Below are 115343 nucleotides of genomic sequence, written 5' to 3'. Positions count from 1 at the left end.
GTCCTTACTTGGTGTTGAACTAGAGCATCCGGTTGTAACAAATGAATCATTAGAAGAAAATTATACGAATGAATATGGGGCATTTCAAACATATCGGTTTTTAAAAAATATAATGGGTCTCTGGGTGATTCAAGAAGTAAAACGCTTGCTTCCGAATGATTTAGACTTTGCTGAACTTGTTAGCGAAGCACAAAGTGTAACCCCTTTCAAACAGTTTATTAATTTTAATGATGATCGTTTCTTAAATCCTAAAAATATGATTGAAGAAATAAAGGAATATTGCCGCGAATTGAATCAACCAATTCCTGAAACGATTCCCGAGATTGCTGCTGCAATATATCATAATCTAGGTATTATTACTGCATTCCATATCGATCATATTGAACGTATTATCGGAAGACCAATTGAAATTGTTCATATTGTCGGTGGAGGTTCAAACAATGCATTCCTAAACCAGTGCATTTCAACATATAGTCAACGCACTGTATTGGCTGGCCCTTCAGAGGCAACTGCCATCGGAAATTTATTAATTCAGTTCTTATATTCAGGCTCGATTTCAACTATTCAGGAAGGACGTAAGATTGTCCAGGAATCGTTTCCATTAAGCCGGTTTGATCCTAAACCATTTAATAAAGATGCATTATTTGAGCAGTTTATTGAAGCTACCAACTTAATTAGGAGTGATGTTTCTTGATTAGAAAGGCATTTTTGATGCAAGTTTATTCAGAATATTATGACGAGTATAAAAGAAGGCATGACAATTTGTGGTCTGAAATGGAAGAAGCAATTCTTCAGCACGGTGCTGCCTCATACTCCATTTTCCTAAATCCTAATACTGGACAGCTTTTTGCATACCTTGAAGTGGAAAATGAGGATAAATGGGACGCATTAGCTAATACAGATATTTGTAAAAAATGGTGGGAATACATGGCTCCTTTAATGGAAACGAACGATGACAACAGCCCTGTTTCCATCGATTTAAAAGAAGTATTTCACCTTTCAAAAAGTTAGAAAACAGCACATTGCCGGTATTTTTATGATTAAACTTATGGAGATAGGATGTTTTCTTATCTGCCACAATAAGGGGGATAAAAAATGACAACAACAATTAGCTACGAGCAAGCAAAAGCTTATTATGAACAATGGGGTGTAAATGTTGATTTAGCTTTGAAGCAACTAAATCAAATTCCAATTTCTATTCATTGCTGGCAAGGTGATGATATCTCTGGTTTTGAAACTATAAAAAGTGAACTTTCTGGAGGTATTGATGTTACAGGGAATTATCCCGGCAAGGCAAGAAACGGGGATGAATTACGAAGCGATTTAGAAAAAGCATTAAGTTTAATTCCTGGCAAACACCGTGTAAATCTACATGCTATTTACGCAGAAACAAATGGACAATTTGTTGATCGCGATGAGATTTTACCCGAACATTTTGCAAAATGGGTAGACTGGGCAAAACAAAATGGACTCGGCTTAGATTTTAATCCCACTCTATTTTCACACGAAAAGGCAAATGATGGTTTGACTCTATCCCATCCCGATGAGCATATACGTCAATTTTGGATTGACCATTGCATCGCCTCCCGCAAAATTGGTGAATACTTTGGGAAAGAACTAGGTACTCCTTGTTTAACAAATATTTGGATTCCAGATGGCTACAAGGATATTCCTAGCGATCGGCTTACTCCTAGAGTTCGTTTAAAAGAGTCATTGGATACTATATTCGAGTATAAAACAGATGAAAAATATAATATAGACGCTGTGGAAAGCAAGCTATTTGGACTTGGTTCTGAATCTTATGTTGTAGGATCACATGAATTTTATTTAAGCTATGCTCAACAAAACAATAAGCTATGTTTACTTGATACAGGCCATTTCCATCCTACCGAAACCATTTCTAATAAAATTTCTACAATGCTTCTTTTTAATGAAAAAGTCGCTCTTCATGTTTCACGTCCTGTTCGTTGGGATAGTGATCACGTTGTTATTTTAGATGATGAACTTAAAGAGATAGCATTAGAAATTGTTAGAAATAATGCCATTGAGCGTGTATTAATCGGGCTGGACTTTTTCGATGCAAGTATAAATCGTATTGCTGCTTGGATTATCGGTACACGCAATATGATTAAAGCATTGTTATATGCTTTATTGATTCCTCACAATTATTTAAAAGAGCTTCAAGAACAAGGAAACTTTACAGAACGGCTAGCGCTGATAGAGGAGTTTAAAACCTATCCTTTTGGTGCAATATGGGATCATTACTGTGAAATCTCAAACGTTCCTATTCGTGAAAAGTGGCTTCAAGAGGTTCAAATCTATGAAAAAGACATTTTATCAAAAAGATGATACAATATTTTTACTATTTGATAAGATGTTGCTAAGAAAGGAGCGACTTTCATGTTAGCAGCAGAACGCAGAAAAAAAATATACGAACTAGTAGATGAGCAAACATCTGTTAAAGTAGCAGATCTTAGCAATTTATTTTCAGTTACAGAAGAAACTATACGTCGAGATCTTGAAAAACTTGAAAAAGAAAATAAAATTAAACGCCTACATGGAGGAGCTGTTAAAGTTTCCAGCAATGATAGTGAGGTTCATTTTACTGAGCGAGAAATCTTACATGTTGAAGAAAAAAGAGCAATTGCCGCCGAAGCTGCAAAACTCATTTCTGAAGGAGATAAAATCATCCTAGATGCAAGTACAACAGCATGGTGCTTAGCCCGCTGCCTTCCTAATATATCTATTACAGTCATTACTAATTCTGTACAGGTTGTTAATGAGTTAATGGAGAAGGACCGTATTGAGGTAATTTGTATTGGTGGACGATACTCGGCGAAATCCCATTCATTTATCGGTCCACTGTCAGAGCGTTCTTTAGATAATTACCATGTGCACAAAGCCTTTATTTCCTGTAAGGGCGTTCATATAACAAATGGAGTCAGGGATTCTAGTGAATTACAGGCATTACTTAAACGTCAAATGATTGCACATTGTGAAGAGGCGATTTTGATGGTAGATAATAGTAAAGTTAATGCGCATTCATTTTCACATATCGCCCCCCTCTCATTTATTCACACAATTATATGTGATGATAAAATTGATAAAAATTTCAAATTACAAGCAGAGGAAATTGGTGTTAATGTAAAAACTGTTAGTCTATAAAAATATAAGGTCTATTCCATCAGTACTATGGATTAGACCTTTTTATATTTCGGTTTTAGACTGCTTAAAATTTTATAGATTATAATGTACTATACGAAATATTTAATAAGTTAGCAGTTTTCTCTAGTACACTTGCATTATGGCCTATTGAAATTGCACAATGATGTGTCGGGGCTTCATTAAACCAACGTTCCATATATAAATCAGGCTGCTTATTAAATTTTACATGTGTTTGTGTGTTTCCAATTTTCATGATGGGTCCATCTATTGAATTTCCTTCACTTATTATCAACTTCAATATCCCTTCATTTGTTTGAGTGACACCAAGAGCCGTTATTTCGCCAGTACGTACCTTTGCTTCAACAGAAACACCGCTGCCCTGTTTACCGTGATACAATCCCATACCACGTAATATAGGCTTGCCATCTGCAATTTGTAAATGAAACGGTCCATCATGTCCGAATAAAATTGTGCCAAAATTGTAATCTGCGGCTACAATTTCACTATAACTTCCACCTACTTCTAAAATATCGCATATTTTCATAGCTATAGCTGTTTTTAAGTCTCCCTCACCTGCGCATGGTATGTGATTAGCAGTTAAAAGAAAATGTCCAAAAATAAATCCACTTTGCAATGCTTCATATTCGTTGCCATGTGCACCATGATAATAATAAACAAGAGCGTCCAAGTTCTCTACTAATTTTTGCTGTGCAGCCGCAACTTTACATGCCCATAGCAGCTGCTCTTCAGTAGGCTTTCTAGCTAATTTATCTGTTGGCGAATCCTCACTAATAATAAACATTTCTTGTAGCTGTTTATATTTTTCTCCTATTTCAGTAGATGTAACCGTTTCTAAAAAAGCTGCAAGATCGCACATTTCCAACACTTCAATATGAATACCTGTTTGAGCTTGAACCATCGTAAAATCAGAATACATATCAAGCATGCCATTATACGTATTTCCTAAAAATCCGAATGTAGAATTTTGTATATTTCGTTTCACTTTCGCAGCAAGAATCCATTCATTTATTTCATTCCATGCACGTTTAGCTTCCGGTCTTTCGTTTGTAATCTCATTGCATATAGCACTAGTCCCTTGAGTTTCCAATCCTAATAGACCACTAATCACTGTAAAAGGAATTTTCGAGCGATTAAACGCATTAGTAAATTCCGGTACTGGACATGCTACACATTGAGCTAACCATTCTCCCGTATCTGTTTGATCATATTCAATTTGTGGCGTTGGTTGTAAGCTTAAAATTATAGTTCGAGCTTGGCATCGCTGATGGACTGGCAAAACAATTGAACTTGTCGCATACGTTCCGGAGTGCAAAAAAATCAAATCCACATTATTTTTGTTAAAATACTCACCTGCTTGTCGTCCTAATTCAACACTATCTACTAAACCAAAATTATAAACCTCGGCATCTTCGCTTAGTTTTTCTTCAATAAAACGATTATATGAAACTATTCTTTCCTTTAACCCGTTAAACTGTTCCCAGTAGGCATGAAGTCCGACCGTATAGATTCCAATTCTAGGTTTTACATACTCCATTTCCATTCCCCCATTAATAAGCTTTCTATTAAATTATATGAATTAAATAGTTTAACTATCCTAAATTAATAGAAAAAATCACTCACTATCTTAACGAGTAAATAGAATAAAAAAGGGTTTCTCTCACACAATAAAAAGAGCTGACTAAAAATCATCTAATAATAATTTTTAGTCAGCTCTGATCAGCGCTTCTATAAAAATGCCCCCGTATAAGACGAGGGCACTGAAAAACTTACGTTTTTTAGTTGTGTAAATGAAATTCAATACAAAAAAGGCAAATCGCCGTCTTATTTGGACGATAATTTGCCTTTTTCTTCCTCTCTTTTTTACTCTTTTTCGCTCAGAAGTTTTAGTATTCGCTTGAGGTTGACTACAAATATCGCTGTAGCTCCTTGAATCTCCATACCAAATAGACCTGATGATGATGCTGTATCATACCCATGTCTATGTTTGAGTTCACTATTTTTCGCTTCAACTTTATAGCGAGATTTTGCTTTTCTTTTAAATTCATCGGTTTCTTGGAATACTTCCTGGTCTTTGTGTTCCATTGATTTGATTGTCGTAGAATAAGTCTTACTTTTCGCTCCTTCTTTAAAACAACCTTCACGGTAAGGACAAACTTTACATTTTTCAATATCAAAATAATAAGTTTGTCTTTGATTTTTTCCTACGTTTTTCTTATTTGTTCGTGCTTTCCGTATTGCCATATGACCAGCTTTACAAACATACATCCCTGCATCTTTATTAAATTCAAATTCTTCTTCTTTCGTTCGAGTGCCTTGTGTAATTTGCGGGTTTAATTTTGATACTAATTCAAAATTATTTTCCTTTGCATAGCGAATGTTATCTTTTTCAGAATAAGCTGTGTCTCCAATGACTGTCTCCACTTTCATCCCTGTTTCTTGGCTTTTTTCAATTAACTCTTGTAGGTATTTTCCATCACTTTTTTCTCCTGTTGTCACAATAGCAGCTGTAATAATTCGTTCATCACTCATCGCAATATGCGTTTTGTAGCCAAAGAAAGAAGAGTCGGCAGTTTTGTGTCCAACACGTGCATCTGGATCATTGGAATAGCTAAGTTGTTCTGTGTAATCTTCTACTACTTCCTTTAGCACATTTAATTTTTCCTTAACGGCAGGAATCTCAGCTATGTGTGGTTCTGTTTCAATAACAGTAATCACTTGACGACAATAATTCAATTCATCCTTCACTTCGTTAGAAGTAGTTTTCGGTGGGAATTTTGTTTTCATCGATTCATCGATTTGATAGACAGCTTTTCGAACAGTTTTGGATTTTTCTTGTAAAAATTCTTTCGGTGATTTTTGATTATAACGTGCTTTCGTATGTGTGGCATCCACAATGATTGATTTACTTTTGATGAGTTCTTTTTCCAATGCAATCTCAACTGTTTTCCCAATTAGCATATCTAATAAACCCTCATCTGGAAGACGGAGTTTTCGAAATTTTGTTAGAGAACTTGGGTCAATCACAGAATCTTCTGGAGCCATATCGAGGAAATATTTAAACGACATATCATATTTAGAACGTTCTACTACATCTACATCTGATAAATCAAAAATGGATTTAAGCAATAGATATTTGAACATGCGAATGGGTGACACTGCATTGCGACCATTATCAAGACAATATTTTGTTTTCAGTTCTTCGAGGATAAAAGTAAAATCTACAAGTTCATTGATTTTTCGAAGCATATTTTCCTTAGGCACCACAATATCGTATATGGCCATGAATGGGCTAAGATTGAGAGATTCTTGGTTTGAAATCATTGGGTACACCACCTACATTTACTTCATTTAATTATACAGGAAAGGAGTTGCTTTTTTGAACGGAAAAATCTCTTAAAAAAGGAGAACATAGTGGATTGGAGTGGAAGGCAGCGACTCCAGCGGGAACAGCGCGAGCTGAAAGCCCCGCAGGAACGAAGTGACGAGGAGATTGAAGCCGTGCCCGCGGAAAGCGACTGCCTGGAACGGAAATCCACGGCTTCAAATGAAAAAGCGAGTATGAGAACGAATTGATCGTTCTCATACTCGCAACAAAAATCAGAAAGGACTTTTTCAGTGGCCTCTATAAGACAAAGAGTTTTTTGAGACTTCTTCCGGTGTTCCTTCTGCTATAATCATCCCGCCTGCTTTGCCACCTTCTGGACCAAGGTCGATAATCCAATCGGACTGACGAATAATTTCGCTATTATGTTCAACTACAATAACAGTATTGCCGGCATCAACTAATCGATTTAAAAGTAGAAGCAATTGTTTAATATCACTTGGGTGTAACCCCGTAGAAGGCTCATCCAATAAATATAAAGTATGATCTTTTGATTGTTTAATTAACTCCTTTGATAATTTCAAGCGTTGTCCTTCGCCGCCAGATAATGTTGTAAGAGACTGTCCCCATTTTAAATAGCCAAGACCAATTTCACTTAATAAACGAATCATTGGAACCATTTTTTTATTATCTTCAAAAAGAGGCAAGCTTTCTTCAACTGATAAATCCAACAAACTTGAAATTGTATATTCTTTATAGGTGACATTTAAAATTTCTTCTTTAAACCTGTTACCATGACAAACTGGACATTGCACTTCTAAATCAGGTAGGAAACTCATCTCCAATGTTATAAAACCTAGTCCTTGGCAGTTTTCACATCTTCCACCTGGCGTATTAAATGAAAAATCTTTAGGTTGTAATCTGTTTTCTTTTGCTTCAGGTAAACTGGCAAATAGATTTCTCATCGACGTAAAAATATCCGTATAAGTTGCAATATTTGAACGTTGCATACGACCTAACGGGGGATTGATTTACTGAAATTACTTTTTGCACTTTGTCTAAGCCCTCGATTTTTTCACATCCTTCACTTGTACCATTTATACTGTTTGCAAGAACATCGAATACTAAAGAAGATTTACCTGATCCCGAAACACCTGTAACAGATACGAAGCAGCCAAGTGGGATTTTTGTTGTAACACTTCTCAAGTTATGTTTAGTTGCATTATGAATTATTAAATAGTCCCCTATACCTTTGCGAGTTTTTGACTCAAACGGCTCATTTTCTCTTAAATAAGCTCCTGTAACGGAATCCTTTTGCACTATCAGTTCTTGTAAGGTTCCCTCTCCAACAACTGTCCCACCAAAAATACCAGCCCCTGGACCAATATCTATAATGTGATCAGCTTCTTTCATTACTTCTATATCATGCTCTATGACAAGTACTGTATTACCTAAATCTCTTAGCTGTTTCATTACCTTTACTAAACCTTTAGTGTCCTTTGGATGTAGACCAGAAGTGGGTTCGTCTAAAATGTACAGCACACCTGTTAACCCTGAACCAAGAATAGATGCTAACCGTAATCGTTGTGCTTCTCCTCCAGATAAAGTAACCGTTTGCCGATCCATTGACAAATAACCCAAACCAACATCTATAATTCTCGTTACTTTCGTTATTAAGTCATGTAAAAAGGTTTCTATTAGCTGTGAATTTTCATCAGTTAATGATTCCTGTAGATTTTTTAACCATTCATGTATATCCTCTAACGAACCACTAGATATATCCGTTATAGATTGCCCATTAACGTATACTTCTCGACTTTCCCTTTTCAACTTTTTCCCTTCACAGTTAGGGCATTGATGTGAGTAAAAATAATCGGCTTCTCCCGAGTTGCCGCCTTTTTCCTTATATCTTCTCCACATTCCTGTAAGAATACCTTCAAATTTACCTTTCCCCACTGCTTTCGGCGGTTTGACATTAGGAAAATGTGCAGTAAATTGTTCACTTTCTACACCGTAATACAGTAAGTCTTTTAACTCGATTGAATAATCTTTTAATGGTAAATGTTCATCAAATGGAATGCCATAATGCTTGGCAGCTGCTTTTACTATCCCTTTCTGATATTCACCATAAGTTCCAGCCCACATCGCAATTGATACACATCCACCTACTAAACTTAAGTCTTCATTAAAGACAGCATTTAAATCAATATCGACTACCTTCCCCATTCCATCGCATGTTGGACATGCCCCTTCAATTGTATTAAATGAAAAATGTGAACGTGTTAATTTTTCCAGTCGTTCCTGACAATGTGGACAATATATAAATTGCTTATAACCCGTCTCTTCATTCATTTCTCCATTCAATGTAGGAGGAATCATTTTATGGCAGCTTGGACATTTACGTTCACCTAATTTTTCGTAGATAAGGCGTAAATACGTATACATATCGGTTACGGTTCCCACTGTTGAACGCGGATTTCGATTCGTCACATGTTGCCCCACACTAATCGAGGGAGAAAGACCAATAATAGAATCTACTTTTGGTTTGCTTACCCCATCTGTCGGCATCCCCATCGATTCCATATATTGTCGTTGACATTCTCTTTGCAGGGTATCCATTGCTAATGTAGATTTCCCTGATCCAGAAGGTCCAGTTAGTACGACAAGTTTTTGTTTTGGAATCGATAGAGAAATATTTTTTAAGTTATTTTCACGAGCACCTTGGATATCGATAGTGTGTATCATTTTGTTTCCTCCCAACATTTCTTGTATTCTTTATCATCATACAACATTAATGCAATTCCTAAACTTTGTGGTAATGCTACTTGATTTACTGTACAATTCTCAGCAGAAAGCCGTCATGGTACTTTAATCTTTTCTTATAATGTTTTTCGCTAGGGGGAAGTTAATGATAAAGCCCATTGAAATTGCTCGAAGACTTAATATTAGTACGAGTGCTTTGCGCCATTATGAAGAGTGGGGAATTGTTCCTCCTCCGAAACGACAACCTAATGGCTACCGAATGTACACGGAAGAACATTTAGCATATTTTGAATGTATTCGTGCTATGAATGCTGGTTTTGGAATGAGATTAGTTAAACAAGTAATGCCCCTCATTCAACAGGGAAACATTACTCAGGCATTATGGATTGTTAATGAAGCTCAAGCAAATATGTACAAAGAAAAAGTTAGAGCCGATAATACGATTCAAGCTCTCGATGTAGAGGAGCTTGAGCGATTCTCTACTTTGCATAAAAAAGAATGGTATTCAATTGGGGAAGTAGCAAAAGAAATCGATGTTCCCCAAACGACAATTCGTCATTGGGAAAAAGAAGGGCTCGTTGAACCTTCACGCAATTTGGAAAATGGTTATCGACAATATAATAGAGCCGATTTACGTAGACTTTTAATTATCCGCACACTCCGCTCTGCCGTCTATTCGTTGGAAGTAGTTGGCGAAGTTTTAGATGAGATAGACCAGCATAGTATTTCACATGCGAAAAAAATTGCTTCAGATGCACTTCAGCATATGGATTATATAATTCAACAACAACTTCGCGCAGGGTATTATCTGTATAAATTATGTGAGTTTATACAAGGAAAAATTCCCCATAAAAATTGGGGGGCATCCCTTTGTAGGACACCCCCCTTTCCACTCAACTATATTGATGCTGATGCAGTCGTGCAAATATTCCATTCTCAGCAACTAGTTCATTATACGATCCATCCTCTTCAATCCCGTTTTGAGTAACAACAAGGACGCGATCAGCATCTTTAATTGTTGCAAGACGGTGCGCAATGACTAGAGTTGTGCGATTTTCAGCAAGCTCTGCAAGAGACTCCTGTATTATTTTTTCGGTTTCAGTATCAAGAGCGGATGTAGCTTCGTCTAAAATTAAAATAGGTGGATTTTTTAAAAACATTCGTGCAATAGCTAATCGCTGCTTTTGTCCACCCGATAGCTTTAGACCACGCTCACCAATTTGTGTATCAAGCCCCTCGGATAAACCATCAACAAATTCCTCGAGATGTGCTTTCGCCAAAGCCTCTCTAATTTCCTCTTCTGTTGCATCCAGTTTTCCATAAGCAATATTTTCACGAATAGTACCTGTAAATAAAAATACATCTTGCTGAACTATCCCTATTTGATTGCGCAACGAACGTCTTGTCATATCACGCACATCGATGCCATCAATTTTAATAGCCCCACTTTCGACATCATAAAATCGTGGTATTAATGAACAAATTGTAGTTTTCCCTGCACCCGAAGGACCAACAAATGCTGTCATTTGTCCTGCCTTTAATTCAAAAGAAACATCTTTTAGTATCGGTTTATCGTTTTCATAACTAAAATTCACATTTTCAAATTTAATATCTCCATGTAAATATGGGACATCAACTGCTCCAATTCGGTCCTGCACCTCTGGTTGTTGAGCTAACAACTCCTGGAATCGTTTAAAACCTGCCATCCCTTTTGGATATAACTCGAGTAACGCACTTATTTTATCAATCGGTTTGATTAACACATTCGTGTAAAGTACAAAACTTACCAGCTCGCCATTCGTAAGTTGCCCATTGTAGCTGAGCCAAGCACCAACTACTAACACTACTAATGTTAATAGCCTTGTCATCATATACATCCCTGAATGTGTACCTGCCATTACTTTATATGCATAAAGCTTTGCACTTCTAAAGAAGCCATTTTGCTCGCGGAAACGTTCCATTTCAAACGATTCGTTTGTAAATGATTGTACGACGCGAATCCCTGCAACACTATCTTCCACCCGTCCATTTACATCTGCAATTTTACCGTACATCGTTTTCCATGCAGAGTTCATTTTGCTGTTGCTAAACGTGACAATCCAAATTAAAAATGGCACTGCTATAAGTGCTACAAATGCTAATGTCGAATTTACGTTAAACATAATAGCAAACGCACCAATAAATGTCATGACCGCAATAAAGAAATCTTCAGGTCCATGGTGAGCAAATTCTCCAATATCAAATAAATCATTTGTAATTCGACTCATCAAATGACCGGTTTTATTGTTATCGAAGAAACGAAACGATTGTTTTTGAAGATGGTTAAATAAATCTTGCCTCATATCCGTTTCAATATTTATCCCTAGCTTATGCCCTAAATAGTTCACGATAAAGTTTAAAAATGTACTTAAAATGTAAACAAGTAATAGAAGAATACTTACTTTTACAATTGAATCCCACTCATTTGTCGGAAGTAGTTTATCAATAAACCATTGTACTGCAATTGGGAAAGCCAGCTCTAAAATTGCTACGATGATAGCACTTGAAAAGTCTATAATAAATAGCCTTTTATGTGGCTTATAATAAGAAAAAAATTTTGAAAGCATGTGCGTCTCCTTCCTGTATGATTTAAACTGTATTATTTCATAATTTTATCTTAAAAACAGTGTAAAAGCTTATACTTATTTTCCCTTATCTTTCGTATTTAGTATTTTAACTAGTTGTTCATTTAGAAAATTTGCACTTTGTTGAAAGTCATCCATATACCATTGAATAATCATACCAAGAATTGCATTCGCTTGATAGGAGGAATAAAAACCTGGCTCAATTTCATTTTGATGAATAACCTCATTTATTAACAGCTTCTTAACTTCATTAAATAGCAAATAATAATACACTAGAGGAACTTTTTTTGAGAACACAATTCTATAAAACGCTTTATATTTTTCAATATGATGGAAAATTCTAATCGTTGAAGGATCAAGTTCTTCCGTTTTCAGTTTTTCAACGTGACGGTATGGCTCATGATAAGAGTTTGCTAAATCTGCCATTATTTCTTTGAAGTACTCCTCAAACAAATCACCAATTTGGTTATAATGTAAATAAAACGTTCCTCGATTTACCTTTGCCTTTCTACAAATTTCCGAAATTGAAATGGATTCGAGTGGTTTTTCTTTTAGTATAGTTAGCAATGCTTCATGCAAAGCTTCTTTAGTTTTTATTATCCGTAAATCAATTTTCACATTTTTCACCTTCTTATTGAACATAATTATTAGTATGTGTTCATTACTATACATATCGCTTTTTTCCGCTTATTGAAAGCGGTTACTTTCTTCATCTATAATATTTATTATACAGTTGTTCAATAAATTATCGGGAGGTTTTATATATGAGATTACAAGGTAAAGTTGCTATTGTCACAGGTGCTGCTTCTGGTATGGGGAAAGCAATTGCGGAACTTTATGCAAAAGAAGGGGCAAAAGTAGTTGTATCTGACTACAATTTCGAAGGTGCGAAAAGTGTGGCAGAAGGCATTAAAGCTGCTGGTGGAGAGGCAATTGCTAACCGCACAAACGTTGCTGAGTTGGCTGATTTAGAAAACCTATTTGCTGAAACGAAAGCAGCATTCGGTAAATTGGACATTTTAGTGAACAACGCTGGGATTATGGACGGTATGGAGCCTGTTGGCGAAATTTCTGACGAAAGATGGGATCGCGTATTTGCAGTAAATACTACTGGTGTTATGCGTGCAATGCGTATCGCAACAAATATCTTCTTGGAGCAAGGACATGGAGTTATTGTTAATAATATTTCAGCTGGGGGATTACGCGGCGCTCGGGCTGGTGCAGCATACACAGCATCAAAACATGCTGTAACGGGTTTAACAAAAAATACTGCTTACATGTATGCTAATTCAGGGATTCGTTGCAACGGCATCGCACCAGGTGGCGTAGAAACAAATATCGGTGCTTCTATGACAAATCTTTCACAATTCGGTATGGGTCGTCAACAAACTGGTATGACAACAATGCCTCGCAGCGGTAAACCGGAAGAAATTGCACAACTTGCATTATTCTTAGGCTCTGATGAATCTAGCTTCATCAATGGTCAAGTTATTGCCGCTGACGCAGGTTGGACAGCTTATTAATTTAAATTAATTAATACCAGAGGTCGGGACATAAGTTGAAAACTTATTAAATTTAGAATTAAATCGTGAAAATAAAACCGCATGAAATCAAGATTCTTTGATTTCACGCGGTTTATTATTTTTATAAGGTTTTAGCTCTGCCCCTGTTTAGTTTAAATTAAAACCTTCTTCTATAAATTCACTCATCTCCTACAGATTCCAAATATCTATAAAGGGTTGATTTACTTATCCCTGTTTCATTTTTAATATCAAGTAGTGTATAATCTCCTGAATGATACATAGCAATAGCTCTTTTAATATTTTCATCTGATTTTTTTGGACGGCCAATAGCTTTGCCCTGTTCTTTAGCATGTGCTAGTCCTATGGACGTCGACTGTTTTACAATATCCGATTGAAAGTTCAACATATGCTCCATCATTTCTTGTAAAGAAAAATTTAGCACCTCATTACTGTTAATCCCTTCGTTTAAGAATTGTATTGTTACTCCATCTTTTTCACATATTTTTAATAGCTCCATTAGATGTCTTGTTGTATCTGCAAGCACAAACATTCTTTCAACCTTGATGATATCTCCTTTTTGCAGCACCATAAGCATCTGTTCAAGTTCAGCCCGCTTCTTTTGAGAACCGTGTGATTCCCGAAAAATCTCTTTGCAGTCCTTGAGCAACTTTAGTTGATTATCGCATTGTTCATCATTATATAGAGGTCTAATATAACCATAAATCATTTTATCACTCCTAAACCTTCCCAAAAGGGTTCCTTTTTAGGAAGGTAGATGTTATTATTATTGAAGCTTTTTTAATTTATTTGTCTTTATTTATATTCGATAAAGATGTTATGTAAAGGAGAGTACCATGCAAAGTTTAAAACAACAATGGTTTGGCAACGTGCGTGGCGATATTTTATCTGGGATTGTCGTAGCACTGGCGCTCATACCAGAAGCAATCGCTTTTTCTATTATTGCTGGCGTTGATCCAATGGTAGGATTATATGCATCATTTACAATGGCTATTATTATCGCATTTGCAGGTGGCAGACCTGGAATGATTTCTGCAGCAACTGGCGCTATGGCACTTGTAATGGTTCCCTTAGTACGTGATTATGGATTACAGTACTTATTTGCCGCAACAATTTTAACAGGTATTATTCAAATTCTTTTTGGTGTCCTTAAAATCGCAAAGTTAATGAAGTTTATTCCAAACGCTGTAATGATTGGATTCGTCAATTCATTAGCTATATTAATCTTTATGGCTCAAGTACCACATTTCATTGGCATTTCAACAATGACATATATATTCGTTGGTATAACTCTTCTTCTTGTCTATACACTACCACGTTTTATAAAAGCCATTCCAGCTCCACTTATTGCAATTGTTGTATTAACTTCAATTGCTATTTATAGTGGCGTTGACCTTAGAACAATCGGTGATTTAGGATCAATAACGCAATCCTTGCCATCCTTCTTAATTCCCGATGTACCATTTAATTTTGAAACATTAAAAATTATTTTCCCGTTTTCTATATCCCTAGCTATTGTAGGGTTGGTCGAGTCTTTATTAACCTCACAAATTGTTGATGATATGACAGGAACAGAAAGTAATAAAAATAGAGAAGCTCGAGGTCAAGGTATAGCCAATATTGTAACAGGCTTTTTTGGAGGAATGGCGGGTTGTGCAATGATTGGCCAGTCAGTTATTAACGTAAAATCTGGTGGACGGGGACGCTTATCAACGCTAATCGCAGGATTGTTTTTAATCTTTTTAATTATGGTACTTGGTGATTTAGTTGTAAAAATTCCAATGCCTGTTCTGGTAGGAATTATGATAATGGTTAGTGTAGGGACATTTGATTGGAGTTCATTCAAGTATTTAGTAAAAGCCCCTCGTACAGATGTAATCGTTATGTTAACAACTGTAGTTATTGTCGTATGGACACACGATTTATCAAAGGGTGTCATCACAGGTGTTATTTTGAGTGCAATATTTTTCGTAGTAAAAATTGCAACAGTAAAGATTCACCAAGATAATAATCGTTTTATTGTAGAGGGTCAGCTATTCTTTGCCTCTACTGATGCGTTTGTAGACTACTTTAAATCAGCAGATATAAAAGACAGCAGCATTCAAATAGATTTTTCAAATAGCCGCATTTGGGATGATTCTGCTGTTGGGGCATTAGTAAAAGTTGAGGATCTATTACGTGAAAAAGGAATTCAAGTAGAAGTTATCGAATTAGATGCCCCAAGTAAAAAAATCATTTCGAAATTACAAGGAATGTCATCATCTCATTAAGGGGGATTCTTATGTATAAACACATTTTGTTAGCTGCAGATGGTTCTGAAAATGCTTTACGTGCTGCAAAAGAAGCAATAAAAATTGCTTCTTGTAATAAAGAGGCAGTGATTGAAGTAATTTATGTTGCGGATTTTGAAAAAGCCAAATCAGAAGTGTTACATTCAACTTCAAGTGAGGCTTTAAACCTTGAACGTCGTCAAAAAATATCAAAGATAGAACAACTGCTTCGTGAGTCAAACATTTCCTATAAGGTAAAAATTCTACATGGCACTCCTGGCCCTGAAATTGTGAAATATGCAAACGAACAACAGGTCGAGTTAGTTGTTATAGGCAGCCGCGGGTTAAATGGCTTGCAAGAAATGGTATTAGGCAGTGTCAGCCATAAAGTAATGAAGCGGGTGAATTGCCCGGCATTAATAGTAAAATAGGTTTTTATTACATCCCTTTTTTACTAAAAAGCATTAATTTTCATAATTAAAATCACCTCACCATTATAGTTTTTAATGATGTGGTGATTTTTTAGTTAGTAATCAAATTCCCTTTTGAGAAGAAAAGCAGTTTACTTTTATCGTAAGGTTAAACAATAAGTCATATGTACAATCACTAGTTATAAATTAAGATACTCTATATAAACTTTTGCTTTACCGCACTACCGCTATTATAAATTCTTACTTCGCCATAGGCACCATTTATAAAAGTAAGCTGAGGGGGCATATGTCCGCAATCGATATCATAAGCAATAGGTACATTTAATTCTTCTACCAGCTCCATATATACATCTATTATATTATAATCATCAACAGGCTCGTTTGCCGCGCTTCTTCCAAAAAGGATTCCATTACAATTTGTAAACCACCCTGCTAATTTCATTTGTAATAACGATCTACGTAAATCAGTTACGTTCATCTGGCAGTTTTCAAAATACCAAATAATCGGCTCATTGTTTATAAATTTTTTCTGAAATTGCAATACATCTCCATATGGTGTCCCAATTAAGTGACGAATTACATCAATGCATCCTCCCAAAAATCGTCCCTTCACATATATTGGCTCGTTGGATATCGTCTTCCACTTTGTTTGTTCCGTTAGATGGAAAACATATTCAGTCTCATAATCATGCTGCCAATATTCTTGATATTTTTCGGAAGGATATTGCATTACTTCTTCCCCTTGGTTAGTAAACAACACCTCTTCCCACATAGCTGTAGTTGAATCTGAAACTTCCCCACGAAGTTCTATTAGATTTGGACCATGCGCAGTTGCAATACCTTTAGTTAAGGTCATTGCAAGCAGCAAAACACTTGTATCAGAGTAACCTAATACCCATTTTGGTTTTATTTTTTCAAAATCTATATATTCCAGAATTTCAATTAATAGTTCTCCTCCCCAGGGTGGAAAAATTAATTGGATTGTATCGTCAGTAAGCATTAAATTTAATTCTTCTGCTCGAGTTTTTGCTGGGGCTGACTTTGCTTTATATTGGGTCCAACATGTATTGCCAACAATAACTTCATATCCTTTTGCTTGTAAACGATAGATAGCCTGTTCAAGATAAAAATGCTGTTTAATATGTAGCCCTGCTGATGGTGCCGCAACCCCGACTTTTACAGGCGTTTTCAAACTTGGATATGTAATCAAAGACTCTCCTCTTTTCCTTAAAAATATATCCTACTATTAAGCATATGAAATTTTCCTTTAATTAAGATTACTTTAAAAAATAAAACCGATTTCTTTGCTAGAAATCGGTTTTATTTCAAAGATTTTAATTATTGTTCTTCTTTTTCTTCATCACGTAATTCTGTTTCAGTTTCTGTCCCGTTATCAGTTGTACCATTTTCATTTGTGCCTGCATCATTTGTGCCTTCTTCATTCATTGTTCCATTTGTATTGCCATTATTATTAGTTCCCATACCATCTTCTGTTTCAACAGCACCATTGTTGCCAGTGTCAGTACCGTTGTTTGTATCATTATCTAGTATATCTGTGTCCTCTTGGTTGCCTGTTTGTGTATCATCTACATTCTCATCAAGCACATCCCCATTTTCGTTGTCATTCGCGTTATCTGCACATGCTGCCAACGAACCTGCTAAAAGGAATGCAAAAGGTAATAACAATAATTTTTTCATCAAAAAACCTCCTAAACATTTTATGAATATAGTCTGTGTAGTTTATTGGAGGTTATACGATTTTTAATCAATATTTTTACCATAAGTAGCAACGGTTTGACGCACAATTTCAAACTGATGTCCGTTCCAAGATAGTAGATTTTCAACATAACCCAAACCATCTGCATGATATCTTCCAGCTATTTGTTGCATAATAAGCAAATAGTATTTGTTATTTCTAGATAAATCTATTGGATAAATGCCTCCTACAGGATCTACCCAGCCTTCTATTGGTTGTTTTAATGTGCCATCTGGGTTATAAATTTCATTTAAATATTCTGGACCTTTATAATGTAGATCCAATGTGTAAATTTTTCTAGGATTGTCACTTATAATATTTACCTTATACTGATTTGCATATTGAACTTGATATTGATGCTGCTCATTAAACTGAATAGAATCAAAAATTTTAGTCATTCTATCTTGTAAAGTTGAGTAAATATATGCATATACAACTCCACCGCTTCCCCCTGAATCAATCACAATTAGAATGTCATTGATGCCATTTCCCGTAAAATCGCCCAACCATAATGTTGGATAATAGCCCGAGTTCTCGGTGAGCGAATACGTTTCACTCTGATGTGTTCGACCATTTCTAATAACAAGGGTAATATTTGTTAAGTAAGGGCTATCAGGTTGTTTAACTGCTGTAAGGTAGACCCAATCAGGAAAGCCGTCACCAGTAACATCAGCAACCTTACTAGCAACAATAGAATGTGTCGGGGACGGTGAAACTATTCTTCTCCAGTAAAAGTCATTCATGATTATCCTCCTTTTAAAAAGTTCATCAGCCGAGAAAGATTCGTAATTCTTTCATAGTTAATGTTCATTTAGTAGGAAAGGTGCCTAAAAATAAAAAAATCCCCGATATTTCGGAGATAATAAAATTTATCGATTATTAATTCTCGCAGTAATAATCGCAATTATAATTGCAAAACCTAAGTATCCCATTATGGAATACACTTTTCCAACTAATGTAGTAAAACCAATAAAACTTGCCATGAATCCAATTGCACCAATTAGAATTACTGCTGGCTTATATGATGGATCTTTTGGAGAAATAAAACGGACAATAAAAGAGTAAAAAAGGCCAACCGCTGTATTATATATCATTCCTAATAGTGCAATAGCCATTAGAATACCTACAATTGGGTGTATTGTTTTTGCAATCTCAAGAACTGGCATATCTGTTCCAGAAACAACATCTATTTTCACAAACATGGCAACATTGATAAGCAAAATAAGTACACCAAGCATTACGCCGCCTACAATGCCGCCCATGCCCGCTGACCTTCTGCTGGCAGCTGCACTCCCAATAACTGTAAGCATTGCGACACTAGATGCAATATTATACGAGACATAAAGGATAGCACCCATAACCCAATTAGGTGCAGCTGTTCGCTGATGTTGAGCTAAAATATTTTGTTCAACAAATGACAAGTCCATCGTCAAGATAGAATAAATTGCTATAACAAGCATTATAGCCAATAAATATGGTGTTGCTACAGCAATAACATTAATTATACTTTTCACGTTTAGCATAAGTGTAAAAACCGTTATTACTACCATAAACAAACTACCTAAATAAGGATCGATTCCTAACATTTGTTGAAATGTGGAGGCTGCTCCGGCAAACATGGCCACCAATATACCGAATAAAAAGAATGTTATCAAAATGTCCAAGATTGAACCAAAAAAGCGACCCGCAATATGATAGACAACTTCTTTATGTGAAGTGGTTTGTAATTCATACCCTAGTTGGGCAATATTCGCTCCTAAAAAAGCAAATCCAAATGCTGCAACGATAGCCCCTACAATACCATACAAACCAAAACCTGTAAAAAATTGCATAATTTCTTGTCCTGAAGCAAAGCCACCACCAACAACTAAGCCAACAAATGCACCGCCAATTTGGAAACTCTTTTTCACCAATTCCCTCATTTCTAAAATTGGAACGTCTTAACATATTCTTTGCACACGATCACAGTGGTCTTCGGAGAAAACTTTGAACCATCCGATTACAATTTCGGGCTAGAAGTATTTACACCTTCCGTTAAAGTTTTGGTTGCAACGATATGCATTTGATTTATGATTATTCTTGTCCAACACGAAGTTGGCCATCCAAAAGGAAGGTATGCTTTTTCGTGGTTCCTCTAATTCAATAGGCATACTCAAATTTACTGAATGAAGATAATACAAGCTCTTTTTATATAAATATGATTTCTTTTTGTATAAATACATTCTAATGTACTTCAAAATTCGACTCTTATTTATATGTTTTACTCTTAACTGTATATTTGTTAATCGCTTCCTTATTCGGCTTATAACCAATACCTACCTTTTGTGGAACAGTTATATAGCCATCTTCTACTACTACTTCAGGTTCAATTATATCTTGCTCCCAGTAGTGGCTTGAACCAGCAGTATCTCCCGGCAATATGAAGTTTGATAATGTTGTTAGTGCGATATTATGAGCACGGCCAATACCCGATTCAAGCATGCCTCCGCACCAAACAGGAATACCCTTTTCTTGGCAGTAGTCATGAATTTTTTTGGCCTCTGAAATTCCGCCTACTCTCCCGATTTTAATATTTATGATTCCACAGCTGCCAAGCTCAATTGCTTTACGAGCATCTTCAAGTGAATGGATACTCTCATCTAAGCAAATTGGGGTTTTAATTTGTTTTTGTAAAACTGCATGATCAATAATGTCATCTGAAGCTAATGGTTGTTCAATCATTGTTAGATTAAATTTATCTAATTGTTTTAGTAGATCTACATCACTTAAAGAGTAAGCAGAATTTGCATCGGCCATAATCGACACATCAGGAAAGTTTTCGCGAAGTATTCGTATTACTTCAACATCCCAACCAGGCTTAATTTTTACCTTAATACGTTTATAGCCATCTTTTACTGCATTTCCTACAACCTCAATTTGTTTTTCAATCGAACTTTGAATTCCAATACTAATGCCTACCTCAATTTTTTCCTTGTTGCCGCCAATTGCAGATGCCAACGATTGATTTGTCTCTTGAGCGTAAATATCCCAAATAGCACCTTCTACTGTTGACTTCGCCATATTATTTTTTCGTACCCCTTTAAATAGCTCACTTACCTCATCGGGATGTTTAATTTCTTTATTCAAAATTATTGGTATTAAAAAATCCTCAAGCATATGCCAATTGGTTTTCATCGTCTCTTCATTGTACCAAGGAGCATCAAAAGCTACGGATTCTCCCCAACCAATTGTTCCTTGTTCATCTTTTGCTTCTAATAATAAAAATTCTTTTTCGACAAACGTACCAAAGCTTGTAGAGAACGGGTTTTTTAATTTCATTTTTAAATGACGAACTGTAATTTCTTCTATTTTCATTTTAGAATCCTCTCTTCTTTTTTAATGATAACTATTTTTAACAAGATAACTTTCCTACTTTTCATATATGTTCTTGTGACAATAGCTAAATCAGCAATTTAAGCACCTTTCATAATACTACCATTTTTAATATCTGTTAAAGTTGATGTACTGGTAAAAGTACTCCCCCAAAAACTTTTTCGAAAATGATAGTCCTCATTACTTCAACCACCAACTTTACCTTTTGTTAATTAAGGAATAATAAATAAGTTATTCCCTCTTCTAAAGGTGGATAGGCTAAAACTTTTATTTTACTATAAAAAACTTGATTCCAAATTTTAGAATGTTACAATTTAGAAAAGTTTAATGAGTACAAACGTTGGAAATTTAACTAGTTGTAAATAAAGGGGTTATAGTATGACGCGACAACGTATTGGGGTGCTGCTTGGGGGAGTGTTGTTATTAGTTATTGCGATGGGTATTAGTCGTTTTGCATTTACACCTATTCTACCGTTCATGCGAATTGATGAAGGACTTTCATTTGAAGAAGGTGGTTATTTAGCATCTAGCAATTATATTGGTTATTTCGTTGGTGCTCTAGGTGCAGGTTTTATATATCGAAATAAAAAGAACTTTTTACTTCTTAATGTATTTATAAATGTTGCCTCTATCTTAATGATGGGTTTAACCCATTCGTTTTGGTTATGGTTATTATTACGTTTTATTGCCGGTGCAACTGGTGGATATATTTTTGTTTTAACTTCTAGCATTATTATGGATTATTTAGCTTCACATTTACTCTCACGTTGGTCTGGCTACTTGTTTACCGGCATTGGGTTAGGCATAGCTATCTCAGGATTAATTGTCCCTATTATTGAACAAGTATTTGCATGGGAAGGAACTTGGATTTGGCTTGGCATTATATCTACTCTATTTTTCACAATGACTCTTTTCTTATGGCGACACATTACCATTCACGATGGAGAAAAATTGCAAAAAACAAGTGATACTAAAATATTTAAAGGATTTATGCCCTGGCTGATTGTTGCCTATGGACTAGAAGGGCTAGGATATATTATAACTGGAACTTTTTTAGTAGATATTATATACAATATTGAGAGTTTAAGAGCGTTTGCTAGTTTTAGCTGGGTCATTGCTGGAATTGCTGCAGCTCCAGCAGCACCAATATGGATGGCGATGATTTCAAAATTTTCTACTGTTAAAGTATTATCAACAGCTTACATATTACAAGTTATCGGGATCTTACTCCCAGTAATTTCTCAAACAGCTTGGAGTGTTCTTTTGTCCGCCTTTTTATTTGGCTTTACGTTTGTTGGAATTGTGTCACTTTCAACTGCTTATGCACGCGAATTATTTCCGAAACAAAGTGGTGCTGTTGTTTCTGCACTTACAACGGCCTATGCTCTTGGTCAAATTGCCGGGCCAATATTAGCAAGTAGCGTTGAAGCCTATTTTAATAGTTTTAAAGCACCCCTTACATTTGCAGGATCAATCGTAACATTTGCACTTGTAATTTTAGTTTTTGGAAAATTCTTCAGCAACCGTAAACAACCACCTAACCTTACCTAATTATAAAGTTAAAATTAAATTAAACTGCACTTTCACTTATTAGTTTTAATTCTACTAGTGGAGGGGCAGTTTATTTTTTATTTATATATTTGATTAGTTCTTTAGCAATTCATGGCATGTACAGTGAATTATAGTTTCACGAAAAGTATCTTTGTCAGTTATACGAGAAATCACATAAACACCTATTTTCTTCTTTCGGGACTCCTACCTATAACTTTCTTCTGCAGTTAAAATAACCTCACAAATTCCTAGTAAACATTCATATATTTTTTGTTGTTATGGCTATCTGTCCATTCATTTACTCTATTATTCGAATACTATGTACTGAAAGGAGGTGAAGGAATGAAATGCAATTGCCGCCATAACAATCACTATCCTAATCATTCTCATAAAAAGCATGAGATAGAAGAAAGAGAGGATGATCAACTGTCAGAACTAGACCAACTTATGAAACAATTGCTGGATTCTGTAAGTGAAGAAAACAATGCAGAACTACAATATATTGAAGAAGTTAAATCTCACTTTGATTCATTTGAACATCATAGGCATTGTAAAAAATGTACGCATTCTTCTCCTGGAAGGAAATTAAATCCACATCATAAAATGTGTAAATGTATAATTCCATATATCCTAGAATCTATTATTGAAGAAGTTAATGAGAAACGTAAGAAATGTCATTGCTGCGATCCTTGCAAATGTAAAAAGCACATTAAAGTTGCTGAGAAACCAAATAAACAAAATGCTCGAAAATTGTCTGTGTGGGTAGACAATGATTCCTGCATTACTGAGCGTCCCAACTCTAAGCCGCGCAAAAGTAAGCATCAATGCAAATGTACATTCTCTACTGCCGAGGAGATGGAATCCGAATTCTATCTAAAGCCTCATAAAAAAAGGAGAGATATGCCAGAAAGCATTTGGCTATCAGATCTTTTATCACTTCTTAATAAAAAAGGAATGTTAAATTTAGATGTATTATTCGCTACAATAGCTGCTGAAGGGAATATGGATTTCTCTGAGGAATCTTTTGATGAAGAGTTTCTCTATCATTTTTTTGAAAATGATTTTGATTGGAATTGTTACGACAAAAAGGAATTCTACTATGGACAATTGCCGCTAAAGAAAGTACGCAAAAAACGCCTTTCTTAATTCATAGGATTTAAATTACATCCACAACCTATTCACCGATAAACTTTTATGCCTATTTCCTTCTACAATAGGCATTCTTTTTTAGTATTTTAATAGAGCGTATTCATTGACTCCATAATGTCGATACATATAATAAAGTTTAGTTTGATTCAAGTAGTAAATTTTTAACACTTTTGTTTTCGTGAGGAGATCCAACTATGAATCCCGAAACCTCAAAAATTACCCTAGTAATTTTATTAAGTAATTTATTTATCTCTTTTATTGGCATTGGACTTGTTATTCCAGTAATGCCAACGATTATGAATGAAATGTCGCTAAATGGTTCTATTATGGGCTATATGGTGTCTGCTTTTGCCATCGCTCAGTTAGTATTCTCCCCGTTTGCAGGTAAATGGGCAGATAAATTTGGCCGTAAAATTATGATACTAATTGGTTTAGTTATTTTTAGCCTTTCTGAGCTGTTATTTGGTTTAGGAAATACAGTGGAAATATTATTTATATCTCGAGTACTTGGTGGTATAAGCGGCGCTTTTATAATGCCGGCTGTAACAGCATTTATTGCAGATATTACGACGGAAAGCTACCGTCCAAAAGCACTTGGCTATATGTCCGCAGCAATTAATACAGGATTTATTATTGGACCTGGGATTGGTGGTTTATTAACAGAATTTGGTGTGCGCGCTCCATTTTTTGCTGCAGCCATATTAGCAATGCTTGCTTTTATTCTATCGTTTATATTTTTGAAAGAACCTGACAGAAGAGAAAAAGAAACTGTAAACAATGTAAAAGAGAAAAAAGGCTTCCGGCAATTTCTTGTTCCTATATACTTTTTTGCATTCATTTCACTTTTTGTTAGTTCCTTTAGTTTAGCCTCGTTTGAATCATTATTTAGTTTATTTGTAGACCATAAATTTAGTTTTACACCTACCGATATTGCTATTTTAGTAACAGGTGGAGGACTTGTCGGAGCTGTAGCACAAGTTTTATTATTTGACCCATTGATAAAAAAGGTTGGAGAAATCGGACTTGTACGCTATTGCTTAATAGTATCCGCACTTTTAGTATATGCAATGACCGTCGTTAATTCATATTGGTCCGTTATGATTACATCATGCATTGTATTTATTGGGTTTGATTTAATTCGTCCTGCAATTACTTCTTATTTATCAAATATTGCAGCCAATGAGCAAGGATTTATGGGCGGCATGAACTCTATGTTTACGAGCCTCGGTAATATTATTGGACCGATTATCGGCGGCGTTTTATTTGATATAAACTTTAACTTCCCATATTATTTTGCAACTCTAGTACTAATCATCGGAATCATAATTTCGATGTTTTGGAAAAAGCCTAAAACTCTCTATAATTAAAAAACGGCTCCTAAATCGGTAATATAATACCGATTAGGAGCCGTTTTCCCTATTTATCCTTTTTACGTACAGCTATTGTACTAATTTACTTAGTTTTCTTCTGCTATTTTTGAGTAACGCTTTGTATATAACAGTTTGAAATATCCAAATGTAATCACTAAGAAAGCAATCATGAATCCAATCAATACACCGTAGTTTTGCATTAAGAATGATGTATCGCCAGTAGAAATACTTGATTTAAACGCTTGAACAGTATATGTCATCGGCAATAGCTTATTAAATACTTGTAATGGTGACGGGATTAACTCTAACGGGAATGTACCAGCACTTGTTGTAAGTTGTAAAATTAATACAACAATTGCTATAAAGCGACCTGGATCGCCTAAAATCGATACAAGCATTTGAATTAAAGCAAGGAATACGTAGCTTGTAATTAATGCAGTTAGTACGAAATATCCAAAGTTTTGCACCTCAAGACCTAAGCCCCATTTTACAATTACTACAGTCAATAATGTTTGAATCAATCCAACAAATGCTAATACAGTCACTTTACTTGTAAACCAAGCAGCTCCACTTTTTGGTCGGATAGCCGGCTCTACAAGGGGGAACACAATTGAGATTAATAAAGCCCCTACGAATAACCCAAGGGAAATGAAATATGGTGCAAAACCTGTACCATAGTTAGGCACATGGTTGACTGATTCTTTGTCTACCTCAACTGGACTGCCTATCATATCATAAGTGTCTTCATTTGCATGAACTTCGTTTACCTTCTCACTTGCATCGTCTAACTTGCTGGATAAAGTTGCTGTACCATCTGCAACCTCGGTTGAACCATCGGCTAGTGTTGCAGAGCCTTGAGCCAACTCACCAGATTTTGAAGCAAGCGTTGTTGTACCTTCATTTAACGTTTTTGAGCCACTCGCCAATTCATTTAAGCCTGAAACTAATGATTTGGAACCTGCAACAGCAGTTTCTGCACCAGCATTTAATTCACCTAATTTTTCAGCTAGTGTTGCATTACCTTCCTGCAAACCGTGTACACCTTCTAGTAAGGCACTGCTTTTTGCTGTTAACTCATTTGCACCTGCCAACACTTCCGCTTGGCCTTCAGCAATTTGCGTTGCACCGGATTTCACTTGGTTTGCACCAGCCTGCAGCTTTTCTGTACCATCTGATAAAGATACTAAACCATTATGCACGCTTGAACTGCCTGCTTGCAGCTCTGCCAATGTTTGCTTTATGGCTGTTGATTGCTCTTCAGGAAGAGACGCCAACACTTCTTGTAATTGCTGTGATAAAGCAGAGATGCCTGTTTCTACCTTTGCAGAACCATCAGTTAACTCGCCAGCTGCTCCATTTAATGTACCTGCACTATCTGCAAGCGAAGCTGCACCAGTACTGATTTGTTGTTGTTTATCGTTCAGCGTAGCTAAGCCTGATTCAACCTTAGCAACCCCCTGTGTATATTGGGATAAGCCTTGCTCAAGGCTCTCAGCTCCATTTGCTGCCTGTTGTGCACCTTGCTGCAATTGTACAGTACCATCCTGCAGCTTCACTAAACCAGTTGATAAATTATTCGCACCCTTTGCAGCTTCACTGGCACCCTGTGTGATTTTATCTGTGCCATCTGACAATTCAATCGTACTTGATGCTAATTGTTCTAGATACCCTTTTAAATCTTTTGCCCCATTAGCTACTTTTTGAGCACCCTCATCCAGTTTCAAGGAGCCGTCAGCAGCCTCTGAAAAGCCATCGCCAAGCGTTGTAATGGAATCAAATAATTTTTCCGCAAACGTTGACGTAATTTGTGCATTCACTTCCGCCTGCACACGATTCATTGCTGTTTCACCAATTTGTGCACCGAGGAAGTTTAATCCTTCATTCGGAATATAATTCATGACTAATTTAGATGGTTTATCATCTAATATTGTTGTTGCATGCTCAGAGAAATTTGTTGGAATTTCTAAGATCATATAATAGTCTCGATTGTTTAAGCCCTTTTCAGCTTGTTCCTTTGAGACTTCAATAAAATTAAATTGCTCGCTATCGACAAGCTTATCAACCAAGGTGTTTCCTAAATCTAATTTTTCCCCGTCCATTTCAGCGCCTTTATCCTCATTGACAATAGCTACCGGTAAGTTAGGAAGGCCTGCATATGGATCCCAAAATGCCCATAAAAACATGCCAGCATACATGACTGGGATAAATAAGACAGCGATGATTGGGATAAGCATTTTCCTTGTTTTTAAAATTTTCAGCCATTCCGCTTTAATCATGTTTTTTCTCACTCCTATACACTATGACCAAAAACGTCATTCGGTCAATTATAGTTAAAAAAATATCACACGTTCCACAGACTACAATGAATCACGAATCGGCATCCTCTATAGTGTAGGTGATGCCTTTTCATGTTAAAACTAGTCCCCGGAAAATGGTTTCCTTGAAAAGATTTAAAATCTTTTCTTCTGGTATGCTGTCACCGTGCAAATCATGCCAATCAACAACAAATGCCAGATACGCCTTGAACAACAAGTAGCTTACTAACTGGGTATCACAATCTTTAATTTCCCCTTTATCGATGCGCCGCTGAATTAACTTTGCCACATACGATAAAATTTCACTTTCGATACGAATAAGCACTTGTTTAACCGCCGGCGTCCGTAATTCCTTTTCCTCCTCTATCAACTTCGCAAATAAAAGATGTTTTTCACGGAACTGCAGCATTTTCATTAAAGCATTGTGCGCATTGTCCATAAAGCTAGCTGATGCATCTAAAACAGCATCCGCTTCGGCTTGCATTTCCCGTATAAGAGACATGACTATTTCTTGAAATAGAATTTCTTTATTCGCAAAGAATGTATAAATGGTTCCTTTACCGACATTCGCAATTTTCGCTACTTGTTCCATTGTTGTCGCCTTATAGCCAAACAATGTAAAAGATTTTGTAGCTGCTTCAAGAATTTCCTGCCTACGATCCATTCCCAACATCCTTTCTAGTTAAGTTATGTACAGCATACCGCACAAAAAATGACCGCAAAACCATTTTGGTCATCCGGTCATTATAATATTCCTATCTCAGCAATAATGCAAGTATTTATTTTGGTTTTTTCAAATTAAATTTTATAGTAATCAGAATAAGCTTTGTGGTACATAGCAATCAAGGGCAATGTTCATTACCGTGAATACAGTACTGATTTGTAAAGGAAAATATGCTCCTTTTAGATAGCGGAAAGAAGATTCGATTTATTTTAATTATTTAAATTTTTTCCTTTGGCTTTCTTTCAAAAAATAAAACGAGTAAAGCAAAACTAAATCCTAGTAATAAAAATGGCAAGCCGATTACTAATGCACCATTTTTATCAAAAAGACTTCCACCTAAAACTAGTACTAAAAGATAGGCTTGTAAAAAGGCTACTAAAACACAGCTAGCTATAAATACTCCACCTCGAAGTGAATTAAAAATCCTCTCAATGACATATTTTATTCCGAAATAAAAAGGCAAAATAATAAATACATAAGGAGGTATAATGTAAAAAATAACAGCAAACAAAATATCATTCGGTATAGTTCTTTGATAAAGGAATATCCAAGATATAACCCCCAGTAACAAACTCACAATAAAAGGAATTGAGCTAACCAAAATTAGATAGAAAGGTTTCATTATACCACCTACTATATATTTTTTAATTAAAAATAAATTAATAACGAGACCATCAAGGGATAATCCAAATTAAATTCATATCTGACTGATAAGTAGTATAGTTGAAAGTTTTAGTTCCAGAACTTGAACCATCTGGATCTAACATTATCACATTTGAACCAGAATACCCAGTTCCTAAAACATAGTGCCAGGAATAAGCTGATGACCCAAAGATAGCCTCCCATATATTTGTAAATCTAATTGCCACTGGATGGCCTGAATTAATTAAATTTTTATACGTACTATATTTATTTGTAGCAGAGGTACGAGCCACATCAAATAAGTTTGAAGTTAAATTTAAGTTTAAATGTTTTCTAAGCCCATCTTCAAAATTAGCTAATGAAGTACCAACAGTACCTGTTTTCATGTAACCTGAACTCGCTAGGTGATTTATAAATTTAGCATCTCCACCATAATATCCGCTATTATTAATAGACTCATACCCTATTGAATAATAATAGTTTGACATCATTACCCCAACTGCTGGTCCACATGATTTCCCTGGTTGTAATACACCTGAAGATCTCTGGTATACTCTTCTAACTTGTAAAGGATTTGAGGCTAGTGGCGTTATAACTGAAGGATTACTATTTTGAATTGCTGATTCAGAGTCTGTAATATTATTTTCCAAATTTCTTTCACTAACTGTTTTTAACTCCAAGTTTTCAATTAATTCAATTTCCTCTCTAATCGAGTCGGTAGAGTCTTCGTCCGAAAGATTATTCAATGTCATTTCATCCTTCAACTTATCAATTAGTTCCGTTTTATTTTTTTCAAATGTTTCGTTTAATTCAATAGTATTCTTTGCTGTGACAATTGACACAGGGTTTATAAAATAAATCTTCTCTCCTGAATTTTGCTCAACATCTTCATTTATAAAAGAACCTGTTCCAAATGAAAATATAGTTTCTACATTTTCAGAAGCTGAGACTACAATATACCCTATATTTTGCCCTTTCTCATTGATTATAAAGTGATAACCTAATAGACTATCATCAACATCGTAAATTAAGTTTACAAAAACCAACTCTCCATATTTCCATGTTTCGGTGTATATACTATTTGCTTTAAATTTTTCAGCTATTATTTTTGCATTATCTAATTCAATGATATTTGCTTTAGCACTAATATTATTAAATGAGTTGATACTAAATAATATAATTACTAAGAAGCTAACAATAAATTTTTTTATTTCCATTTCCTCGACCCCTTTGATTTTACCATATTATTACATTGAGTAAACAAAATGTAAATAACTTGAAATTAAAAAGCTTCCTTTGACCTGTAAAAACGACAAATGACATTGAATCTAAGCTAAATTTTAGAACACATTTTTAATTTTTTTGTTAGATAAAAACGTTTTATGAAGTATTTTTCATACTATGAATAGCTACCGAATGTAACATCATTAGAAGGTTTTTACACTCTCTATATCGAATAAAAAGATTTGGATGAAATATGACAGCGATTACAAAAGAGATAATTTGATTGCAGTAAGAAAATATACTGTAATGATGATTACTAACAGTCTTTCATTGCGTGTAATTTCACCATGTATATGCTTCTTTTCGATCACCATCATAAAGGGGGAACTTCATTTGACTATGAAATCAACAAGTTTAATTAAACAAACTGAAAACTTTGGTGCAAACAATTATCATCCACTACCAATTGTAATTTCAGAAGCTGAAGGGATATGGGTAAAAGACCCTGAAGGCAATAAATATATGGATATGCTTTCCGCTTATTCTGCATTAAATCAAGGCCATCGCCACCCGAAAATTATTCAGGCATTAATCGACCAAGCGAATCGCGTAACACTTACTTCGCGTGCGTTTCACAATGACAAGCTCGGACCTTGGTATGAAAAAGTTTGTGGAATAACAGGGAAAAACATGGTATTACCAATGAATACAGGTGCAGAAGCTGTAGAATCTGCAATTAAAGTTGCTCGTCGCTGGGCATATGAAGTAAAAGGTGTGGAAGACAATAAAACAGAAATAATTGGCTGCAACGGGAACTTCCACGGCCGTACAATAGGTGCTGTTTCGCTATCTTCTGAACAAGAGTATAAACGTGGATTCGGACCGATGTTGCCTGGATTTAAAATAATTCCTTATGGTGATGCTGATGCCCTTAAAGAGGCAATCACACCAAACACTGCTGCATTTATTGTTGAGCCAATTCAAGGCGAAGCTGGTATCATCATACCTCCAAAAGGCTTCTTAAAAGCAGCTGAACAGATATGCAAAGAAAACAATGTATTATTTATTGCAGATGAAATCCAAACAGGATTAGCTCGTACAGGAAGAATGTTTGCTCACCAATGGGATGATGTAACCCCGGATGTAATTATCCTCGGAAAAGCACTTGGTGGCGGCGTAATGCCAATTTCTGCTGTTGTTGCAAATAGTGACATTCTTGGCGTATTAAATCCCGGTTCACATGGATCTACTTTCGGTGGAAACCCGCTTGCCTGCGCCGTTTCACTTGCATCTCTTGAAGTGATTGAAGAGGAAAAACTACTAGATCGCTCACTAGAACTTGGCAAATACTTCGTTGAACAACTACGAGCAATTAAACACCCGGCTATAAAAGAAGTTCGAGGAAAAGGCCTATTTATCGGAGTTGAACTAACAGAACCAGCTCGTCCTTACTGTGAAAAATTAATGGGATTAGGATTATTATGTAAAGAAACACATGATTACGTAATCCGTTTTGCCCCTCCATTAATTATTACGAAGGAAGAAATCGATTGGGCAATAGATCTTGTGCGCAAGCAATTCTCATAATAGTGTGCCATTTAAAGCGGTTATTCGAAATATTATCGAATAGCCTTTTTTTTCGTTAAAATAATGGTGAAGATATTAATTTTTAAGGAGTTAATTATGAAAACAATCTACGTTTCTGGCTATCGTCCACATGAACTTGGAATATTTAATGATAAGCACCCTGGTATCCCTATTATTAAAAAGGCAATAGAAAATGAATTAAGAGTATTATTGGACAATGGCTTAGAATGGGTTGTTATTAGCGGCCAACCTGGTGTAGAAACATGGACAGCAGAAGTCATAATAGAATTGAAAAATGAATATCCTAATCTAAAATATTCTGTTATTACCCCATTTTTAGAACAAGAAAAAAATTGGAATGAACAAAAACAACAGAAGTTTCATTTCATAATAGGTAAAGCAGATTTTGTTACAAGTGTAACAAAACGCCCCTATGAGGCACCCTGGCAATTTATCGAAAAAGATAAGTTTATTATTTCCAATACTGATGGCCTACTTCTTGTATACGATGAAGAAAACGAAGCATCACCGAAATACGTTAAGAGCCTAGCACAAAAGTATGCAGACCTTCATAACTATAAAATAATAGAGATTAATGCATACGGCCTTCAAGTCATCGCAGAGGAAATGCAGAGGGAGGAATGGTGAACCATAGTTTCATAAAACGTTCACCCTTTATTTATTAAATATTCTGACACCTCAAACCTTTTTTTTGTTATACTTATTAGAAATATTTTGTACAAGAAAAGGAGCTGAATCTATGGAAGATTTCAAAATGGTCATTGAACCTAAACCTATTAATATATCTCATGATACTTATAGAAGAGAATGCTGTTACACAAGAGGATTTCATATTCCACACGAAGACTTTGTTGAAATATTAGAGAGCATGTCCCATGACACAAGAATCTATTTTGATTTTCATAATCCTGGGAAAGCCATTGCACCTGGAACCTACTTAAATGGACATTCCGGCCTTGCAAGATCCATTGTAAACTACTATCAAAACAAGAAGGACATTGAAGTCAATGGAATTAATAACGGGAAAGATTTTTATGTTAAAATTATTTAATTTCGAGGTGATAATCAAAGTGAATACCAATTAAAAACACCGCCTGTTCGTAAAGCTAAGTAAGCTTTTCAAACAAGCGGTGTTTAAATTTATAAATTATTTCTTTTGAATTGTAATTGTCCATGCAGCTTCATCAGTCTGCTCAAAATTCGTTACTGTGTGCCCTGCTTCTGCTGCCCAGCGAGGAATAGATTCAGTACCTTGAGTACAATCAAAATCCACAACTAATTCATCACCTGAATTAAGTTCTTCAATAGCTTGTTGCGCCTCAATTAACGGAAATGGACAAACCATTCCTAATACTTCTAATCTTTTTTGCATAAGAATCTCCTCCTAAAATTAAACTGCAGCTACTTGCTCTTTTAATTTTGCAGCTTTGGCTTTTTGACGTGGACGAACATAAACAAAATAAGATGCTGTCCAAGTGCCTAAAATCATAAAGATTAGACCAATCCAACCTTGCCAAGTCATTGCGGCTGTCATAACCAAACCATTCCCTATTGAACAACCACCAGCAAGACTAGCGCCAATTCCCATTAAATTACCGCCAACAAAACTGTTTATTCCTGTTTTAACATCAGGCATTCTAAAACGAAATTCTTTGCTTCCTTTTGCTGCAATAAATGAGCCCGCGAAAATACCTAATACTAAAAATACACCCCAGTTAATAAACGTGCTATCGCCAGTTGTTAAATATTGAAGAATATTTGCTGATGGTGTAGTAATTCCAAGACCAAATACACGGCCTGTTGCCGCACTTAATGGCCATGCAATTAATGCAATAACCCCAATTAAAGCCGCCGTAACAAACGGATTCCAACGTTTTTCAAATAAAATATGAGCTAAACCTGTACGTTTTGCTTTCAACGCTGGAATTGCAACTTTAGGCTTTGTTAATTGTTTAAATAAGATAAACGCAACAATTGCTACAAATGGAATGATAATAAACCAATGATTTATTCCAAAAGTATCTGCAATTGAGTTTGTTGGTAAGACTGAACTTCCTTGAATTTGCTGATTAATTGGTGCTAGTACGCCTGATTTCATAATAGTACTCATCAACATATAACCTGCTAATGCAATCCAGCTGCCGATAAGCCCTTCACCTGCACGATACCAAGTACCAGTTGCACAGCCCCCAGCTAAAATAATTCCGATACCAAAAATAAACGACCCGACAATTACAGCAACAATTGGCAATGTTCCTGCAGAGTATTCAAATACTCCCATATCTATTAGTAAAAAGACTCCAACACTTTGTACAGCAATAGCTACTAACAATGCATAAAACATGCGATTGTTTTTAGCTAAATACATATCGCGGAATCCACCTGTTAAACAAAAACGGCCTCTTTGCATTACGAAGCCAAGCAATGCGCCGCAAATTAATCCTGTTATTATCATATAAGCCATAAAATCAGCTCCTTTAATTCTTAGTAAAACAATATGAATATAATACATTGTATGCGACTCAAATTTCAATAGTACATAATTCCTATTAATTTTCTAGAAATTATTATAATTACTAGTTTCATTCTGATATATTTCCTTCTATTCCCTTTTTATAATTTTTTGGAAAATATTAATTGACAACCCTAGTGATAATGATTATCATTATCGTATATTGTTGCTTCTTATTTTCGAGATACCCCCCTCAGAATTCTCGAATAATTTTTATGAAAAATGGCAAATCTATCTTGGGTTTGCCTTTTTCTATTATTACTTCTATTACTGGGTATAACTTACATATAACTATACAAAGGGAGTTGGTAGAATGGATTATCGTATTGAAAAAGACACAATTGGTGAGATTCAAGTGCCTGCTGATAAAATTTGGGGAGCTCAAACACAAAGAAGTAAAGAAAATTTCCAAATCGGTGAAGAAAAAATGCCGATTGAAATTATTCGCGCATTTGCAACATTAAAAAAAGCAGCTGCTATTGCAAATAAAAAACTAGGCAAATTATCGCCAGCTAAAGCAGATGCAATTGTAACGACTGCCGATGAAATTTTAGCAGGCAAATGGGATGACCATTTCCCTCTTGTTGTATGGCAAACAGGTAGTGGGACACAGTCTAATATGAATGTGAATGAGGTTATTGCCTACCGTGCTAATCAATTGTTAGAAGAGCAAGGCATTACTGAACATGTACATCCAAATGATGACGTTAATAAATCACAAAGTTCAAATGATACTTTCCCTACTGCATTGCATATCGCAGCTGTACAAATTGTTGAAAACTACTTAATGCCGCGGCTTCAACTGTTAAAGGAAACGTTAAAAGAAAAGTCAGAAGCATTTAATGATATTATTAAAATCGGCCGAACACATTTACAAGATGCAACTCCTTTAACTTTAGGCCAAGAAATTAGCGGCTGGCACCACATGCTCGTAAAATCAGAAAAGATGATTAAAGTAAACACTGAATTTCTAAAGGATCTTGCTATTGGTGGTACTGCTGTTGGTACAGGCATTAATGCACACCCACGCTTCGGTGACATGGTAGCAGAAGAAATTAGTACATTAACAGGAAAGTCTTTCGCCTCTTCCGAAAATAAATTCCATGCTTTAACAAGTCATGATGAAATCGTCTCTGCTCACGGTGCACTAAAAGCACTTGCTGTTGATTTAATGAAGATAGCAAATGATGTTCGATGGTTAGCAAGTGGTCCTCGTAGTGGAATTGGTGAAATTACAATTCCGGAAAATGAACCAGGAAGCTCCATCATGCCAGGTAAAGTAAACCCTACACAAAGTGAAGCAATGACAATGGTTGTTACACAAGTAGTTGGAAATGACGCAACAATTGCATTCGCGGCTTCACAAGGTAATTTCGAATTAAATGTATTCAAGCCTGTTATTATCTACAACTTCCTGCAATCTGCACGCCTTCTTGCAGATGCAATGAAATCTTTCAATGATAACTGTGCAGTTGGTATCGAGCCGAATATGGAAGTGCTTGAGAAAAACCTTGAAAATTCTTTAATGCTAGTAACTGCATTAAACCCATATATCGGGTATGAAAATGCTGCAAAAATCGCGAAAAAAGCTCATAAAGAAGGATCAACATTAAAAGAGGCTGCTATTTCATTAGGTCTTCTAACGGAAGAACAATTTGATGAATACATTGATCCAAAGAAAATGATTTATCCAAACGCAGAATAATCTCTTTACCCTAAACCGTCCGTATTACGGGCGGTTTTTTATTCTATAGAAACAGGCCATTGAATAAAATATAATCAATAATAAGAAAGAAACATGGGAAGGTATTAATCAAATGCAATATAAAAAAATAAAACCTAAAAAATTATATGAGCAAGTTGCAGACATCATTGAACAACAAATTTTAAACAAGGAAATACTCCCTGGGGAAAAGCTTGACTCAGTGGAGCAACTGGCAAAACATTTCGAGGTTGGCCGCTCTGCTATTAGAGAAGCGCTCACATCATTGCAAGCGAAAGGGATTGTTGAGATTCGACATGGAGAAGGTACATTTGTACGTAAATTGGGGGCTGAAGATATTCAACTACTTATACCTAGTTCACTTATTTTTGATAAGGAACAAATTAAAAACATTTTTGAAATTCGAAAAATACTTGAGCTTGGTTTAATTGAAAATGCCGCAAAGTTCCGGACTGAAGAACACCTTGAAGTATTACGCAACACTTTACAAATTATGGAGAAATCAGTCTTTGATGCAAACACCAGTGGAGAAGCTGATATTTTATTTCACCATACAATATCAGAAGCGGCAAATAATCCTTTGCTAGTTACGATGCTGCAAAATGTTTCAAGTACGATAGCACAACAAATTATTCAAACTCGAGAACTACTATCCTATTCGGAACGAGGAGCATTGCTGCAGCTTCATCAAGAACATGTTGATATATTTAAAGCGCTTCAAGAACAAGATTCACAGCAAGCTAGCAATGTAATGAAAAAACATTTACTGCATGTGGAAAGTCTTTTGTTTAATCACTTAGAAAACAAATAATCCCTTAAAATAGATAAATTTATTCTATTTTAAACTTTTATTCTATAGTCATCATATGAGCTGTTGACTATAAATAACATAAATTGTAAAGTGTTCTTAATAGGGGGGATTTTATGAAAGTTTCATTATTTGCAACCTGCTTAGTCGATATGTTTCAAAGCAACATTGGCAAAAGCACCGTTGAACTTTTAGAGAGATTAAATTGCGAAGTAGAATTTCCAAAGGAACAAACTTGCTGTGGGCAGCCTGCCTATAATAGCGGGTATGTAAAAGTATCAAAAGAAGCAATGAAAAATACGATTCGAGCATTTGAAAAGTCTGAATACATTGTCTGCCCTTCCGGCTCGTGTGCCAATATGATTAAGGATTATGAGCACATCTTTCAAGGAGACTCTGAATGGCAGGGTCGTGCAAAAGAGATTGCTAGTAAAACTTTTGAGTTAACTCAATTTATTGTGGACGTTCTTAAAGTAGAAGATGTAGGAGCAAAGCTTAATGGAAGAGCAACATATCATCCATCTTGTCATATGACAAGGTTGTTGCAAGTAAAAAATGCTCCATTAACACTCCTTAAGCATGTTAAAGGACTAGAATTAATTGAATTGCCTCTAAAAGAAAATTGCTGTGGATTTGGTGGGACTTTTTCCGTCAAAATGGGGAAAATCTCCGAAAAGATGGTAGATGAAAAAGTATCGTCGGTGCAAGAAACAGATGTACATTATTTAATCGGTTCTGATGCTGGGTGTTTAATGAATATCGGTGGTCGAATTGACCGGAAAGATTTAAATATACAAACCTTGCATATTGCAGAAGTTTTAAATTGTCATTAGTTCATTAATCTTTTAGGGGGCCTTTTCTATGGCAATGAAAATATCGAATGATAAATTTACTGATAGATTAGAAACAAATTTAAAAAATGACTTTATGAGAAATGCTGTTGCTTCTGCTCAAGAGAGGTTGCAATCCAGACGAAGCCTGGCAGCGGAAAGTTTAGGAAATTGGGAAGAATGGCGAAATCATGGTGAAGAAATTCGTCAACATGTTTTACAAAATCTTGACTACTACTTGTATGAGTTAAGCGAAAATGTGTCAAAACGTGGTGGGCACGTATTTTTTGCTCAAACTGCTGAAGAAGCTTCAAATTATATCGTTTCCATCGCAAAACAAAAAGAAGCAAAGAAAATCGTAAAATCAAAATCGATGGTCACGGAAGAAATAAATTTAAATCAACATTTAGATGAAATCGGCTGTTCCGTTGTTGAAACAGATTTAGGCGAATACATTTTGCAGCTTGACGACCACGATCCACCGTCACATATTGTAGCACCTGCTCTTCACAAAAATAAGGATCAAATTCGAGAAGTTTTTGCCGACAAAATCGAATACACAAATACTTCGAAACCTGAAGAGCTAGCATTGCATGCTCGTAAAGTATTAAGGGAAGAATTTTTATCTGCAGATATCGGCATTACTGGCTGTAATTTTGCTGTTGCAGAGACAGGTTCCATCTGTTTAGTAACAAATGAAGGCAACGCTGATCTAGTATCCGCATTGCCAAAAACACAAATTACGGTAATGGGAATGGAACGTTTAGTGCCAACGTTTGAAGAAATGGAAGTACTTGTCAGCATGTTAACTAGAAGTGCTGTCGGTCAAAAGCTAACTAGCTATATTACAGTTTTAACAGGAGCAAAACAACCTTTTGAAGTAGATGGACCGGAAGAATTTCATCTCGTCATAGTCGATAACGGACGTTCTTCTATTTTAGGCGGAGAATTCCAATCAATTTTACAATGCATCCGTTGTGCAGCATGTGTTAATGCTTGTCCAGTTTATCGTCATATTGGAGGCCACGCATACGGCTCCATTTATTCTGGCCCGATTGGAGCAGTTCTCTCCCCTCTTCTTGGCGGCTATGATGATTATAAAGAATTGCCTTATGCATCTACTTTATGTGGTGCATGCACAGAGGTGTGCCCGGTGAAAATTCCGCTTCATCAATTGCTTCATAAACATAGGGAAGTTATCGTTGAAAAAGAGGGGCGCGCACCACTAAGTGAAACTGCCTTAATGCAGGCATTTGGTTTTGGAACTGGCTCAAGCACTGTCTATAAATTAGGATCGAAAGTGGCCTCTACTGTTATGAAGCCTTTTGTTAATGAAGAGAAAATAAAAAAAGGACCTGGACCGTTAAAAAACTGGACCGAAATACGCGACTTCCCTTCTCCTGAAAAGGAACGGTTCCGTGATTGGTTCGAAAAACGGAACAAAGGAGGTAATCCATCATGACGATTCAAAACCGAGATTCTTTTTTACAAACGATATCCGAAAAATTAGGACGTACTGCACCTCTTACCAAAAAACCTGAAATCCGTTGGAATCATCTGCCTCAGCATGAAGTGTTAAAAAACACATCAAAGGATGAATTGGTTCAAATATTAATAGAGCAATGTCAAAACATCCATACTTCCGTTCACCTTTGTGATAGTGCATCTTTAGCTGAAACCTTAAAAATAATTTTTGATCAATATGGCAACGGCTCGATTATATACACTGACGACAATCGTTTTAGTGAGCTGCGAATTGATTCTTTCTTGCAATCCCAGCCCGAAAGCTTCAAGTGGCAACCAGAATTATTGGAGCAAAACATAACAATTGCAGATCAAGCGAATATTGGTATAGTCATTAGCGATGTTACACTTGCTGAGTCAGGTACGATTATGTTGCAAACAAACGAAAAGAAAGGTCGTGTAATTTCTTTCTTACCAACAAACTCGATTGCCATCGTGCCAAAAAGTTCAATTGTTCCACGCTTTACTCAGGCTGCTCAGTTTTTAAGAAGCATTGACGGACCAGTATCTTCATGCATTAACTTCATTACAGGTCCGAGCAACTCGGCAGATATTGAAATGAACCTAGTTGTTGGTGTTCATGGCCCTGTTCAAATGACATATGTGATTGTTGAAGATTACTAGATCAAAGCCTATTAAGTAGAAATAGAACAGGGCAATGTTAAAAAACGTCATTTTTCTTGATAAAAAATGACGTTTTTTACATGAAGAAAATTAATCCATTCCGTTACGCTTCCACCCTTCACTCCAATCAATTTTCATAAGTTATCCGATTCTAATGAATTCTTTCAAATAATCTACTTATTGTTCTTCACCAACATCATCCAATAAACCATGAATCTAAATTCCCCGTTAGAAAGTGAAAAGATAGTTATGTTTTTCCTAGTAGTTTAACCCTTACGCTCTTTTAACAAGGTTTTCCTCTAATGCATCACCTTTTTTTGATACAGGAGCATTTTTGCCTAAAATAACTGAAATAACAACAATCAATGCTATAACAATAGTGAAAAATGTGATAGATTCACCTAGAAATACTGTCGCAAATAAAATCATTAAAAATGGCTGTAAGTACTGAATTTGACTTACTCTTGCTATTCCACCCATAGCCATTCCGCTATACCAAGCAACATATGCTAAAAATTGACTAACTACTGCAAGATAAATAAAGCTAATCCAAGCTTGAAAAGGTGCGTTGATCATTTCTGTTGTCAGATTAAGCCCAACCGGAATAATGAAAAATGGAGCACCGATCATAATGGCCCAAGCAATCACCTGCCAGCTTCCCAGCTCTTTTGCTAATCTTCCACCTTCCGCGTAACTAAGTCCTAGTATAATAACTGCTGCAAGTAAAGCTAAATCCGCAAATTGCAATTGTCCAAATCCAAGATGAAGTGCATACATAATAACAGCTAGGGAACCGATGACACTTGAAATCCAGAATTTAATAGACGGCACTTCACCTGCTCTAAACATAGCAAATCCAGCTGTTGCTAATGGCAACAAGGCTAATTCAACCGCTCCATGGGAAACAGGCAAAGATTCCATTGCCCAAGAAGTGAGGAGAGGAAATCCTAAAACTGCTCCTAAAGCAACAATCGCTAGGCTTTTGAATTGGCGAAGAGAAGGAAGTTTTTCTTTTCGAACAATCAATACCAAAGCTACTAAAATGGCGGCTACGACTGTTCTACCTAAACCAACGACAGTGGTCCCAAAATACTCTACTGCAATACTCGTAGAAGGGAGCGTTAAGCTAAAGCAAATAACACCTAGCAATCCCAAGAGTAATCCAAATTTTTCTCTCTGCATCCTTACCCTACCCCCATATTAATCTTTATCATATCTGTACCATTTCCTTCCTTTACGAAAAACAGTTTTGATATAATTAACATAATAACGGGGTACAAACAATAAAAACATTCTATTTTCACACATCTGTACTGGTACACATAGGAGGGGCGATAAATGAGCTCAAAATATTTGAAAATAATGGGGGAAATTAAGCTTAGGCTTGCAAATGGATCACTTATTGCAGGGAGTAAACTCCCTTCTGTTCGTCAGCTATCTGAGCATTTTTCATGCAGCAAAAATACAGTTATAAAAGCATATACCGAACTAGAAAAAGAGCATTTAATTTATTCTATTTCTAAAAGCGGCTACTACGTTGTGAATGAATATCAAAATGCATCGAATGAAAATGAGGTCATTGATTTCTTATCTGCCGGTCCGGATAAAAATGTTATGCCTTATCTTGAATTTCAACATTGTATAAATCAAGCAATTGAACAATATAAAGAAGAGCTTTTTACATACTCTGATCAACAAGGTTCTTATTCATTACGTGTACAGTTAGTGAAATATTTGCAGGATTTACAGGTGTTCACTAACCCTGAAAGATTAATCGTTGTATCCGGCTCGCAGCAAGCTCTTAATTTATTAGTTTCCATGCCATTTCCAAACGGAAAAAGAAATATTTTGATAGAACAGCCTACTTATTTTGGATTTATTGAATCCATCTCCCTTCACCAAGCCAATACCTTTGGAATTGAGTTATCGATGAATGGAATCGATCTTGATCGTCTGGAATACATTTTTCGAAATAATGATATAAAGTTTTTCTATATTATCCCGAGATTTCACAATCCACTTGGACATTGTTACACGAATAGTGAAAAGAAAAAAATCGTGGAACTAGCAGAAAAATACGATGTTTATATTGTGGAAGATGATTTTTTAGGTGACCTTGATCCAGATACAAAATCGGACCCCTTTTTTGCTTTTAACCCTTCTGGGAGAGTGATTTACATTAAAAGCTTTTCGAAAATTTTCCTCCCGGGATTAAGGATTGCTACTGTCGTTCTCCCGCCATTAATGATTAACAATTTTTTACGATATAAATTCAGTTCTGATTTTAATAGCTCAGCTCTTTCGCAAGGTGCTCTGGAAATTTATTTAAAAAGCGGGATGTTTAATAGTCATCTTAAAAAAATAAAAGAGGTATACCGTACTAAAATGCAAATCCTTCTAGATGCTTGTGAATTATTGCTGCCAGATAATGCTTATTATTCTAAACCAACTTCAGGATTTTATCTTTCCATTAGTTTGCCAGGGAATGTGACAGCAAAACAGATAGTTCATATGCTTAACGAGCAGCATATTTATGTTGATGATGCATCTAGATTTTTTTTACCAGAATTCAAAAAGGAAAACCAACTTCGACTTAGCATTTCACAAGTGGAAGAGAGTAAAATTAAACTTGGCGTGGAACGACTTGCTCACTGTATTAATTTAGTTGCAAACAGGAAAAATAATATTACTGCAAACAAATTTTTAACCTTGTAGATTGGATGTTAAGAATTAATAAAGAACTTTTAAATAATGAGAGCTATCCAAAAGTTCGAAATAATAACTTTTAGGACAGCTCTCTTTAATAAGGAACTTTATTTCGATTTCTTAGGCACTCCATCATTCTATTAAACGTAGTTCCATTTACATGATAATAGACTTGTTTATTTCATTTGCCTTCCATCCAAAATTTGAAAAAGCAACTTATTGAAAGTAATTTTTTCAATAGTTTCTAATTTCATTATTGCACCAAAATATTGCTGAGCCGTAGTAAAAGTAATAAATGCACATAGTTCACTTATTTCTTCTTCAGTAAAATATTCCTTTAAAATATTAAAATGTGAATCGGATATATCACTTCTATGTTTTAAAAAAGCTTCTGCAAATGTTACTGCAATCAATGTTTTTTCATCAAACATAGAAGGATCTGGTTTTCCTTTTGCTGTGAAATATTCACAGCCATTACTTTGGGCTAATGTCCTTCTAACTTGTTCTTTTAATTCAGCAGAGAGCAGTCCATCCTTTTCTAGAACATCTCCTAACTGCGACCACCTTGCCATCACTTCTTTGTTATATCCTAAAAGCCTTTGAAAAGGAGTTTCTCTAAATTTAGATTCAATAATCCTTGTCATATAAGGTACCTCCCTGTTATATTTAATATGATTTAATTATAATAAAGCAAAATATATAATCACATTTAATTCAAAACAAATATTAAATTAGTTCTTTATGAAATTAACGAATACAGGAGGATTTACATTAAAAATGAAAATAGATGATATTGATAAGAGAATACTGGATGAATTACTAAATAATAGTCGTTTATCCATGAGTGAACTAGGAAGAAGGGTAAATTTATCTTCTCCATCCGTAACAGAAAGAGTAAGACAAATGGAGTCATTTGGATTAATAAAAAAATATACCTTAGATGTTGATTACGAAAAATTAGGTTTGCCGATACAATGCATAATAGAGGCAACGATTAAAAACGGAGAATATAATTCTTTTAGAAATTATATAGAGAAACTTCCGAATGTAGAGTTTTGTTATAGAATCGCAGGAAATGCCTGTTATATGCTGAAAATGCAATTTGAAACTCTTGCTAAAGCAGAAGAGTTTATTGATAAAGTCAGTCCCTTTGCACAGACTGTAACACATTTTGTTTTTTCACGTGTTCAAACTAATATAAAATTTGATTCTAATTAAAGTTATAGTAAATATAATCATAGGTTCCTAACCTAGATTAATAAAGGCAACCATCATTAATAATTCCTATTCTATTCGTTCATTATTAAAAACCACTTGCTTCGGTACTGACCATCATTTTTGAGACAATAAGAAAACACCCTACTTTACAGTTAGTTGACGGTATTTTACCGGCGATTGGCTGTTTAGTTTCGTTTGAATACGGATATTGTTATAATAATTTATATAGTTTTCGACGATTTGGATCACATGCGCATTCGTTGTGCGATTGATTCCGTCGAGATAGAACGTTTCAGACTTTAGCGAGGAGTGAAACGTTTCAATTGGAGAATTATCAGCGGGCGTGCCTTTACGAGACATGCTCATGGTAATTCTTTTTTCTTTTACTGCCTTTTGATAGTCATAGGACGTATATACAGAACCTTGATCGCTATGCAGGATACAGCCTTCAGGTAATTCTGGTAGCTGATTTAATGTATCTAAAACAAACTCTGTATCTTGAGTAAATCCGATTGTACGCGCTACAATCTCGCCATTAAAGACATCTAGAATACTTGAAAGATACATCATTGATTGACCAAAAGGCAAGTAGGTAATATCTGTTACTAACTTTTCAAATGGTGCTTCCGCTGTAAATTCACGATTTAATAAATTCGGTGCGACGTATGCTGGTTGTCCAGTGCTTTTACGTTTCTTCACTTTTACTCGACACTGCCAATTATATTTTTGCATTACTTTTTGTACTGTATTTTCACTTATCGGTTCTCCATAAATGCTTGTGATTTTTCGGTATCCGTATCGATATTTATGAAGTTTACACAACTCACCAATTCTCTTATCCCGAATATCTTTCTTTGTTTCAACGTTATTATTCTTTTTCCAACGATAATAAGATGATCTACCTACCCCCAAGTGGTCACAGATTTCACCAATTGTCATGACTTCTTTTAGTTCTTCTACCAATTGCACAACTATTCTTGGCACCACTTCCTTTCCAATTCTGCGTACTTTTTTAAAACTTCAATTTGTTGCTTTAAATAACGATTCTCAGCCTTTAATTTAGCTGTTTCATTTTCATATTCTGGTCCTTTACCAAAGGTATATTGCTTTCCAACTGGCTGTTCAAGGCGATGAAGTTCTCCATTTCGATACCACTTCATCCACGTTTTTAGTTGTGTATAATTTCGAATATTCAATTCTTCTAAAACTTGATTAACAGGTATTCCTGCTAACCTCATTTCGATTGCTTTCATTTTAATTTCTACTGGATAACTAACTCTTGTTCCCATAGAAAAAACACCTCCACGTTGGATTTATAGGTTTAATACCCGTTTTTCAACGAAAGGTGTTTTTATTTGTCTCATTTTTTTAGGTCAGTGCGTTCCTCTAAAATAGGAGAGCAAGTGGTTTTTTCTTTATTTGAAAAATAATGTTTTAAAATAATTTTTAACGTTCAAAAACACCTACTACACTAATTATTTTGTTTAGTTTTACTTCTTTCACCTATTTTCATATAGTAAGAATGTCGAAAACTTTTTTAGAGGAATTTTATTTTAAGGAATAGAACTTTATGGTTTAAATAACCTTTTGAAAGGACTTGCAATATGAATCAATCAATTTTATGTGTTGGGGAATGTTTAATCGACTTTTTTTCTCATGAGGCAAATGTCAGCCTTAAGAAAAGCCAAACTTTTATAAAAAAAGCTGGTGGTGCTCCCGCTAATGTTTGTGCAGCAATTTCAAAATTAGGTGGAGAAGCTATTTTTTTAGGTAAAGTCGGGGCCGATCCATTTGGGGATTTTCTTGAAGAAACATTGCAATCTGTGGGTGTACATACAAATCTGCTAGTAAAAGATTCTTCATCTCCTACAACATTGGCGTTCGTGTCATTAGGAGAAGATGGGCAAAGAGATTTTGTTTTCAATCGAGGAGCGGATGCCAATTTAACATTGGATGATGTTCCTTTAGAAATCGTGGGTGCAATGAAAATAATACATTTTGGTTCAGCAACGGCTCTATTAACCCCCCCTTTTAATCAAACATATAAAGAAATATTTACTTATGCAAAAAATAATCGCTGCTTTATTTCCTTTGATCCAAATTTTCGAACTGATTTATGGCAAGGGCGGGAGGAGGAATTTATAAAAATTATTCTTAACTATCTACCACATTGTGATTTTTTAAAGGTAAGTGACGAGGAATTATTTTTATTAACGAAAGAAGACAACATACAGAAGGCTGTTTCTATATTGCATCGATTGGGGGCTAACTGTATTGCAGTTACTCTCGGGAAGGATGGAACTTTCCTATCATATAGCGGCGAATCAAGTACCATTAGTAGCATCCCTATTAAAGCAATAGATACAACAGGAGCAGGAGATGCTTTTGTTGGAGCGACATTACATCAATTAAGCAAACTTGAACATCCAAAGTCCATTTCATTCACAGACTGGAAAACCATCATTCATTTCAGCAACAAAGTCGGGGCAATGGTTTGTGAAAAAATGGGTGCAATCGAAGCGATACCTTCTTTGGAAGAGGTTTTATCACGTTAGTTTTTTAGGAGAAAAACAACTCGTTTTTCTCCTTTAATAAGCTTCAATAACAATTGGTCCAAGAGTAATTTTACTTTCCTCCATTCGTAGTTTGAGAGGTGACACATCCTCTGTTATATAATCTTCATTTCCAACGCCCTTAATACTAATTCCATCTAAAGACAAACTTGATGTTCTTACAGCTAAATAATATTTTCCCTTTTCTAATATGAAGCTTTCTTCCAATTGAGAAATGTCTCCAGGTTGAACATTTTCTAAATTCGCTATATCCGGATAACCCGACTCATAATATACTTCCATTTCTTCGTTATAAAGAATAAAGTTTATTTTGTCTCCTGAATATTGAAGGAGTTTTGTTTTTTTACCTTCATAAGTAAACTTCACAAACACTTTAAATTCTTCTTTTGCTTTTACGTTCATTGGTGCTGTCACTTGCAGCGTAAAATCTGGGCTTTTAATACTTGAAGTTATAGGTTTACTATCTAGTTCATCTACTTGATGACTACAGCTTGTTAAAATGTTTATTATCACAATCAAAACAAAAGTAACAAGACAAATTTGCCTTTTAATTGCTATACACCCCATTCTTACTTATAAAAATACCCCTGATACAAAGTAGACGAATGGATTTTACAGAACGTTACAAAGAGTTTAGTATACAAAAGAAAAGACTATCTTGTAATGTTGCTTACAAGACAGTCTTAGAAAAGTTTATTCAGCCTGAATAGTTTGTGTATGCATTGGATCTTCTTTTTTTGGTCCAATCATATTAAATACAATGTTTAATAAAATTGCTGTTAATGAACCACATACAATCCCGTTTGATGTTAAAACAGAAAGACTTGCAGGCAATACCTCGAAAATATTAGGCACCATAACAACGCCTCCACCTAAACCAACTGCAATTGCCGCAATCATTGCATTTTCCGGCGAACGCATAATTTCAGGAGCTAACATTGTAATCCCCTGCGTTACAACCATACCAAACATCGCAAGCATCGCACCGCCAAGCACTGCAGTTGGAATAATTGTTGTTAAAGCTGCTACTTTAGGTAAGAAACCAAGCGCTACCAGCATAATTCCAGTGATAAAAATAACTTTGCGTTCCTTTACCCCTGTCATTTTAATTAACCCTACGTTTTGAGAAAAAGTAGTGTATGGGAATGCATTAAAAATACCGCCAATAATAGATGCCAAACCTTCTGAACGATAACCACGAGATAAATCCTTCGATTCAACAGGAGTTTTTGTAATATCACTTAATGCAAAATAAACACCAGATGATTCAACTAATGAAACCATTGCTACTAACGTCATCGTAATAATCGCACTAATGTCAAATGTTGGTGTACCAAAGTAAAACGGTTGAACCATATGAAGCAAAGATGCTTCTTCAACTGGTGTAAAATCTACTTTTCCAAGAAAAGCAGCAATTACTGTTCCAAAAACAAGACCTAATAAAATAGAAATCGAACGAACAAATCCAGTTGTAAAACGATAAACAATTAGGATAAATACTAACGTAAGTAATGCTAGAGTAATATTAAGAGCTGAACCAAAATCTGCTGCCCCTTGTCCACCACCCATATTATTTATCGCAACAGGAATTAAAGAAATCCCGATAATTGTTACAACAGAACCCGTTACGATAGGTGGGAAAAACTTAACCAATTTACCAAAAAAGCCTGAAATTAATACAACGATTAAACCTGAAGCAATAATTGCTCCGTAAACTGCTCCGACGCCCTTATCCGTCCCAATGGCAATAATCGGACTTACAGCAGTAAAAGTACAGCCTAGTACGACAGGTAGTCCAATCCCAAATATTTTCCCTCTCATAACTTGTAACAATGTTGCAATACCACACATTAAAATATCAATCGCAACTAAATATGTCATTTGTTCAGAGTTAAAGCCTAACGATCCACCGATAATAATAGGTACTAAAATAGCTCCCGCATACATTGCAAGTAAATGTTGAATACCAAGCGTAAATGATTTTGCGTTTTTCACAAAAAATCCTCCTAATTTAGGCTATCAATCTAGTTAATTAATCTAAAAATTCTACTTGTCCATTATCTAAAGACTTAATTCTTGCTAATGATTCAACTCGAATACCTTGCTCTCGAAGTAATTGTCCACCTCGTTGAAATCCTTTTTCAATGACAATTCCTACACCGACTACCTTTGCACCTGATTGCTTTGCAATATCTAACAACCCTTTTACTGCCTCTCCATTTGCTAAGAAGTCATCGACAATTAATACATTATCGTCAGCTGTTAAAAAATCTCTTGAAACGGAAATCTCATTTGTTTCCTTTTTTGTAAAAGAATGAACAGTTGATGAATAAAGATTGTTTGCTAATGTTAATGATTTACGCTTACGAGCAAAAACAACTGGTGCACCGATGACTAAACCTAACATCGTAGCTGGAGCAATACCAGACGATTCAATCGTTAATATTTTTGTTATTACCTCATCTGAGTATCGGTTTGCAAACTCTTCTCCAATTTCCTTCATCAGTTGTGGATCAATTTGATGATTTAAAAAAGTATCCACTTTTAACACCGTATCTGATAATACTTTTCCTTCTTGTATGATTTTATCTTTTAACAATTTCATAGGTTGAAGCCCTTCCTTTCAGAAAATCCTTTTTGGCAATAAAAAACTCGAAAAACTTATTCCACCTCTATGAGTAGAACAAGTCTTTCGAGTGTATGTTCGAAAGTAAATAGAAAACAAATCGTCCAAAAACAATAATAGGACATCCGCCATCTAAACTTTTTCTCTCATAGTCGACTTATTTACGGTAAGTCGGTAGAAACTTGCGAGCCATATTCCCGCCATTATATGAGTGATATTTTACCAGCTAATGTAAAACTAAAGCTGTTTAATTTAAATATTTTGTTAAGAATGTTCCCATTATAAACACGGATTTTGTCGATTGCAATAACATATTAAATAATAAAACGATTCAAATTATTCGGAAATTAGGAGCAAAACGTGTATCTTTTAATAAAATTGTTCGCTTTTCACGTAAAATTAATATGATTCAGGAAATATTTCACTGTAATATTCGGTTGATAGTAGCTTTAAATTTTCCAAAAGAGTTACCTTCTTTTCCAAAATAACTCATACTCCTACTTACAATAATATTTATATTTTTTCCATTCTTTAACGGAAACTTGGCGAGTACACCCTTTTGTTCTAGTTGCTGAACTGTATCGTTTGTACTTACAAAATCGATTAACCGATCTCCAAAATGTTCAATAAAAGCTTTATATGCAGAAGATCCTTGCAAAATAACAATTTCTGGAGCAAATTCATTTAGCACTTCTTCAAAAATTTGCAATCCTCTTTTGTATAATGGATGTTCCTGTTTTTTCATTTGCTTTAACATTTGAGCATTCTCAGTAGAAAGGCAATTCACATTTGTTAAGACGACATTTTCGTTATATCGTTCTTTCATCCAAGAAACGAAGTTCAAACTGCCTTTATATTCACGGCTTGCACCTTGCAGTTCCTGTGTAAAAGTTTCTTGAAATAGCTTTCCATCTACTAAAGAATCAACATATAGCTTTAAGTTATTCATAGCAATTTCCAAATTCACCTCTGGGCTTGCACCAACTAAAAAGACATTTGATTTATAAGGATTCCCGTCAGCTTGAAAAGGTTGAAATGTTATGTTCCCGGTTTCACTATCTATTACCCATTGTTTAATTACTTTATAAAATCCCATTGAAACTGTCATATTCTCGACATCCTTTACCTATCAATCTTATTGACTGCAGACTATTATCCCCATTATACCAAGTATTGATTTAATAATTGATATCATTTTACCTATTTCTTAAATAAAAAAACGACAAAATTCTAATTTCGAATTTTGTCGAGATTTTTTAGTGATGTTCTAAATCACATTCTTCTAGTGGAACAATTTTTGTTTTATATTTTATTTTATATCCTAGCCAAAGTGCTAAAAACAGCGGAATACCGATATAAGAAACAGCTACGCCATACCAATCAATTGAATCTCCTATAAACGCAGTGTAGTTTTGTCCAATAATAACAATCATACACACAACAAATGCAAATAGTGATCCGAATGGAGCTAACGGTGCTTTATAAGGCAGCTGGCTAATATCAAGACCCTGTGCTACGTACGCTTTACGGAATCGATAATGGCTAATAGCAATTCCAATCCAAGCAATAAAGCCCGACAAGCCGGAAGCATTTAGAAGCCACATGTAAACGAGGCCATCTCCAAAGAAGGAGGACAAGAATGCTAAACACCCTACAGCTAATGTAGCAAGTAATGCATAAACCGGTATGCCACGCTTACTTAGTTTAGCAAATATTTTTGGAGCTTTGCCGTCTACAGCTAGCTGCCATAGCATTCTTGAAGATGCATATAGTCCTGAATTACCTGCTGATAACATTGCCGTTAAAATAATCGCATTCATTACTGAAGCAGCAAAGGCAACTCCTAATTTATCAAATACTATTGTAAATGGAGATACGGCAATATCTTCAGATAATAGTCTTGAATCAGTATAGGGAATTAATAAGCCAATTGCTAAAATAGCTAAAATATAAAAAAGCAATATTCTCCAAAACACTGATCGAACAGCCTTTGGAATATTTCTCTTTGGATCGTCTGTTTCACCTGCTGTTATCCCTAAAAGCTCGGTACCTTGGAATGAAAAACCTGCAGCTAAGAAAATTCCAAAAATCGTTAAGAACCCACCATTAAATGGCGCATCTCCAACAAAGAAGTTTTCAAAGCCAATTCGATCATGGCCACTTAAAATCCCAAAAATCATTAAAAATGAAACGATGATAAATACAATGACCGTTGCGACTTTTATCATGGCAAACCAATATTCACTTTCCCCATAGGCTCTTACAGATAATAGGTTGAATGTTAAAATAACAACGATAAATAGTACTGTCCAAAGTACAGAAGAACTATTTGGAAACCAATATTTCATAATGAGTGTAACTGCTGAAATCTCTGCTGCAATTGTAATTGCCCAGTTGTACCAGTAATTCCACCCCATCGCAAAGCCAAATGCAGGGTCGACGAATTTTGTTGCATACGTACTAAAAGAACCCGACGTTGGCATATAAGCTGCCATTTCTCCTAAACTTGTCATTAAAAAGTACACCATAATACCAATTAATGCATAAGCAACAAGAGCACCGCCAGGACCGGCTTGTGCAATCGAAGCACCACTAGCCAAAAATAGGCCTGTCCCAATTGTCCCGCCTAGTGAAATCATTGTAATATGGCGACTTTTTAATCCCCTTTTTAGACCTTGCTCTTGTTTTTTATTATTTGTGTCATTCATGTTGAAATCTCCTTTGAAGTACACTAACTTAGAAAAGCGCAAGCGCCCTGCATCTGTCGCTATCGCTTTCGATGCAGAATAAATTTGTTTAGCCCCGACAAGCGCTGGCCGACAAGAACGCCACGTCCTGTTGCATTGTCGGCACTTGTACATCCCTGTACGTCGGAGGGCCCAAATCGAAAGCATCTTTCCAGCTTTCGACCGAGGGCAGACCGCGACCTCAAGGGGCTGGGCGCTGGAGCTAGACATTATTAAAAATTTTTAAATTTTACTAATCAGTAAAAAATAAAAACCATCTAACTTAAGATGGTATTTTTAATGATTATTAACACTATCCCAAATCAGTTTGAAGTTGTATGATTAAGATTGGTTCGTTTCATAGTTTATCATGGAATGAGTTTATTTACTATTTACTTGATACATTTGGAGGCAACATATGTCTACTGTTAAAACAACAACTCATCAAAATAAAAAAATAAATATAAGCTCAACAACGGTCTTCTTTGTCATTGCAATTATTTTTCTAGCTACTACGCTTAGAACTCCTTTAACGGGAGTTGGACCAATAATCTCAATTATACGTGATGAACTTAACATTTCAAATGTACTTGCCGGGTTTTTAACGACCATTCCGTTATTGGCGTTCGCAGTATTTTCACCACTAGCTCCTCGAATTTCACGTAAATTCGGAATGGAGCAAACATTATTTTATGCAGTTATTTTACTAACGTTAGGCATTATTTTACGTTCACTAGGCACTACTTCTTTTTTAATTTTAGGCACTGTTCTGATAGGTATTGGCATTTCTTTTGGAAATGTGTTAGTACCTAGTCTTTTTAAGCTTAAATATCCACTTCACGTAGGTCTTTTAACAGGAATTTACACAGTTTCAATGAATATATCAGCTAGTATAGCGTTAGGAATCAGCAATCCAATAGCTTCTAGTACTTCTTTTGGCTGGCAAGGTGCCCTCTCTTTTTCAATTATTCTAACAGCAATTACACTGATTGCTTGGATTCCGCTTCTGCGGGGACAAAAAGTTGATTTAACTGCCATTTCCGGCGATAGTACAAAACCGGCGGAGAAGAAGCTTTGGAAAACGCCGTTAGCATGGGCAATTGCAATTTCAATGGGATTGCAGTCACTACTTTTTTATAGTTTCACTGCGTGGTTACCTGAAATATTAATTTCACAAGGAATGAGTGCGCAAAAGGCTGGCTGGATGGCTTCAATTATGCAAATGTCACAAATCCCAATGACTTTTCTTATTCCAATTATTGCAGAGAAATTGAAATCGCAGCGGCCAATCGTCATCTTTTTCACATTGTTCTATTTAATTGGATTAACTGGACTCTTTTTTAAATGGACAGACTTAACAGTTGTTTGGATGATTTGTTTAGGGGTTAGTGGAGGCGCATCATTTGGTGTTGTTGTAATGCTGTTTACTTTACGAACAAAAACAGCATATGAAGCTGCGCAAATTTCAGGTTTCGCCCAATCTATTGGCTACCTACTTGCAGCAGTTGGACCAGTTTTATTCGGATATTTACATGATGTAACAGGAAGCTGGAACACATCAAATATAATATTTATTATTGCATCAATGATACTGTTTGTTTCAGCCTATATTAGTGCGAAAAATCGATATCTATAACACAAACATATGTACCCTTTTTATGTTACAATAAAATAAAGTAAAACTTCAATCAAGGGGGACCTCTTCATCCTCTACTGATTGTTAGTGAAACAGTCCCGCTTTGACGGTAAGGCATTTTAAGGTGTCGGCCTTGCTTCACGTTAAATAGGGATATATGAGTAAAAATAAAAGGGGTTAAGCAGTTTGCGAAAACGCAAAGAAAAAAAGAAAAAGCGAATTCGTTTTTTTCCTTTATTAATAATTTCCGTAGTCGGATACGGTGGTTGGTATTATACAAATTCAATAAATGGTATTATTGCCGCTATTGTTTTATTCATTCTCTTTGTTATTAGCTTTAAAATTTGGCGTAAAACGAGAGGCTATGCAAGATTAAGAAAAGCAGGAATTAAAGAAATCGATGCAATGTCTGGGGAAGAATTTGAGCAATATTTAGGCCATCTTTTTAAAAAGCGTGGGTTTAAAGTATCGTACACAAAGGCTTCCGGCGATTATGGCGCAGATTTAATATTAGAGGACCGAGAAGAAATTATCGTCGTACAAGCAAAGAGGTACTCTGGTTCTGTTGGGGTAAAAGCTGTTCAAGAAATTGTCGGTGCATTAAAAATGTATGATGCTACGCAGGCTTGGGTTGCAACAAATAGCTATTTTACAAAACAAGCAGAAAAATTAGCTATGACAAATGACGTTTATTTAATTGATCGAGATGAATTAATTGATATGATCTTAAATAAAAAATAAAAACTAAAGCTATTTAAAAGTTCTTTATTACTTTTAAATAGCTTTTTTAATAAGGCCTTTTTTGATAAAAATAATTAGGCTTTTTAATAATATTTGCAATCGGCTTATGGAAAATGTGTGTTGCTGCTGGAGACATTGGTGGAATTAACCAAGACCAATTACCCGTAACTTGACGATTATTATCTTCTTCCTGTTGTTCAAATAATTTAAATTGTTGAGCAGCCGTATGGTGATCTACAATACTTACGCCGGCTTCTTTAAATGAATGCAGGACAGCAACATTTAATTCAACAAGCGCCCTATCCTTCCAAAGCGATATATTAGAGTTAGTATCAAGTCCGATTATTTCAGCTACTTTGGGCAGTAAATTATAACGGTCAATATCAGCAAAGTTTCGAGCCCCAATTTCAGTACCCATATACCATCCGTTAAACGGGGCTGCATGAAACTCGATGCCGCCGCAGCTTAATTTCATATTTGATACTATTGGTACTGCATACCACTTCAAATTCAAATCCGTCATTTTTTCATAATGAGGGTGGCGAATTGGTACTTCTAATATGTATTCTTTTGGTATGTCAAAAATTTTCGGATCATTTTCTGCTATTTGAATTACAAGAGGCAGTATATCAAACCCTGTTCCTTCTCCTTGCCAACCTAATTGTTGGCAAATTTTTGTGAATTCAATTGAATGTGGATCTCCTAAAACGCCACCTTCCGTTTCATATCCTGCATATCGAATTAATTGGCAGTTCCATATACGCACTGCATTTGACTTAAAAACAGTTATTGTCGGCCTTATTTTTCCATTATTAGTTGCGAAGTTTATATGGCGAAGAAGTGCCATATATATTTCTTCTTCTGTCTGTAATTCGCGTTCATCAAATACATATAATGACTTCCAAAAGAGTCTTCCAATACATCGATTACTATTACGCCAAGCAACTCTTGCACCGAATGTTAATTCCTCAGTTGTTGGATAATAATCGCTGTCACTTCGTATATCTTTCATTCTATTTTCATACCATTCATCGGAAAGACCCAATTCTTCTTTATACTGTTTTAGAAATTCAGATGTCTCCTGTATATTCATTATCAATCCCCCGTTATCTCAATTTTAGATTACTGAATTTCCTTATATCAATGATATTTAATACTGAAAAAAGATGTATTTTATATATATGACATAGATTATTCATAATAATTAATTTGCTGGGTGACCTCTCAAAAAATTAAAAGGTTATTAATTGAACAATAGAGCTTAAGTTATAAATCTTTTAGTTTTTTATTTAATATTAATGACCCTGGTATTTCTACAAGGTTCATTTTCAATTAGAACTATAAATTTTCAATAAGAATTTAATATTTTTATTGAAAATGTAAATTTATAAAAAAACCTCTTTAAAATTTTAAACAAAAAATTTACAATCAGATTTCGACTCTCCTCGACAAAATCATTATCAGACAACGTTTTCCCTATTAATAAGAAAGACACTATCCAGAAAAGCAAAAACATCTTTTTACTATTCTGCATTACTTTTAAAATATTTAGTAAAGGATATAAACTTCTTAAAAAGAATTATTATAATTTAGTAGATATTATGATTTAGATTTGTTATACTGACTTTCGAAGAGGTTAAAAATTAAATTTTAGGAGGTACATATATGACAAATAAAAACAATCAACGTTTAACTACTACTACTGGTGCTCCAGTTGTAAGCAACGATGATGTATTAACAGCTGGTCGTCGCGGCCCAATTCTATTACAAGACGTTTTCCTAATCGAAAAATTAGCTAACTTTAACCGTGAAGTTATTCCAGAACGTCGTATGCACGCAAAAGGTTCGGGTGCATTTGGTACTTTCACTGTAACTCATGATATTACGAAATATACAAAAGCAAAAATCTTCTCTGAAGTTGGTAAGAAAACTGAAATGTTCGCTCGTTTCTCAACAGTTGCTGGTGAGCGTGGTGCAGCTGATGCTGAACGCGATATCCGTGGTTTCGCTCTTAAATTCTACACTGAAGAAGGCAACTGGGATTTAGTTGGTAACAACACACCTGTATTCTTCTTCCGCGATCCATTACACTTCCCAGATTTAAACCACGTTGTTAAACGTGACCCAAAAACTAATATGCACAACGCTAATAGCAACTGGGATTTCTGGACTAGTCTACCGGAAGCATTACACCAAGTAACAATCGTAATGAGCGACCGTGGTATTCCTGATGGCTACCGTCACATGCACGGATTCGGTTCTCACACATACTCAATGATAAACGAAGCTGGTGAGCGCGTATATGTGAAATTCCACTTCCGTACAGAACAAGGTATCAAAAACTTAACTAGCGATGAAGCTGCAAAAGTAATCGGTGAAGACCGCGAATCTTCACAACGCGACCTATTCGAAGCAATCGAGCGCGGCGATTTCCCTAAATGGAAAATGTATATCCAAGTGATGACAGAAGAACAAGCTCGTAATCACAAAGATAACCCATTCGATTTAACAAAAGTATGGTACAAATCTGAATATCCATTAATTCCTGTTGGTGAATTCGAATTAAATAAAAACCCAGAAAACTACTTCGCAGACGTTGAGCAAGCTGCATTTGCTCCATCCAACGTAGTTCCTGGTATTTCATTCTCACCTGACCGTATGCTACAAGCTCGTTTATTTGCTTATGCAGACGCAACTCGTTACCGTTTAGGTGTAAACCATTACCAAATTCCAGTAAACAAACCACGTTGTCCATTCATCGCTTACCACCGCGATGGCGCAATGCGTGTTGATGGCAACAACGGAAGTGATTTATCATACTATCCAAACAGCTATGGTGCGTTACAAGCTCAACCACAATACAAAGACCCAGCTCTTGCTTTAGATGGTCCAGCTGATATTTACGACTTTAACCAAGATGATAATAACTTCTTCGAACAGCCAGGTAAGTTATTTAACTTAATGACAGCAGAAGAACAACAACGTTTATTCGAAAACACTGCTGCAAACATGGAAGGCGTAGAAGAATTTATTAAACGCCGCCATATCCTACACTGCTACTTAGCTGATCCAGCATATGGTGAAGGCGTAGCAAAAGCTATGGGCTTAACTTTAGACGGAATGGACCTTTCAAATCCATACCTAACTAAAGTAGGTCAATAATTAACGATTTATTTTCATTGATATCCAATCCAAAAAAACGCTTCGTAATTCAATATGAATTACGAAGCGTTTTTATTATTATCCAAAGAGCATTGTAGATAAGTAAATTACAAACGTTACTGTTAAGCAGCTAACAATTGTTGAGAACAATACAGTTTGCGCAGCTGTATTCGATTCAATATCATATTCAAGTGCAAGGCTTGAGCTATTGCGAGACGTTGGAAATGAGCTTGCTATTAAAAGTGATTGTGCTACTACTCCATCAAGTCCTAATATATAAATTATTAATAAGGCAACAGAAGGCCCCACTATTAATCTTGTAAAACAACTGATTAAAATAGTTTTATTTAACATAGTTTTTATTTCAATTTGAGAAAGCTGTGCACCAAGTGTAATTAATGCAACGGCAACAAATCCATCTGAAATATGATCGAGTGGGATTCGTATTGTTTGAGGAATGTCGAAGTTCAAGACATTCAAAATAACACCCAATAAAAGTGCGTGGAGAATTGGCATTTTAATAAAGTCTTTTAAAATTTCAATACCTGATTTTGTTGCAGAAATTAGATTATATAAACCATATGTGTATGTAGTTATGTTTTGAAAGATCACTAGAATTACCTGAATGGCAACACCGATTGGCTGAGTAGCAAATATCATTTGAGCAACTGGAATTCCATAATTTCCAGAGTTAATTAGAACAACACTATTTTTGAAAACTGCAGATTCCATGCGATTAAGACCGAGTATTTTTGCAATAAAATGACTAAGAAGCATTTGACTTCCAATTAATAGGAGAATAAATATTGCAACCTGCCCTAAAACACTCATTTCAATAGTCGTTTCATATATGTTTAGTAATACAGTAACCGGCATAAAACAGTATGTAATTAAGTGTGACATCGCCTTTAAATTAAATTGAAATTTTCTCTGTAAAGCAGCTCCAATAACTAAAAGCACTAAGATTGGGGCGACAATTTGGAAGAAAATCATAGATAAGTAGGTCATAGTATTTTCCTCTATAATTCAGTTTTTTATACTACATATGGAAATTTTATATCACCACTCCAATTTATTCAATAAAAGAAGGATGTTCCATAGTTTTTTACTTTTGGACATCCTTCTTACTTTAAATTATGGTGCAGTAATTAATATATAATTATTTTGATTATTTTCTCTATCCATAGCCATTACAACGTTACCGTATTGGTCAACTGTTAACAGATAGATTTTTTGTCCTGTAGTAAATACTTGACCTGAAACTGGTGTTTTAAGGTGAAGTACGAAGCTTCCCTCACTAATTGTACTTACATCCAGTTCATCTTTACCACCTGCTGTAACACCCTGTATCGTCGTACCCTTATCAACAACTCTAATAATATCATCCGCAGTTAAATCTTGCGCACTAACATTTGCCACAGCAAAGTAATATGTTTGCTTCCAATCTAAAGTTGTATTGATTTGAACTAGTAAATCCATTGTACTAGAGTATTTATAATTACCTACTGATGTAATATTTCCTGTTAATGCTCCAGCAAGGATTTCATTATTCGCTGTAGTAGTCGGATATTTATAGTGTCCTATTGCATTGTTACCAAGTGGAGTATTACCTTCAAATTTATTATTTCCACCAAATGCATCTGGTTTGTTAATATCTACTGCGTTCGCATCAATTACGACACTAAAGCTACTTTTCATTTCTTCATTGAATTTAATAATCATTCTTCTAGGACTCCAAGTATTTTTTGGAGAATTTACCGTATTCGGTTTAGTTTCATCATAGTAGTCTTCAAATACAAACGTATATTTAGTCTTATCAATTGGATTACCATCTTCATCTCTGATAACAAAGAAGCTCTGTGTTGGGTCATCTAATATAATCGATTCAGAGAATGTTACTAAGAATGTTTTATTCTCTTCATATGTTACAGATTCAAAGTTACCAGTTCCACTTAAGCTTGCCGGGTTATTTACTACTTCAAATTCTGCTCGGGATAATTTTCTTACTACCTCACCGATTTTTGGAGCAGTTCCATCTGTATAGAATTTGTACGCCATTAAGCCATCATGTTGTAATTCTTTACCTTGATTATTTACTCTATGGTTTTTATATATTGTAACGTTGCCAAATACATCCTTTGCAGCTAAATACAACATATAGTCTTCGTGTGGGTCTAGCCCATTCAGAGAAACACTGTTTCCTAACTCTCGCATTTCTCGTTTATTACCATTTTCTAAAATATAAGCCTTTAATTCATCTTCATCTGTTGGTAAAGCCGGGTCTTCTCCTTCTTTTCTAACAAGATAGTAATACTCACCCATCTCAGTTGATGTAAAGGAAAGTACAGCAGAACGATCCCCTTCATTTACTTTAACATCTACCCCAGTAATCGTTGGCGGCAGCTCATCGGCAATAAGAGGTGTAGATCGTACTTGCGAAATATTCCCAGAACGGTCTCGTAATACGATATATAAATCGTAGCTCTTATAAGGATTTAAAGCCGTTCTATTTGGGAATGGAATATTAACTGTCTGTTCTCCGAGCTGTGCCGGGTTATTTCCGTTGCTTCCAACAATGTCTATACCTACAACAGTATCACCAGACGTCACATTTAAGGTTGTTGCATTGTCTTGAATTGCTTTAATCATTTCTCGTCCATCAATAGCTGATGGGTCGATGCCTGATTCCATAATTACATAGTGATAAGTCCCAGCTTTATTGGCACGATACGTTACTAATGCCGCTGTCTTAGAAGGATTCACTTCCGGTTCACCTATTAACGTTAACACTGGAAGCAATGTATCGGAATGAATATATTCCGCTCTGTTTCTAGGCGTTGCCGTTGGATGGACATTGCTTGTATTTTCAAAGTCATTGTAGGCAATATCTTTTACGCTCGGAAGCACTGTCACAATTAAATTATCTCCATTTACAAAACCTGTTAATGAAGGAATAGTTAAAATGATTCGATTATTCGTTTTATCGTAAACAACTTTCTCAGGATAAATTTCTTCCTGTCCACTTGTATTAATAATACCCGTTCCTGATAAGAGGTAATTTTGAGTATTTTGTGCCGTTTCCGGGTCTAATTCTTCACTTACTTCAAAATAAAACGTATTTTCTTCATAATTTAATACATTAAGTTTTCCATCCACTATAAATGGTGGTGTATTATCTAAATCACCTGTTTTTACAGTTGCTTTCTGTGGTGGATCATTTGAAATATTCCCCCACTTATCTCTCATCACAACATATAATTCATACTCTGTGTTGTTTGCTAAACCGGAAGCGATATCTGTAACAAATCCATTTTCTAAATCTGTCAGACTATTAATCGTTCCTCTTCCATAAGGATTTCGAATAATATCCTCTGTTGTCGGATCTGGTGCAGTCGATTTAATTCGGATGTAATAGAAATACTCCCCAGGCTCACTAGGTCTAAAGCTGAACTCAATTCGCTGCCCACCATGCAATGGTCTAGCTGTTAAATTATTTACTTGAGGCAACGTTCCATCTGTTGTTGTAAATGGTTTACTTTCTACATTCGATACATTTTCTGCAGCATCAACTACTACTACATAAAGAATATATTCCTTTTCTTCTTCAAGTCCTGTTATTTCAAAAAATGCAGTTTGGTCTTCAATAACTTGACCGCTACCTCTTGCCCCAACGATGATTTCTCTTACTGATGGAGCCGATTGAATTCCTTTTTCTATATCTTCGGCACTGCGCACTACATAGTAATATGTACCACTTTCATTGGCAGTTAATTGAGCTTCTCCTCCATCACCTGATGGTATTACGTCTAAATCTATTATTTCTGGATTTGTGTTATCTGCTACTTCATCATCACCTGGGTCTTTGTCGACATCGTCACCATTTTCGTCTTCGATATCCCCGATGTTTTCGCTGTCATTGGTAAAGTCATCAAAAATATCGTTAACACCTTTACCTACAGGCAATATTGCCTTATCAATATATGCATTGTCACCGATATCAATCCAACCATAGCTATTGTCTACTGCTAATATGTCGATGTAGCTATCAGAATTGAAATATACATCGTAATAACTATTTTTATAAACTTTATCAATATCACTAGAGCCATACATGATAACTGAAGTGTCTGTTTCAATATACATCGTCTCTGCATCAGCATAAAGTTCAAACTGTTCAACGTTTTTTTGCACAGTTATACTGCCAAACTTTTTATCACCAGTAACATATGTACGATTTTGTTCAATAACTAAACGATTTACCGTACAGTTTGTAAAATCTACATATCTTTCTATTACCGGCATACGATCAATTACCTTTGATGAACCATTTTTAGATGGTTTATCTTTTAACTGCTCATTTTCATCTGGATTTAAAAACTCATTGTCTTCTGGCTCTGTTGGTTTTGTCCAATCAATAAATCCTACCCCGTTTAAACTAGCAATACGAACATTTTGTAATCTATTCGTATAGTAGCTTAATGATTTTCGAGGTGTTTCACCTATCGTTACTGTACCCGATAATGTCCAATTCTTAAATTCAACATAGTTGCCATTCACTATAAGCTGTCCACTATAGCTTGTGTTTTTACCATCAAATTGCAACTTTCTATTTTCAGAACCAGAAGCATTAATTGTTAACTTCGATAATGATTTGATTGTCTTTCCACTAAACGTACCTTCTACGTATGCATCTTTTAGAATAGCTTCATTACTTTCATTAAAGATTGAAGTTAGACTTGGATCAATTGAATATGGAACAGAGTTAATATAAACTTTGTTGCCTTCAATTTTTCCGACTGTATTTACAGCCATTCCTGAACCATCTGCATTTTCAGCTCTTACAATGAAAGTTGCCATCTGCCCACGTGTAATAGGATCGTTTGGTTTAAACGATACTGGAGAGACTCCCTTAGTAATATTTAGGTTAATTAATGTTTGAATATAGTAGGCATTACTATTATTACTTGGAACATCCTCGAAGTGATGAGTTAGCTTTGTTGCTACACTAAAACGATAGCCTAATGTTAGAATTTTAGCTATTTGACCGCGTGTTATCGGCTCATCTGGTCTAAACGTTTGATCTGAATAGCCATCAATTAACCCTTCCTGTACTAATGCTGCAATATATTTGTAAAATTGATAATTTGTTGGTACGTCTTTAAAGTTTGGATTTACTACGTTTTCTATATCCAACTTTAATGCAAGAGCCAGCATCTTAGCTGCCTGTCCACGTGTAACGATACTATTAGGGCGGAAAGTACCATCTGAGTACCCACTAATTATTCCACGATTCGTTAGTTCCATAACTGGTCCATAATAATCGGCGTTTGGGTTTAAGTCTTTAAATGTATTCGCAAATGTTGGCTGCGGAACGACTACAGCGACACCACTGGCAGCTAAAATGGTAGCAACAGTTGCCTTATTCAGCTTCTTAAACTTGCCTTTCTCCATTTTAAGAGCCTCCTTTAAGTTATTTTCTATTTAAAGTGATAGAATCTTTACCAAAAAACACACTATATGAATTATATCGGTTAATAACCACTATCCATTGATAAAGATATGAAAAAAATACAATTTTTTCAACCGCCCGCATAAAATCATTTTTAACTTAACAGAACTTTGGTAACTTCCTACATAAATGATTTATTTAAAATAAAATAATTTTATTGTCACATTACTGATGTTAGTATTGGATTAAATAATAAATATGGAGTGGCAAAAATGAGAGGAAATAAAAATAAAAGACACTTTTATATTTGCCTTTTTTTATCAGTACTTTTTACAATCAATTTAATAAAATCTTACGTGAATACCGGCAGTTTCCCAACTTCAAGCATCATATTCACAGTTATTGTTTACATTGCAACATTATTGGCTGCAAGTACTTTAATGAGTAAGAAGAGTTAAATTAAAATGTCTGTAAAGAGGGGATCCACTGACTGGACATTTTATTTTTCAAAAATTTTTGATATATTTTTTGTAAGATTTCTCTTTTATGGATAGAGGTGTCATTATGCTAAAAATAGATTATGAACTACTAAATGAAACAAAAGGGAAAGTAGGACACTCGTTAGAGGACGCTATCTGTAGATTATCAGAGGATTGGAGCGATATTTTTGGTGCAATCCTCCCCGCAAATTCTATTCTCGTTAATAAAGAAAAAGCTAGTAAACTTATATTTTCTACAGCTCAAAATTATTGGGGAGATGTGAATTTATTTTTACATGCAACTATTCAAGGGACATCAATCGATTTAGAAAATGCCAATGACCGATTGAAAGCCTTTTTTTCATCACCACAAGCGAAAAAGACTATTTTTGACTATTTACTTATACATAATTCATTTAAATTTGAAAACTTAATTGGCTTAGTATTTGGAAAAGAGATTAAATTTTCAAAGGCAGTCGGAGGTCTACACCAAATTTACTTATATCAAATTGGAAAAAAGTATTTAGTCCATATTATTTATAATGAGCACTCTAATTTCTGGAATGTTTTATTTACTAAAAAAATCTATTCTATCTTTATGCAGACACCCTTACATACAATCCAAAATGCGACACAACTTATGAAGCAATTTAAAGGTTTATTAGAAACACAATACACACTAAACCAATCTGTTATTATAACTAACCAACTTATCAAATATATTGATAATGAAAATATTCGTTCCTTTCAATTAAAAGAGCTTCATTTATTCAATCTCATATCACATTATAACGGTGGAAAGAGACATTTCCGAAAGTTAAATTCATTAATTGAAGACATAATTAAATCATGGGAAAAAGGCAAATGGGCTTTATCCGAAAAAGAATTAACTCTTTTAACATATATTTTGGCAATCACAACATCTACTCAAAACGATACTGAAAAAATAATTAAATATGGAAAACAGTTAATTCAAAATGATCGTCTTATTAACCATGCAATCGAATTGCTATTAGAATACAGTGATGTATTGCCGAATTTAAAACCGGAACCAACCACACTTGTAAAGAGGTATGATAATAACTATTTAGAGCAAGTTTTTTATATACTGATAGATGCACTTGTTCAAAGCAATCAATTTTCAGAAGTCGTTCAATTGCTTAAACAACATGAAATTGCTTCCTGTACCAGCATTTATGAATACTTTAATGCTCAGCAGTTTAATAAGGACTTGCTTCATCGAATTGAAGCAACTGTGCAGCGTGATATTGCTTATATTGTTCATAATTCCCCTCAATATGTGCTGCAATCCATAGAAGAATGGCTGGAGCATTACTATGATGAGAGAAGTCCATATTATGAAATTGCAAATATGACTTCAAATCATGTATGCAATATATTAAAATCTTTGTTTGCAACTGAGCAGTATGAGCTTTTTGAAAAATTAATGGAAATTTATAAAAAGTATTTTAAAATCGATGAGCATTTTATTAATTTACGAGATTTTGTTTCTGTTTATGTTAAAAATGAGTTGAGTACGTAAAAAGGATCGCCTCCATTTCAAATGAGACGATCCTAAAACTCTTTTATTGTAAAACCCCTCTATCCTTTAATGAAACAATTTCTTCTTTTGAATATCCTCGTTCTAGCAATAGTTCTTCTGTATGTTGCCCAAGTTTTGCTCCTACGAATTTATAGGTAGGTTCTACTTGGTTAAACTTAATTGCAGCTCCGATTTGTTTTTGAAGATTTCCGTTATGATCTGGTACATCTACTAGCATATTGCGAGCTTGTATTTGCGGATGTTCACAAGCTTCATCAAAAGTCAAAACAGGCTCTACACAACCATGGAAACCATTATTAAATATGTTGAGCCATTCAACAAAAGTTTTAGATAGAAATGCGTCTTTGACTGCATCCTTAAATCGTTTTTGTGTGTATGTTGAATCATTAAATGTACTTTGGATTAATTCGGGAATCTCCAACGCCTCGCAAAGCAGTTTGCGAAATTGTGGTTCAAGACTTCCCACTGAGAAATACCGCCCATCCTTTGTTTGATAATAATCATAAAACGTTCCGCCATTTAATATTTCTTCTTCAGGCTGAGCTACATGGCCGCTTCCTAAAAAAGCAGGTCCATATAATGCATTCATTGAAAATACTGCATCAGTCATAGAAACATCGATATACTTTCCTTCACCTGTTTGTTCACGATGTAGTGCCGCAGCAAGCACCCCTACCGCTGCGTGCAATGTCCCTCCTGCTATGTCTGCAATTTGAATGCCCATCGCGACTGGCTTTTTTCCTTTTAGTCGCGAATGATCGAGCACGCCTGCTATAGATAAATAATTATTATCATGCCCAGGTCGTTCTCGGTAAGGACCAGTCTGACCGTAACCAGTGATGGAACAGTAAATAAGCCTTGGATTTACACAGTTTAGCGATTCATAGTCCAATCCTAAACGCTGCATAACTCCAGGACGGAATCCTTCGACTATGATGTCATATTCAAGAATCAAGTTCTTCACAATTTCAACCGCTTCAGGCTCTTTTAAATTTAATGAAAGCGATTTCTTTGAACGGTTTAAGTATTGATGAATATAGGACTCCTTATGTTCATCATATGGCGGCATAATTCTCATTAAATCTACCCGACGAGAAGATTCTATATGAATCACATCCGCCCCGTAATCAGCAAACATCATTGTCGCTAACGAACCAGGTAGTACTGAAGTAAAATCAAGTATTTTTAACCCCTTTAAAATCGCCATATTCCCATCCCCTTTAATGAACTAAACGAGTACCCCTTAAAGAAAAATGACAAACCTATGTTACTTCAAAACCTGTGATAATACAGATTATATTACTTAAAACAGTATTATAACAGTTGTTTTTCTAAAATTATATAAAAAGAATCATAATATAGAAATAATCTGAAAATTATATGGGGAAGGTCAGAGAAATATGAGTAATTAAGCTAAAATTATTAATGTAATGTAAGAATTTTTCAAAAAATTTAAGATACAATAAAGATTATATTAAGAGATTGTAAATCATCCCTTTTTTTCTATTAAATACAGTATGATTGCTTTGAGCTATAATCCTGTTATGTTACATAGCGGAAAGCTCCCTTATACGTGAAATAACCCAGCTGACTTAATGGCAGCTGGGTTATTTAAATATTTCTAATAAACGTTGCTCATACACTAATCTACTTTTTTAAAGTCTATTTCTTGTGAAATATACTTATTGGTTTGTTAATGGTATGGATCGTAGTAATCGCGATTGACTACAACATGAATAATTGAACCAATTTTTTGAACATTAATGTTTAAACCTAGCAATCCTTCCTTGCCCTCGTCGTTTTTAGGAAAATCTATATAAACATTCCCTTCCGACACCCCTTCGATATGGAAAATATCAGAATTACCTTCTCGAGTGAATTTTATAACATCGCTACCATTAGTATTTTTTATTTCATATTCACTAAAGTCACCTTTATCTTCACTTAAATCCACCGTAACAGTTGGATTTTCTTCAAGTAACCTTGTGCCGAAGTAGAAACTAGATGAATTTACGGTTGCTTGTATGCCATAGCGAACTTGTGTACCATTCACATACTTAACAGTTGCAATATATTCACCAGGTTCGGTTAACGTAATACAAGTTTCATCAGACCCCATATATTTGCAGTTTTTAAACTCCATATTGTCGTTTAAAATAGTTCCATTCATCGTTGAGAGAGAAATTTTTTCTATAGATTCTTTCTTAGCATTTAATCCAACATTTGTCGGTACAACATCTTCTGTTTCTTCAAAGTTAATTTTTAGTTGACTGCTATCTTTTGTAACGTGGACATAGTATTTTTTATATACCCTGCTCTCGCTACCTGTTGCATCCACCTTCAGACCAGCAATAGAAAGCTTTTGAGTTCCAACTTTTACCGGTACGATTTGAAGTAATCTAGCATTCGTATTACTTGGTATTACTTGAATAATTTCTTCTTCATTTTGTTCAGGTCTATAGCGATCATGATAATCTTCGTACTCTCTAAATTTGGACCAGCCATAATCTTTTACATTTAATGTAACTGTTGCTGATCGAGCCCTTTCCGTTTTTGTAATTAGAACTGCTGCTTGTGCTCTAGTAATCGGATTATTTGGACTAAATGTTGTTGGTGTTGTACCAGAAGTTATACCTAACTTATAAAGCGTATATACTGCATCTTTATGACTCTCTAATCTCTCTATATCTTTAAAAGGGGAATCCTGATAATCAGCATTATAATAATGGAATTCAAAAGCTTTAATTAAAATAGATGCCATTTGCCCACGAGTAATGGGATCATTCGGTCCAAATCTGCCATCTGCATATCCACGGAAAATTTCTTTTTCAGATACTGCAGCAATAGCTCCATAGCTCCAAAGTTTTGAAGACACATCTTTAAATCCTGGATCTTTTACATTTTTAGTATCAAGGTTTAATAGTTTTGCTATAATTGCTGCTGCTTGACCGCGCGTGATAGTTGCTTCTGGTTTGAAAGTACCATCTTTATATCCGCCAATAATATTTCGCTCGGCAAGATCATAAACAGCACTTGCGTATGGCTTGTCTTTTGGCACATCGGTGAATTCCTTTGAAACAATTTTTGCCTTTGCTTGTAAAGTAAATAGACTTAAACAAATGGCGAATGCGACTACAAATGTTAACCACTTACTACGTTTTAAAAGCATTTTCAAGCCCTCCCTAAAAAAACACTTCTCTTAAAATATAACCTTATAATGGAAATTAGGCTATGGGCTTTAAATAACATTTTAATATAATTTAAGTTTGGGATAAAAATATTAAATGCTGCGCTGCTAATTTTTGTCACTGTTTTAAACGAGTGATTCTACACTGGAATTTCAATCGCAATCATTTAACATAAAAAAGAGGCACAAAATGCTGTGCCTCTTTTTGGTATCCTTATTCTGTTTCTTCACTTGTTAATTGTTCTCGACAGAACCCTAAAATCATTACCTCTTCTTCATCTTCAAGCGCAAAATCTAAGTATTCATTTTCCGCTTTATCAATAATGAAATAGTTTAAGATGTAAGTTTCCCCATCTGGCTTTTGTCCTATTAAAACACGAACTTCAATACCTGCAGCAGAATATAGTTCATCTTCTTCGTCCACTTCAACATCTAGCAAAAATTCATAACGTTTTCCTTCAATAATGTTGGTTGGATCTTTTATTTCTTCAATCGAAAATTGTGTAATTTCCATAAACAAGCCCCTTCTTATTACTTTAAGAGATTCTATTTTGGCCTTACGCCTCATTTATCATACACAAATATTTATTAAATTGTAAATTTTGATAACCTTTTTTGCAGTTCCTCTGCGAGATTGGCCAATGAATCAGCCGCACCCGTAATTTCCCCCATAGATGCAAGCTGTTCTTCTGATGTAGCCGCTACAGAATTAGAGTTATCTGAAGTAGCTTTAGATACGTTTGACATCTCATAAGCATGTGTAGATACTTTCGACACTTCTGATTGGATTTTATTTGATATTGTTGTTATATTGCTTACTTGCATGTTTACTTGTTCAACTGCTGTAAGAATTTCCTCAAATGTAGTTTGTGTATCAGAAGCAATTATCAAACCTGAATTTACACGTTCTTTTACATCATTGATAGAATGAACCGTTTTCTCTGTATCAATATCTATTTGGGTTGCAACTTCAGTAATGTTAGAAACTAAACTTCTTGTTTGATCTGCTAGTTTTCTTACCTCATCGGCTACAACTGCAAACCCTTTTCCTGCTTCTCCTGCTCTTGCAGCTTCAATCGCTGCATTAAGTGACAATAAATTCGTTTGGTCTGCTACTTCCGTTATTTGGCTTAAAACTTGTACAATTTCTTTTGTTTGATTATTTAACTTAATCAATGCAGCGTCTGTCTCTTTTACAGATTCATTAATTCTTTGCATTTGAGAGACAGTTTCCTTTACATAACTTGAGCCTTGTTTTGTTTTGTCGCTAGTAGATATTGATAATTTTTGTGCCAAATTAGCGTTTTCAGTTATTTCACTGACAGCTAGTATACTTCGTTGTGCAGAGCGGGCAGACTCTTCAGACATAACAGCCTGCTTCTCAGCACCATTGGATACTTGTTGAATTGATGCAGAAATCAATTCTGCGCCCTTCATTGTTTCATCAGCACTCGCCATTAACTCTTCTGCCGAAGCAGCCACTTGACTTGAACTATCATATACATGTGATAGGATTTCTCTTAAATTCATTGTCATGTGTTTAAATGAGTTTTGTAGAGAACCAATTTCATCTTTTGATGTTTCCTCTTCTAGATTGATTGCTAAATTTCCATTCGCAATTTCCTCTGCATTTTTCGTTACTTTGCTTATGCTTTTAACAATCCGATTTGTAAGGAAGTATACGAAGAAGATACTTCCAGCTAAAAGAATAGCAACTAACAAAATGGATATAAAGATGATTCTATCGATATTATGTTGCAGTTCGGCTTGCATGTTTGCATATTGAGAGGATATATTTCTTTTAAGCTCAATAACATCATTTATTAAGCCCTTTGTTCTTAATGACTGTCTTTTTATTTCTGCTTGGTTGTTCTCATTAATCGCTTGAGTCGAAAGGCTAAGAATTTCTTCATACTTATTCGATATTTTTTCAGCGTATGCTTGTTGCTCGACAGTAGTTAAAGTAGGCATTAATTGCTTATGAATGTTTTGAATCGAATTTAAATCTTGTTCAATATCATTTTTGTTGCTTTCAGTTAGATTTAGAGCATATGCACTTAAAGATTTTTGAAGACTTTTAGATGCACTATTTAATTCTTCAACCGTAACAAGTGAATCAACAATTTCCTCTGTTGAGGATTTTAAAGTCATTAATTGAATTATATTAAATCCTATAATACACGCAGAAAGCAACAGAGGAACGATGGATAGAAGTAATATTTTATATTTTAATTTCATTTACTTTCCGCCTCTTAGTCTAGTATTGTAATTGATCCGTTTGAGATTCCTTCTGTAAACTGATCTAATGTTTTTTGTTCAGTTTCTGAAAGCTTTATCACCCTTATTGGGGCAATTACTACACCGTTTTCTTTGAATCCTAGTACTTTATTTTTTTCAGAAATAGTCCCTGTTTCAACGAGTTCTTTTACCGTATCGTAAATAGCGACATCAACCTGTTTAACCATAGAAGACACAACAGATTTCTCTGCTAGATAAAATTGGTCACTATCAACTCCAAAGGAATAGGTTCCTGCACGCTGTGACTCAAGTAAAACCCCTACTCCTGTAAAGCCTGCAGCTGGATAAATATAATCAGCCCCGGCTGTTATCATCTCTTTTGCAATACTTTCACCTAATTTATCGTCTCCAAAAGTGCCTGCATATTTGGAAAGTATCTGTGCCTCAGGGTTAACGGCTTTTACTCCATTAATAAACCCTTGTTCAAATTTATGTATAAGAGGTGCATCTTCTCCTCCAACAAAGCCAACAACATTACTTTGTGTTTTCATCCCAGCTACTACACCAATTAAAAAAGATCCTTCTTCTTCTTTGAATGTAATATTATTAATATTTGGTAAATCTGATTGGGAATCAATTATTAAAAATTCTGTGTCTGGGTATTTTTCAGCCACTGTTTCCATTGCTTCCTGAATAGCGAAACCAAGCCCTATTATTAAATCATTTCCCTCTTCGACCAACTCTTCAAGACCTTGCTCATAAGTCTTAGTATCCTTCAGTTCACGATAATCAAACGAAATTCCTAATTCATCACGTGCTTTTTCCAGACCTGCAAATCCTAGATCAGAAAATGATTGATCTCCTAAACCTGCATCAGATAACATGATACCAATTTTCACTCGATCATCTTCCGTGTTTTCGTCTGTACCTGAGCAAGCGGAAAGAACAAAAACACACAGGATATAGGTACATATAATCACATATTTTTTCACCAAAATCACTCCTAAGTATCTACATTTCTCCTTTTTCGAGCCAACTTTTAGGTAAAACGTTCAAAAAATTACCATAATTTGCACTTAAGTATTTTACAATACTATTTAAGTATTTAAAAATAAAATGACTTACGGATTATTTACTACCTTCGTGACAGTAATACACTTCTATGCCAAAATGTTACTAAGAGTTTTGTGAAAGTCTACTTAATACGTGATTCAATATGTAGAGCTAGATTCAAAGCAATCATACTGCATTTAGTGAAAATATAGGGGGAAGTTACAAACTCTTAATATAAAATTTATTGTACTTTTAAATTACTTCCAGAATCCTTACGTTGAACAGAAAGGGGAAAATTATGAAAGATTTACTTTATTATCAAGATGCCATGATAAAACAATTTACTGCTCAAGTAATACGTACGGGAATAGATTATAATCGCCCATTTATCGTACTTTCGAATACAGCTTTTTACCCAACAGGCGGTGGGCAACCAAATGATACAGGATTTATTAATGATATTCGTGTAATTAATGTTGAAAAAGTTGAAGAGGAGATACGGCATTATGTAGAGGGAGATATAAGTTCTTTAGATGGTGAAATAGTAGGCGTTCTAGATTGGGAGCGCAGATTTGACCATATGCAGCAGCACTGTGGGCAGCATATATTAACTGCAGCCTTTGTAGAACTTTTTGATTTTGCTACTGTCAGCTTCCATTTAGGAAATGAGCTAGTAACGATTGATTTAGATACAGAAATTGTTTCAGAAGAGCAGCTTGTTTTGGCAGAAAAACGAGCAAATGAAATTATACTAGAGAATCGTCCAATTGAATCAAAGTGGGTTACAAAAGAAGAGCTTTCAAATTACCAATTACGCAAGGACGTTTCAGTTGATGAAGATATACGTTTAGTCATTATTCCCGACTACGATTATAACGGCTGTGGTGGTACTCACCCTAATTCGACTGGACAAGTAAGCGCCATTAAAATATTAGGAACTGAAAAAATGAAGAAAAACACTCGTGTTTCGTTTGTATGTGGGAAACGAGTATTAGATCAGTTGGGAATGAGGAAAAACGTACTATCGAATGTAGCACGTCAATTAAGCGTGCCTGAAGAACATTCTGCAGAGGCGCTATTAAAAGTGCTAAACGGAGTAAAAGCAACTGAAAAGGCATTGGAAGATGCTCAAAATAAGTTATTAGAATATGAAGCAAAAGAACTTGCTGCAAATTGTAAAGATGGAGTCATTGCAGCTGCATATAAAGATCGAACAATCCAGGATTTACAAAAACTTGGCCGAGCAATTACTGCTCAAAACAGTATGGCAGTTGCATTATTTGTTGCAGACAACGATGATAAGCTTCAATTTATTGCAGCACGTGGAGCAAATATAGAAAAAAGTATGAAGGATGTCTCTAGCGCAATCCTTCCTCTTATAAATGGCAAGGGTGGAGGAAATGACAATATCATTCAAGGCGGTGGGGAAAAGCTGTTATCTGCGGATGAATTGTTAGCGAAAATGAAGAATTTGTTTTTATAAAAGCTAAAGGGGACGTCTCATAAGGGTTTGAGACGTCCCCTTCCTACGACGAAAGGTAAAGCCAGCAGTCGCAATCTATCTGTACCGAAAGCACAGCGGCAGGTACAATCTATCTGTACCGAAAGCGAAGAAGCAGGTATAAAAACTTGATATAAAAGTATTCTCATATCAAGAAAACTATCCCACAGCCCATTTCAAGATATTGATAAAAGCTTTCTTACTTCGTTAATACATGCAGCTATTTATAGAGCGAAAAAAGCGTAGAAATGTAAATTTTACCTCTATACACTGTTATTTTACCTATTCCGCTTTTAATTCCACTACAACAATCTCTGGTAAATTAAATATCCGATAAGGCACTCCGCTATTTCCTAAACCACGGCTAACATTCATTGTCGTTTGCCCGTCCTCATATAAGCCAGCTGTATATTTCGGGAAGAATCCCTGCCCTGGCGCAACTAGGCCACCTAATCCAGGGAAGCGAATTTGCCCACCATGTGCATGGCCAGCAAATACAAGATCAATGCCATTTGCTACATAAGTATTAAATTTCTCTGGTCGATGTGCTAAAAGAATCATAAGCCTCTCTTTATCTACTTTCGACATCGCCCAATTTAACATTTCCTGTGTTTCATGACCATTAAGTGGATCTTCAATACCGATAAGAGAAATGCTTTCCCCGCCCTTATGTTTTAAAGTAACAGAGGTATTAGGCATGACATGAACACCTATTTCCCTCATAGCTTCATAAATTTCATCTACCTGATTAATAGCAACCTCATGATTGCCGATAACATAGTAAACTTCTGCTATATCCACCAGCTGACGAACAGCAACTAAACTTTGCTCAAGGTTATACCGATTACTGTCAATTACGTCACCAGTAATAAATATTACATTCGGATGGGTTTTACGAACCTTTTCCACAAGACGCTCTTGGTTATTACCAAAAACAGCATCATGCAGATCAGATATTTGGGTAATACGAAATCCATCAAAGCTTTCAGGTACTTTTTCCGATTCATAGATATGTTCTGTCGTAACAATCCAATTATTATTCACATATAAAAAAATATAAATCCCTAATATAAGGAAACCTAATTTTAATAATTTTTTCAAAACAACTCGCCCGATTCATTCATTAAGTTAATAGGCACATTCTTAGCCCATCTTTAAATAATAGTAACATGCTTTGTATCATTCAAGTAGGAATAAATAGACCTATAATGTAATTGTAATATTTTCCTTACCGCAACGAGTTTTTCTTAAAAAATTATCCACAGTTTCACTCTTTAAAAATCACTTATTCAACTTTCTCCACAGCTTTATCCTCAACCTTCTCATTTGTCCACAAGTTCACTTAAATTTGACCTTAATATCCTTAAAAACTTATCCACAATTCATAAAAAGGAACTGTCCAGAGAATAAAACTTTCTGAACAGTTCCTTTCTTATTGGGGATAACTTTCTTTATTTAAACTCTCATCAGTATTAATTATTACCGAATCTCCCCCATATAAGGCAGGCTTTAGCTCATCACTACCAGAGCCCTCTGCTAATGGAACTCGTGAACGATAGGCTGCTCGACAAATTAAATGTCCTGCCACAGGTGAAGTAATGAAAACAAATATAATCCCTAAAATTAGTCGGATACTAACATATCCATCATGGAACCAAAAATAGATAAATGCCCCTAACAAACTTAAGAAAACTGCCAAAGTTGAACTTTTTGATGCAGCATGTGATCTCGTATAAACATCAGGAAGCCTAATTAGACCAAGAGCACTTATGACACTAACAATGGAGCCAAGTAAAATTAATAATATAGCAACCCACTCAAGAATCTCCTTTACGCTCAACGATGACACCCCTTTCGATATATTTCGAAAAGGCAATAGTTCCGATAAATGCTAATATACCTAATATTAGAATCGCTTCCAGGAAGGCCTTCGTCTTTAACATTATTGAGACGATGGCAATTGCTGAAATCAAATTCACACCGATTGTATCAAGCGCAATAGCTCTGTCTGGCATAGAAGGGCCTACGATGACACGGTATAAAAGAATTGCAATGGCCACCATAAACAATGTTAATGCAATTAATAAAATAGTCTCCTTCATTTATCGTGTTACCTCCAAAATCGCTTTCTCAAATTTCCCTATTGACCGAATAACCTCTTCTTTTGATTGTTCAATATCCATCGCATGGATATAAAATAAATTACCTTCCTCCGACACTTCCATTACAACCGAACCAGGGGTAAGTGTTAATAGAAGTGCCAATACAGTCACTTCCCACTCTCCCTTTAAGCTCGTTTTATATGTAAAAATACCAGGAGTAATTTCCAATTTTGGTGTGAGGATATATCTCATTACTGAATAGCTGGAACTGATTAGCTCCTTAATAAATAACAAAATGAGATATATAATTTTAGTCACTCTTCTTAAATAAAATTGTGTTCCAAAAAAGCGATGCATCACATATAAAATGCCTATTCCTACTACAAACCCTGTAAAGAAGGTTGTTATTTGCGGAATTGGTTCATCTGCTAACAATAGCCATAATAGTGCAATGAACAGATTTAAAATAAACTGGCCTAACATCAACTCACCCCTTTAATATCGCATCTATATAAATAGAAGGATTTATTAAAGTTCTTGCCGCATCCTTTACATAAACTGAAATTGCTTCAGCTCCTACACCAATGTAAACAATTGAAATTGCTAATAAAATAAACGACATTGTTGCGCCTTTCGGAATAGGCTTTCTATCTTCGAAGCTTATCGTTGTTTCTCCAAAAAATGAGGCTAGGAAGATCCTTAATAAAGAATATAAAACGATAATGCTAGATCCAAAGCCAATTCCAAGCAATACATAGGAACCCTCTTCAATAGCACCTTGGCCAATTAAAACTTTCCCAACAAAGCCACTTAATGGTGGAATGCCTGCCAACGCTAACATAACGATAAAGAATATCCAACCAAATAATGGATAATTGCGGATTAACCCGCTTATTTTTTTAACAACGGTTTCACCCGTTAAATAAATCATCATACCAATTAATAAAAATAATAACGCCTTTGCTATCATGTCATGAATTAAATAGTAGATAGCACCTGTAATTGCTGTTTCCGTACCAACTGCAAGACCGATTAAAATAAAACCAACCCCAATGATGACGTTGTATGTTGCTATTGTATAAACATCTCTGCCCGACAAAGCTCCCATACAACCCGCAATAATCGTTAATCCTGCCATTACTCCGATAATAGTATGTGTCACCTCTTGATTTAAAGGGAACATTAAAGTAAATAAGCGGATAAGTGCATAAATCCCAACCTTCGTTAATAATGCAGCAAACAAAGCTTGCACTGCGGTTGGCGGCACGCTATATGAACCTGGCAACCAAAAGAACAGAAGTAATCCAGCTTTTAAACTAAATACAACTAAAAATAAAATTGCTACAGTTGTTAGCATTGGATCTTGCCCAACTTCCGAAACTCGCATTGCAATATGGGCCATATTTAGTGTTTTTAATGTGCCATACAAATATGCAAGCGCCACTAGAAACATCCAGGAAGCCACTACATTTATAAGTACGTATTTTAATGACTCACGTAATTGAATCCGTTCTCCACCAAGGGCAACTAATACATAGGAAGCTAACAACATTACTTCAAAACATACAAAAAGATTAAAAATATCTCCCGTTAGAAATGATCCATTGACTCCTGCAATTAAAAACAGCACAAACGGGTAAAAAAACATATGTTCATGGCGATTACCTATCGTGGAAAACGCATAAATTAAACAAATCGTCGTTACTATACTCGCAGTTAAAACAAGTAATAATGAAAATGAATCAGCAACGAATAGAATACCGAAAGGAGGGAGCCATCCGCTAAAATCTAGTCTTAGAATCCCTTCTATTTGTATTAGTTCCAGCAGCACATATGATATTAAGGATAGAAACAGCATTGTAACAAGGCTTATAATCCGTTGGAGCATTATGTGACTGCGCAAAAAAACAAGCAATACTGCCGTTATTATTGGAATAATAATCGGCAAAACAAGTAAATTATTCATCAGACATTCCTCTCAATTCACGAAAATCCGCTGAACCATTTTTTTTGTAAGCCCGATACGCCAACACTAGAAGAAATGCAGTAGTTGCAAAGCTAATAACTATTGCTGTTAATATTAATGCTTGAGGCAAAGCATCTGTAAATGGTCCATCCGATTGACTTAGTAATGGAACGCCACCTGTTTTAAGTCCTCCAACAGTCAAAATTAGCAGATGAACTGCATGTGACAAAATAGCTGTTCCCAAAATTACACGAATAATATGTCTAGATAAAATTAAATAGGTTCCTATTGATACAAGAATCCCAACTAATACAACCATTAAAGATTCCATATTATTCATCCTCACTTATGCTTAAAATAATCGTTACAAGCGTTCCAATAACAGTTAATGCTACGCCTGCCTCAAAAATTGTTACTGTTGTTAAATGTTTTTCCCCTAGAATTGGGATGTTGAAATAAGCATCCGTCTGTGATAGAAACGGTGCGTCAAAGTAGAGAGAACCAATTGCAGAACCAGTAGCTAATAAAACTCCGAATGCTGCAACTTTTTTAAAATCAAAAGGCATTTTTTTATGAACTGTCTCAAGATCATAGGTTATATAAAGAAGTACAATCCCCGAACCTAAAACAAGTCCTCCTATAAATCCTCCACCAGGTGCATTATGTCCAGAAAAAAACAAGTAAACACCTAGGGTTAGAATAATGAATACTACACCCTTAACGACCGTTCTTAAAATTACATCATTAATTTTCACTATCTGCATCCTCCCTTTTCGCTTTCAACTTAATGAGCGTATATACTCCTAAGCCGGCTATAAAGAGAACAACAACTTCCAGCATCGTATCAAAAGCGCGGAAATCTCCTAAAATTGTATTAACAATATTCTTTCCACCTGCTAAATGATAGGAATCCTCAAAGTATGTCGAGATTGATTTAAACTTATCGTAATTAATTACTGCTAGACCAATTATTGAAACGGTAGCTCCTACCAAAATAGAGACAAATCCCTTTGACATTATGGAGCGTTTTGAATCGTTTTCTGGTGTTAAGTCAGGCAAGTACTTAAAACAGAGCAGGAATAATGCTGTTGTTACAGATTCGACAACGAGCTGCGTCAATGCCAAATCTGGCGCACGGAAAATAACAAATAGGAATGCAACAGAATAGCCAAGCACCCCATTTAATAACACCATCGATATTCGTCCTTTTACAAAGATTATCGCTACGGATGCGAATATCATAATAAACACTAAGAGCAACTCATAACTCTCGATGGCGGCATCCTTCGACGGATCCCACTCAAAAGCTCCGGTATAAAGAAAAACGCCCGCTACGATTGCGATGAAAAGCATATAGATATAAATAAAATAATAGGTTAAATCACCATTCATATAGCGCTTGGTAACGGTTTCTGAAGTATTTTCGCTAAATGTGATAACCCTCTCATAAATGGCATTGAACGTCCATTGTTGTGGGAAAATGCGGTAAATCCTTTTCCAATATTTAACCGTTATAAATAAAATAATCCCTACTATAACAACACCTATAGTCAACTGCAGTTCCGTATTAAACCCATGCCATGCCGAGACATGAGGTGCAATTTCTTCAGCGGAAGAATATGCTGGGAAAATACTTAACATTGCGGGCTTTAAAATATTGTTGCCTAGTAAATTTGGGAAGAAGAAAATAACTACAACAAGTCCAATAAGAATAAATGGTGGAACTAGCATTCCAAATGGCGGCTCATGTGGATTTTTCTCTAAAATATCAGGCTTAATTTTTCCGAAAAACGTTTTACTAACGATAATTAGGCAATATACAAATGTGAAAACACTTGCTATCCAAGCGATAATAGGGATGAACCATGCAATACTTTGGATGGAGGAAATATTTAATTCTGTAATTGTTAATACTGCTGTGAAAAACATTTCTTTACTCAAAAAACCATTAAATGGCGGTAATCCAGCCATAGAAAAGCATCCAATTAATGCAATTGTAAAGGTAAATGGCAGGAATGACATTAGCCCACCTAAACGTCTTATATCCCGAGTCCCTATCTCATGATCGACAATACCGACCATCATGAACAGGGCACCTTTAAAGGTTGAATGATTAATTAAATGGAAAAGTGCAGCAAATGAGGCCTGTGTATAAATAATGCTTTCTTTCGTAGAGCCTAAATATATAGCAATAGATCCTAATCCGAGCAAGCTCATAATTAAGCCAAGCTGACTAACTGTAGAAAAGGCTAAAATTGCTTTTAAATCAACCTGGCGAACTGCATTAAAGGATCCCCAGAATAACGTAATTAATCCAACACCTGTTACAGCCCAAAACCATACAAGCTCTCCGCCAAAGATAGGTGTAAAACGAGCTACCAAATAAATACCAGCCTTTACCATAGTTGCAGAGTGTAAATATGCACTAACTGGTGTAGGTGCTTCCATTGCATCTGGCAGCCAAATATGAAATGGGAATTGTGCAGACTTCGTAAATGCACCGAAAAGAACTAATATAAGTGCTGGAACAAATAATGATTGTTCACTAATCACATTTATATTCGCAATAATTTCTCGAATACTAAATGTCCCTGATATCTGGTATAGCATTAAGAAACCAATTAACATCGCAATGCCGCCTGAAACCGTAATAGTCATTGATTTCCGCGCACCTGCTCTAGACGCTTTCCGGTGATGCCAAAAAGCAATCAATAGAAAAGATGAAACGCTGGTTAACTCCCAAAATGCGTATAACACCATTAAATGATCTGAAAAAACGAGACCAAGCATTGCACCCATGAATAGTAATAAATATAAATAAAAGTGATGCAAAGATTCTTTCATTGATAAATAAAAATTGGAGTATAAGATGACTAAACTGCCTACACCTGTAATAAGTAAGCCAAATATTAAGCTTAGTCCATCGATATAAGTTGTGAAATTTAAATCAAAAGAGGGGATCCACTCATATGTATGAGTAATCGTTTCACCGTTTACTATACGAGGGATATATGTAGTCAATAAAATGAATAGACTAATCGGGATAGTTAGGACTATCCAACCAATATATTTCTTTTTCAGTCGCCTATAAAAAATAAGCATAAGTGCTGCCATAAAAAAAGGAAGTATAATAATGGCAAAATCAAGCGTCACAAGCTAAAACCTCCTAACTCTATCTTTATATTTACTTGACTTCCCAGTATGCTCTCTTCATAATATTGTGTCATATAGGGAAATCATTTATTTCAAACCACCTTATAAAAATAAGTAATTTATTACAAATTAATAATATTTTACTAAAAATACATTAAATATTACAATTTCAGTATACAATAGAAATGTCATAGATGCACTTAATACACATTCACTTCTGCTTATTTATACTTTTATTTTCTAAAAAATATTATGATATATTTTTATACTGGACTAATTTTAAGAGGAGCAAACGATAATGAAGCATGTGAAAATAACGGATGAGAGTATTTTAGTTTGTGTATATTATGGACTTAACGGTGAACGTCTTATTCGTCGTGGACATAAGCTTGCGACGTTGCTAGATTGCCCACTTTATATATTAACTGTAGATACAAAACCACTTGATGCTTTCGATGCAGAAAAATCCGGATATATAGAAAAATGGACACAATTAGCTGAAGAGCTTGAGGTTGAAAAATTTATCATTCGTGATAATGAAAAACGTCCGATTCAAAAAGTAATTTCTGAAGTTGCAAAGGAAAACAATATTACTCAAATTATTGTTGGCCAAAGCGCACAAAGTAGATGGGAGGAAATTACAAAGGGTTCTTTCTTAAACGTTTTGCTAAAAGAAGTTCCTTTTGTTGATTTCCACATCGTATCTGTAAATCGTCCGATAGAAGACGAAGCATACGGCACATATGAAAAGGGTGTCCGCGCCTATGTTATTAGAGATATTGAAAACTATAAAATTGTGTTTACTTGTCCAAAATCTGAATCATTGGAAGGCATCTTTTTCAAGGAAATTGGAACAGATTTTGATAATGGTATTTTTAAATTTTCGTTTGCAAATAAAATGCATGAAATTACTATAAAAGAAGGATTCGTTAGCAATCCACACCTTATCCATGCCATTTTAAGTCCTGCTCAATAATCAAAAAGGCTATTTTCGTTTTCATTAAACGGAAATAGCCTTTTTTGTATACAGTACAACGTTTTAGCCCATGCTAGGTAAAGGATTGAAAGGAGTTTCTAAAATGGAAGCATTTACAGAGGTAAACATTTTTGAAATGATATTTCGTACAACCGTTGCCTTTACTACCATCTTAATTTTGGCAAGAATTATAGGAAAAAAACAGCTAAGTCAATTTACATTTTTCCATTATGTAACTGGGATTACTTTTGGTTCTATTGCCGCTGAAATTTCATCCAAGGCAGATGGGGTGTTTATAGATGGTCTAATTGGGCTCATATGGTGGACGGTTTTAACTTTATTAGTAAGCTTTATTACATTGCATTCAACAAAAGCCCGTGTTTTAATCGATGACAAGCCTATGATTTTAGTTAAAAACGGCGTCATTATGAATCAAGCGTTAAAAAAAGCCAGACTTCATACAGATGAGTTAACGATGTTATTAAGAGAACAGGGTATTTTTTCTGTCGACGAAGTACATTATGCTCTTTTTGAAACAAATGGGGAATTGAGTGTAATAAAAAAACCAGCACACAGTCCTGCAACAAAGCCAGATGTAAAAGCAGATATTACAATACCACCTTTTGTACCTACAGAAGTTATTGCAAATGGCAAAATCCATTCAAAAAATTTGTTGGAACTGGATTTAACAGAAGAGTGGCTGCGGAATAAACTTCGAAAGAAAAAAATACAAAATATTGAAGATGTTTATTATGCTCAAGTTTTAGAAAATGGGTCTTTATATGTTAGTTTAAAAAATAGTAATGGTAATTCTAGTTCTTAGAATTACCATTACTTTTTATAATTTATAACCAATCTTTTATTTCATCATAATGTGGTAGTGCTGTTAGGGCGCCGGGTTTTGTAGCAGCAAAGGCACCTAGTTTATTGCCAAAACTTACGCACTTTACTAATTCTTCGGCAGTTGTAGGCAAACCATTGAAATGAACAAATCGTAAAACCCCCGCCATAAATGCGTCACCTGCTCCTGTTGTATCAACCGCTTCAACCTTTTCTGACGGTACATGGATGATGTCTCCATTAAGCAAAGCATAAGCTCCATTTGCACCTACTGTAATTAGTACAATCGGTACTAAAAATTGATTGATAACTTCAATTCCATCTTTTAAGTTATCTGTTTGCGTTAAGAAATATAATTCTTCATCAGTCAATTTAAGAATGTGCGCATCCTCGAAAAAAGATGTTATTGTTTCCCTGCATACTTTTTCACTGTCCCAACGCAACGGACGAATATTTGCATCAATAGCAATGATAGTCCCCTTATCTTTTGCCATTTCAATCCCTTTTCTTGTTGTAGCAAGGGCTGTGGGATGAAACATTGTTCCTGAGCATACATTGAAAACCGATGCCTTTTTAAAAGCATCTTCATTTAATTGTTCGGGCAATACTTGCAAGTCTGGCGTTTCATCTACATAATCTTTAAAAATTCGTTCACACTCTTGTGTTAGATGAACATAGACACCACTTACCCGTTTTTCTGGCATTAAAATTGAATACTCCATATTAACGCCTTCTTTATCTAGCTCTGCACGGACAAATTGTGACGTCTTATCATCACCTGTAATTGTCACTAATGCAGATGGGGCACCAATTCTGCTTATTCCAGCGGCAACATTAACTGTTGCACCACCTAAATAAGTTGTGAATGATGTATTCGTCATATCATTCGCTATATAATCAACAAAAGCATCTCCGTAAACTAATACGAAACCTTTATTTGACTGCTCCATGGGTTGTCCAACCTCCGAATAGTTACTCTATTAAGATTATCATAAAAATAGCATAAAATTAAAGTTTTATACTATTCAGATAGTTAATAAGAACCCTTTATTCTAGAGGGAATTACGTATTTTACATATAAGCAAGTCCTATAGCACCAAATCAATATATGATTAAGCAAAAAAATCACAAAAGTGGCGTCTAGCACTTTTGTGACTATGAATATCTAGGAGCTATTTTGCTGCTTTCATCAAGCTTGATGTTAAATCAAAAATTAATTGCACGCCCCAATTTTTATGTATACAAATTTTGTGAAAGTTTCTTCCAGTGCACAAATCCAACAATAATGACATTCTATTATTATTAGGAAGTCTACTATTCAAAAAATTAAGCATTCATATTTAATTTGGAGTGCGGTTTTTATAGTTTAAACTTATACATATTCTCAAATAATTTACTTGAAATTTCCGAAAGCTCATCTGACTGGTTTTGCAATGATTTCAGCAGATCAAATAAGGTAATCGTAATATCTGTTGTAGATTCTGAACGGTTATCTGATATTTGGCGAATTTCTTCAGTTTTTAACAAGATATGCTCAATATCATCTTTATTTGGAAGATTTTTTATTTTTTCTTCTACAAGTTCTAAAAAATCCGAGATGTTATAAGCATCTTCTCGAGCCTTTGAAGTAAGGTCAATTGATAAATCATAAACTTTTTCAACAGATTCATCCGCTTCTTCTTTTAAGCCCAAGGACATTCTTTGAACTTTAGAAGCTTCTTTTGTTGTTTCTCTTAATACTTTATTTAAAGTTTCTGTCATATGGTTTGTACTTGCGGAAAGATCAGCTAACTCGCCTTTTCCTTTTACTTCACTTCGGGAAGTAAAATCGCCCAATTCAAGCTTCTTAATTTGTGAAATGATAACTTGAATATTTTTATATATCGAGTTGAAAAATTGGGTTGATAGTATAAACATAGCTAATAAGCTGATAAAGCTAGTAATAAGCAGAAATGTTGAAATTTTTTTAACAGGTAAAATCATTGCAGTATAATCTAAGGCGACAAAAATAACTTTCCCATTATCCATTGGGATAAACATTTTATAAATCTTTCTAGAATCAATTTCTGTGATATAAGCCGTCTCCTTTGGCTCTTTAGCTATTGAGGCTAAAATATCCTCATCTTTTCGATCAGCTAAATTAAATTCCCCATATACAACTTTTTGTAAAGGAGGATACAACTTTTCAGCTAAAGAAGGGTCTGCGTATACATTAGGGTCCAGTACAGCTACTTCTTTTGCTAATGAATTAGTTTTCAGCACTTTTTCTATCCAATTATTAGGACCAACCTTTTGTGTAAACTGATAAACTTCATTCGCTTCTATATAAAGGTTTATTACATAGTCCTGCCCCTCCCCATGATAATAAGCGTATTTGTAAAGTGAAGTTTCGTCCTGATTTGAGCCTGATTGAGTAGTATAAAGAATGATAGTGTTTTGGTCAACATAGCTCTCAGTACTCTGAGTAATTTCTTTGCCGTTTAATAAATTACTAATCCCAATAAACGCTTCGTTTTCAGGGCCCAGAGTTTTTTTAAAGCTAAATCCTATATCGCTTGGTGCTGTTGATTTTACCCCTACAATATCATCTTCCTGCTGTGCGAAAATGGTAATACCCGCAATATCAAATTCCTCACTAATTGCCTTAAGTTCTTCATTTGTAATATTATCTATCGTTTTTGTCCCTAAACGATCGCTTACTCGTTGTGCAATTACTTTTAATCTTAAATCTAGCTGATTTTCAATTGCCCTTGAAGCAGAATTAGTTTCATGAATTCCTTGTTCAATACTATAAGCAATTTTTATTGCTTCTCCTTTTACATTATGGTCAATTTGATTGCCGAGGTAATAATATTGAAAGACAGCTGACAGTCCTGAAATGGTTAACAAAACAATAAGCATCCGAAAAACAAATTGTTGCCTTAACGTATTTTTTCTTTCTTTTCTATCTTCTACTTTTGTCATTTTTCTTCCCTCAAATAATTAAACATAGATTTTAATGCTATTTTATCAACTTTACCTTGTCTAATAGGTAATTCTTTAATAAATACAACCTTATCAGGTATTTTATAAGCAGCGATTTTTCCTTTACAATGTGAGCGAATATCGATGGATGTCAGCTTGTTTGCTACGATGAAGGCTATAACCTGTTCACCATAGACATTATGTGGGGCTCCCAACACACACACTCGCTTCACCCCTTCTAACGAAGAAATTACTAGTTCCACCTCGCTAGGTATCACTTGCTGACCACCTTTTTTAATCAAATCTTTTTTTCTTCCTATGATTTTAAAAGTCGTTTCATTTACGAATTCAACTAAATCTCCAGTTTTGTACCAACCATTCTCAAATACTTTATCCGTTAATTCTGGGCTATTATAGTATTCTGTAAAAAGTGCCCCCGTTTTTACATATAATTCTCCATCTACCACCTTGCTTTCCGCTCCATCAACCAACTCATACTCATCAGTATTTAGGAGATTGGCATTCGCAATAGCCCCTGTTTCAGAGCTTCCATACTGCGAATTAAATCGAGCATTTTTTAATAATGGGAATGATGCTGTAAAGTTTTCTGGAATGTATTCACCAATTAAACAAACTAATTCTATGTGCTCCATCACATCGGGTTTTAATTGCTTCGAAAACGAATAGATGGCTTTTAGGATTGAAGGAGTAGTTACAATTTTATTGCACTTCTTTTCACTCATTAAACCTATAATCTTTTGTAAGTCAAATTCATTCGGAATAATGGCATGTGCCCCTCCATGAATTACAATATTCATTGCAAGCACTCCAAATATTGTACTTGTCGAGGTATATATCATAACTGTATCAGCAGCTTTAAGTTCAAAGAATTCTGAAATATGTCTAAAGGAATAGTCAAATGATTGATCATCAAACACCAAGCCTTTTGGGGTACCTGTACTTCCCGAAGTACAAAAAATATAGCTTTTTTTAAGATCAACTTCTACTAACTTTTCGTTTCCATCCACCACACTAGTTTCCCAGTCAACACAATCAGTAGAAGTAAAGAATACAGTATGCCCTTTCTTTTCACTCGCCCACTCTTTAATGAGTTTCAAAAAGTTAAACCCGCTATAATGGACAACTGAAAAAATAATATGAGGATTAGTAAGGTTTAAAACATTTGTTAAATCCGCTTGTCTAAATTGGCCATTTAAAGGGATAACTGTACCATCCAAATGGTTAATTGTATGTACTAAAGGAATAAACTCTTCAATGCTAGGTACAAGTAGAGCAACACGTTTTCCGCTTATATTAAGCGGGGTTAACAAGTGTTCATATTTTTTTACTCGATGTAGTAACTGATTAGCTGTATAACAACCTTTAAATGTTGTTAAGGATACGGTATCTAGGCTTAAGTTTGAAAACACTCGTTCAAGTAGTTTCATAATTACCCACACTTTCCACTATTTCAAAAAGCCCTCCAACAGTTTGGATTTTGTCGGTATTTTGGATAAATACCTCGAATGGAATATTAAATTGCTCTGCGACAGCAATTACTAGGTTAACTAATTGAAGGGAGTCAATCTCTAATTCTTCTTTAAATTTAGTAGTTTCCGATACTGAAATAGGCTCCATATCTATTATTTCAAACAATGTTTTAGAAAAGTCTTTAAACACCATTGATATTTTCCCCTTTAAGCCAATTTATTGACCTTTGTCTTAATTCCGGCAATTTAAAATTACAGCAGTGCCCCTCATCCTCATAAGTGATAAGGCGTTTTTCAGGAGAAAGCTGGTCGTAAAGGTTAAATAGCTCCTGACTATCCATCATGACGTCCTGCAATCCATGAAATACGATTATGTTATTGACTAATTGTAATTCTTTGAAATCAGGTAAAAAACCCTTATCAACATCTTCTAAAACGTTAGACATACGGCTCTTGAAATAATCGGGAAGATTAATGCCAGCTCCCGGCGGTGGACTTACAGAAACTATTTTTGATACGAATGGATTTTTGCCAGCTTCAATCGCCCAAGCACCACCAGAACTAGTACCAAACAAATTGATTGGCAGTCCTGGAAATGCCTTGTTTGCAAATTTAATAACACCACTTAAGAAAGATGACCAATTCTCTTTGTTAGCTTTATGCTTATGGATTAATAGTGTCTCACCTTGACCAGGGCCATCAAAGTTAAGTACGATAAAACCCGCTTCAGCAAAATCAGTCTCATATGTGTATAATTCTTCTTTATTGGAGTCAATTGGGTTGACTATAATAACTATTGCAGATTGCTCCCTAAGGGGCTTCCTAATTCTGCCGATGTATTCTTTATCGTCAACTTTTAATGTATATTTTATAATATCATCCTTAGACTGCTTATCTGCCTTTTTGAAAGCTTCTAAGCACTCGTTGTACCAGCTCATTTTCCTATTATTCGGCTCAGGTAATATCCATTGAATTAAGTTGTAATATTGACCGGACAGACGATAGCATTGTTCAGCTTTGGCACGGTTTTGATTGTCGGTATATTTTACGGCTTGTAATGTTAGATTTTTTGCTTCTTTTTGAAACACATTAATCCATCCGTCTAGACTTGCGAGATTCGAAAGGTTATTGTTAATAACATCTTTTTGCAATCCATGTGCAATCCATCTACTCCAAAAGCCTTCTTGTAAAACACTCGATAGTATTGTCTTTTGAATCGTTTTATCGCTATTCAAATCCATCGTTTTCACCCGTTTCATTTTCGAATACTAAAACAACCGTTGAACCTTCCTTAGATGTTTTAAGCAATACGCGGTTTGCAAGCTTCATCATTAATGTAAATCCTTGTCCTAATGATTTTTTTGTAGAGTAGCCTTCAGTTAAAACTGTATAAGGTAAAATGTTTAAAGGAAATCCAGTACCTTTATCTTCAATAATCACATTTAAAGATTGCTTTGTTTGTATCAAAATGAGCCTACCATCTCTTGCATGCTTAAGTACGTTTGTTATCCCTTCTGAAATAAGTAATACATAGCTTGAAATTTTACTTTGCGACAATCCTAAACATTGCAAAACATCCTTTGCTTTATTTCTTGCCTTTGGAATATCTTGTTTTTCAATAACAGGCTCTATGCATAAAACTTGTCCATTTTTATATACCTCTAGTTCCTCTTCCTTTATTAGAAGGAATTTCCTTTGACTTGCTGCGTGCATAACATCTCTATAAATTCTCCATATTTGTTCCTCTGCACAAATTTCTTTTCCTTCGAGATCTTTTTTATTAAAATAAATCGATTCATCAGTTTTTACGATTTCATATATTTCAAGCAGACTTTTATGGTATTTTGCCTCAAGCTCCAACATCTGAATATTAAAATAAACGTCCTCCCCATTTTCTATCCAAGAGACAAGCTGGTCAGCAAGATAAAAAAGATAATCCTCTTGTTTGTCCAAATTTAAATTCTTCAACTCTTTATTTAATGCCTCGATTATTAATCTGCCGCTATTACAACTCTCTACATCGACAAGCTGACCTAGCTTATTTGCAATCCATCCAACAATCGATACTCTTTGATGTAGCTGTAAAGAATCAATAGTGGCTAATGTTTGGGGCTGTTGAACATTCTTCGGTTCTTCCCCCCCTAGTAGTCTTCTGAGAAGCGGATTCATTTTCAATACCACTCCCCGCTTAAAGTATGCCTAATGGCGGCATTATAGTAATTTCATCAATTACTGCACCATCTGGTTGGCATAAGATTGCCGCAATATGCTTAGCAATTGTTTCTTGAGGAATCATTTTAGATTTTTCTGGATGGTTTTCGATGTGATCCCAAAATTGTGTATTAGTAGATCCAGGAAGTACAGATGTTACATATACCCCTTGCTTTCTTAACTCTAGTTGCATTACTCTTGATAATCCAAGCAACCCAAATTTAGATGCAGAGTACCCTGCATTCCCTTCAAGAGTTGCAGTTCCCGCAATAGAATTAATATTAATAATTTGACCTCGTTTGTTTTTTATCATATGCTTGGCAAAATATTGTGAAGCTAAAAAAGATCCTCTTAAATTAACTGAAATCATGCGATCAAATTCTTCTATTGGTAATTCCAAGAAGGAGCTAAATGATCCATATCCCGCACAGTTAACTAAAGCATCTATTTTCCCAAATTTTAATACCCCTTCATTAAGAAAGTTGGTTATTGAACGTTCATCTTCAATATTAAGTTGTTGCGGAATTACCTTAGTTGGTAATATAGCGGATAATTCTTCTAATTCTTTAACACTTCTCGACCCAATTAATAGATTTGCACCTTTTGATGAAAGAAGGATGGCAGTAGCTCTACCAATCCCTTTTGTAGCACCGGTTATTGCGACATTTTTACCTTTTAAGATATTGCAGTCAAATAGCATAATCACCCTCACCTAAATATTCAAAATAATTTTTATCAGTTTCCCAAATTCCTACTTTATGAAGATTAGGAATATGCGACTTTAATATTTTGTAGATCACCATTGCGACAGCTTCTGAAGTAGGATTTAACTCCTTAAATTCTTCTGTATCTAAATTTAAATTCATATGATCGAATCTATCGATTATCTCACGTTCAACGATTTCATCTAAATCAGCCAAATTTATTATCATCCCTGTTTCTTTTGAAGGCTCTCCCTTTACTTGTATATCAACATAATAGTTGTGACCATGTCCATTAGGATTGTTGCACTTTCCAAATAACTTTTTATTTTCTTCATCAGATAAATAAATGCTATGTAGTCTATGCGCCGCAGAGAAATGATATTGTCTCGTTAAATATGTCATACTATCGATCTTCCTTTCAGCCGATAAATAATGATTTTCATAAAGTCTTAAACGATAAAGTTCACATCCTTTAAACTGCGGTTTTAACGACTCCCAAATATAATTCACAATATTCTCTGTAGTAGGGATATTTTTTATAAAAAAAGGATGCTCTCTATCTAAAAATTTCCCATCAAGTTCTTCTGCTAAAAAATGATTGACAATTTGCTTAATATCCGCTGTATTTACAACAATGCCAGAAGACAGATTTAACGTTCCTCTAACCATTACTTCCAATTTATAATCATGCCCATGTCCATTTGGATTGTTGCATTTGCCAAATATCTTTCTATTTTTTTCTTTATTCCACCGCGGATTATTGTACGTATGAGTAGCTGAAAATTCCGATTTTCTAGATAAATACAGCATTTTGCTCCCTCCAAACTTCAGACTCTTTCCAATTGATCTCTCTATTTATAATTTCTTATAAAGAACAACATTTCTGAAAAACAATTCCCTTTTGAACTGTTTACACAAAGTTTATATTTCCAGCACACAAACTCTTGTAGTCGTCGAGATGTCAATTTTACTGTTCTAGCAATTTCCGGAAAAACTACGACAAAATTATTATTTGCATCATGAAATAAAATTTTTCAGCTTTTACTGATTACTCTAATCTCAATAAGTATCCCTCCGGAATTATTATTATCAATTGAATATACACATATCACTTTTTACCTTTTAATAGAGATAATAACAAGGGTATATAAACCTATAATATAAATATTTATATATATTTAAAATTACTTTTTGATTACAAAATATTCTATTTTCTATAAATTTTAAGATTTAAGTATTAAAAATTATATAAAAATACCATTATATTCATTAATAATCAAATTTATCTTTCACATGTTTAAAATGGTAGGAAAATGATTTTTCTAAAATTTTCAAAAATGTCCTATAAATATTTTCGTGTTCCTTGATTTCAATTCCTTCTTTAACATAAATAATTCCTAAATTCTGTAGAAATTGGACATTTATCGATAAACTGTTTTATCATACGGTTAGTAAATTAAATAGAAATGCAGGTTAATACATCATGAAATTTCAACTACTATATCCACTGCTAATCATTATTGCATCGAGCAGCTACGGTATTTTATCAACAATTATTAAGGTTGCCATGGGACAAGGCTTTACATCCGGTGAAGCTGTCACAAGCCAATACATGGTTGGTTTTTTTCTAGCGCTAATTTTGTTTGTTATTACACAAAGAAGCTTGCCTCGTTTAAATAAAACTGGGTTACTTACGATTGTTTGTGCAGGTATTTTTACTGCAACAACTGGAATCATTTACGGAAAATCATTAGAGTACTTGACTGCATCCCTTGCTGTCGTATTGTTTTTTCAATTTACTTGGATTGGGATGTTTATTGATTGCATCTTACATAAAAGGTTTCCAAGCCGGCCTGAAATAATCTCCCTTGTTTTTTTATTAGCCGGAACTATTTTAGCTGCGGGTATTCTTGATACCGATTTATCAGCTATTGCTTGGCAAGGATGGGTTTACGGATTACTTGCAGCAACTAGCTTTGCAATATTTATTCAAATTAATTCAAGAAAGGTGGAAGGAATATCAATAATTTCTCGTACACTTCTCATGTCATTTGTTGCACTGATTGTTATTAGCATCTTCTTATCCCCTGAAATTCTTTGGAATGGCACATTAGTAAATAGTCCCTTGTGGATTTTTGGACTTATTTTAGGGGTGTTTGGTATTATTTTGCCAATTTTATTATTCTCCATTGCAGCTCCAAAAGTAGGTGGCAGTCTTTCATCTATTTTAAGTGCAATGGAATTACCTGTAGCAATCCTAGCCTCAGTTGCTGTACTACATGAAAAATTAACTATTATACAGGTATTTGGCATTGTAATAGTACTAATTGGTATGGTATTACCAACTGTTATAGCCCAAAGAAAAAATTCAGTTTAACATTTAATATGAATGAGTTAATTTGTTTGTTGATTTCATAGTTAAAAGATATTGGAATATTATAGGTAATTCTTTGTGGGGTGATTCTATATGTTTCAAGATTATAAAAGCCGTATTAATGAAATTGAGGGCAATCAGTTCCCTTCTACTAGTTATCGTCAAATGGTACTACAGCCAGCATATGAAGAAGCTAAAAAACATTTTTTGAAGTTGATGGTGCAAATACATATTGCCCATTTAAAGATGCTTGAAGAACAACAACTTGTTACAAAAGAAGAGGCGAAACTCATTGGGCAGGCCATTACGAAACTAGATTTGGACTACTATGAGCATCGAGATTACAACCCACAATTTGAAGATTTATTTTTCCGAATTGAAAATAAACTAATCGAGCTAGCTGGAGATGTCGCAGGTAATTTGCATATTGGGCGAAGTCGAAATGATATGGGAATTGCTATCTACCGTATGACTTTACGTAAAAGACTACTTTCACTCATGGAGGAACTGTTATCCTTTAGGTCTTCTTTAATAGCTTTTGCAGAAGAGCATGTTGACACTATCATGCTTGGCTATACCCATACACAACAAGCACAGCCTACAACCTTTGCACACTATTTGAAAGCGGTAATTGACCAGCTTACTCGTGATTTTAAACGAATGCAAGGTGCTTACAAAACAATTAACCAAAGTAGTATGGGGGCTGCTGCCTTAACTACTACAGGTTTTAATATTAACCGAGAACGCATGAGAGATCTTCTTGGATTCGACGATATTATAGAAAATGCCTGGGATGCAGTTGCAGGAGCAGATTATATCGGGGAAGCAGCAAGCGTCGTCCAACTTGCAGCACTTAATCTTGGGAGAACTTCACAAGACTTTCTACTGTGGGCGACACAAGAATTCAATGCATTTAGTTTAGCAAGCCCATATGTTCAAGTTAGCTCAATTATGCCACAAAAACGAAATCCAGTTTCGATAGAGCATACGCGCTCCCTGCTATCATCTGTTGTAGGAGATGCTTCAACCGTATTACAAATGATTCATAATACGCCTTTTGGGGATATTGTCGATACAGAAGATGATATGCAGCCATACCTATGGCGAGCAATGGAAAAATTAAAAGGAATTTATAAACTATTCGGCAGCTTAATAGTTACAATGGAAGTTAATAAAGAAAAATTATTAACTCGAGCCAAAAACAGCTTTGCTAACGTAACTGAGCTTGCCGATTCCCTTGTTCGCTCTGAAAAAATTTCGTTTCGACAAGCACATAAAATCGTTAGCAGTTGTATAAAAGCTTTATTAACTAAAAAACAGGAATCACTTGAGAGCCTAACTTGGGAACTTGCAAATGAAAAAGCATTAGAAATAATTCAAAAGCCTTTAACAATCTCAAAAGAAGAGTTCTATAAAGCTTTAAAACCTGAATTTTTTGTTCAAGTCCGTACATTAGCTGGCGGCCCTGCACCGGAGACAATGCGTAGTTCACTCCTTCAGGCACAAGCAGTATCACCCTTGTTAGAAAACTGGGTAAAAGAAAAAATTGATACCATACGTAAATGTGAAGAACAGTTAAATCAATTCCTTGAAGGTTGGAACAAGGAATGAAAGAGAAAATTATTTTAGCAGTCGATGGAGGAGCTACAAAAACCACTCTATCAATACGCTCTGAACACGGGGAATGTTATTTTGAAAAAACTTCTACTGGCTCAAATGCTCAAACAATAGGAGCTCATGCTGTTAAGGAAGTTTTAAATGAATTACTTTGGGATGCATATCAATCTACAAATTTAGAAAAGATAGACGTCGCAGCATTTGCTATAGCTGGAATTGATAGCGCTTCTGATTTGAAATTAGTTAGTGAAGTCATTGAATTCTGCTGTCAAAAGGTGCCTTTTAAAATAGAAAAGATAATTATTGAAAATGATGTACACTCAGCATTACTTGGCTTAGTCGGTTTGAAAAATCCTGGTGCCCTAATTATTTCTGGAACTGGTTCGATTTGCATGGCTACTGATGGAAATGGATACATTGTACGTACAGGAGGATGGGGACACCGCGCTGGTGACGAAGGCAGTGGATATTGGATCGGGAAAGAAATTCTAAGCATTGTATTTAGAATGGAAGATGGACGTTTAGAAAAAACATCCGTCTTAAAGGAACATCTTTATAAAAAATTGCACATTGAAACAACTGAGCAGCTTATAACATGGCTATATCAGCCTAACTATACAAATGCCCAAATCGCAAGTATAAGTTCAATCTTACAAGATGCTGTTATACTTGGAGATGAGCAGGCAATTGCAATAGCCCGGCAAGCAGCAAAAGAACTTTATTTTTTAGTAAAATCAGCACTGCAGAAAATCAATTATGTGAAAAAACCATTAACTCTTTATGTAAATGGCGGGGTTCTACAACATAATCCTATTATCTTAAACTTACTACAGCAATATACAGTACAAACTTATCCGGACATAACTTTTACAGTTTGCGACAAAAGTCCAATCGAATATATTTTTAAAAGAGCATTGTTTAGTTTATAAAAAACATACTAACATTAGTAGTACAAACCATGGCCATGGTTTGTGCTACTTTTTTTTATAGTAGAAGTGAAGGAAAGCCGACCAGCCCCTGGGATCCTTTAGAATCCGTATTAAAAACCGGCTAACTTCACACCCTTATTTGAATCAGTTTAGTATGTTGGGTCCAAGAGATCGTGTATAAGAAAATGGAATCGATAAGGTACTGTGAAGCCTTCTATGATTAGCTATAAAGGAGAAGATTATATGAAACATGTTGTTGCCTTTGATGTGAGTAAAGGCAAAAGTACTATGACGATTTATGACCGTTATAAACAATGTGAATTTGAAGGTGAAATTGAACATACACGTTCTTGCTTTCAAACACTTCATGAAAGGTTACACCAATTAACGATTCTTGACGGCCAAGTACCTGAAATTGTATTTGAAGCGACAGGTGTTTATTCAAAAGGACTAGAGAAATTTTTACGTGATCATGGCTATCGGTATAGTCGAATGAATCCGTTAGAGGCGAACCTCCAAATGGCCTCCATGCGACGACATAAAACCGATAAAAGCGATGCACATGAATTAGCGAAAACACATTTTAAAATGGAACGTGACTATACATACCAACAGGATGAATATTATGAACAGATGCGAGCGTTAACGAGGTACTATGACGAAGTTGACATAGAAATGAACCATTTAAGGAATCGAATGCATGCCATTTTACAACTGAGTTTTCCAGAGTTAGAGAAGCTCATTACGCCAAAATCTGCTTTATTTTTAAACATCGTGCAACTTTATCCTCATCCTAGAGTACTACTTGCACATTCTAAAACCGTTTCGGAACAGGTTAAAAGAGAATACACGTAAAACCTTTCATTAAAACGTGCAGAAGAAAAGGCGATTCTTTTATTAGAAGCTGCTCAAGAATCCTATCCAGCTATAACCTCTACAGATGTTCGATGTGAACAAGTAAAAGATTATGCAAAGCGCATAGCCGATTTAAAGGAAAAGAAGGAACAGCTTGTGAAACAAATGGTTGAACTTTCGAAAGATCGTTCTGAATATCAGGTCCTTCTATCGTTTCCTGGGATTGGTGAAGCAACAGCCGTCCGTATTATTGGAGAGTTGGGTGATCTTCGACGGTTTAGAAATCATAAACAATTAAACGCCTATGTGGGAATCGACATTATGACTTATCAATCAGGCAACACGCATTACCAAGATCGTATTAATAAGCGAGGAAATAAGAAGTTACGGAAAATCTTATTTTTTATGATAAAAACGATGATTACATTACGTAAAACAATAACCAATCATCTCGTTGATTATTATGACAAATTAAAAATGCAACCTCAGAGAAAGCCTCATAAGGTTGCCATCATCGCGTGTATAAATAAGTTTTTGAAATTAATTTTTCATCTTATTCAACACAATCTACCATACGATTACAACACAGCTAGCCCCTGTGCGTAAATGGTAATTTAACTATAACATAAATGACCTTTCGAAAAAATGAAATATCGTTAGGTCTATTTGTTATGCACAATTTTTTTGTTTAGGAGGGGGTACCCCCCTCCTAAACAAAAAAATCATCACTCCGAACAATTAATTCCTATAAAACGCTTGACTGGAGGTAAGAAAGGGGCTGGGACATAAGTGGATTTTTTGTAAGAATTCTCTTTTATCATTAATAAGAATCTGATAATTTTTGAAAATTGATTGAAGTGAAGGGGCGAGTGTAGCTGCCGGTTGCGCCTTTCGCTACAGAGCAATGTTTTTCTGTACCGAAAGCGAAGCGTCAGGTACAAAGCTTCCTGCGGGAACAGCCCGTGACTCGAGACCCCGCAGGAGTGTAGCGACGAGGAGGCTCTGGGCCAGCCCTGGATGCGCGTCCCCGGAACGGAAATCAATTTTCCGCTTAGCAAAAAAACGTCATTTTTCTCATCAAGAAAAATGGCGTCTTTTAGTTTTGTCCCAGCCTCATAATTCTATTTTTTTCAAGCCGCTATCAGTATTAAAATAAACGCTTCCATCCTCAACAAATAAATTATTTACTTCTTTTTTATATATAATAGACTCTTCTGTACCGTCTTTTTTAATTTTTGATAAATATCCACCATGAGAATAATTGCTAAAATATAGCCAATCACTATATCCAACAATGTATTGTGCTCGACTATCCGTTAACCGTGTATTTTCCCCTGTATTTAAATCGAGTCGATATAACCTATTATTATCATCCACATTACTATAGTAAATCATCCCATCTACTTCATAAGCATGATCTACTTGAGCCATAAATGCGTATTTATTACTGTCGGCACTTGGATAATCAGATTGTATCCAGCTATGGTCAAGCTCCATCTTTTCATCATTCATTAGGAAGTATCCATAGCTGACAATATTTTTTCGATCTGGAGTCGGATCATTCCAAGTTGTGTCAAGATGATACCATTCTCCATCGACTTTTACTAGGTTCCAAGCATGGCCTCCAGTATATACTTCCCCGACAATATATTTTGTTTCTACTCCAAGTGCTTGCAGCATTTTAAGCGCAAGTAATGCATATCCTTGGCAAACCCCTCTGTTTTCTTGCACAATTGCAAAGGCACTGTGAGGACTTGCTGACGTCTCTTCACTATATTCTGTATTTTTTACAATATAGTCATTTACAAACTTCACTCGTTCAAAATCCGTCAATGATGCTGGATCTACTGTAGCAAGGATAGCTGCTACTTTTTCATTTACTACTTCTTCTTGTGCTACATTAGTTAAATAGGATTGATGTACTTTTATGTTTGCACCAAATTGATTATATTCAAACTCTATTTTCCGATCAGCTAGATGGCCGAGAATATATTGATCCCGATTAGCAGCTTCTTCAACAGCAGTTTCAATAATTGTTTCGATATTAGTTGTACTTCCATCATAACGAATCTCAAAATCTGTTTCCCAGCGACTAAAATGATAATAAAAAGCTTCAGCCAGTTCCTCCGTTGTTTCAACCGAGCTTGGTAATTTAGCATCCACTGCTGTAATAGTTGAAGCAGTTTGGACAATCGTATCTTTCGCAGTAGAAGATACGTTTGATAGAACTTCTGAAGTTGCATCTTGTATATTTATATTATTTTCATTTAATAAAACATTTACATCACTTACCAACTTAGAGCCGAAATCATATGTCGGCTTAAGCAGTACAATGACAATTACGAGAAATATTATTCGTTTTAACATAGTACAATCACCTCAGGATTCCGGCTTTTGAAAGTTGTTATTCTTCTAATGATTATATTTCATATTCAATAGAAGGTAGATAGTTCTCACCAAAAATTTTCTTTAACAGTTCATGCCCTTCTTCTTTCATTTCATCTGTAATAGATGCATAAACCACAGAAATAGCTTTAACAATGATAACTGTATCATCCGCTAAGCCAACAGCAGGTAGAAAGTCTGCTATAAGATCTATTGGTAATATAAAATATCCTAGTACACCAACAATCATAAGTTTATGTTCTTTTGGCATATTGGGGCTTTTTAATGCACAGTACAATGTTGCCACACCGTGTAATGCTTTAAATCCTAAATTTAAGCCAGCTTTTCTTAGCTTGTTTAAAAACTTATTTGGTGTGTAATGCTTTTCTTTTCCCCTTACTACTGGTTCTAGTTGAAAATTTTCATCCATTTTACTTTCCTCCTCAAATACCATGAACAAAAAATCTATTGCCTAGTACTATCATTACCAATTAATTAAAAAAGTACTACATAAAAGAATATTCCCTGCAAGAATAGTAGCCCTTTTTGTAGTACTGTAATATTTACGATTTAAAAAAGCAAAAGTTTCAGCTCAATTATGATGTTTTCGATTTTTCGAATATGTAATTAACATTTGTTGAAGTAATTTATGCGTATTAATAATCTCATCATAAAACATAATCGAGTTTTTTTTCAACTTTAACTTGCCTATTGGTATTTCATAAATTGGAATGTTTCTCTTAATTGCCTCTACTAGCATGTTTGTATCGTAGCTAAATGATTCCCCTGGAACTTTTATACACCAATATAACTGTTGTTTAGGAATACAACGCAAGCCCGTTTGCGTATCGAGCAAGCGTTTATGGAATAGCAAACTAAATAATATAGATGCAGTACGATTGCCAATCGAGCTTGTTAGAGGCATATCCTTTGAATTAAAGCTCCTCACTCCTAAAATAATCCCGTCTGAAAATATAGCTGCATTTTGTAAAATTCGCTGTACATCATCAAGCTTATGTTGGCCATGAGCCCCGACCGTTATAACAAAATTCACATGTTTTATATATGTTATTACGTATTGAAAACCAGTTTTTAATGCTCTTCCTTTCCCTTTATTCTTTTGATGGGTCAATACGATGCAACCATCAAGCTTTCGAAGTTCATCAAATACAACTTGATACTTCTCATCACTTCCATCATTAATAATGATGACTTTTTCTATATCAAATTTCAGCATATTTTTGACGTAACCAATTAACGCGTTTAATGGATTTAGAGCAGGTATAATTACAACAATCTTTGTCTTCACCACAGCATATTCCCCTTAGAAAAAATATAGGTATATTACTAAATATTTTATCCCTGTCAAAAATCAACTCCAGTGGCTTTTCAATTAAATAACACTATTATCAGAAAGGTCCTCAATTTCTATGTGTTTAAAGTTACGTACATCAAACAGGCCTGTATCTGTTAATTTTAGTTCCGGAATAACGGGTAAACTTAAAAAAGATAATGTTAAGAAGAAATGATAGTGTAAATCAGGATGAATTTGATGAAGGGCTTCATGAACCTCCTGAATTTTTTGTACTGCTTCTTCTGCAGGAAGAGTTGTCATTAACCCTGCAAGCGGTAATGCTAAAGAGCCGATAACCTTACCTTCATCTACAACCACCAATCCTCCTTGCATGGTTTGAAGGGCTTCTAGTGCTGTAATCATATCCTCATCATTAGTACCAACGACTATTGCATTATGGGAATCATGAGCTACAGTAGTTGCCACAGCACCTTTTCGTAGTCCAAAGCCATGAACAATTGCTAAACCCTTCGTCCCTAGAGAATGATGCCTTTCAATGACTGCAAGTTTTAACAAATCCTTCTCGACAGAAGGGACAAACAGACCATTTAGAACATCTACTTGTTGTTTTATATGTTTTGTCGTAATCTGATTTGGCATTATCTTAATGACATTTGCATAATTACTATTCCGAAAAGGAATCTCAAAGTCTTTTGGAGTTAGAGATGGGATATGAACTGAATGAAGGATTGATTTATTTATACTATTTGGTGCCTTTTCCTCATGAAGTGCTTTGCCATTTTCAGCAACCTTCACACCATCCTTCCAAACTGATGATATTTTCATACTTTGTAAATCCTCTATCGTAATAAAATCAGCAATGTATCCTTCAGCAATTGCACCTTTATCATATAATCGATAGCATTCTGCAGCATTTAAAGTCGCTAATTGGATAGCCTGAAGTGGATTCATTCCATGTTTTATAGCAAGGGAAATAGAAAAGTTAATACTGCCTTCCTTCATGAGCTCGTCCAAATGTTTATCATCAGTACAGAATGCAAACCTCCGCGCGTTTGCAGGAGTTACTGCCGGCAATAAATCAACTAAGTTTTTAGCAGCTGAGCCTTGTCGGATAAACACATACATTCCTTGTTTAATACGTTCCCGCGCTTCCTCAGCAGTTACACATTCATGGTCAGTCTGAATGCCTGCAGCACGATAGCCGCGAATTTGATCTCTACTTAGACCTGCACCATGACCGTCAATGATTTTATTTACATTTTGAATAAGGGATAATTTCTCTAACATGTCCAAATCAGCATTTAAGACTGCTGGATAATCCATGACTTCTGCAAGCCCTAAAACCTTTTCATTTTGGAGAAATGGAGATAGATCCTTTGCTTTCATAACTGCTCCTGCATGTTCAAATGAGGTGCTTGGAACACTAGAGGGAAGCATAAAATAAATATCCATTTTGGCATTATTTGCTTCGTTCAACATGAACTCTATTCCGGTAGATCCAGATACATTCACAATTTCATGTGGATCTGTAATGACTGAGGTAATTCCATGGGGCAACAAAAGTTGACTGAATTGGGATGGTGGTAACATAGATGATTCAATATGAATATGTGCATCAATTAAGCCTGGTATTACATATTTGCCATTTGCATCTTCAACGCTTTTCGCTGTAAATTCATCTTTCTCATCTAGTGCAATTATTTTGCCGTCCGCAACTACGATATTGGCCTTTCTCCAGCATAATGAAAAAACATCTGCTACAATCGCGTTTTTCAAAATAAAATCCGCTTCTGTTCTCTTTTGTGAAGTATTAATCAATCTCTCTACTGCTCTAATATCCATATTACTTTCACCCTCCTCAATTATCTATTATCTACATCGTATTTTAAAAGTAATCTTTTCATTACTTTACTATAAAATAAATCGTGGCGTTCTTCATCTCCTAGCTATTACAGTAGTTCCTTTAATGTGGGGAAAATCGAGGCCAAAAGAATTTGCTTATATTACTAATAAGAATAGGTTAATTTTTGAAAATTGATTGGTGAAGGTTCAAATGCATCAGCTCCTGTTGCTGAGTTTTCGATAAATTTATCTCTATTCTGTTAATTCTATAAAACTTTTAAATTCCAAAAATATTCCCCTAAATTTTAAATAGGTAATTCATCAGTTATTGTATAACCGCTAAATATATAAATATTATTGTCTAATCGTGAAATTCATAGTAAAGCAACTAAGAAAGAAAAAGAGAAAGAGTAAGATATCCTCTTTCCCTTAGCAATTATATTGTTTGTTTGGTTCCACTTTCTTTAGCATTGCTTTGATTTTTAAAATATCCTGCTGCAAGTATAATGACTGTTATGATTGCTAAAATTACATACGACAAAGCCCCATGTGGAAGATCAACCAGGTTATTTAGACTTTTATCTTTTAAAATCATCTCACCTGCTGTCCAAGCAAGAATCCCAGCACCTATATACGCAATCCAAGAGTACTTTTCCATAGCTTTAACAATAAATTTAGAGCCAAAAATCATAATAGGAATACTAATAAGAACACCAAGCGCGATCATCCCGATATGACCATGAGCAGCCCCAGCTACAGCTACTACATTATCTAAGCTCATAACAGCATCTGCAATAATAATGGTTTTAATGGCTTGAAACAGACCATTATGTGACTCAATATTAGCATCCTCTTCCCCTTCTACCAATACCTTATAAGCAATCCAAAGAAGTAGGGCACCACCGATAAGATTTACGTATGGGATTTGCAGTAGGTATACAATAATTGCTGCAAATGCAATTCGCAAAATAACAGCTCCTGCTGTTCCCCAAAAAATGGCTTTATTTTGTAATTCTTTTGGTAGATTTCTAGTTGCCATCGCTATAACGACCGCATTATCACCTGATAGTATAATATCTATCAATATTATTTTAAGTAGTGCTGCTAGCGCTGCAGATGAAATAGCAAAATTAAGCGCTAGAAATAAGTTTTCCATCTTTGTTCATTTCTCCTTTTTAAATAACAGATATTATATCTGTAAACCATATGAAGAATATTATAGTTTATCTTGAAACGGTAGTCTACGAGGTTAGAGGTGAGGGGTTAAAGTTTTTCGTTCACTTTCTTATAAATTTATAAATGAAGCTAGGGCATAAGTTGGAAACTTATTAATTATTATACAAATCGTGAAAATAAAACCGCATGAAATCAAGATTTTAAATTTGATTTCATGCGGTTTAATAATTTTTATAAGGTTTTGTTCCAGTCCCTTATTGATTTTATGAAACTACTTGGCCAAATTCTTCTTGAAACGCATTTATTGCGGACTCAATGTCTACTGTTCTTCCTAGATCTTGAAGGACTTCCCCTATTGATTGAATAGCTTGCTCAAGCATTTCTTTCGTCGTATTCCCCATATGGCCAATGCGAAACGCTTTGCCTGACAAATGTGCAAGAGCCCCTGCAACAATTACACCTTTACTTGCTAGACTTGTTCGAAAAGCTGCATCGTCTACACCTTTAGGATACAGCATACAACTTAATGTAGGAGCAGCCACTTGTTCATCAGCTAAAGCTTCCATACCATATGTTCGAAGGGCAGCACGCAAACCTCGACCAAAGGCAATATGGCGCATTTCACGCTTTTCAATTCCTTCATCTAGTACAATTTTCATTGCTGTATTATAGGCATAAATTAAATTGACCGGCGGGGTTGCAAAGTATTTCGATGGATCCTGCATTATTGGTAGCCAATTTTTTATATCACAATAATAGGCAGATATTTGTCCTAGTGATTCACGGGCTTGCAGTGCCGTTTGGTTAAATGCAACAATTGCAAGTCCAGGCGGGATGCCAATTGCCTTTTGGGACCCTGTTAGCACAACATCTATTTTATAATCAGGATGACCGTAACCTTTACTCATATTTTCATTCAATGCGGCTGTTGCAACAACTCCATCTAAAATAACTAGAGCCCCTGCCTTTTTAATAATTGGCACTAGTTTATCCAAATTTGAAATAACCCCTGTTGATGTATCCGCATGTGTGATAGTAACGGCTTTATAAGCTCCTTCTGCCAATTTCTTCTCAACTAGTGTTTCATCAACTTGTTGTCCCCATTCAGATTGCAGCACATCCACTTCAATTCCATAAGCGTTTGCCAATGGGGTAAATCGATCTCCAAAATAACCGTGGCTTATAACTAGCAGTTTTTCACCTTTGCCTACTGTGTTAACGATTGCCATTTCCATAGCAAGTGTACCAGAGCCTGCTACAACGAATACTTCTCCGTCTGTTTGCAGTAATTGTTTTGTCTGATTTAGCGCGTTTTTGTATATTGCGACAAATCGGGAATCTGTATGCCCCCTTGTTTCTTCCGCTAATGCCTCATAAATTTCATCAACTACTGGTGTTGGCCCCGGCACTAAAAGCATTTCAATATTTTTCATCCCATAATCCCCTTTGCTATGTATGTTTTTTCTCCTAACTAAACAATTTCTCCAAACTATAAAAATATCCTTCAAAAAAATAAAAAAGAGAAAAGAGGATGAAAATAAAGATAGTATTTTTAAAAATTTCAAGCTTAGAAAATCGTATAATAGCTTCTTAAAGTAGAGCGATATATTAAAATTCTTAACTGATATAAAAACTTTTACTAGATACTTTTAAAAGTTATATTTTTATCGAAAAAAAAGCCTTGCCAGCTTCTTAAAGCCAGTAAGGCATCCATCCCCAATTTGCATTATATTTTTACTAAACCCCTTGTTTTTTCGTGAATTATCAATTTAGGAGGCACCCTTTTGATAATGTTTCCTCTTTTTTAGCTTATTTTTTCGTAACCTGGCAAAGTTAGAAATTCTACAAACTCATCTTGCTCGATTAAAGATTTAAACAGTTCTGCCGCCTCGTCGTATCGACCACTGTTAAAGAGACGTTCCCCAACAGCCTCTTTAATTTTAGCGAGCTCATCTTGTAAAATTTCTAAAGTTAATTCCAATGTTACTTTACGGCCGTCTTCAAGAATTCCCTTTTCATGTCGAATCCATTGCCATACTTGAGTACGTGAAATTTCTGCAGTTGCTGCATCCTCCATTAAGTTATTAATCGGAGCGGCTCCATTGCCACGTAACCAAGAAGCAATATATTGAACCCCTACACTTGCATTAACGCGAAGCCCCTCTTCTGTAATTGTACCCTCTGGAACGGCCAACAAATCGTTCGCAGCTACATTTACATCCTCACGTTTCTTATCAATTTGGTTTGGAGTTTTCATAACTGCATCAAACTGCTCCATTGCAACTGGTACTAAACCTGGATGGGCAACCCACGTACCATCATGGCCATCTGTAGCTTCACGGCGTTTATCTTCTGCAACCTTTGCAAATGCGATTTTATTCGCTTCTTCGTCATTTTTAACTGGAATTTGCGCTGCCATACCACCCATTGCTGGTGCATTTCGTTTATGACAAGTTTGAATACATAGTGATGTATATGCTTTCATAAATGGAACGGTCATTGTTACTTGCCCACGATCAGGCAAAACTACATTTGGTTGATTACGTAAGCGTTTTATGAAACTGAATATATAATCCCAACGTCCACAATTTAATCCTGCTGAATGTTCTCGCAATTCATAAAGAATTTCATCCATCTCAAAGGCAGCTACAATTGTTTCAATTAGTACAGTTGCTTTAATTGTACCTTGTGGAATACCTAAATACTCTTGTGCATAAACAAATACATCATTCCATAAACGTGCTTCTAAATGGCTTTCAAGCTTTGGTAAGTAAAAATAAGGTCCTGTACCTCTTTCAAGTAATTTTTTAGCGTTATGGAAGAAGTACAATCCGAAGTCAAAGAGGCTGCCTGACATTGGTTCGCCATCTACTAGTACATTTTTTTCAAGTAAATGAAGCCCTCTTGGACGGACTATTAGTACAGCAATTTGGTCATTCAATTTATAAGTTTTTCCATTAGACTCTTGTGTATATTCAATAGTTCGCCGCACTGAATCACGCATATTGATTTGACCGGCAATCATATTTTCCCATGTCGGTGTTGATGCATCTTCAAAGCATGCCATAAACACTTTCGCTCCAGAATTCAACGCATTAATAACCATTTTTCTATCAACTGCTGGTCCAGTAATTTCTACACGACGATCTTGCAAATCTGCAGGAAGCGGTGCTATTGTCCAATCTCCTGTACGAATATGCTCTGTTTCTTGTAAGAAATTGAGTTGATCCCCAGCATCAAGTCTTTTTTGACGGTCTTTGCGTTTTTCCAACAGCTCCTTCCGTTGTTCATTGAACTTACCGTGAAGAGAAACAATGAACTCTAATGCTTCAGGAGTCAATATTTCCTTTGCTTGTTCTGTCAGTTCCCCAACAATTTTAAGCCCTTCAGTTGTTGCTTGCTTCATATTCAAGATCCCCCATCCTTATATGAATACTTAATAAATAGCCTCGATTAATTTTTTCCCTTTATTTAAAACCTTTTAGTTTGCTGCTCGTTACCGAGGCTACATAGATTTATAATAAAACTTATACAAACTGTGCTGTTTCAGTTGAACCTGCCATCGCAGTTGTAGATGAAGTACCGCCGGAAATTGTTTGTGCAACTTCGTCAAAGTAACCAGTTCCCACTTCGCGTTGGTGCTTTGTTGCAGTATAACCTTTTGACTCTAAGTCAAATTCTGCTTGTTGCAATTTAGAGTAAGCAGCCATACCATTATCTTTATAATCAACAGCAAGCTCGAACATTGATTTGTTAAGTGAATGGAAGCCTGCTAATGTTACGAATTGGAACTTATAGCCCATTTTTGCAATCTCACGCTGGAATTCCGCGATTTCATTATCCGAAAGTTTTGCTTTCCAGTTAAATGATGGAGAGCAGTTATAAGCTAACATTTTACCAGGGAATTTTGCATGAATGCCTTCAGCAAATTCACGAGCTTCTTCTAGTGATGGTTTTGACGTTTCACACCAAATTAAATCTGCATATGGTGCATAAGCTAAACCACGAGCAATTGCTTGTTTGATGCCAGCTCTTGTACGGAAGAACCCTTCTGGTGTACGTTCTCCAGTGATAAATTCAGCATCACGTGGGTCTATATCGCTTGTTACCATGTCAGCAGCGTCTGCATCTGTACGAGCAATTAAAATTGTATCGACACCCATTACATCCATTGCAAGACGTGCAGCAACTAAGTTACGTACAGCATTTTGAGTTGGAAGTAATACTTTACCACCTAAATGACCGCATTTTTTCTCTGATGCTAGTTGATCTTCTAAGTGAACACCAGCTGCACCAGCTTCTATCATGCCTTTTACAAGTTCGAATACATTCAATGGCCCCCCAAAGCCAGCTTCAGCATCCGCTACGATTGGTGCAAACCAGTCAAATCCATCATTGCGCCCTTCTGCGTAATCAATCTGATCTGCACGCTGCAATGCCTGATTAATACGTTTAACAACTTGTGGTACAGAGTTTGCCGGATATAGAGATTGGTCAGGATACATTTGTCCTGCAAGATTTGCATCAGCAGCTACTTGCCAACCTGATAAGTAAATTGCTTTCAGACCAGCCTTTACTTGTTGTACTGCTTGATTACCAGTTAATGCACCTAACGCATTAATGAAATCTTCTTCATGTAAAGATTTCCATAGGCGTGCAGCACCACGTTTTGCTAAAGTCTGCTCAACTACTACAGAGCCTTGTAATTTCACTACTTCTTCTGCTGTATAAGGTCTTTCAATCCCTTTCCATCGTGGGTTTTCAGCCCAATCTTTTTTAATAACCTCGATTTTTTCTTGTCTTGTTGACATGAACATTCCACACCTTCCCCTTATTTTAAATACAGTCTGTCAGAAAAAAATTTTTAGTATATCTGTTCCATAACAGAAGTATTTATTGTAAATTAATATATAACAGAGTGAATTTATTATCATTATTTTTTGACGAAACATTAAATATTTAGGATAAAAAGGCAATTTTGCAAGATGAAGTATTTAGATTTGTATTTCACATAGGGGGATTCTAAATATGGAGGTTAATAATTTGCATGTTTCTAAAGAGAGGCTGGAGCAATTTAAAATACTTTTAGAGGATTGGCTGCCAAAGGAAGCATCAATTGCAATCGCTTTGGATAATTCGTATGTTTATTACGCTCCAAGTAATCATCATTTACATTTAGACATTGGCAAGAACATTCATCCCGATAGTATTGCAGCTCGTGTGCTAAAATCTAAAACTAAAACTGAAGCAATAATCGATAACTCAATTTTTAACATACCTTATTATGCAATGGGTTATCCAATTTATCTTGATCAACGTGAAGCAGCTTTGGTTATTGTATTACCCTCAACTTACATCCCAGAGAAACAAGAACCTTATAAATTTTTAACAGGCAAACAGGATGAAGATTGGACGCCTATTCCGATTGAACAAATTTCACATATTGAAAGCTTGCAAAAACGAACATGGTTCTATACTCAAAATGAACAATACAAAACAAATATAACTTTAAAAGAACTGCAAACGAAGCTGCCCGAGTTCTTTTTACGTATTCACCGATCCTACATTTTAAATATTTATTTCATAAAGAGGATTTCCAGGGATCTAGCTTCAAACTTTGTTATAGAACTAAAAAATGGTGCAGAGCTTCCCGTAAGCCAATCTTATATAAATGACTTACGAAAGGTACTGGAATTTTAATTAATTAAAAGACTAATAGTGAAGCAAAAGTTTCTTATTTCGGATAATGGCTTTGATTCCCTACTGTCCGTTATTAATTTTGACAATGAAGGAATATAAAAAACCGCTGAAAATTCAGCGGTTTCATTTGCGAAGCGACGTCCTACTCTCACAGAGGTGCCCACAACTACCATCAGCGCTATCTCGAAGCACGATAACACATCGGATTCCTGCGTCACCTTCGTCTGTGCGGTGCTCACGTACTTTGTACGCTCCGCTCCTCTCTTCCTCGTTTCCTTGGACTCCTTGGTTCTCGCGCTTCTCGAATCAATTCTTATTTGTTTTTTCTTGTTATTCTTTTTTCCTTCTAATACGCGCCGAACAAACCTTCGGTTCTTGGTAGTTGAGGGCTTCCTTTTCCACATAAAAAAACCGCTGAGATTCAGCGGTTTCATTTGCGAAGCGACGTCCTACTCTCACAGGGGGAAGCCCCCAACTACCATCGGCGCTAAAGAGCTTAACTTCCGTGTTCGGTATGGGAACGGGTGTGACCTCTTTGCCATCATCACTTCACTTTTTGGCTTCCAAGAATTATTTTCTTGAAATCCTCTTTATTAAATTGAGAGTTCGTTCTCTCAAAACTGGATAAAGACATTGAATGCGTTCAAAATTTTGGTTAAGTCCTCGATCGATTAGTATTCGTCAGCTCCATGTGTCGCCACACTTCCACCTCGAACCTATCTACCTCATCGTCTTTGAGGGATCTTACTTACTTGCGTAATGGGAAATCTCATCTTGAGGGGGGCTTCATGCTTAGATGCTTTCAGCACTTATCCCGTCCACACATAGCTACCCAGCGATGCCTTTGGCAAGACAACTGGTACACCAGCGGTGTGTCCATCCCGGTCCTCTCGTACTAAGGACAGCTCCTCTCAAATTTCCTACGCCCACGACGGATAGGGACCGAACTGTCTCACGACGTTCTGAACCCAGCTCGCGTACCGCTTTAATGGGCGAACAGCCCAACCCTTGGGACCGACTACAGCCCCAGGATGCGATGAGCCGACATCGAGGTGCCAAACCTCCCCGTCGATGTGGACTCTTGGGGGAGATAAGCCTGTTATCCCCGGGGTAGCTTTTATCCGTTGAGCGATGGCCCTTCCATGCGGAACCACCGGATCACTAAGCCCGTCTTTCGACCCTGCTCGACTTGTAGGTCTCGCAGTCAAGCTCCCTTGTGCCTTTACACTCTACGAATGATTTCCAACCATTCTGAGGGAACCTTTGGGCGCCTCCGTTACCTTTTAGGAGGCGACCGCCCCAGTCAAACTGTCCACCTGACACTGTCTCCTACCCCGCTAAGGGGTATGGGTTAGAATTTCAACACAACCAGGGTAGTATCCCACCGACGCCTCCCTCGAAGCTGGCGCTCCGAGTTCTCTGGCTCCTACCTATCCTGTACAAGTTGTGCCAAAATTCAATATCAAGCTACAGTAAAGCTCCACGGGGTCTTTCCGTCCTGTCGCGGGTAACCTGCATCTTCACAGGTACTATAATTTCACCGAGTCTCTCGTTGAGACAGTGCCCAGATCGTTACGCCTTTCGTGCGGGTCGGAACTTACCCGACAAGGAATTTCGCTACCTTAGGACCGTTATAGTTACGGCCGCCGTTTACTGGGGCTTCAATTCAGAGCTTCGTGATGCCACTAACCCCTCCTCTTAACCTTCCAGCACCGGGCAGGCGTCAGCCCCTATACGTCACCTTACGGTTTTGCAGAGACCTGTGTTTTTGCTAAACAGTCGCCTGGGCCTATTCACTGCGGCTCTCTCACGAGAGCACCCCTTCTCCCGAAGTTACGGGGTCATTTTGCCGAGTTCCTTAACGAGAGTTCTCTCGCACACCTTAGGATTCTCTCCTCGACTACCTGTGTCGGTTTGCGGTACGGGCACCTCCCGCCTCGCTAGAGGCTTTTCTTGGCAGCGTGAAATCAGGTACTTCGCTCATACGAACTCCCCATCACAGCTTGGCGTATTAGGAAGCGGATTTGCCTACTTCCACGCCTTACTGCTTGGGCGCGCATAACCAACAGCGCGCTTACCCTATCCTACTGCGTCCCCCCATTACTCAAACGGCGGGGAGGTGGTACAGGAATATCAACCTGTTGTCCATCGTCTACGCCTGTCGGCCTCGACTTAGGTCCCGACTAACCCTGAGCGGACGAGCCTTCCTCAGGAAACCTTAGTCATACGGTGGATGGGATTCTCACCCATCTTTCGCTACTCATACCGGCATTCTCACTTCTAAGCGCTCCACCAGTCCTTCCGGTCTGACTTCAACGCACTTAGAACGCTCTCCTACCACTGACATCAAAGATGTCAATCCACAGCTTCGGTGAATCGTTTAGCCCCGATACATTTTCGGCGCAGCGTCACTCGACCAGTGAGCTATTACGCACTCTTTAAATGATGGCTGCTTCTAAGCCAACATCCTGGTTGTCTAAGCAACGCCACATCCTTTTCCACTTAACGATTACTTTGGGACCTTAGCTGGTGGTCTGGGCTGTTTCCCTTTTGACTACGGATCTTATCACTCGCAGTCTGACTCCCGTGTATAAATATCTGGCATTCGGAGTTTGTCTGAATTCGGTAAAGCGAGATGCCCCCCTAGTCCAAACAGTGCTCTACCTCCAGTATTCTTAATCACGAGGCTAGCCCTAAAGCTATTTCGGAGAGAACCAGCTATCTCCAAGTTCGATTGGAATTTCTCCGCTACCCACACCTCATCCCCGCACTTTTCAACGTGCGTGGGTTCGGGCCTCCAGTGAGTGTTACCTCACCTTCACCCTGGACATGGGTAGATCACCTGGTTTCGGGTCTACGACCACGTACTCATTCGCCCTATTCAGACTCGCTTTCGCTGCGGCTCCGTCTTCTACAACTTAACCTTGCACGTAATCGTAACTCGCCGGTTCATTCTACAAAAGGCACGCTATCACCCATTAACGGGCTCTAACTACTTGTAGGCACACGGTTTCAGGTTCTATTTCACTCCCCTCCCGGGGTGCTTTTCACCTTTCCCTCACGGTACTGGTTCACTATCGGTCACTAGGGAGTATTTAGCCTTGGGAGATGGTCCTCCCGGATTCCGACGGAATTTCACGTGTTCCGCCGTACTCAGGATACACTCAAGAGGGAATGAACTTTCGACTACAGGGCTTTTACCTGCTCTGGCGGACCTTTCCAGATCGCTTCGCCTAATTCATTCTTTTGTAACTCCGTATAGAGTGTCCTACAACCCCAAGAGGCAAGCCTCTTGGTTTGGGCTCTTCCCGTTTCGCTCGCCGCTACTTAGGGAATCGAATAATTTCTTTCTCTTCCTCCAGGTACTTAGATGTTTCAGTTCCCTGGGTATGCCTTCATGACGCTATGAATTCACGTCAAGATACTGCTCCATTACGAACAGTGGGTTCCCCCATTCGGAAATCTCCGGATCAAAGCTTACTTACAGCTCCCCGAAGCATATCGGTGTTAGTGCCGTCCTTCATCGGCTCCTAGTGCCAAGGCATTCACCGTGCGCCCTTCATAACTTAACCTAATTGCGGCTTCCGATACACATCGCATACTTTCGTCAATTTCACTCGTTCGAATCCTCACGTACGTAGGTACGCTCCGGTCCTCACTCGTTCATTTCCTTGTACTGCTCGTGTCTCGAAACCCTTGAAGTTAGTTACAGCTTTTCTATAAAGAAAAGACTTAAGAACTTACAATAAATTTCTTGAACTTTGTTTGTTTCAATGTCGTTTTATCCAGTTTTCAAAGAACGAAATTACTAAATTGAAGATAATTCATTTACATGAACTCTTCAAAACTGAACACAAAACGTTAATGTTAGTTGATCAAATCAACTATTCCGTTAAAATCCTTAGAAAGGAGGTGATCCAGCCGCACCTTCCGATACGGCTACCTTGTTACGACTTCACCCCAATCATCTGTCCCACCTTCGGCGGCTGGCTCCTAAAGGTTACCTCACCGACTTCGGGTGTTACAAACTCTCGTGGTGTGACGGGCGGTGTGTACAAGGCCCGGGAACGTATTCACCGCGGCATGCTGATCCGCGATTACTAGCGATTCCAGCTTCATGTAGGCGAGTTGCAGCCTACAATCCGAACTGAGAACGGTTTTATCGGATTGGCTCCCCCTCGCGGGTTGGCAACCGTTTGTACCGTCCATTGTAGCACGTGTGTAGCCCAGGTCATAAGGGGCATGATGATTTGACGTCATCCCCACCTTCCTCCGGTTTATCACCGGCAGTCAGATTAGAGTGCCCAACTGAATGATGGCAACTAATCTCAAGGGTTGCGCTCGTTGCGGGACTTAACCCAACATCTCACGACACGAGCTGACGACAACCATGCACCACCTGTCACCGCTGTCCCCGAAGGGAAGGCTATGTCTCCATAGCGGTCAGCGGGATGTCAAGACCTGGTAAGGTTCTTCGCGTTGCTTCGAATTAAACCACATGCTCCACCGCTTGTGCGGGCCCCCGTCAATTCCTTTGAGTTTCAGTCTTGCGACCGTACTCCCCAGGCGGAGTGCTTAATGCGTTAGCTGCAGCACTAAGGGGCGGAAACCCCCTAACACTTAGCACTCATCGTTTACGGCGTGGACTACCAGGGTATCTAATCCTGTTTGCTCCCCACGCTTTCGCGCCTCAGCGTCAGTTACAGACCAGAAAGTCGCCTTCGCCACTGGTGTTCCTCCAAATCTCTACGCATTTCACCGCTACACTTGGAATTCCACTTTCCTCTTCTGCACTCAAGTCCTCCAGTTTCCAATGACCCTCCACGGTTGAGCCGTGGGCTTTCACATCAGACTTAAAGGACCGCCTGCGCGCGCTTTACGCCCAATAATTCCGGACAACGCTTGCCACCTACGTATTACCGCGGCTGCTGGCACGTAGTTAGCCGTGGCTTTCTAATAAGGTACCGTCAAGGTACAGCCAGTTACTACTGTACTTGTTCTTCCCTTACAACAGAGTTTTACGATCCGAAAACCTTCTTCACTCACGCGGCGTTGCTCCATCAGGCTTTCGCCCATTGTGGAAGATTCCCTACTGCTGCCTCCCGTAGGAGTCTGGGCCGTGTCTCAGTCCCAGTGTGGCCGATCACCCTCTCAGGTCGGCTACGCATCGTCGCCTTGGTGAGCCGTTACCTCACCAACTAGCTAATGCGCCGCGGGCCCATCCTATAGCGATAGCAGAACCATCTTTCAGCATTTCATCAGGAGATGAAATGAATCATTCGGTATTAGCCCCGGTTTCCCGGAGTTATCCCCAACTATAGGGCAGGTTGCCCACGTGTTACTCACCCGTCCGCCGCTAACATCTTAAGAAGCAAGCTTCTCATCAGTTCGCTCGACTTGCATGTATTAGGCACGCCGCCAGCGTTCGTCCTGAGCCAGGATCAAACTCTCCATAAAAGAAAATTTGATAAAAGCTCTAAATTACACTGGCATCATATTTGATGTCCAAAATTTTTGTTTCGTTCACCGACGAGGGTCAGTTACTAAAAACTTTATTTCATTAACGTTTTGTTGTTCAGTTTTCAAGGTTCATGGTGGAGCCTAGCGGGATCGAACCGCTGACCTCCTGCGTGCAAGGCAGGCGCTCTCCCAGCTGAGCTAAGGCCCCAAAATGTTATATATGGTCGGGAAGACAGGATTCGAACCTGCGACCCCTTGGTCCCAAACCAAGTGCTCTACCAAGCTGAGCTACTTCCCGTTAAAATTTTATTTTGGCGCGCCCGGCAGGAGTCGAACCCACAACCTTCTGATCCGTAGTCAGACGCTCTATCCAATTGAGCTACGGGCGCTAATATAAATGGTGCCGAGGACCGGAATCGAACCGGTACGGTAGTCACCTACCGCAGGATTTTAAGTCCTGTGCGTCTGCCAGTTCCGCCACCCCGGCACATTTGGAGCGGAAGACGGGGTTCGAACCCGCGACCCCCACCTTGGCAAGGTGGTGTTCTACCACTGAACTACTTCCGCATGTGCTTATGTTTAATATCTGGCATAGTTTATAAATTAATTGGTGCGGGTGAAGGGAGTCGAACCCCCACGCCTTGCGGCGCTAGATCCTAAGTCTAGTGCGTCTGCCAATTCCGCCACACCCGCATTAATTATTAAAACTGGTGAGCCATGAAGGACTTGAACCTTCGACCCTCTGATTAAAAGTCAGATGCTCTACCACTGAGCTAATGGCTCGAAAAATGGTGCCGGCGAAAGGACTTGAACCCTCAACCTACTGATTACAAGTCAGTTGCTCTACCAATTGAGCTACACCGGCTTTATGGTGGAGGATGACGGGCTCGAACCGCCGACCCCCTGCTTGTAAGGCAGGTGCTCTCCCAGCTGAGCTAATCCTCCGTTTTACCAAGCCTAGCAACGTCCTACTCTCACAGGGGGAAGCCCCCAACTACCATCGGCGCTAAAGAGCTTAACTTCCGTGTTCGGTATGGGAACGGGTGTGACCTCTTTGCCATCATCACTAGACTTAAGTTTCATATGCTGGCTTCGTCTTTGCTTTGAACTTAGACGAAGTTAGTTTATTAATTTGAGACAAGGTTTATTATACTACTTTAAATGCTAATTGCAAGCATTTTTTAAAGTAATATTTTTTCTCGTTCTCTCAAAACTGGATAAAGACATTGAATGCGTTCAAAATTTTGGTTAAGTCCTCGATCGATTAGTATTCGTCAGCTCCATGTGTCGCCACACTTCCACCTCGAACCTATCTACCTCATCGTCTTTGAGGGATCTTACTTACTTGCGTAATGGGAAATCTCATCTTGAGGGGGGCTTCATGCTTAGATGCTTTCAGCACTTATCCCGTCCACACATAGCTACCCAGCGATGCCTTTGGCAAGACAACTGGTACACCAGCGGTGTGTCCATCCCGGTCCTCTCGTACTAAGGACAGCTCCTCTCAAATTTCCTACGCCCACGACGGATAGGGACCGAACTGTCTCACGACGTTCTGAACCCAGCTCGCGTACCGCTTTAATGGGCGAACAGCCCAACCCTTGGGACCGACTACAGCCCCAGGATGCGATGAGCCGACATCGAGGTGCCAAACCTCCCCGTCGATGTGGACTCTTGGGGGAGATAAGCCTGTTATCCCCGGGGTAGCTTTTATCCGTTGAGCGATGGCCCTTCCATGCGGAACCACCGGATCACTAAGCCCGTCTTTCGACCCTGCTCGACTTGTAGGTCTCGCAGTCAAGCTCCCTTGTGCCTTTACACTCTACGAATGATTTCCAACCATTCTGAGGGAACCTTTGGGCGCCTCCGTTACCTTTTAGGAGGCGACCGCCCCAGTCAAACTGTCCACCTGACACTGTCTCCTACCCCGCTAAGGGGTATGGGTTAGAATTTCAACACAACCAGGGTAGTATCCCACCGACGCCTCCCTCGAAGCTGGCGCTCCGAGTTCTCTGGCTCCTACCTATCCTGTACAAGTTGTGCCAAAATTCAATATCAAGCTACAGTAAAGCTCCACGGGGTCTTTCCGTCCTGTCGCGGGTAACCTGCATCTTCACAGGTACTATAATTTCACCGAGTCTCTCGTTGAGACAGTGCCCAGATCGTTACGCCTTTCGTGCGGGTCGGAACTTACCCGACAAGGAATTTCGCTACCTTAGGACCGTTATAGTTACGGCCGCCGTTTACTGGGGCTTCAATTCAGAGCTTCGTGATGCCACTAACCCCTCCTCTTAACCTTCCAGCACCGGGCAGGCGTCAGCCCCTATACGTCACCTTACGGTTTTGCAGAGACCTGTGTTTTTGCTAAACAGTCGCCTGGGCCTATTCACTGCGGCTCTCTCACGAGAGCACCCCTTCTCCCGAAGTTACGGGGTCATTTTGCCGAGTTCCTTAACGAGAGTTCTCTCGCACACCTTAGGATTCTCTCCTCGACTACCTGTGTCGGTTTGCGGTACGGGCACCTCCCGCCTCGCTAGAGGCTTTTCTTGGCAGCGT

The 115343-nt window shown here is 36.3% G+C and carries 89 protein-coding genes, 9 tRNA genes, 5 rRNA genes, 2 pseudogenes and 1 riboswitch (2 of these 106 cut by a window edge); of the genes and pseudogenes, 34 read left to right on the top strand and 71 right to left on the bottom strand.

Going from position 1 to position 115343, the window contains the following annotated elements; translation table 11 throughout:
• The 4 genes from rhaB to MKY04_RS01275 form a co-directional block, all read left to right on the top strand.
• Positions 1–694, top strand: the 3' portion of a protein-coding gene (rhaB, locus tag MKY04_RS01290; RefSeq protein ID WP_346235191.1) for a rhamnulokinase. Its footprint begins 770 nt before the window's first position; the window shows 694 of its 1464 coding nt (coding positions 771–1464); the start codon falls outside the window, past its left edge; the stop codon is at positions 692–694.
• On the top strand, positions 691–1011 hold the full coding sequence (gene rhaM, locus MKY04_RS01285) for an L-rhamnose mutarotase (protein WP_126292440.1): 321 nt from the start codon (positions 691–693) through the stop codon (positions 1009–1011). The genes rhaB and rhaM overlap by 4 nt, the downstream gene beginning before the upstream one ends.
• Before the next feature lie 84 nt (positions 1012–1095).
• Entirely contained in the window at positions 1096–2349 is a 1254-nt protein-coding gene (gene rhaA / locus MKY04_RS01280; RefSeq protein ID WP_126292439.1) for an L-rhamnose isomerase, read from the top strand.
• A gap of 51 nt (positions 2350–2400) precedes the next feature.
• Positions 2401–3165 (top strand): DeoR/GlpR family DNA-binding transcription regulator, encoded by a 765-nt coding sequence (locus MKY04_RS01275; RefSeq protein WP_126292438.1) that lies wholly within the window; start codon positions 2401–2403, stop codon positions 3163–3165.
• A 79-nt stretch (positions 3166–3244) separates the two neighbouring features.
• Here MKY04_RS01275 and MKY04_RS01270 read toward each other — a convergent pair whose 3' ends face one another.
• The 3 genes and pseudogenes from MKY04_RS01270 to uvrA all read right to left on the bottom strand — a co-directional run bounded on the left by MKY04_RS01270 (position 3245) and on the right by uvrA (position 9253).
• Positions 3245–4720: an L-fucose/L-arabinose isomerase family protein gene (locus MKY04_RS01270; protein WP_221766314.1), complete on the bottom strand. Its 1476-nt coding sequence runs from the start codon at positions 4718–4720 to the stop codon at positions 3245–3247.
• A 326-nt stretch (positions 4721–5046) separates the two neighbouring features.
• The gene (locus MKY04_RS01265) at positions 5047–6507 is read right to left on the bottom strand and encodes an IS1182 family transposase (protein ID WP_346235190.1); all 1461 of its coding nucleotides are present in this window, start codon (positions 6505–6507) and stop codon (positions 5047–5049) included.
• 291 nt (positions 6508–6798) lie between these two features.
• Positions 6799–9253 (bottom strand): annotated as a pseudogene (gene uvrA / locus MKY04_RS01260) (excinuclease ABC subunit UvrA).
• Between the two features lie 163 nt (positions 9254–9416).
• On the opposite strand from uvrA, the gene MKY04_RS01255 reads away from it, so the two are divergent.
• Positions 9417–10259: a MerR family transcriptional regulator gene (locus tag MKY04_RS01255; protein WP_126292435.1), complete on the top strand. Its 843-nt coding sequence runs from the start codon at positions 9417–9419 to the stop codon at positions 10257–10259.
• Here the strand turns inward: MKY04_RS01255 and MKY04_RS01250 are convergent.
• Both MKY04_RS01250 and MKY04_RS01245 read right to left on the bottom strand, forming a co-directional pair.
• Positions 10165–11877 carry an ABC transporter ATP-binding protein gene (locus MKY04_RS01250; protein ID WP_126292434.1) on the bottom strand — a complete coding sequence of 571 codons (1713 nt, stop codon included), beginning with the start codon at positions 11875–11877 and terminating at the stop codon, positions 10165–10167. The two genes, MKY04_RS01255 and MKY04_RS01250, sit on opposite strands and share 95 nt — an antisense overlap.
• 75 nt (positions 11878–11952) lie before the next feature.
• The gene (locus MKY04_RS01245) at positions 11953–12537 is read right to left on the bottom strand and encodes a TetR/AcrR family transcriptional regulator (protein ID WP_126292433.1); all 585 of its coding nucleotides are present in this window, start codon (positions 12535–12537) and stop codon (positions 11953–11955) included.
• A gap of 122 nt (positions 12538–12659) precedes the next feature.
• On the opposite strand from MKY04_RS01245, the gene MKY04_RS01240 reads away from it, so the two are divergent.
• Positions 12660–13418 carry an SDR family oxidoreductase gene (locus MKY04_RS01240; RefSeq protein ID WP_126292432.1) on the top strand — a complete coding sequence of 253 codons (759 nt, stop codon included), beginning with the start codon at positions 12660–12662 and terminating at the stop codon, positions 13416–13418.
• Positions 13419–13596: 178 nt separating this feature from the next.
• Here MKY04_RS01240 and MKY04_RS01235 read toward each other — a convergent pair whose 3' ends face one another.
• Positions 13597–14145, bottom strand: a complete 549-nt coding sequence (locus tag MKY04_RS01235; RefSeq protein WP_126292431.1) for a recombinase family protein — start codon at positions 14143–14145, stop codon at positions 13597–13599.
• 127 nt (positions 14146–14272) lie between these two features.
• Here MKY04_RS01235 and MKY04_RS01230 point away from each other — a divergent pair, with 127 nt between their 5' ends.
• Positions 14273–15706 (top strand): SulP family inorganic anion transporter, encoded by a 1434-nt coding sequence (locus tag MKY04_RS01230; protein WP_126292430.1) that lies wholly within the window; start codon positions 14273–14275, stop codon positions 15704–15706.
• An 11-nt stretch (positions 15707–15717) separates the two neighbouring features.
• Positions 15718–16137, top strand: coding sequence for a universal stress protein (locus tag MKY04_RS01225; protein ID WP_126292429.1), 420 nt, complete (start codon positions 15718–15720; stop codon positions 16135–16137).
• A 196-nt stretch (positions 16138–16333) separates the two neighbouring features.
• On the opposite strand, the gene MKY04_RS01220 is transcribed toward MKY04_RS01225, so the two are convergent.
• The 5 genes from MKY04_RS01220 to menC form a co-directional block, all read right to left on the bottom strand.
• Positions 16334–17347: a S66 family peptidase gene (locus MKY04_RS01220; RefSeq protein ID WP_126292428.1), complete on the bottom strand. Its 1014-nt coding sequence runs from the start codon at positions 17345–17347 to the stop codon at positions 16334–16336.
• 128 nt (positions 17348–17475) lie between these two features.
• Positions 17476–17835, bottom strand: coding sequence for a hypothetical protein (locus MKY04_RS01215; RefSeq protein ID WP_126292427.1), 360 nt, complete (start codon positions 17833–17835; stop codon positions 17476–17478).
• A 63-nt stretch (positions 17836–17898) separates the two neighbouring features.
• Entirely contained in the window at positions 17899–18636 is a 738-nt protein-coding gene (locus MKY04_RS01210) for a VCBS repeat-containing protein (RefSeq protein WP_346235189.1), read from the bottom strand.
• A 126-nt stretch (positions 18637–18762) separates the two neighbouring features.
• A complete protein-coding gene (locus MKY04_RS01205) occupies positions 18763–19803 on the bottom strand; it encodes a YkvI family membrane protein (RefSeq protein ID WP_126292425.1) in 1041 nt (346 codons plus the stop codon).
• Positions 19804–20140: 337 nt separating this feature from the next.
• Entirely contained in the window at positions 20141–21247 is a 1107-nt protein-coding gene (menC, locus tag MKY04_RS01200) for an o-succinylbenzoate synthase (protein WP_346235188.1), read from the bottom strand.
• 396 nt (positions 21248–21643) lie between these two features.
• On the opposite strand from menC, the gene MKY04_RS01195 reads away from it, so the two are divergent.
• From MKY04_RS01195 to MKY04_RS01185, 3 genes are all read left to right on the top strand, one after another.
• Positions 21644–22816: a YbfB/YjiJ family MFS transporter gene (locus tag MKY04_RS01195; RefSeq protein WP_126292423.1), complete on the top strand. Its 1173-nt coding sequence runs from the start codon at positions 21644–21646 to the stop codon at positions 22814–22816.
• Between the two features lie 342 nt (positions 22817–23158).
• The gene (locus MKY04_RS01190) at positions 23159–23962 is read left to right on the top strand and encodes a hypothetical protein (protein WP_126292422.1); all 804 of its coding nucleotides are present in this window, start codon (positions 23159–23161) and stop codon (positions 23960–23962) included.
• Between the two features lie 197 nt (positions 23963–24159).
• Positions 24160–25332 (top strand): MFS transporter, encoded by a 1173-nt coding sequence (locus MKY04_RS01185; protein ID WP_126292421.1) that lies wholly within the window; start codon positions 24160–24162, stop codon positions 25330–25332.
• A gap of 89 nt (positions 25333–25421) precedes the next feature.
• On the opposite strand, the gene MKY04_RS01180 is transcribed toward MKY04_RS01185, so the two are convergent.
• The 4 genes from MKY04_RS01180 to MKY04_RS01165 form a co-directional block, all read right to left on the bottom strand.
• A complete protein-coding gene (locus MKY04_RS01180) occupies positions 25422–27611 on the bottom strand; it encodes a YhgE/Pip domain-containing protein (RefSeq protein ID WP_346235187.1) in 2190 nt (729 codons plus the stop codon).
• A 130-nt stretch (positions 27612–27741) separates the two neighbouring features.
• Positions 27742–28314, bottom strand: a complete 573-nt coding sequence (locus tag MKY04_RS01175; RefSeq protein WP_126292419.1) for a TetR/AcrR family transcriptional regulator — start codon at positions 28312–28314, stop codon at positions 27742–27744.
• Between the two features lie 277 nt (positions 28315–28591).
• Positions 28592–28996 (bottom strand): hypothetical protein, encoded by a 405-nt coding sequence (locus MKY04_RS01170; protein ID WP_126292418.1) that lies wholly within the window; start codon positions 28994–28996, stop codon positions 28592–28594.
• Between the two features lie 52 nt (positions 28997–29048).
• Entirely contained in the window at positions 29049–30233 is a 1185-nt protein-coding gene (locus MKY04_RS01165; RefSeq protein ID WP_346235186.1) for a C39 family peptidase, read from the bottom strand.
• A gap of 406 nt (positions 30234–30639) precedes the next feature.
• On the opposite strand from MKY04_RS01165, the gene MKY04_RS01160 reads away from it, so the two are divergent.
• The 3 genes from MKY04_RS01160 to MKY04_RS01150 all read left to right on the top strand — a co-directional run bounded on the left by MKY04_RS01160 (position 30640) and on the right by MKY04_RS01150 (position 32899).
• The gene (locus MKY04_RS01160) at positions 30640–31827 is read left to right on the top strand and encodes an ornithine--oxo-acid transaminase (RefSeq protein WP_346235863.1); all 1188 of its coding nucleotides are present in this window, start codon (positions 30640–30642) and stop codon (positions 31825–31827) included.
• A gap of 96 nt (positions 31828–31923) precedes the next feature.
• A complete protein-coding gene (locus tag MKY04_RS01155; protein ID WP_410798159.1) occupies positions 31924–32475 on the top strand; it encodes a DUF1273 domain-containing protein in 552 nt (183 codons plus the stop codon).
• A 112-nt stretch (positions 32476–32587) separates the two neighbouring features.
• Positions 32588–32899, top strand: a complete 312-nt coding sequence (locus MKY04_RS01150; protein WP_346235185.1) for a hypothetical protein — start codon at positions 32588–32590, stop codon at positions 32897–32899.
• Between the two features lie 96 nt (positions 32900–32995).
• Here the strand turns inward: MKY04_RS01150 and MKY04_RS01145 are convergent, their stop codons facing one another.
• Entirely contained in the window at positions 32996–33220 is a 225-nt protein-coding gene (locus MKY04_RS01145) for a sulfurtransferase TusA family protein (RefSeq protein WP_126292415.1), read from the bottom strand.
• Between the two features lie 18 nt (positions 33221–33238).
• Positions 33239–34312, bottom strand: a complete 1074-nt coding sequence (locus tag MKY04_RS01140; protein ID WP_126292414.1) for a YeeE/YedE family protein — start codon at positions 34310–34312, stop codon at positions 33239–33241.
• Between the two features lie 361 nt (positions 34313–34673).
• Between MKY04_RS01140 and fumC the strand changes: the two genes are divergently transcribed.
• From fumC to MKY04_RS01115, 5 genes are all read left to right on the top strand, one after another.
• Positions 34674–36065 (top strand): class II fumarate hydratase, encoded by a 1392-nt coding sequence (gene fumC, locus MKY04_RS01135; RefSeq protein WP_126292413.1) that lies wholly within the window; start codon positions 34674–34676, stop codon positions 36063–36065.
• Between the two features lie 112 nt (positions 36066–36177).
• A complete protein-coding gene (locus tag MKY04_RS01130; protein WP_126292412.1) occupies positions 36178–36894 on the top strand; it encodes a FadR/GntR family transcriptional regulator in 717 nt (238 codons plus the stop codon).
• A 113-nt stretch (positions 36895–37007) separates the two neighbouring features.
• Complete coding sequence (locus MKY04_RS01125) at positions 37008–37724, top strand: (Fe-S)-binding protein (protein ID WP_126292411.1); 717 nt, start codon at positions 37008–37010, stop codon at positions 37722–37724.
• A gap of 28 nt (positions 37725–37752) precedes the next feature.
• Positions 37753–39183, top strand: coding sequence for a LutB/LldF family L-lactate oxidation iron-sulfur protein (locus MKY04_RS01120; RefSeq protein ID WP_126292410.1), 1431 nt, complete (start codon positions 37753–37755; stop codon positions 39181–39183).
• Positions 39180–39869 (top strand): LutC/YkgG family protein, encoded by a 690-nt coding sequence (locus MKY04_RS01115; RefSeq protein WP_126292409.1) that lies wholly within the window; start codon positions 39180–39182, stop codon positions 39867–39869. Before MKY04_RS01120 ends, MKY04_RS01115 begins: the two co-directional genes overlap by 4 nt.
• A 273-nt stretch (positions 39870–40142) precedes the next feature.
• Here the strand turns inward: MKY04_RS01115 and MKY04_RS01110 are convergent, their stop codons facing one another.
• Positions 40143–41051 (bottom strand): DMT family transporter, encoded by a 909-nt coding sequence (locus MKY04_RS01110; protein ID WP_346235184.1) that lies wholly within the window; start codon positions 41049–41051, stop codon positions 40143–40145.
• Positions 41052–41207: 156 nt separating this feature from the next.
• Here MKY04_RS01110 and MKY04_RS01105 point away from each other — a divergent pair, with 156 nt between their 5' ends.
• A complete protein-coding gene (locus tag MKY04_RS01105) occupies positions 41208–42584 on the top strand; it encodes a PLP-dependent aminotransferase family protein (RefSeq protein WP_126292407.1) in 1377 nt (458 codons plus the stop codon).
• Positions 42585–42751: 167 nt separating this feature from the next.
• Here the strand turns inward: MKY04_RS01105 and MKY04_RS01100 are convergent, their stop codons facing one another.
• Positions 42752–43219 carry a carboxymuconolactone decarboxylase family protein gene (locus MKY04_RS01100; protein WP_126292406.1) on the bottom strand — a complete coding sequence of 156 codons (468 nt, stop codon included), beginning with the start codon at positions 43217–43219 and terminating at the stop codon, positions 42752–42754.
• A gap of 133 nt (positions 43220–43352) precedes the next feature.
• Between MKY04_RS01100 and MKY04_RS01095 the strand changes: the two genes are divergently transcribed.
• Positions 43353–43793, top strand: a complete 441-nt coding sequence (locus MKY04_RS01095) for an Lrp/AsnC family transcriptional regulator (RefSeq protein WP_126292405.1) — start codon at positions 43353–43355, stop codon at positions 43791–43793.
• A 141-nt stretch (positions 43794–43934) separates the two neighbouring features.
• On the opposite strand, the gene MKY04_RS01090 is transcribed toward MKY04_RS01095, so the two are convergent.
• A protein-coding gene (locus MKY04_RS01090) for an IS3 family transposase (RefSeq protein ID WP_346235183.1) occupies positions 43935–45082 on the bottom strand; the annotation gives its coding sequence in 2 pieces (ribosomal slippage) (positions 43935–44809 and positions 44809–45082; 1149 coding nt in all).
• 315 nt (positions 45083–45397) lie between these two features.
• Between MKY04_RS01090 and MKY04_RS01085 the strand changes: the two genes are divergently transcribed.
• Positions 45398–46348 carry a carbohydrate kinase family protein gene (locus MKY04_RS01085; protein ID WP_126292404.1) on the top strand — a complete coding sequence of 317 codons (951 nt, stop codon included), beginning with the start codon at positions 45398–45400 and terminating at the stop codon, positions 46346–46348.
• 33 nt (positions 46349–46381) lie between these two features.
• On the opposite strand, the gene MKY04_RS01080 is transcribed toward MKY04_RS01085, so the two are convergent.
• The 5 genes from MKY04_RS01080 to MKY04_RS01060 form a co-directional block, all read right to left on the bottom strand.
• The gene (locus MKY04_RS01080) at positions 46382–46885 is read right to left on the bottom strand and encodes a hypothetical protein (protein WP_126292403.1); all 504 of its coding nucleotides are present in this window, start codon (positions 46883–46885) and stop codon (positions 46382–46384) included.
• A 174-nt stretch (positions 46886–47059) separates the two neighbouring features.
• Positions 47060–48361, bottom strand: a complete 1302-nt coding sequence (locus MKY04_RS01075; RefSeq protein ID WP_126292402.1) for a nucleobase:cation symporter-2 family protein — start codon at positions 48359–48361, stop codon at positions 47060–47062.
• A gap of 37 nt (positions 48362–48398) precedes the next feature.
• A complete protein-coding gene (locus MKY04_RS01070; protein WP_126292401.1) occupies positions 48399–48971 on the bottom strand; it encodes a xanthine phosphoribosyltransferase in 573 nt (190 codons plus the stop codon).
• A 150-nt stretch (positions 48972–49121) separates the two neighbouring features.
• Positions 49122–49223, bottom strand: a riboswitch (purine riboswitch).
• Positions 49224–49413: 190 nt separating this feature from the next.
• On the bottom strand, positions 49414–50100 hold the full coding sequence (locus tag MKY04_RS01065; RefSeq protein WP_126292400.1) for a uracil-DNA glycosylase family protein: 687 nt from the start codon (positions 50098–50100) through the stop codon (positions 49414–49416).
• Positions 50101–50248: 148 nt separating this feature from the next.
• Complete coding sequence (locus tag MKY04_RS01060; protein ID WP_126292399.1) at positions 50249–51700, bottom strand: amino acid permease; 1452 nt, start codon at positions 51698–51700, stop codon at positions 50249–50251.
• A gap of 436 nt (positions 51701–52136) precedes the next feature.
• On the opposite strand from MKY04_RS01060, the gene MKY04_RS01055 reads away from it, so the two are divergent.
• Together MKY04_RS01055 and MKY04_RS01050 are read left to right on the top strand one after the other, a co-directional pair.
• Positions 52137–53354 (top strand): CynX/NimT family MFS transporter, encoded by a 1218-nt coding sequence (locus tag MKY04_RS01055; RefSeq protein WP_126292398.1) that lies wholly within the window; start codon positions 52137–52139, stop codon positions 53352–53354.
• 186 nt (positions 53355–53540) lie between these two features.
• Positions 53541–54095 carry a restriction endonuclease gene (locus MKY04_RS01050; protein WP_126292397.1) on the top strand — a complete coding sequence of 185 codons (555 nt, stop codon included), beginning with the start codon at positions 53541–53543 and terminating at the stop codon, positions 54093–54095.
• Between the two features lie 46 nt (positions 54096–54141).
• Here the strand turns inward: MKY04_RS01050 and MKY04_RS01045 are convergent, their stop codons facing one another.
• A complete protein-coding gene (locus tag MKY04_RS01045; RefSeq protein ID WP_126292396.1) occupies positions 54142–55188 on the bottom strand; it encodes a nitric oxide synthase oxygenase in 1047 nt (348 codons plus the stop codon).
• A gap of 572 nt (positions 55189–55760) precedes the next feature.
• Between MKY04_RS01045 and MKY04_RS01040 the strand changes: the two genes are divergently transcribed.
• A complete protein-coding gene (locus MKY04_RS01040; protein ID WP_126292395.1) occupies positions 55761–57257 on the top strand; it encodes a catalase in 1497 nt (498 codons plus the stop codon).
• Between the two features lie 78 nt (positions 57258–57335).
• On the opposite strand, the gene MKY04_RS01035 is transcribed toward MKY04_RS01040, so the two are convergent.
• Both MKY04_RS01035 and MKY04_RS01030 read right to left on the bottom strand, forming a co-directional pair.
• A complete protein-coding gene (locus MKY04_RS01035; RefSeq protein ID WP_126292394.1) occupies positions 57336–58265 on the bottom strand; it encodes an AEC family transporter in 930 nt (309 codons plus the stop codon).
• A gap of 126 nt (positions 58266–58391) precedes the next feature.
• Positions 58392–62708 (bottom strand): S-layer homology domain-containing protein, encoded by a 4317-nt coding sequence (locus MKY04_RS01030; protein WP_126292393.1) that lies wholly within the window; start codon positions 62706–62708, stop codon positions 58392–58394.
• 562 nt (positions 62709–63270) lie between these two features.
• Between MKY04_RS01030 and MKY04_RS01025 the strand changes: the two genes are divergently transcribed.
• Positions 63271–64728: a hypothetical protein gene (locus MKY04_RS01025; protein ID WP_126292392.1), complete on the top strand. Its 1458-nt coding sequence runs from the start codon at positions 63271–63273 to the stop codon at positions 64726–64728.
• 43 nt (positions 64729–64771) lie between these two features.
• On the opposite strand, the gene MKY04_RS01020 is transcribed toward MKY04_RS01025, so the two are convergent.
• The 5 genes from MKY04_RS01020 to MKY04_RS01000 all read right to left on the bottom strand — a co-directional run bounded on the left by MKY04_RS01020 (position 64772) and on the right by MKY04_RS01000 (position 71166).
• Entirely contained in the window at positions 64772–65956 is a 1185-nt protein-coding gene (locus MKY04_RS01020; protein ID WP_126292391.1) for a CaiB/BaiF CoA transferase family protein, read from the bottom strand.
• 486 nt (positions 65957–66442) lie between these two features.
• Positions 66443–67918: an S-layer homology domain-containing protein gene (locus MKY04_RS01015; protein ID WP_346235182.1), complete on the bottom strand. Its 1476-nt coding sequence runs from the start codon at positions 67916–67918 to the stop codon at positions 66443–66445.
• A gap of 232 nt (positions 67919–68150) precedes the next feature.
• Positions 68151–68450 (bottom strand): DUF6509 family protein, encoded by a 300-nt coding sequence (locus MKY04_RS01010; RefSeq protein WP_126292389.1) that lies wholly within the window; start codon positions 68448–68450, stop codon positions 68151–68153.
• Positions 68451–68524: 74 nt separating this feature from the next.
• On the bottom strand, positions 68525–70174 hold the full coding sequence (locus MKY04_RS01005; protein WP_126292388.1) for a methyl-accepting chemotaxis protein: 1650 nt from the start codon (positions 70172–70174) through the stop codon (positions 68525–68527).
• Positions 70175–70188: 14 nt separating this feature from the next.
• A complete protein-coding gene (locus tag MKY04_RS01000) occupies positions 70189–71166 on the bottom strand; it encodes a BMP family lipoprotein (RefSeq protein WP_246020121.1) in 978 nt (325 codons plus the stop codon).
• Positions 71167–71525: 359 nt separating this feature from the next.
• Here MKY04_RS01000 and MKY04_RS00995 point away from each other — a divergent pair, with 359 nt between their 5' ends.
• Positions 71526–72710: an alanyl-tRNA editing protein gene (locus MKY04_RS00995; RefSeq protein ID WP_126292387.1), complete on the top strand. Its 1185-nt coding sequence runs from the start codon at positions 71526–71528 to the stop codon at positions 72708–72710.
• Positions 72711–73010: 300 nt separating this feature from the next.
• Here MKY04_RS00995 and MKY04_RS00990 read toward each other — a convergent pair whose 3' ends face one another.
• From MKY04_RS00990 to MKY04_RS00955, 8 genes are all read right to left on the bottom strand, one after another.
• Positions 73011–73829, bottom strand: coding sequence for a metallophosphoesterase (locus MKY04_RS00990; RefSeq protein ID WP_126295675.1), 819 nt, complete (start codon positions 73827–73829; stop codon positions 73011–73013).
• A gap of 331 nt (positions 73830–74160) precedes the next feature.
• Entirely contained in the window at positions 74161–74568 is a 408-nt protein-coding gene (locus tag MKY04_RS00985; protein ID WP_126295676.1) for a Na+/H+ antiporter subunit G, read from the bottom strand.
• The gene (locus tag MKY04_RS00980; RefSeq protein ID WP_126295677.1) at positions 74546–74830 is read right to left on the bottom strand and encodes a Na(+)/H(+) antiporter subunit F1; all 285 of its coding nucleotides are present in this window, start codon (positions 74828–74830) and stop codon (positions 74546–74548) included. Before MKY04_RS00980 ends, MKY04_RS00985 begins: the two co-directional genes overlap by 23 nt.
• Positions 74831–75313 carry a Na+/H+ antiporter subunit E gene (locus tag MKY04_RS00975; protein ID WP_126295678.1) on the bottom strand — a complete coding sequence of 161 codons (483 nt, stop codon included), beginning with the start codon at positions 75311–75313 and terminating at the stop codon, positions 74831–74833.
• Positions 75314–75317: 4 nt separating this feature from the next.
• Entirely contained in the window at positions 75318–76796 is a 1479-nt protein-coding gene (locus MKY04_RS00970) for a Na+/H+ antiporter subunit D (protein WP_126295679.1), read from the bottom strand.
• Positions 76789–77127: a Na(+)/H(+) antiporter subunit C gene (locus MKY04_RS00965; RefSeq protein WP_126295680.1), complete on the bottom strand. Its 339-nt coding sequence runs from the start codon at positions 77125–77127 to the stop codon at positions 76789–76791. Before MKY04_RS00965 ends, MKY04_RS00970 begins: the two co-directional genes overlap by 8 nt.
• Position 77128: 1 nt before the next feature.
• Positions 77129–77551, bottom strand: a complete 423-nt coding sequence (locus MKY04_RS00960; RefSeq protein ID WP_126295681.1) for a Na(+)/H(+) antiporter subunit B — start codon at positions 77549–77551, stop codon at positions 77129–77131.
• Positions 77541–79949: a Na+/H+ antiporter subunit A gene (locus MKY04_RS00955; RefSeq protein WP_126295682.1), complete on the bottom strand. Its 2409-nt coding sequence runs from the start codon at positions 79947–79949 to the stop codon at positions 77541–77543. Before MKY04_RS00955 ends, MKY04_RS00960 begins: the two co-directional genes overlap by 11 nt.
• 298 nt (positions 79950–80247) lie before the next feature.
• Here MKY04_RS00955 and MKY04_RS00950 point away from each other — a divergent pair, with 298 nt between their 5' ends.
• The gene (locus MKY04_RS00950) at positions 80248–80925 is read left to right on the top strand and encodes a universal stress protein (RefSeq protein ID WP_126295683.1); all 678 of its coding nucleotides are present in this window, start codon (positions 80248–80250) and stop codon (positions 80923–80925) included.
• 103 nt (positions 80926–81028) lie between these two features.
• Positions 81029–81748, top strand: a complete 720-nt coding sequence (locus tag MKY04_RS00945; protein ID WP_185807797.1) for a YetF domain-containing protein — start codon at positions 81029–81031, stop codon at positions 81746–81748.
• A gap of 22 nt (positions 81749–81770) precedes the next feature.
• On the opposite strand, the gene MKY04_RS00940 is transcribed toward MKY04_RS00945, so the two are convergent.
• From MKY04_RS00940 to MKY04_RS00905, 8 genes are all read right to left on the bottom strand, one after another.
• The gene (locus tag MKY04_RS00940) at positions 81771–82715 is read right to left on the bottom strand and encodes a carbohydrate kinase (protein WP_346235181.1); all 945 of its coding nucleotides are present in this window, start codon (positions 82713–82715) and stop codon (positions 81771–81773) included.
• Between the two features lie 409 nt (positions 82716–83124).
• Entirely contained in the window at positions 83125–84729 is a 1605-nt protein-coding gene (locus MKY04_RS00935; RefSeq protein WP_126295685.1) for a methyl-accepting chemotaxis protein, read from the bottom strand.
• Complete coding sequence (locus MKY04_RS00930; RefSeq protein WP_126295686.1) at positions 84726–86177, bottom strand: class I adenylate-forming enzyme family protein; 1452 nt, start codon at positions 86175–86177, stop codon at positions 84726–84728. The genes MKY04_RS00935 and MKY04_RS00930 overlap by 4 nt, the downstream gene beginning before the upstream one ends.
• Positions 86164–86412, bottom strand: coding sequence for an acyl carrier protein (locus MKY04_RS00925; protein ID WP_126295687.1), 249 nt, complete (start codon positions 86410–86412; stop codon positions 86164–86166). The genes MKY04_RS00930 and MKY04_RS00925 overlap by 14 nt, the downstream gene beginning before the upstream one ends.
• Positions 86402–87460, bottom strand: coding sequence for an alpha/beta hydrolase (locus MKY04_RS00920; RefSeq protein WP_126295688.1), 1059 nt, complete (start codon positions 87458–87460; stop codon positions 86402–86404). The genes MKY04_RS00925 and MKY04_RS00920 overlap by 11 nt, the downstream gene beginning before the upstream one ends.
• Entirely contained in the window at positions 87447–88388 is a 942-nt protein-coding gene (locus tag MKY04_RS00915) for an ATP-binding protein (protein WP_126295689.1), read from the bottom strand. Before MKY04_RS00915 ends, MKY04_RS00920 begins: the two co-directional genes overlap by 14 nt.
• A gap of 19 nt (positions 88389–88407) precedes the next feature.
• Positions 88408–89130 (bottom strand): SDR family oxidoreductase, encoded by a 723-nt coding sequence (locus tag MKY04_RS00910; RefSeq protein ID WP_346235180.1) that lies wholly within the window; start codon positions 89128–89130, stop codon positions 88408–88410.
• Positions 89120–89944 (bottom strand): 6-carboxytetrahydropterin synthase, encoded by an 825-nt coding sequence (locus tag MKY04_RS00905; RefSeq protein ID WP_126295691.1) that lies wholly within the window; start codon positions 89942–89944, stop codon positions 89120–89122. Before MKY04_RS00905 ends, MKY04_RS00910 begins: the two co-directional genes overlap by 11 nt.
• A 673-nt stretch (positions 89945–90617) precedes the next feature.
• Here MKY04_RS00905 and MKY04_RS00900 point away from each other — a divergent pair.
• The 4 genes and pseudogenes from MKY04_RS00900 to MKY04_RS00885 all read left to right on the top strand — a co-directional run bounded on the left by MKY04_RS00900 (position 90618) and on the right by MKY04_RS00885 (position 95515).
• Complete coding sequence (locus tag MKY04_RS00900) at positions 90618–91511, top strand: EamA family transporter (protein WP_126295692.1); 894 nt, start codon at positions 90618–90620, stop codon at positions 91509–91511.
• Positions 91512–91601: 90 nt separating this feature from the next.
• Positions 91602–93119: an argininosuccinate lyase gene (gene argH / locus MKY04_RS00895; RefSeq protein ID WP_126295693.1), complete on the top strand. Its 1518-nt coding sequence runs from the start codon at positions 91602–91604 to the stop codon at positions 93117–93119.
• On the top strand, positions 93116–94054 hold the full coding sequence (locus MKY04_RS00890; RefSeq protein WP_126295694.1) for an N-acetylglucosamine kinase: 939 nt from the start codon (positions 93116–93118) through the stop codon (positions 94052–94054). Before argH ends, MKY04_RS00890 begins: the two co-directional genes overlap by 4 nt.
• 243 nt (positions 94055–94297) lie before the next feature.
• A pseudogene (locus MKY04_RS00885) lies at positions 94298–95515 on the top strand (IS110 family transposase).
• A 507-nt stretch (positions 95516–96022) separates the two neighbouring features.
• Here the strand turns inward: MKY04_RS00885 and MKY04_RS00880 are convergent.
• From MKY04_RS00880 to aceA, 8 genes are all read right to left on the bottom strand, one after another.
• Entirely contained in the window at positions 96023–97276 is a 1254-nt protein-coding gene (locus tag MKY04_RS00880; protein WP_346235179.1) for a transglutaminase domain-containing protein, read from the bottom strand.
• A 52-nt stretch (positions 97277–97328) separates the two neighbouring features.
• Positions 97329–97724, bottom strand: a complete 396-nt coding sequence (locus MKY04_RS00875) for a YkvA family protein (protein ID WP_346235178.1) — start codon at positions 97722–97724, stop codon at positions 97329–97331.
• A 162-nt stretch (positions 97725–97886) separates the two neighbouring features.
• Entirely contained in the window at positions 97887–98606 is a 720-nt protein-coding gene (locus MKY04_RS00870; RefSeq protein WP_346235177.1) for a glycosyltransferase family 2 protein, read from the bottom strand.
• Between the two features lie 81 nt (positions 98607–98687).
• Positions 98688–100451: an adenine deaminase gene (ade, locus tag MKY04_RS00865; protein WP_126296074.1), complete on the bottom strand. Its 1764-nt coding sequence runs from the start codon at positions 100449–100451 to the stop codon at positions 98688–98690.
• A 436-nt stretch (positions 100452–100887) separates the two neighbouring features.
• Positions 100888–101607: a TerC family protein gene (locus tag MKY04_RS00860; protein WP_346235176.1), complete on the bottom strand. Its 720-nt coding sequence runs from the start codon at positions 101605–101607 to the stop codon at positions 100888–100890.
• A gap of 283 nt (positions 101608–101890) precedes the next feature.
• Entirely contained in the window at positions 101891–103060 is a 1170-nt protein-coding gene (locus tag MKY04_RS00855) for a pyridoxal-phosphate-dependent aminotransferase family protein (protein ID WP_126296075.1), read from the bottom strand.
• A gap of 371 nt (positions 103061–103431) precedes the next feature.
• The gene (gene aceB / locus MKY04_RS00850) at positions 103432–105033 is read right to left on the bottom strand and encodes a malate synthase A (RefSeq protein ID WP_126296076.1); all 1602 of its coding nucleotides are present in this window, start codon (positions 105031–105033) and stop codon (positions 103432–103434) included.
• A gap of 121 nt (positions 105034–105154) precedes the next feature.
• Entirely contained in the window at positions 105155–106438 is a 1284-nt protein-coding gene (gene aceA / locus MKY04_RS00845) for an isocitrate lyase (RefSeq protein ID WP_126296077.1), read from the bottom strand.
• A gap of 217 nt (positions 106439–106655) precedes the next feature.
• Here aceA and MKY04_RS00840 point away from each other — a divergent pair, with 217 nt between their 5' ends.
• A complete protein-coding gene (locus tag MKY04_RS00840; protein ID WP_126296078.1) occupies positions 106656–107327 on the top strand; it encodes a LytR/AlgR family response regulator transcription factor in 672 nt (223 codons plus the stop codon).
• Between the two features lie 436 nt (positions 107328–107763).
• Here the strand turns inward: MKY04_RS00840 and rrf (MKY04_RS00835) are convergent.
• The 14 genes from rrf (MKY04_RS00835) to MKY04_RS00770 form a co-directional block, all read right to left on the bottom strand.
• Positions 107764–107879: ribosomal RNA gene (gene rrf, locus MKY04_RS00835) — 5S ribosomal RNA — on the bottom strand.
• Positions 107880–107978: 99 nt separating this feature from the next.
• A 23S ribosomal RNA gene (locus MKY04_RS00830) occupies positions 107979–110899 on the bottom strand.
• Positions 110900–111232: 333 nt separating this feature from the next.
• Positions 111233–112784 (bottom strand): 16S ribosomal RNA (locus MKY04_RS00825).
• A gap of 135 nt (positions 112785–112919) precedes the next feature.
• A tRNA-Ala gene (locus MKY04_RS00820) sits at positions 112920–112995 on the bottom strand.
• Between the two features lie 13 nt (positions 112996–113008).
• Positions 113009–113085: transfer RNA gene (locus MKY04_RS00815), tRNA-Pro, on the bottom strand.
• Between the two features lie 14 nt (positions 113086–113099).
• Positions 113100–113176 (bottom strand) — tRNA-Arg (locus tag MKY04_RS00810).
• Between the two features lie 9 nt (positions 113177–113185).
• A tRNA-Leu gene (locus tag MKY04_RS00805) sits at positions 113186–113274 on the bottom strand.
• Between the two features lie 5 nt (positions 113275–113279).
• Positions 113280–113354 (bottom strand) — tRNA-Gly (locus MKY04_RS00800).
• A 41-nt stretch (positions 113355–113395) separates the two neighbouring features.
• Positions 113396–113480 (bottom strand) — tRNA-Leu (locus tag MKY04_RS00795).
• Positions 113481–113495: 15 nt separating this feature from the next.
• Positions 113496–113570 (bottom strand) — tRNA-Lys (locus MKY04_RS00790).
• A 6-nt stretch (positions 113571–113576) separates the two neighbouring features.
• A tRNA-Thr gene (locus MKY04_RS00785) sits at positions 113577–113652 on the bottom strand.
• Between the two features lie 4 nt (positions 113653–113656).
• A tRNA-Val gene (locus MKY04_RS00780) sits at positions 113657–113732 on the bottom strand.
• A gap of 10 nt (positions 113733–113742) precedes the next feature.
• Positions 113743–113858 (bottom strand): 5S ribosomal RNA (gene rrf / locus MKY04_RS00775).
• Positions 113859–114031: 173 nt separating this feature from the next.
• Positions 114032–115343: ribosomal RNA gene (locus MKY04_RS00770) — 23S ribosomal RNA — on the bottom strand; it runs 1609 nt beyond the window's last position.
• Together the 16S, 23S and 5S rRNA genes with 9 tRNA genes alongside form the textbook arrangement of a ribosomal RNA operon.

The sequence above is a fragment of the Lysinibacillus telephonicus genome (assembly GCF_039654155.1).
GTDB classification, from domain to species: Bacteria; Bacillota; Bacilli; order Bacillales_A; family Planococcaceae; genus Ureibacillus; species Ureibacillus telephonicus.
This window is presented reverse-complemented; position numbering and strand designations above follow the sequence as displayed.

Excerpts from the sequence above, each read along its gene's own strand:
- MKY04_RS01170 (WP_126292418.1), bottom strand. The coding sequence starts at position 28,996 with ATGAAACCTTTCTATCTAATTTTGGTTAGCTCAATTCCTTTTATTGTG.
- MKY04_RS00995 (WP_126292387.1), top strand. The coding sequence starts at position 71,526 with ATGAAAGATTTACTTTATTATCAAGATGCCATGATAAAACAATTTACT.
- MKY04_RS01110 (WP_346235184.1), bottom strand. The coding sequence starts at position 41,051 with ATGCAGAGAGAAAAATTTGGATTACTCTTGGGATTGCTAGGTGTTATT.
- MKY04_RS01010 (WP_126292389.1), bottom strand. The coding sequence starts at position 68,450 with ATGGAAATTACACAATTTTCGATTGAAGAAATAAAAGATCCAACCAAC.
- MKY04_RS01055 (WP_126292398.1), top strand. The coding sequence starts at position 52,137 with ATGTCTACTGTTAAAACAACAACTCATCAAAATAAAAAAATAAATATA.
- MKY04_RS00840 (WP_126296078.1), top strand. The coding sequence starts at position 106,656 with ATGGAGGTTAATAATTTGCATGTTTCTAAAGAGAGGCTGGAGCAATTT.
- aceA (WP_126296077.1), bottom strand. The coding sequence starts at position 106,438 with ATGTCAACAAGACAAGAAAAAATCGAGGTTATTAAAAAAGATTGGGCT.
- MKY04_RS01190 (WP_126292422.1), top strand. The coding sequence starts at position 23,159 with ATGAAATGCAATTGCCGCCATAACAATCACTATCCTAATCATTCTCAT.
- MKY04_RS01245 (WP_126292433.1), bottom strand. The coding sequence starts at position 12,537 with ATGTTCAATAAGAAGGTGAAAAATGTGAAAATTGATTTACGGATAATA.
- MKY04_RS00925 (WP_126295687.1), bottom strand. The coding sequence starts at position 86,412 with ATGGTGTTTAAAGACTTTTCTAAAACATTGTTTGAAATAATAGATATG.
- MKY04_RS01215 (WP_126292427.1), bottom strand. The coding sequence starts at position 17,835 with ATGAAAAAATTATTGTTATTACCTTTTGCATTCCTTTTAGCAGGTTCG.
- MKY04_RS01025 (WP_126292392.1), top strand. The coding sequence starts at position 63,271 with ATGCTAAAAATAGATTATGAACTACTAAATGAAACAAAAGGGAAAGTA.
- MKY04_RS00875 (WP_346235178.1), bottom strand. The coding sequence starts at position 97,724 with ATGGATGAAAATTTTCAACTAGAACCAGTAGTAAGGGGAAAAGAAAAG.
- MKY04_RS00920 (WP_126295688.1), bottom strand. The coding sequence starts at position 87,460 with ATGGATTTGAATAGCGATAAAACGATTCAAAAGACAATACTATCGAGT.
- MKY04_RS01145 (WP_126292415.1), bottom strand. The coding sequence starts at position 33,220 with ATGCAAAAAAGATTAGAAGTATTAGGAATGGTTTGTCCATTTCCGTTA.
- MKY04_RS01105 (WP_126292407.1), top strand. The coding sequence starts at position 41,208 with ATGAGCTCAAAATATTTGAAAATAATGGGGGAAATTAAGCTTAGGCTT.
- MKY04_RS01125 (WP_126292411.1), top strand. The coding sequence starts at position 37,008 with ATGAAAGTTTCATTATTTGCAACCTGCTTAGTCGATATGTTTCAAAGC.
- MKY04_RS01020 (WP_126292391.1), bottom strand. The coding sequence starts at position 65,956 with ATGGCGATTTTAAAGGGGTTAAAAATACTTGATTTTACTTCAGTACTA.
- MKY04_RS01210 (WP_346235189.1), bottom strand. The coding sequence starts at position 18,636 with ATGAATGACTTTTACTGGAGAAGAATAGTTTCACCGTCCCCGACACAT.
- rhaA (WP_126292439.1), top strand. The coding sequence starts at position 1,096 with ATGACAACAACAATTAGCTACGAGCAAGCAAAAGCTTATTATGAACAA.
- MKY04_RS01255 (WP_126292435.1), top strand. The coding sequence starts at position 9,417 with ATGATAAAGCCCATTGAAATTGCTCGAAGACTTAATATTAGTACGAGT.
- MKY04_RS01140 (WP_126292414.1), bottom strand. The coding sequence starts at position 34,312 with ATGGCTTATATGATAATAACAGGATTAATTTGCGGCGCATTGCTTGGC.
- MKY04_RS01165 (WP_346235186.1), bottom strand. The coding sequence starts at position 30,233 with ATGGAAATAAAAAAATTTATTGTTAGCTTCTTAGTAATTATATTATTT.
- MKY04_RS00915 (WP_126295689.1), bottom strand. The coding sequence starts at position 88,388 with ATGAATCCGCTTCTCAGAAGACTACTAGGGGGGGAAGAACCGAAGAAT.
- MKY04_RS00970 (WP_126295679.1), bottom strand. The coding sequence starts at position 76,796 with ATGAATAATTTACTTGTTTTGCCGATTATTATTCCAATAATAACGGCA.
- MKY04_RS01130 (WP_126292412.1), top strand. The coding sequence starts at position 36,178 with ATGCAATATAAAAAAATAAAACCTAAAAAATTATATGAGCAAGTTGCA.
- menC (WP_346235188.1), bottom strand. The coding sequence starts at position 21,247 with ATGAAAATAGAAGAAATTACAGTTCGTCATTTAAAAATGAAATTAAAA.
- MKY04_RS01065 (WP_126292400.1), bottom strand. The coding sequence starts at position 50,100 with ATGACAGTTTCAATGGGATTTTATAAAGTAATTAAACAATGGGTAATA.
- MKY04_RS00940 (WP_346235181.1), bottom strand. The coding sequence starts at position 82,715 with ATGGAGCAGTCAAATAAAGGTTTCGTATTAGTTTACGGAGATGCTTTT.
- MKY04_RS00980 (WP_126295677.1), bottom strand. The coding sequence starts at position 74,830 with ATGAAGGAGACTATTTTATTAATTGCATTAACATTGTTTATGGTGGCC.
- MKY04_RS01265 (WP_346235190.1), bottom strand. The coding sequence starts at position 6,507 with ATGATTTCAAACCAAGAATCTCTCAATCTTAGCCCATTCATGGCCATA.
- argH (WP_126295693.1), top strand. The coding sequence starts at position 91,602 with ATGTTTCAAGATTATAAAAGCCGTATTAATGAAATTGAGGGCAATCAG.
- MKY04_RS01085 (WP_126292404.1), top strand. The coding sequence starts at position 45,398 with ATGAATCAATCAATTTTATGTGTTGGGGAATGTTTAATCGACTTTTTT.
- MKY04_RS01035 (WP_126292394.1), bottom strand. The coding sequence starts at position 58,265 with ATGACCTACTTATCTATGATTTTCTTCCAAATTGTCGCCCCAATCTTA.
- MKY04_RS00965 (WP_126295680.1), bottom strand. The coding sequence starts at position 77,127 with ATGGAATCTTTAATGGTTGTATTAGTTGGGATTCTTGTATCAATAGGA.
- MKY04_RS01160 (WP_346235863.1), top strand. The coding sequence starts at position 30,640 with ATGAAATCAACAAGTTTAATTAAACAAACTGAAAACTTTGGTGCAAAC.
- MKY04_RS01270 (WP_221766314.1), bottom strand. The coding sequence starts at position 4,720 with ATGGAGTATGTAAAACCTAGAATTGGAATCTATACGGTCGGACTTCAT.
- MKY04_RS00880 (WP_346235179.1), bottom strand. The coding sequence starts at position 97,276 with ATGTTAAAACGAATAATATTTCTCGTAATTGTCATTGTACTGCTTAAG.
- MKY04_RS01150 (WP_346235185.1), top strand. The coding sequence starts at position 32,588 with ATGGAAGATTTCAAAATGGTCATTGAACCTAAACCTATTAATATATCT.
- MKY04_RS01155 (WP_410798159.1), top strand. The coding sequence starts at position 31,924 with ATGAAAACAATCTACGTTTCTGGCTATCGTCCACATGAACTTGGAATA.
- MKY04_RS01250 (WP_126292434.1), bottom strand. The coding sequence starts at position 11,877 with ATGCTTTCAAAATTTTTTTCTTATTATAAGCCACATAAAAGGCTATTT.
- aceB (WP_126296076.1), bottom strand. The coding sequence starts at position 105,033 with ATGAAGCAAGCAACAACTGAAGGGCTTAAAATTGTTGGGGAACTGACA.
- MKY04_RS00905 (WP_126295691.1), bottom strand. The coding sequence starts at position 89,944 with ATGCTGTATTTATCTAGAAAATCGGAATTTTCAGCTACTCATACGTAC.
- MKY04_RS01015 (WP_346235182.1), bottom strand. The coding sequence starts at position 67,918 with ATGCTTTTAAAACGTAGTAAGTGGTTAACATTTGTAGTCGCATTCGCC.
- MKY04_RS00900 (WP_126295692.1), top strand. The coding sequence starts at position 90,618 with ATGAAATTTCAACTACTATATCCACTGCTAATCATTATTGCATCGAGC.
- MKY04_RS00945 (WP_185807797.1), top strand. The coding sequence starts at position 81,029 with ATGGAAGCATTTACAGAGGTAAACATTTTTGAAATGATATTTCGTACA.
- MKY04_RS01120 (WP_126292410.1), top strand. The coding sequence starts at position 37,753 with ATGGCAATGAAAATATCGAATGATAAATTTACTGATAGATTAGAAACA.
- MKY04_RS01005 (WP_126292388.1), bottom strand. The coding sequence starts at position 70,174 with ATGAAATTAAAATATAAAATATTACTTCTATCCATCGTTCCTCTGTTG.
- MKY04_RS01195 (WP_126292423.1), top strand. The coding sequence starts at position 21,644 with ATGACGCGACAACGTATTGGGGTGCTGCTTGGGGGAGTGTTGTTATTA.
- MKY04_RS01230 (WP_126292430.1), top strand. The coding sequence starts at position 14,273 with ATGCAAAGTTTAAAACAACAATGGTTTGGCAACGTGCGTGGCGATATT.
- MKY04_RS01060 (WP_126292399.1), bottom strand. The coding sequence starts at position 51,700 with ATGAATGACACAAATAATAAAAAACAAGAGCAAGGTCTAAAAAGGGGA.
- MKY04_RS01175 (WP_126292419.1), bottom strand. The coding sequence starts at position 28,314 with ATGGATCGTAGGCAGGAAATTCTTGAAGCAGCTACAAAATCTTTTACA.
- MKY04_RS00855 (WP_126296075.1), bottom strand. The coding sequence starts at position 103,060 with ATGAAAAATATTGAAATGCTTTTAGTGCCGGGGCCAACACCAGTAGTT.
- MKY04_RS00930 (WP_126295686.1), bottom strand. The coding sequence starts at position 86,177 with ATGAAACTACTTGAACGAGTGTTTTCAAACTTAAGCCTAGATACCGTA.
- MKY04_RS01275 (WP_126292438.1), top strand. The coding sequence starts at position 2,401 with ATGTTAGCAGCAGAACGCAGAAAAAAAATATACGAACTAGTAGATGAG.
- MKY04_RS00975 (WP_126295678.1), bottom strand. The coding sequence starts at position 75,313 with ATGTTAGGCCAGTTTATTTTAAATCTGTTCATTGCACTATTATGGCTA.
- MKY04_RS01240 (WP_126292432.1), top strand. The coding sequence starts at position 12,660 with ATGAGATTACAAGGTAAAGTTGCTATTGTCACAGGTGCTGCTTCTGGT.
- MKY04_RS01115 (WP_126292409.1), top strand. The coding sequence starts at position 39,180 with ATGACGATTCAAAACCGAGATTCTTTTTTACAAACGATATCCGAAAAA.
- MKY04_RS00860 (WP_346235176.1), bottom strand. The coding sequence starts at position 101,607 with ATGGAAAACTTATTTCTAGCGCTTAATTTTGCTATTTCATCTGCAGCG.
- MKY04_RS01045 (WP_126292396.1), bottom strand. The coding sequence starts at position 55,188 with ATGAATATACAGGAGACATCTGAATTTCTAAAACAGTATAAAGAAGAA.
- ade (WP_126296074.1), bottom strand. The coding sequence starts at position 100,451 with ATGGATATTAGAGCAGTAGAGAGATTGATTAATACTTCACAAAAGAGA.
- MKY04_RS01180 (WP_346235187.1), bottom strand. The coding sequence starts at position 27,611 with ATGATTAAAGCGGAATGGCTGAAAATTTTAAAAACAAGGAAAATGCTT.
- MKY04_RS01070 (WP_126292401.1), bottom strand. The coding sequence starts at position 48,971 with ATGAAATTGTTAAAAGATAAAATCATACAAGAAGGAAAAGTATTATCA.
- MKY04_RS00950 (WP_126295683.1), top strand. The coding sequence starts at position 80,248 with ATGAAGCATGTGAAAATAACGGATGAGAGTATTTTAGTTTGTGTATAT.
- fumC (WP_126292413.1), top strand. The coding sequence starts at position 34,674 with ATGGATTATCGTATTGAAAAAGACACAATTGGTGAGATTCAAGTGCCT.
- MKY04_RS00910 (WP_346235180.1), bottom strand. The coding sequence starts at position 89,130 with ATGCTATTTGACTGCAATATCTTAAAAGGTAAAAATGTCGCAATAACC.
- MKY04_RS01185 (WP_126292421.1), top strand. The coding sequence starts at position 24,160 with ATGAATCCCGAAACCTCAAAAATTACCCTAGTAATTTTATTAAGTAAT.
- MKY04_RS01095 (WP_126292405.1), top strand. The coding sequence starts at position 43,353 with ATGAAAATAGATGATATTGATAAGAGAATACTGGATGAATTACTAAAT.
- MKY04_RS01100 (WP_126292406.1), bottom strand. The coding sequence starts at position 43,219 with ATGACAAGGATTATTGAATCTAAATTTAGAGAAACTCCTTTTCAAAGG.
- MKY04_RS00890 (WP_126295694.1), top strand. The coding sequence starts at position 93,116 with ATGAAAGAGAAAATTATTTTAGCAGTCGATGGAGGAGCTACAAAAACC.
- MKY04_RS01040 (WP_126292395.1), top strand. The coding sequence starts at position 55,761 with ATGACAAATAAAAACAATCAACGTTTAACTACTACTACTGGTGCTCCA.
- MKY04_RS01225 (WP_126292429.1), top strand. The coding sequence starts at position 15,718 with ATGTATAAACACATTTTGTTAGCTGCAGATGGTTCTGAAAATGCTTTA.
- MKY04_RS01235 (WP_126292431.1), bottom strand. The coding sequence starts at position 14,145 with ATGATTTATGGTTATATTAGACCTCTATATAATGATGAACAATGCGAT.
- MKY04_RS00935 (WP_126295685.1), bottom strand. The coding sequence starts at position 84,729 with ATGACAAAAGTAGAAGATAGAAAAGAAAGAAAAAATACGTTAAGGCAA.
- MKY04_RS01030 (WP_126292393.1), bottom strand. The coding sequence starts at position 62,708 with ATGGAGAAAGGCAAGTTTAAGAAGCTGAATAAGGCAACTGTTGCTACC.